Consider the following 111073-nt stretch of genomic DNA (forward strand, 5'->3'; position numbering starts at 1 on the left):
TCAACTTACCCCGGATGCGTCATGTCCTGCGGCCGCACCAGCCGCTCATAGTCGGCTTCGCTGACCAGCCCGGTGGCCAGCGCTTCCTCGCGCAGCGTTGTGCCGTTCTTGTGCGCCGCCTTTGCAATCTTGGCCGCGTTGTCGTAGCCGATCGTCGGCGCCAGCGCGGTCACCAGCATCAGCGAACGGTCGAGTGCCGCCTTGATGTTGTCCTCGCGGGCCTCGATGCCGACGACGCAATTGTCGGTGAACGACACCGAAGCGTCGGCCAGCAGCTGCACCGACTGCAGGAAACAATAGGCCATCAGCGGATTGTAGACGTTGAGTTCGAAATGGCCCTGGCTGCCGGCGAAGCTGATCGCCGCATTGTTGCCGAAGACCTGCACGCAAACCTGCGTCATCGCTTCGCACTGGGTCGGGTTGACCTTGCCCGGCATGATCGACGAGCCCGGTTCGTTTTCCGGCAGCGACAATTCACCGAGGCCCGAACGCGGGCCGGAACCGAGCAGACGGATGTCGTTGGCGATCTTGAACAGCGCCGCCGCGCAGGCATTGATGGCGCCGTGCGAGAAGACCATGGAATCATGGGCGGCAAGCGCCTCGAACTTGTTCGGCGCGGTGACGAAATCGATGCCGGTGATCGCGGCGATACGCGCCGCCACCTTTTCGGCAAAACCGACCGGCGCGTTGAGGCCGGTGCCGACCGCGGTGCCGCCTTGCGCCAATTCCTGCAGGCCGGGCAGGGTCAGTTCGATGCGCTTGACCGACGAGGCGACCTGCGCCGCATAACCGGAGAATTCCTGGCCGAGCGTCAGCGGCGTCGCGTCCTGTGTATGGGTGCGGCCGATCTTCACAATATGGGCGAAAGCCTTGGTCTTGGCCTCGAGTGCCGCATGCAAATGTCTTAGCGCCGGCAGCAGGTCGTGGATGATGCGCTCGGCGCAGGCGATGTGCATTGCAGTCGGATAGGTGTCGTTCGACGACTGGCTCATATTGACGTGGTCGTTGGGATGCACCGGCTTCTTCGACCCCATGACGCCGCCCAAAAGCTGGATCGCCCGGTTGGAGATCACCTCATTGGCGTTCATGTTGGACTGCGTGCCCGAACCGGTCTGCCAGACGACCAGCGGGAAATGCTCGTTGAGCTTGCCGTCGATGACCTCCTGGGAGGCCTCGATAATGGCCTTGCCGATCGCCGGATCGAGCCGCTTCAGCTCCATATTGGCCTCCGCTGCCGCCCGCTTGACGATGCCCAGCGCCCGCACGATCGAGGCCGGCTGCTTTTCCCAGCCGATCTTGAAATTGGCCAGCGAACGCTGCGCCTGCGCGCCCCAGTAACGGTCGGCGGCGACCTCGATGGGACCGAACGTGTCGGTTTCGGTTCTGGTCTCTGGCGCGCTCACGAAGTCTCTCCGGTTTGCAATTTGCAAACGGCGTATCGCGTTGCACAAATGCCTTCAAGCGGAGATTGCGGGTGACGGGAATGCAAATCGGTTGAAGCAGCGCCTTTTCCTTCTCCCCTTGTGGGAGAAGGTGGATCGGCGCGTAGCGCCGAGCCGGATGAGGGGTGTTGGAAGAAACGAGGCGTCGGCGATCCGTCCAGCACCCCTCATCCGACCGAGCTTCGCTCGGCCACCTTCTCCCGCAAGGGGAGAAGGAAGAGCGCGCGCTCCTCACCCCGCCGTGTATCCTCCATCCACGGCGAAGATGCCGCCGCTGGTCCATGCCGCTTCGTCGCTGGCGAGATAGACGGCGATGCCGGCAAGGTCGCCGGTTCGGCCGATGCGGCCGAGCGGGTAGCTGCGCTCGACATAGGCCTTGAGCTCGGCTTGCGCGGCCTCAGGCAGGTTTTCGATCGACCTGCGCCGCATCGCTGTGTCGACCGCGCCGGGCGCGATGGCGTTGACTCTTATGCCGCGCGGTCCGAGCTCGAAGGCGAGCGACTTGGTCAGCGAATTGAGCGCGCCCTTCGACAGCGAATAGAGGCTGGACGGCCGCTTCGGGATCATCTTGTGCGCGAAATAGGACGAGATGTTGATCACCGAGGCCGCGCCCGGCGCGAGATGCGGCAACAGCCGCTGGGTGAGGAAGAATACCGCCGTGACGTTGAGTGCGAAGGACTGCTGGAACTGATCCTCGCTGACGGTTTCGAACGGCACAAGAAACGCCACGCCGGCATTGTTGACGAGGATATCGACAGGTGGGCCGCGCCTGGCATGCTCGACCACGGCATCGATGCCGGCGCTGGCCGACAGGTCGGCCGAAAGCGCTTCGACATTATCCCCGAGCTGCTTGCGGGCGGCGTCGAGTTTTTTGCCGTCGCGGCCGACGATCAGCACGTCCGCGCCTTCGCGCAAAAACGCCTCGGCGATTGCCAGCCCGATCCCGTCCGAGCCACCGGTGACCAGTGCCCGTTTGCCGCCTAGTCTCATCCAACACTCCCGCGCATTGCCGCCTTCCGCTGGCGGCATGACCCCAGAGCAGCGCTGCCTGCACTCCGGGTCAAGTCGCCTGCCTATCCCAGCGTATGAAACTTCGCCTCGTCTCACCGCCCAAGCAGCGATTGTGAGGTTGGCGACAGCCGCAAAGTCTCAGTCGGCTTGGCCATACGTGACTGGACGCTCTGCTCGAACACTTGCCACTCCGGGGAGGCAGCCAAGGCTGCCTCGTGGCGGGCATGTGCATCGGCGCTGGCGAAACCGGTGATGCTGATGAAGACGTTTTCGCTGGCCCGCACCGGCAGCCGCGGAAAGCTGTTTTCGGCATGTTCGGTAACGAAGGCGGCAAGGGGCCGTGCGCCAAGTGCGGCGAGCACCGGAAGAGCTGCGGTCTGACACTCCTTGGCGAAACGGGCTTCCAGGCCCGGTTGCAAATGATGAATCCTGATGACAATAATTGCCTGCAAATCGCTGCCTGCGCACGGTTTTTCGAGGTCCGCCTGGGGTACTCGTTTCGATCCCGAGAGGTCTAGGCTCGCGCCCGGCCAGGCCGGCTTCAGCAGCAGCACGTCGTCGGATGAGATCATCGTGGCGTTGGCGGCGTCGCGCCAGGCAGCCCAGACCGGCCCGTCATAGAAGGCGGTCAGAGCGTTTTTCCGCGCTTCCATACCGTCGAAGCCGCGCAGCCAGACGAACATATCCGGCCGGTCGAGATCGCGGAACTGGCCGATGATGGTCATCCCCGCCGTTTCCTGGCCCTCGATCAGCTGATTGTCGAAGATGCCGATCAGTGTCTCGCGCCGGCCGGGTTTCAGCGTGTATTGCCTGAGTTCGACGACGGGCGAGGCGAGCAGATCGGGATTAGGTATGGCGTTCAAAGGCAGGTTCATCGCGCGAGCTCCAAAACAGGACAGTCATCCTGTTTTACAAAACAGACCGATTGTCCTGTTTTGTCAATGTGCTATCGTGTGAAGATGTCAGCAGAGATATCCGCTCGCCCAAGGTCGCGGGCTCAAAAACGCACCAACGACCCCGAAGGCATGCGCAAAAAGGTGCTCGATGTCGCCGAGGAGGCGTTTCAGGCACGCGGCTATCATGCATCCAGCATGGGCGACCTGATGGCGACGGCGGGCGTCACCGGCGGCGCGCTGCACCACCATTTCCCAACCAAGAAGGCGCTGGCGCTCGCAGTGATCGAGGAGCGGGTCGCCGCCGCGGTTGAAGAGACATGGATCGCGCCGGTGCGGATGGCTCCCTCAGCGCGCGAGGGCGTGCGCTCCGTGTTCGCGGCCGTCGCGGCGGAGCTGGAGCGGCAGGGTTTCGTGCGCGGCTGCCCGCTCAACAACCTGGCGCATGAACTGTCGCTTGCCGATCCGGATTTCCGCATTGCCCTTGCCAGCATTTTTTCTACCTGGCGTCAGGCGATCGCCGACAAGATCAGGGCCGACCAGCAGGCGGGCCGGGAGCAGGGCATCGATCCGCAGCGCTTCGCAGCGTTGGCTGTCGCCAGCTATTCCGGCGCCATGTCGATGGCCAAGACCGCGCAGGACGCAAGCGTGCTGCGCGATTGCCTGATGGCATTGGAACAGGGAGTCACGAGGCGACGTCGCAGGATACTGCACAGAGCGCTTTAACGCTGGCAGGACAGAGGCCGCAGTCGCTGATATCGCGACCGAGGCGGGGAGGCCGAGCTCTCCTAATTCGGCAGCGGCTTGATCAGCTCGTAGCCGACCACGCTTTCGGCACTGGTGCCCTCGTCATAGCGCCTGGCCACAACTGCCTGCAGGTCGGGTGCGTAAAGCGCGATGAATTCGTCCCGCGTCTCGCCGGCCTCGCTCCTGATCGTCTGCTTGACCGCGAGCACGGAGTATTTGCAATCACCCAGGCTGAACGTCTCCTTGCCCTTGACGTTGATCTCCAGCGTCTCGGTGCCCTTCGGCGGCTTGTTCGGTGCGAGACGGGCAAATACGATCTTGCTCTTGGCACCCGCCTTCAGCGGGAACACCTTCCTGAGATCGGAAAACGGGATCATCGCCAGCTGCCCCGTGCTGCTGTCGCGAAACACTTCGATCAGCCCGCCGAACAGGTACTGCGACTGCGGCGATTGCGACTGGTATTTGTTGGCAACCGCCACCATTCCGCCCGCCGCCGGACGAAATTCGCTGTGGATGCCGGGCCTTTCGAGAATGAAGCCGGCCTTGGCCGATTTGGCGTCGATGCACCCGGCGCCATGCGCTGCGCTCGTCACCGCCAGAATCGCCATTGTCATGCCGATGGATGTAGCTTTCATGGCGTCCTCCTCTGCCCGCGCAAGTTGAATGCCGAAAGCAATGCCAGACCTGGGAGAACGTGTCGACACACTTTGCGAGCAACTGGACTGCCGGTCCGCGTCGTGCTGAATTTTAGCGCATGATGCATCGTATTTCCGCCCGGCCGGTTTCCCGGCGCAGGTTCCTGATGAAGGCAGCGGCCGTTGCCGCGGCCGGCGCCGTTTCGCGCCCGGCCTTCGGCCAGACCGGGCAGCGCATCCCGCCGATCGACGCCACTTTTCTGTTCATCGCCGATGTCCATGCCTGCCGCATGGCAAACGGATTGAGCCCGCATTGCGAGCAGGAGGGCAAGACAGACGCTGCCTTGCTGCGCAATGTCGCCGCACTCAACGGCGTCGGCGACAGGCAATGGCCGGCTGAAATCGATGGCGTTGCCACCGCCCTGCGCTCGACGGGCAACATCGGCACGCCGCTCGGCCTCGTCGTTGGCGGCGACATCACCGATGATGGCGGCGGCCAGATCACCCAGCCCAGCGAGGGCACGCAGCTGCTTCAGTTCAGCCAGCGCTATCAGCAAGGTGTCGGCCCCGACCATGTGCACATGCCGGTCTATGTCGGCCTCGGCAACCACGACCTCGACCAGAACGGCCCGCGCTCGCATGTCGACTGGTACCGCCGCGAAATGCGCGACTACGTCGAGGTCAACCACCGCCCCGGCGTGTTCTTCAAGCCGCCCGCGCCGGCGACCGACTACGACGTCGGGACCGACTGCTATTCATGGGATTGGGGCGGTCTGCATCTTGTCCAGACGCACCGTTTTGCCGGCGATACCGGCCATGGCGCCGCCAGCAGCCTGCCATGGCTGAAGCAGGACCTGGCGACTTATGCCGGCGACGGCCGCCCGGTCATCCTGTTCCAGCATTATGGCTGGGATACTTTTTCGATCGAAAGATGGGACGCAGCCGAGAAGACCTTCGACGAAGGCGGCAAGGGTCCGCCGCACTGGTGGAGCGAAGCTGACAGGCAGGCGCTGCTGGCTGTGCTGAAGGGTTACAACGTCGTCGGCATCTTCCATGGTCACCAGCACGCGACGCCGATGATCTACCACCGTGACGGGCTCGATTTGTTCAAGCCGAAGGCCGCCTTCATGGGCGGCTTTGCCTTGGCGCGGGTGACCGGAAACAGCATGGATGTGGTGCTGGGCGAAGCCGCAGGAGATCATGGCGAGGTCACCTTCACCAATGCATACAGCAAAAGCCTGACTTTCTGACGGGCAGGAGAGGACGCAAAAAAGGCGGCCGAGCCGCCTTTTCCTGGTTTGCGAAGGGCCACCCTCAAAGCGCCTTCTTCACCTTGTCCTTCACGTCGCCGTAAGCCTTCTGCATCTTGCCGGTCGCCTTGTCGACGTCGCCTTCGGCCTCGGTGCGCCTGTTGCCGGTGGCCTTGCCGGCGGTCTGCTTGACCGAGCCCTTGGCTTGCTTGGCAACGCCGGCAACCTGATCCTTGTTCACCATCTCGCATCTCCTGAACCGTTCGCCTGGAGAAACGGTCGCGGATCGCTTAGGTTCCGGGTTCTGCCCGTCGATTGGGATAGCTTCCGGCCGCGAAGCCGACAGGATAGGGTGCGCGAGAAGCCCGAACAGACAAGGCCGGAGGGACAATGGCTGAATTCACGCTCTTCATCGGCAACAAATGCTTCTCGTCCTGGTCGCTGAGGCCATGGCTGGCGATGAAGCATCTGGAGATCCCGTTCGAGGAAGGTCTTGTGCGCCTGCGCACGCCCGAGACCGCGGCCAATCTGGCCAGGATATCGCCGACCGGCCAGGTGCCGGTGCTGAACCATCGGCTGCCGACTGGCGAGGTCCGGATCGTCTGGGAAACCCTTGCCATCCTTGAATATCTTGCTGAGCTGTTTCCCGAGAAAAAGCTCTGGCCGGCCGACATCGGCGCTCGTGCGCTGGCCCGCTCGGCGGCGACAGAGATGCATTCGGGCTTTCGCGAGGTCCGCTATGGCTGGCCGATGAATTTGCGCCGGCCGAAAGGCCACAGGCCGCTCGACGCCGAAGGTGAGGCGCAACGGGCGCGCATCGAGGATTTGTGGCGGCAATGCCGCGAAAAGCACGGCAAAGGCGGCCCGTTCCTGTTTGGCCATTTCACCGCGGCCGACGCCATGTACGCGCCGGTCGTCACCCGCTTCGACACCTATGGTGGCACGCTGGCAACCGATACCCGCGCCTATGTCGACGCCGTGCTTTCGATGCCGGCGATGCGCCACTGGTATGCCGAGGCGGCGAAAGAGCCTTGGCCGGAGCCCGGCCCAGACGAGTAGAACCAAGCAAAGCCGGTCTTCCACTTCGCGGCCCGCGGCCTATCTGAAGATCGGGCAGGGGCCTTGGAGATTTCACAATGACAGCTGTTTCTTCCGCACTGGCCGGCAAGGTCGCGCTTGTCACCGGCGCCTCCTGGGGCATCGGCGAGGCAACGGCTGTGGCGCTGGCCGCCGCCGGGGCCAAGGTTGCGATTGCCGCACGCCGCGCCGATCGTCTCGAAGCGCTGGCCGCGCGTATCGAAAAGGCCGGCGGCACGGCGCTCCGCATCGAGGCCGACGTCACCAGCAATGACGATGTCACGGCCATGGTCGACAAGGTTGTCGCCGAATGGAGCCGTCTCGACATCCTCGTCAACAATGCCGGAGTGATGCTTCTGTCGCCGGCCGCCGAGGCGATGCTCGACGACTGGCGCCGCATGGTCGAGCTCAACCTGCTGGCGCTGATGGGCGTCACCAAAGCGGCGCTGCCGCATCTGAGGGCCGCCAAGGGTCACATGTCAATGTCTCGTCGGTCGCCGGCCGTGTCGCCAATCCGGGCGCCAGCGGCTACGCGGCAACCAAGTTCGGTGTCGTCGGCTTTTCCGAATCGCTGCGCCGCGAAGTCTACGCCGACAAGGTTCGCGTCACCGTCATCGAGCCCGGCCTGGTGCGCACAGAGCTCGGCGACCACATCACCAATCCGGCGTTCAAGGCTGATCTGGATAAGCGGCTTGCCGCCATGGAGGCGCTGACCGCCGAGGACATCGCCGCGGCCATTTTCTACGCCGTGAGCCAGCCGGCACATGTCAACGTCAACGAGATCGTCATCCGCCCGACCGACCAGGAACGGTGAACGGCGTCAGATATTTCGCTACGCTTCGAATCCCGCTCGCAGGAAATCGCCACACTCCTCGACCAGCCGCGACGGGTCCCTCGCGAGATAGACGCCGAAATCCGCCATCGGCACCGGCGGCAGGTTGAAGCGTCCGTTGAGGCTTTGGCAGTCGGGCGGTAGTCCTTCCTGCAGCAGAAGCCCGATGCCAAGCCCGGCCCTCAGCGCCGAGATCAGTGTCGCGAAGGTCGACACGCGGCAGCCGATCTTCCAGCCGATCCCGGCCTCGGCGAGCGAGGCCAGCATCCTGTCCTGCCAGGAGCAGGCGCCTTCGAAGATGATCAGCGGAAGCTCGACCTCGTCATCGATCTCGATCATGCGGCTTGCCGCCCAGACCAACTGTCGTGACAGATGGCCTCGCGGCGCCTTTGTGAAGCGCGCCGGATCGGCCATGACGATGTCGCATTTTCCTTCGCCCAGCGACTTGCTGAGATCGCTGCTGCTGGCCGACGTCAGCTCGATCTCCACGGAAGGATGCCGGCGGCGGAAGTCGGCGATGATCAACGGCAGCCGTGTCACCGCCAAATCTTCGACGATGCCCAGCCGGACACGGCCGACCAGCCTGCGGCCTTCTATCTCGCGCCTGGCATCGTCGCCGATCGCGATGGCCTTGCGGGCGAAGGCGAGCAGGATCTCGCCGGCCTCGGTCAGCGTCACGCCGCGCGGCGAACGGCGCAGCAGCTCGGCTCCGACTTCGCCCTCGAGGCGCTGAAGCTGCATGCTCACCGCCGCCTGCGTGCGGGCAAGCCGATCGGCGGCCCGGCTCACCGTTCCCGTATCGGCCACGGTGACGAAGGCGCGCAGCAGCCGGACGTCGATATCTCCAGTCATAAGAATTCCTGATAGCTGTGTCAGCACTATCAGGCTATCCGAAAGCCCGATCTGAATTCAAGGTCCGCTCGCGCCAACGAAAACAGGAGCAGCCACCTTGTCCTACAGAAGAAGATTTGAGGGGCTCGGTGTCGCCTGGCCGTCGCTCGATCGGCCTGCTTTGCCGTTCTCGCCGACGGCTCGGGTCGCCGACATCGTCTATGTCTCCGATCAGATCCCCGAGATCGGGCAGGAGATCGCTGCGATCGGCCAGGTTGGCGCAGAGATCGATCTGGCCGCGGCGCGGAACGCCGCCCGGCTCTGCGCGGCCAACATCGTCTATTGGCTCGACAAGGAACTGGACGGCAATCTCGACCGCGTCGTGAAATTCGCCAAGCTGACCGTCTATGTGAACGCGGCGGCCGGCTTTGCGGCCTATTCGGAGGTCGGCAACGGAGCATCCGAATTTCTGCTCCATGTTTTCGGCGAGCGTGGCGAGCATGCCCGCTGCTCGCTCGGCATGGCCGGCTTGCCGGCCAATTTTCCGGTCGAAGCCGACGCCATTGTGCATGTCCGCTGATGCACGCCCAAAGCATGCACTCAGGGCTTATCCGGGAGTGCGCAGCGAAACCAGGGGAGGCTTGGCTTGATAAGTACAAATTTTGAGGGGCGGAAGGCGCTGGTTCTCGGCGGAGGCAAGGGCCTGGGTTTCGGCGTCGCCGAAGCGCTCGCGGCGAAAGGCGCCGAGATCATCCTGGCCGGACGAGGGAAGGAGACCCTGGATGCGGCGCGGCGCGCGATCGAGTCCGCCGGCCCCGTCTGCTCGACCTTCAGCGCCGATCTTTCCGATAACGACAGCGTCTCCCGGCTGATCCGTGCCATCGAGGACGAGCATCAGCGGATCGACATCGTCCTGCTCAATGGCGGCGGCCCGCCGCCCTTCGCGGCCAGCGTCTTCGATGCGAGCGTCTGGGAGAAGCAGTTCACCAGCATGGTGCTGAGCCAGATGCGCATCGCCATTTCTTTCCTGCCAGGCATGCGGTCGCGGCGCTGGGGGCGCATCATCGCCGTTTCCTCCACGTCCGTCCGCGAGCCGATCCCCGGCCTCACCGCTTCGAATGCGTTGCGCGCGTCGCTTGCCGGCTGGGCCAAGACGCTGGCCGGCGAAGTGGCGGCGGACGGCGTCACCGTCAACCTGTTGCTGCCTGGCCGTTTTGCGACGGACCGGACGAAACAGTTCGACGCGATGGACGCCGCCGACAGGGGTGTGGACGCTGCTGTGATCGCCGCCGAGAGTCAGGCCGAAATCCCGGCAAAGCGCTACGGGACCCCCGCCGAATTCGGCGCGGTTGCCGCATTCCTGGCCAGCGACGACGCCGCCTATATCACCGGCGTGGCTTTGCCGGTGGATGGCGGGTTCAGCCGGGCCATGCTGTGAGGGGCAGGGTGCAGCGGCGCGAATGGTCGCATCACAGGAACGCCCCTCGTGCCTTTTATCTGCGCGGGGGGCGTCCTGTTTGTCGTCCGCCTCTCTCAAGATCGCTCTTTCAAGAACGGCTTTCGACACCGAAAGAATGCCCGCGGTGCCAAAATGGTTCCCGGCTGATTGGTTTTTTCGGCGGGCAATAGCCCGGCTTTCGCCGTCCGATGTGCTGGCGCGGGCCGCCGCCGCGCGTCTCCGCGAGTGTGGAAAATCAAAAAAATTGACACAACGCGCAAAGAAGTCTATAAGAATTTTGTCGATATTTGTTTGACCGACTTTTGTTATCCGCGTGCTTAGGCGCGCCTTTGGCGAACTTCCCCCATCAAAATCGAGACAAACGTTGTTGTGCATCCGCATGACGGCGAACGAATATTTGCCATGGAAAGGGTTCGTTATGAGCACAGGCACAGTTAAATGGTTCAACGCCACCAAAGGTTTTGGTTTTATTCAGCCTGACGACGGTTCTGCCGACGTTTTTGTCCACATCTCAGCCGTCGAGCGTGCCGGAATGCGCGACATCGTCGAGGGCCAGAAGCTTGGCTACGAGATGGTCCGCGACAACAAGTCGGGCAAGATGTCCGCCGACCAGTTGAAGGCGGCCTAAAACGGAATTAAGCCTCACCGGTGACCACAGATGTACTGGCACCGGTGAATGGCAAATTCCAGCGCATGATCGCGGGGATGTTAAGTCCCCGCTCATGCGCATGAGAAGAACGTTTCCTTGCGCGTCTCTCGGGATGCGCGGGCGCTCTCATGGAAGGTCAGGCGGTGCCTGGCCTTTTTCATTTTTGCGCTTCGATCGCCGAAAGAGCGCCGCTCGACGGCCCGGACGTGCTAAGGACGTTCCAGCAATTTGAAACCGGCTGCCGTATTGCTTTGTGCGGGATCCTGGCCGAAAGACCAGTCTCGCCACTTTTCGGCGGCGTGCTCCGAACCGGGAGAAAGACCTTGACCGCAACTTCAAAGAAACCCCGCGACCAGGCCGAATCCATTTTCAGCAAGACGCGGACCCAGTCGATGTCGCTCGACCGCATCAATTCCGAACGGGATGCCGTCAGCCAAGCCCGCGAAGCCAAGACCGCGCGGCTGCGCGAATTGCGCCTGGAGAAGGAAGCCGACGACATGGCGGCGGCGGTTGCGGTCGCGGCCTCGCCGAAACGCGCAGGCAAACGCTGATGGCCACCAAACGCGTGCCTCAAAAGGCGATCGCCGCAGATTCGACCATCGCCGATGTCGTGGGCGAACTAGACAAGCCGGTCGAATATGTCCGGCGCGTGCTCGAAAAGCTCGAGCGCTGCAGGCGTGTCCACGGCGATGCCCAGGTTCGGCTCGGCGTGCGCGGTCGTGCCGAATGCCCCAATTATCTGATCGAATACGTCCGGGAAAACGCCAAGACCCGCGAGCGCGTGACCTTTCAGGATGCCGCCTACAGCGGCAGTACGCATCGCGAGCTGGCGCCCCGGCACATCGAGGAAGCCAGGAACTGGTCGCCCGAAGAAATGAACATCACGGCCGTTTCGGCGCTCATCGGCCGCCTTCGCAATCCGAATGCGCCATCATCGCGTTTCTCTGACGAGGATTGATATGGCAATCAAGTTTTCCGCCAAGGGCCAGCCGGCAGCGCCTGCTGCCGCCGTGAAGCCGGCCAAGCCGGCGGCCGCGCCAAAAACCGGCGAAGCCGCCGAAGCGGGCACCGATCTGTTCAGGTCGCCGGCGGAAGCACCGCCGCGCAAGCCCAAGAAGAAATAGCGCCCTTGCAGCAAAATGCCGACCGGAAATCTGCGCCAAGGCTGCTTGCCCTGGCGGTCGCAGAGGAGTTTTCGTCGCCACAAGAGGGCGCCGGTCCGATTGCCTTCGATTGCCAGACCTGTGGCGCCTGCTGCGCCTACTCGTCCAGATGGCCGCGCTTCTCCACCGAGGATGACGCGCAGCTCGACCTTATCCCGCAAAAATACGTGGCTGCCGACGAAGCCGGTATGCGCTGCGACGGCGCGCGCTGTTCGGCACTGTGCGGCGAGGTCGGCAAGTCAACGGCCTGCGGCATCTACGACATCCGCCCCGACGTCTGCCGCGCCTGCATGCCGGGCGATGACGACTGCCTGATCGCGCGTCGGGCTCAAGGTCTGCCGACGCTGTAATGACGGCCCTCGGGCTGGCGTCTCAGTTTGAATTTCGTCAATCAGATGCGCGAAAGTCGCTGCGGTAGAGGCCGGGCGATCGTCCGGTCAATCGTTTGAATGCCTGCGAGAACGACGGCACCGATTCATATCCGACGGCGTGCCCGATCTCGCCAATGTTCTGGTTCGTTTCCCGCAGAGCCTTGGCGGCAAGGTTCATCCGCCACCGGGTCACATAGGACAGCGGCGGCTGTCCTACCAGTTGAGCGAAGCGACGCGCGAAGGTGGCCCGGGACTGTGCTGCGCCGCTGGCAAGGGAAGCGATGGTCCAGGGATTGCCCGGCCGCTCGTGGATCAGGCGCAAAGCCTGCGCAATGCCTTTGTCGCGCAAGGCGCCAAACCATCCCCCTGTTCCGAGTGGCTGATGTTCGATCCAGGCGCGCAACAAGAAGATCAACGTGCTGTCGAGAAGGCGTGGGGCGACAATGTCGTGGCCGCCGAGATCGGCTTTCGCTTCGACCTGCAGAAGTTCCAGGGCAAGCCGCAGCGGCTCGCTGGTGTCGATCTGATTCCGGGTCAAATGAATCAGCGGAGGAAGCAGCGAAACCATCGGATATGGCCCGACGCCGTCGAGTGAATATCTCGCACAAAGAAGAGTTGTCGCGCCGCTTTCGCTTTTCGGTTCCGCTCCGCTCCGATTTGCGGAAAGGACGGCGGATATCGATGCCGTCGGTGCATCCGCCGGATTGCAAAGGGCATGCCCGATACCGCTCGCGACAAGGATGACATCTCCCTCGCCTAAGCGGATCGGCTCCCTTTCACCGGCTAACCGCAGCCAGCATTCGCCGTTCTGTATGACGTGGATGGCGGCATTCCTTGTCGGATCCACCGAAATACCCCATGGCCGATGCAGGGTCGCGCTGCCGATCATGGCGCTGCCAAATCTCAGCGAAGCAAGAACTTCGGACAAGGCGTCCATGAGAACCATCCTCCAACGATGAATAGGACGACGCTATTAGACGATTGGATAAGAATCTAGTGGAATAGCGTATCGACCATCTCACAATCGCAACAGATCATGTTGGCAATGTCGGCGTGCGGACGCTCCTGTCCACACCGGGCAGAAGCAGGCACGGGAAGGAGCAAAACATGCGTGACGAACCATCAAATCCATTTCCAGCCGAGAGTCATAATTCGCTCGAGACCAACAAGACGATCGTCCTGGACTTCATCGACAAAGCAGTAAACCAAGGCAACATCGAAGCTGCTTCGATGCATTTTGGCGAACGCTACATCCAACACAATCCGAACATTGCGGATGGTGCGGAAGGCTTCAAAGCCTATCTGCAGCAGCTCAAACAGTCATTTCCCCTCGTGAAGGGAGAGGTGAAGCGGATTTTTGCCGAAGGGGATTTCGTCATCGTGCACATGCACGCAAAACGCGAACCGGAGGAGGAGGGCTTGGCCATTGTCGACATTTTCAGGCTGAAGGACAGCAAGCTGGTCGAACACTGGGAAGTTCGGCAGCCCATCGCGGATAGCAAGCTGCACGCCAATAGCATGATCTGAATGCGGACAGGCTCTCAGGCTGGCTTGTGCCCGCACGTTTCGCTGATTACGCTGCCGGCGGCGGGGCCAGCACCGGGAGACCATCTGTGAGCATCGAATTTCTGTTGACGTCGCTGATTGTCGTGGCTTCGCCCGGCACCGGCGTTCTCTATACGCTGAGCGCCGGGCTTTCACGTGGTGCGCGCGCCAGCATCATTGCCGCTTTCGGCTGCACGCTCGGCATCATTCCGCACATGGCGGCCGCCATCACCGGCCTCGCGGCACTGCTGCATACCAGTGCCGTCGCCTTCGAGACGCTGAAATATCTCGGCGTCGCCTACCTGCTCTACATGGCCTGGAACACGCTGAAGGAGAAGGGCGGCCTGAGCGTCGAAGAAAATGTTGCGCCGCGCTCGGCCGGCAAAGTGATCACTTCGGGCATCCTCATCAACATCCTCAATCCGAAGCTGTCGATCTTCTTCTTTGCCTTCCTGCCGCAATTCGTCAGCACCACCGAACCGCATGCGCTGTCGCAGATGCTGGAGCTCAGCAGCGTCTTCATGCTGCTCACCTTCGTGGTCTTTGTCGGCTACGGCGTTTTCGCGGCGTCAATCCGCAGCCATGTCGTGTCGCGGCCAAAGGTGCTGACCTGGATGCGCCGTACCTTCGCCGGAGCCTTTGTCATGCTCGGCGCCAAACTGGCGCTGGCGGACCGGTAGACAGGAAGGTCGCGGGCAGCGCAAATCTATCCTTTGACATAGCCCATGGCCTCGACGATCTGCCCGTCCGCCACGCGCATCAGGTTGACGCCGCGCAGCGAATTGCCGTCGGCCATCCAGTAGCGCCAGCGGATCGTCGCCCGGTCGCCGGCGGCGAAAGTTTCTTCGATGTCGAAGCGCGTGCCGGGTCCGGTCGCGATCGCCGACCACAGTTCGACGCAGGCGCCCTTGCCGATGCGGCGGGCGCCGTCCGGGGCCGGCGTGGTGTTCTCGATCACGCAATCTTCCGCCACCAGATCGTCGAGCGCCGACGGGTCGTGGCGCTGGAAGACGTCGTTGTAGCGCCGCATGATCTCGGCCGTTTCGGCGGAGCGTTTGGCCGCGGCGATGTCGATGACAAGTTCCTGTGTCATTGGATATTCCTTCCCTTCAGTGATCGGTAGCGGTTTCGACGAGGCGGGCCTTGAGCGTGATCACTGCGACGCCGGCCAGCGCCCGCGACACGAGGCAGCTCTCCTTGGCCGTCTGCGCCAGCCGCTCGAACTCCCCCGCCGCCAGCCCGGCGACGCTTGCCTCGGTCTCCAGCTTGATACGGGTCAGCGTCGGTCCGGCCGCGGTGGCGCCGAGATGCGCTTTCGCGATCGTGCGGATGCGTGCGGGAGTGTAACCTTCGCGGCCGAGGATGGCGCTCAGCGCCATCGAGAAGCAGCCGGCATGCGCCGCGGCAATCAATTCCTCGGGGTTGGTGCCGGGACCGTTCTCGAAACGCGACGGGAACGAGTAGGCGCCTTCGAAGACGCCGCTGCCGAGCTTCAGCCGGCCCGAACCTTCCTTCAACGATCCCTGCCATTGGGCCTCTGCTTCACGAATGGTCATTGTGTCTCTCCTTTGATTTGAGGGGTCGATCAGATTTTGGGGCGGACCAGTCAGGCGCTGTCGACGACCACTTTCCCGAAGACGTCGCCTTGGCGCGCAGCATGGCTTCGAGGTTGGTGCGATTGCCGACGAACAGGCGGCTGATGGTGGCGAGGCTGCGCTGGTAGACCGGGCCGGGAATCTGCACCGTCCCGCCTTTCGCATCCTGGATGGTGAGAAGCACGATTCGCCCGTAAAGCGCGCAGGCGATCATCGATTGCGCGAAGGTCGGCGGGCCGCCGGTCTCGACGACGAGGTCGATGCCGCCGGTCTGCTCGCGCATCGCAGCACCCCATTCCGGCATGTCGGCGGTCGAGACGACGAGGTCGGCACCCAGCGCCTGCAGCCGGTCCAGCTTCTCGTTGCGCGAGCTGACTGCCACGACACGGCAGCCGAGCAGCTTGGCGAATTGCAGCGCAAATAGCGCGACGCCACCTGAACCGATGACAAGAACCCATTGGCCGGGCTTCGGCATTTCGGCCGCCGTCACGGCATTCCAGGCGGTCAGGCCGGCGCAGGTTAGTGTCGCCGCTTGATGCCAGTCGAGATGATCGGGAAGCCGCACCGCCCATTGCTCGTCGAGCACGGCGTATTCGGCCAGCATCCCGTCCAGCGTGCAGCCAAGCTGGTCGATCAGACCGGCATTGATGCGGCCATCGATCCAGCGCGCAAAATAACTGCCGGTGACGCGGTCGCCGACGGCAAAGCGGGTGACGGCCTCGCCGACGGCAACGACTTCGCCGGCACCGTCGCTCAGCGGGCTAACGCCTTGGCGCGGCGCCAGCGGGTAGGTGCCGTTGAGGATCATCGTATCGCGGCGGTTGAGCGAGGTGGCGCGGACACGCACGACGATCTCGTGCGGCTTCGGCGTCGGCTGCGCCTCGTCGCGCATCACCAGGCACTTGGTCCCGCAGGTTCCTTCAAGACGATAACTGCGCATTTGCCTCTCGATATGTAGACTGATCTACATATTATGTAGACCGATTGTCATATTCGAGGCAAGGCCTATAATGCTCACTCCTGACAGAGGTTGACATGGCGAACGACACCCGCACCCGCATACTCGAGACGACCGGGCTGCTGCTGAGGCAGCGCGGCTACCACGGCACGTCGCTCAACGATATTTTGAGCGCCTCAGGCGCACCGAGAGGTTCGCTCTACTTTCACTTTCCGGGCGGCAAGGACCAGCTGGTCATCGAGGTGACGCGCGACAGCGTCGCCGATGTGACGCAGAGGCTGGACGCCGCACTCGCTGCCGAAAAGGATCCGGCGGTGGCTGTCCACCACATTTACCAGTCGGTCGCCCGCATGTTGGAGGACAATCGGTTCACGCTCGGTTGCCCGATCGCGCCCGTGGTGTTGGACTCGCCGACAGACGTGCCGGAACTGGCCGAATTGTGCCGGTCCGCCTTCGAGCAGTGGATAGGCTTGCTCAGGGCGGCCTTCGTCAGGGCAGGGGTGCCCGAGCGCCGCGCGTACGCGCTCGCATTGCTGGTCGAATCATCGCTGGAAGGGCTGATGGTGATCGCACGCGCCACCCACGACCGCGCCCCGGTGCTGGCGGTAGCCGATGAGGTCGCGGCGCTGATTGAGGGGGCATTGCCGGCCAAGAGTGCCGCTGCCGCGGTGCATTGATATCGCCGCTTGAGCCGGGGCAGCCCGCTATGAAGCAAACAAAAAGGGCGGCATCGCTGCCGCCCTTTCCGTAAGCTTGCGAGATTGGCTGGATTAGAAGTCCATGCCGCCCATGCCGCCCATGCCGCCGCCGCCCATGCCGCCAGGCATGCCGCCGCCAGCCGACTCCTTCTTCGGAGCCTCCGCGATCATGGCTTCGGTGGTGACCAGCAGGCCGGCGACCGAGGCCGCGTCCTGCAGAGCCGTGCGCACAACCTTGACCGGATCGACGATACCCATGGCGATCATGTCGCCATATTCGCCGGTCTGGGCGTTGTAGCCGAAGGTTGCCCCCTTGTTCTCAAGGATCTTGCCGGCAACGATCGATGCTTCCGCACCGGCGTTGGCCGCGATCTGGCGGGCCGGAGCCTGCAGCGCGCGGCGCACGATGTTGATGCCGGCGGCCTGGTCGGAGTTGGCGCCGGTTGCCTTGATGCTCAGCGAAGCGCGCAGCAGTGCGACGCCGCCGCCGGGAACGATGCCTTCTTCGACGGCCGCGCGGGTCGCGTTGAGGGCGTCATCGACGCGGTCCTTCTTTTCCTTGACTTCCACTTCGGTCGCACCGCCGACGCGGATGACGGCAACGCCGCCCGCCAGCTTGGCGAGACGTTCCTGCAGCTTCTCCTTGTCGTAGTCCGAGGTGGTCTCCTCGATCTGCTGCTTGATCTGGGCGACGCGGCCCTGGATTTCGGCCTTCTTGCCGGCGCCGTCGACGATGGTGGTGTTCTCCTTGGAGATCGACACCTTCTTGGCGCGGCCGAGCATGTTCAGGCCGACATTCTCGAGCTTGATGCCGAGGTCTTCGGAAATGACCTGGCCACCGGTGAGGATGGCGATGTCTTCCAGCATGGCCTTGCGGCGATCACCGAAGCCCGGCGCCTTGACGGCAGCGATCTTCAGGCCGCCACGCAGCTTGTTGACGACCAGCGTGGCCAGGGCCTCGCCTTCGACATCTTCCGAGATGATGACCAGCGGCTTCGAGGTCTGCACGACGGCCTCGAGGATCGGCAGCATGGCCTGCAGGTTGGAGAGCTTCTTCTCGTGGAGAAGAATGTAGGCGTCTTCCAGATCCGCAACCATCTTCTCGGCGTTGGTGACGAAGTAGGGCGAGAGATAGCCGCGGTCGAACTGCATGCCTTCAACGACTTCAAGCTCGGTCTCGGCGGTCTTTGCTTCCTCGACGGTGATGACGCCCTCATTGCCGACCTTCTGCATCGCTTCCGCGATCATCGAGCCGACCGACACGTCGCCATTGCCGGCGATAGTGCCGACCTGGGCAACCTCTTCCGAGGTCTTGATCTTCTTGGCGTTCTTGATCAGCGTCGCGACGACGTCGGCGACGGCGAGGTCGATGCCGCGCTTGAGGTCCATCGGGTTCATGCCGGCGGCAACCGACTTGTGGCCTTCCTGGACGATCGATTGTGCCAGAACGGTCGCGGTGGTGGTGCCGTCGCCGGCGATGTCGTTGGTCTTCGAAGCAACTTCGCGGACCATCTGCGCGCCCATGTTTTCGAACTTGTCCTCAAGCTCGATTTCCTTGGCGACGGTGACGCCGTCCTTGGTGATGCGCGGTGCGCCGAACGACTTGTCGATGACGACGTTGCGGCCCTTGGGGCCGAGCGTGACCTTCACCGCGTCGGCGAGGATGTTGACGCCGCGCAGCATGCGCTCACGAGCGTCGCGGGAGAATTTTACGTCTTTGGCAGCCATTTTTAGCTCCTGGCAGGGGCTTGGATTGAGCCCGAAGATTTAAACGAGGGTGAGGCCGATATTCAGCCGATGATGCCCATGATGTCGGATTCCTTCATGATCAGAAGGTCTTCGCCATTGAGCTTGACTTCGGTGCCCGACCACTTGCCGAACAGGATGCGGTCACCGGCCTTGACGTCCAGCGGGACGAGCTTGCCGGCTTCGTCGCGGGCGCCGGAACCGACGGCGATGATCTCGCCTTCCTGCGGCTTTTCCTTAGCCGTATCGGGGATGATGATCCCGCCCGCGGTCTTGGATTCGGATTCGACCCGACGAACGACCACGCGGTCATGAAGCGGGCGGAACTTCGACTTTGCCATTTTTTATTCCTCGATGAGAATGGTGAGAACAGTTCCTCCGTCCGGCGGCGCCGGACATGTGGTTAGCACTCATCTTGGGGGAGTGCTAACGTGGCGCTGAAATAGGCTGGCAGCTCGTGCGAGTCAAGGCGCCCGCTGGGCATAATCAGGACAATTGCTTCAAACGGATACTTGACCAAGTCAACTAAATCGCTGATCTTGCCGGGAGGAGGATGCCATGACCATTCATCATCACCCAGGCAAGGAGCGGATCGACGCGGTGCGGGCCTTCAACCGCTTCTACACCCGCCAGATCGGGCTGCTCGACGAAGGGCTGCTGAAAAGCACCTTCTCGCTGACCGAGGCGCGGGTGCTCTATGAGCTGGCGCATCGCGATGGCCTGACCGCCACCGACCTTGCGCGCGATCTCGGCCTCGATGCCGGTTATCTCAGCCGGCTGCTGAAGAAGTTCGAGGAGCGTGATCTGGTCGAGCGCGCCACGATCGAGGCGGATGCGCGGCGCTCATCGATCGCGCTGACCAAGGCCGGGCGGCAGGCCTTCGCGCCGCTGAACCAGGGTTCGCACGACCAGGTCGCGGCTTTGCTCGAACGGCTTCCAGTTCCCGAACAGGACAGGCTGGTCAAGGCCATGCAGACGGTGCAGCGTTTGCTGGGCGGAAGCGCCGAACCCAAAATTCCCTATATGCTGCGGCCCCTGCAAGTCGGCGACATCGGCTGGATCATTCATCGCCAGGGCCTGCTCTACGCGCAGGAATATGGCTGGGACGAAACCTATGAAGCGCTGGTCGCCGAAATCCTCGGTGCCTTCGTCAAATCCTTCGATCCGAAATGGGAACGCAGCTGGATCGCCGAGCGGGAAGGGGAGGTCGTCGGCTCGGTCTTCGTCGTGCGCCAGTCGGACGCGGTGGCGAAGTTGCGCCTGCTCTATGTCGAGCCGTCGGCGCGCGGCCTCGGCATCGGCAAGCGGCTGGTCGAGGAATGTGTCGGCTTTTGCCGCGCCAGGGGCTACAGGACACTGACGCTGTGGACCAACGACGTGCTCGCCGCCGCTCGCCACATCTATGAGGCTGCGGGCTTTAAATTGACCAACGAGGAGCGCCACCATTCCTTCGGCAAGGATCTGGTCGGCCAGAACTGGAATTTGGAGCTGTAGCAGCGCCGCAGAATTTCGAGCATCGGCCTGGGGCGGTCGCTCAGGTCGCAGGCTTAATGTTTTGGTTCAAGCGAAAGAAATTGGTGGGATCATACTTGTTCTTTAGTGCGGCCAACCTCGGATAATTCTCGCCGTAAGCCGCCAGAACCCGATCAGTGCCCTCTTCGCCGAGATTATTGGCGTAGACGCCGCCGGTCGAGAACGGTCTCATTGCATCCCACAGGTCGCGCGCCCATCGGATGTGCGTTTCGTCGTCAGACGGATTGTCCCAGATCGATATCGGGAAGCAATCGTAAAGTGCATCTCTGTTGGCGTAGGGCGTTCCGTCCATCGGTACTCGCGAGATGGCGCCGCCAACCTGCTGCAGGACTAGAAGCGATTCGCTGGGTGCAGTCATGTAAGCCGCAAGCATGGTATCGATCGCCTGATCTGTGATTTCGCGCATGAACTGCGCCTTCCAGTAGTAGCGCCGCCCGCGCGGAAAGAGGCTGTCCCCGGCCGATTGGATTTGAAGATAGGGGACAGGAGCAATCCGGCGCTCAACTGGCGTGCCATACTCTCTCAGAGGTTGAATGATTTGCTGGCCTTCGTCGAGTGGGCCGATGTAGCACGCCGATATGCTGAAGAAGCGTTCGCCCGAGGGCGCCGTCACAAGTGCTGCATCCAGGCTCAGCTCATCCGGGGCGCCGCTCGAGAACGCACGATAGAACCGCATCGCTTCGCGTGCCTCTTCGTAGCGGTATAGCATCGATCCCGCGATGAGGAGCGGACCCACGGGATGGAGCTTGTATTCGAAGGTGGTGACTATTCCGAAATTGCCGCCGCCGCCCCGAATGCCCCAGAACAAATCTGCATTTTCGGCCGCGTTTGCCGTGACCAACCGGCCGTCCGCCGTCACGATTTCGACAGCGACAAGGTTGTCGCAGCTCAGTCCATGTTTGCGGCCAAGCTTGCCGAACCCGCCGCCGAGTGTCAGTCCGGCTATGCCGGTATCCGCATTGACACCCATGGTCGTCGCAAGACCATGGGCCTGTGTGGCTGCGTCGAACTCGCCCAGGTTTAGGCCGGCTTCTGCGCGCGCAACACGGCGGATCGGGTCGACTTCGATCCGCTTCATGCGTGACACATCGATCACCAAGCCGCCGTCGCATACCGAACTGCCGGCGACGTTATGACCACCGCCGCGGACGGCGACGAGGAAGCCTTGCGATCGGGCGAAGTTGACGGCCGTGACGACATCGCTGGATTCGGCGCAATAGAAGACAGCCGCCGGCCTCTTATCGACCATGCCATTCCAAACTCTGCGCGCCTGGTCATAGCCAGGGTCGTCCGGAAGGATCAGATCGCCGCGAATCGCCTGCCTGAGCCGGGCGATATCTGGCGCCTGCAACGTCGGCTCGGAACCGTCTATAAGCTTGAACATGCTCATCGAGGGATACCCTTCGTGATCCAGCATTGGACAGGACGCTGTCGTTCACCGGATCATAATGATCTCATGCGGCGCCATTCGCTGCAAAATCGAATATCTCAGTCGCTGGATGAGCTAAATTCATCTAAACTGCCTGGATGAGAAAACTTCCGCCGCTCGGGTCGCTTCGCGCCTTCGAAGCCGCTGCCAGGCTGATGAGCTTCAGGAAGGCCGCGACGGAACTCGGAGTGACGCCAACGGCCATCAGCCACCAGATTCGATTGCTGGAGGAGGTCTGTGGGCAACTGCTGTTCCGGCGGCGCCCACGACCGCTCGTGCTCACAGGCGTGGGCGAACGGCTATTCCCGGTAATTTGCAGCGGCTTCGACGCTTTCGCTGCGGCAATAGCATCAGCCTCGGCCGGAGTTGGCCATCGCCCGTTGCGCGTGACGAGCCCAAATGCATTTGCCAGCCGATGGCTGGTTCCGCGCCTGTCGAAGTGGCGCGAACAGCATCCGAACATTCCACTGGAGATCATCGGGACAGACGCCGTTCTGGACCTGCGAGCCGGTGACGCCGACGTCGCGATCCGCTATGCGCGCAGGATGCCGCGGGATGTTCCCGCGCAGGAAATTTTTCGGGACGCATTCTTTCCGGTATGCAGCCCGGAGCTGTTCGCAGGAGGCGACCGACAGATCGAGCGCGCCGCCGATCTGCTGCAATACCCGCTCATCCATTTCAATTGGACGAACCGCGACCCGGAAGCGCCGACTTGGCAACGATGGCTGGCGATCGCACGCTCGATCGATCCCAGCATCCCCAATGCCAACCAGGCATGGGACCTAAGCTTCCGCGAAGAGCTGCACGCGATTGACGCGGTAGCGGCAGGCCAAGGTATCGCTATCTGCAGCGATGTGGTCGTCAGTGGCGAACTCGAGGCTGGCAGGCTAGTCAAGGCACATGATCTCTGTCTGCCAGGCTATGGCTTTTACCTTGCCTGCGTAGCCAATCACCCCCGACAAGCGCATATCGAAGCGTTTTCCGCCTGGATGAGATCGATAGTCTGAGCATCTGAACGCCGATCTTCTGCATGCTCGTCACAAGCGCCCGGCGTAATAAATTGCTAACCACGATCGCCCTGCACCGACTGCCATGCACACATGCCGGCTTCTGGCACAATCCGGCTCCTTGAATTATGAGCACGCTTATTATATATGTCGCTCATGGTTTCCGACGGCATCGACAGATTGGGCTTTTTGATCCACGACGTGCAGCGCCTGATGCGCAAGCGCTTCGAGGCGCGCGCCAGTGGTTTCGGCCTTTCTTCGGCGCAATGGCGGCTTCTGGTACGTGTCGCCAAGGAGGCGGGTGTTGCGCAGGCGCGGCTTGCTGAGCTTCTCGAAATCGAGCCGATCAGCGTCTCGCGTCTTGTCGATCGCATGGAGGAGGGCGGCTGGATCGAGCGCCGTCCCGACGCAACCGACAGGCGAGTGCGCATGATTTTCCCGACCGCCAAGGCGAACGCGGCCTACGCCCACGTCAAGAGCCTTGCCGGCGAGGTTTATGAGGAATCGCTCGTTGGCGTTTCGCCGGAAGATCGCCGCGTCCTGGTCAGGGCGCTGGAGACAATGGTGCAGAATCTTGCAGATGGTGAGACGCCGCCCCCGGAAAAAGTGAAGAATACGGAAGGCGCAGCAGCATGAACGCGGTAGCCAAACTAGATGAGAATGCGGCCAAGCTGGAGATGGAAGCTCCCGCGAAGCCGGCGGCAGCTCCGGTAACGGTCGCTCCGCAGATAGCTCCGGCGCCGGTGGCGCCGAAGAAGAAGCGCCGTGCCGGCCGCTTCCTTTTGATGTTTGTGCTGCCCGCTGCGTTGATCGCCGGCGGCAGCTATGTCTGGGTGACCGGCGGCCGCTATCAGGAGACCGAGAACGCCAATCTGCAGCAGGCCAAGGTGTCGATAGCCGCCGATACGGCGGGCCGCATCGTTCAGGTCGACATTTTCGACAACCAGTCTGTCAAGCAGGGCGACGTGTTGTTCGCTATCGATCCCGAGCCCTACCGGATCGCATTGGCCCAGGCCGACGCGGCGGTGGCCGGCGCACGGCTCAATGTCGAGCAGCTGCGTGCGGCCTACAGCCAGGCGCTGGCGCAGGAGAAGTCCGACGAAAGCCAGGTCCAGTACGCGCAGTCGCAATATGACCGCGCCGCCGACCTTGCCCAGAAGGGCATCAACGCCAAGTCGTCTCTGGACGAAGCCAAGAACGACCTCGACAAGGCGAAGCAGCAGCTGGCCGTGGCCCAGCAAGGGATCGTCAGCGCCAAGGCGGCACTTGGCGGCAATCCCGACATCGAGACCGACAAGCATCCAACGGTAATGGCGGCGCTCGCCGCACGCGACAAGGCGGCCTACGATCTGGTCCAGACCACGGTCAAGGCACCTGCCGACGGCATCATCAGCCAGGCCGCTTCGTTCAAGGTCGGCCAGTATGTCGGTTCGGGCACGCCGCTGTTTTCGCTGGTCGAGACCGGCGACACCTGGGTCGACGCCAATTTCAAGGAAACCCAGCTCACCAACATGAAGCCGGGCCAGAAGGCCGAAATCGTGGTCGATACCTATCCGGGCAAGACGTTCGAAGCCACCGTCAAGGCGATCGGCGCCGGCACCGGGGCCGAGTTCTCGCTGCTGCCCGCGCAGAACGCCACCGGCAACTGGGTCAAGGTCACGCAGCGCATTCCGGTCCGCCTGGAATTGGCCGATGCCGACGCCAAGACGGCGCTGCGCACCGGCATGAGCGCGACGGTCACGGTGGACACCGGCGTTTCCCGCGGGCTGCCGAGCATTTTCCGCCGCGCCACGGCAGGCGAGGCCAGGTAAAGAGGCCTGGTAGCGGCCGCATAGCAAACAGCGAGATGGATGCAGGATTGGTCCGAGGGAGGCGCAGGAAAAGTTGAATGCGTGGACGGGCTGCGCTGTAGCCTGCCTGAGCAGACAACGCCGCGCAGGATCTTCGGTCCTCAGGTTTCCGGGCGGCAGGCGCCCGCTTTGTCGAGACGCTCAGTCGATGTAACCCCCACATCGATGCTCGCGTCCCACCGCGATGAGGGTCTCTCTACAGCGGGGCCTCGCCGTCCGGAAACCTAATGTACACGTTTTTGTTACCTGCTGGAAGTTTTACGTCATGAGCAGCCCAGAACCCTTTCGCGAAGTACCGCACCGCGGCCTGATCACAGTTGCGCTCATGCTTGCGACGATCATGCAGGCGCTCGACACGACGATCGCCAACGTTGCGCTGCCGACCATGACCGGCGATCTCGGCGCCTCCCCCGACAACATCAACTGGGTGTTGACCTCCTACATCGTTGCCGCCGCGATCATGACGCCGGTGACCGGCTGGCTGGCCGACCGCTTCGGTCGCAAGGAGCTGTTCCTGACGGCCGTGGTCGGTTTCACCGTCTTTTCAATGCTGTGCGGCATCGCCTGGAGCCTTGAGACCATCGTTTTGTTCCGGCTCATGCAAGGCGTGTTCGGCGCGGCCATCGTGCCGCTGTCGCAGACCTTCCTGCTCGACATCAACCCCAGGGAACGCCACGGCCAGGCCATGGCTATCTGGGGCGCGGGCATCATGCTGGGACCGATCCTTGGCCCGACGCTGGGTGGCTGGCTGACCGAGAATTTCAACTGGCGCTGGGTGTTCTTCATCAACCTGCCGGTCGGCATCATCGCCTTCCTCGGCATGGCCGCATATCTTCCCAGCGTCGCCCGGCGGGTGCGCAGCTTCGATTTCTTCGGCTTCACCATGCTCTCGCTCGGTGTCGGCGCGCTGCAGCTGATGCTCGATCGCGGCGGCGAGGTCGACTGGTTTTCCTCGATCGAGATATGGATCGAGCTTGGTCTTTCCATCACCGGCTTCTGGGTATTCACCATCCACACGTTGACGGCGGAGCACCCCTTTATCGACCCCAAGATCTTCCTCGATCGCAATTTCGTCACCGGGCTGGCGTTCATCTTTGTCATGGGCGTGCTCATCCTGGCGAGCATGTCGCTGCTGCCGCCAATGCTGTCGACCATCTTCGGCTATCCGACCCTCACCATCGGCGTCGTCCTGGGGCCGCGCGGTGTCGGCACGATGATCGCGATGCTGTTCGTCGGGCGGATCATGCACAGGATCGATGCCAGGATCCTCGTCGTCATTGGCTTCCTGCTGACCGCGCAATCGCTCTACACGATGTCGAGCTTTTCGCCGCAGATGGACAACTGGCTTATCCTCAGTTCCGGCGTGATCCAGGGCCTTGGAATGGGAATGGTGTTCGTGCCGCTGTCGACCGTGGCTTTCGCCACGCTCGACGCACGTTTCCGCACCGATGCAACGGCGCTGTTCAGCCTGGTGCGCAATCTTGGCTCGTCGATCGGCGTATCGGTGGTGACGGTTCTGCTGGTACGCAACACGCAGATCAACCACGCCGAGCTCTCGGCCTATATCAATCCGTTCAATCCCAACCTCTGGGCGGCATCGCCGGCAGCGGCGGGCGGCGATGCGACGGCGCTGTCGCTGATGGATCGCATGGTCAATATCCAGGCGATGATGATCTCCTACGTCAATGATTTCAAGCTGCTGATGATGATGACACTGCTTGCTGTCCCCTTTGTTTTCCTGCTGCGCAAGCCAAAGGCTGCGCCGCCCGCCGGTGGGGCGCCTGCCGCGCATATGGACTAAGTCTCACGGCTCCGGCACCGCGACCGGCTCACGGCTTCCGTTGCCTGTGCCGGTAGCGTCGGTTCACCTGCCATTAGTATATCCGGACCAATATGCAGTCGCTTTTGGGTTGAAGGCGAGCCTCCTTTGCTTGCCTCAAGCATCAGCGGGAGGAATTGTGTTTGGCCACGAAGTCATCCAGGCAAACCGCCGACGCGCCCGAATCCGCAAATTTGACGACGCTGGCACAACTGGCGACTGCCTCATATGAGGCCCTCGAGCGCGAGCTTCGCGCCACGATTGCGGCACTTCAGGACCAGGCACTGCGGTTCCAGACCGCGATAGAGAACATCTCGCAAGGCATCTGTTTCTTTGATGCCGATGAACGGCTGATCCTGTGCAATCGACGCTATGCGGAAATCTATCGCCTTGCACCGGAGCAATTGCAGCCGGGTGCGGCGCTGCGCGAAATCGTCGAGCGGCGCGTCGCTGTCGGAACCTCGGCAATGAATGCGGACGCTTATCTGGCGTTGGCCCGGGCAGTCAATTCGGGCGCGGCTTCGGGGAACTGGACAGCCGAGCTCGCCGATGGCCGGACAATTCAGGTCTGCCATCAGCCGATGCCTGACGGCGGCTGGGTGGCCACGCATGAGGACATCAGCGAGCTCAGCGCCAACCGCTTGGTCGTCGACGAGCGTATCTCCTTGCAGACGCTGATCGACCTGGTGCCTGACTACATGTGGGTGAAGGACACCGAAAGCCGCTTCGTCGTCGCCAACCGAGCCATTGCGTCCGACAGCGGTCGAGACAGCACGAGCGACATGATCGGTCTGAGCGACTTCGACCTTCACGCGCCGGATCTTGCGCAGAAATTTCGCGTCATCGAGCAGCAACTGATGCGCGACGGACAGCCGATGATCGACGAGGAGGAGTTCGTCGTCGATGCGTCAGGCACCGGCAAATGGTTCCTGTCTACGAAACTGCCGTTGCGCAACGTTCAGAACAACATTTTCGGCCTCGTCGGCATTGCCCGCGACATCACTGCGCGCAAGCAGGCCGAAATCCTTCGCGACGGGCAGGCGCATATCCTCGAGATGATCGCAAAGAGCGCTCCCCTCGAAGACGTGCTCGAGCGGCTCATGCGTCTGGTCGAGTCCCAACTGGCGGGGATATTCGGTTCGGTCTTGCTGCTCGACAAGGATGGCAGCCACTTGCGCCACGCCGCCGCGCCGAGCCTGGCGAGAGACTACACCGACGCCGTCGACGGCGCCGCGGTAGGCCCAAGGGCAGGGTCTTGCGGTACCGCAGTCTATCGGCGCGAGCCGGTGATTGTCGCTGACATCATGCAGGATCCGCTTTGGCAGGACTATCGCGAACTCGCGCGGCCACACGGTTTGCGTTCATGCTGGTCGACGCCGATCCTGTCGCATCAGGGCGCCGTGCTCGGCGTTTTTGCGATGTATTCTGTGACGGTGCGCGAACCGACCGAGGCCGAGACTCGCCTCATCGATTTCACCACGCGCATCGCCGGGATCGCCATCGAACGCAAACAGGCCGAAGACCGGATCCACTTCATGGCCAATCATGACGTGCTGACCGGGCTCCCCAATCGCGCCTTGTTGGAGGACCGGCTTTCACAGGCAGTCTTGTACGCCCAGCGATACGATCGCTGGGTGACAGTGGTGTTCATCGATCTGGACAATTTCAAATTCGTCAACGACACGCTCGGCCACAATGCCGGCGACGAGCTCCTGAAGATCGTCGCAAGTCGCATGGTCGACTGCGTCCGGGCGACCGATACCGTCGTGCGGCTTGGCGGCGACGAATTCGTCGTCGTGCTTTTCGACCAGCCGGCGAACGTCGATCTCGTTTCCGAGACCTTGCAAAAGCTCAGGGCTGCACTCGCCGAGCCGGTTCAGCTCGGAGCGCATCTTGTGCGGGCGACGGCCAGCATCGGCATTGCCAACTATCCCAAGGATGGGACGGATCCCGATACGCTGCTGGCAAATGCCGACGCGGCCATGTATCGCGCCAAGGAGTTCGGCCGCGATAATTTCCAGTTTTACGCTCCGGAGTTCAACACCAGGGCGCATGAAAAATTCGTGCTTCAGGAAGAGTTGCGAAACGCCTTGGCGCGTTCGGAATTCACGCTGCTCTACCAACCGCAGGTGGACCTTCGGTCAGGTCGGGTTTTTGCGGTCGAGGCGCTGATACGCTGGAACCACCCAACGCTTGGCACGGTAATGCCGACGATGTTCATCCCGACCGCCGAGGAGACAGGTCTGATCGTATCGATCGGCGACTGGGTCCTGCATGAGGCGTGCCGGCAGAACAAAGCCTGGCAAGACGCAGGACTGCCGCCCTTGACCGTTTGCGTGAATGTGTCGGCGCGGCAATTCAGGGAGCGCAACCTGATCGATCGCATCGTCAGCGCGCTGAAGGACAGCGGCCTGGAGGCCAGGTATCTCGAGCTGGAGGTGACCGAGAGCCTTATCATGCAGGATATCGAGCTGGCGGTCGCCACCATGAACGCCCTGCAAAGCCTGGGTGTCCAGATCTCGATCGATGATTTTGGCACCGGCTATTCCAGCCTCAGCGCACTCAAGACCTTTCCCGTGGCGCGGCTGAAGATCGACAAGTCCTTCATCAAGGATCTCGCCGCCGACGAGAACGATCAGGCTGTGGCCAGCGCGGTGATTTCATTGGGGCAAAATCTCAACCTGAGGGTCATCGCCGAGGGCGTTGAGACAGATGATCAGGTGGCTTTCCTGCGCAGAAACAATTGCGACGAAATGCAGGGCTATCATTTCAGCAGGCCGATTTGTGCGCAGGACGTCGAGGAATTGCTCGGCGGCGGCCGCAAAGACTGACGGATCGGTCGCCAGCAGGCTTCTGCCGACCAAATGGCGGAAGTTATCTGCCGAGCACAAGGCACCAGTAGCGAAGCGTGCTGTCGCGGCCGTCGCGCACATAGGCGAGGCCGAAGCGGGTGAAGCGCGGGTCGAGCATGTTGCGGCGGTGGCCTGGCGAATGCACCCAGATATCAAACAGCTTCTGCTGGTCGAAGCGGCCTTCGGCGATGTTTTCGGCGGCAGCGCCGGCAATGCCATTGTCTTTGACGCGCGAGGCAAAGTCCTTGCCCCAGCCGGTGGTGTGGTTCATTCGGCCGCCGCGCGCCATATAGCCGGCCTGCTGCAGCGCCGCCTGCTCGAGCGGCGCATCGGGGACAAGCGGCCCGAGACCCGCCGAAGCGCGGATGCCGGCCAGCGTGCCAGCGGCGGAGGCAGAGACACCGGCGCCTTCGCCGGTGGGCAGCACGGTGGCGCAGGCGACGAGCCCGGCAAGGGCGCCAAGGCCGGCAGCTCTGAGCAGCACGCGCCTGCTTAGGCTTGGTTGGGCCTCATAATTTTCGATTTTCGTAACGGTCATGCCCGCCTGACATAACCGCGATCATGGCTTTTGCCGGGCAGGGCGGTGAAAATGCGTGATGATGGTTTCGACGTGATGGCACTGTGTCAGATTGATTTCACTGCTCAATCGAAACAGGCTTGCTCGGATGGCGGCATTCGCCCAGGCGGCTGTTCGGGCTCGATACGCCCAGGGGCTCGATACCCAGTCAGGCATTCACGGACCGAGAGTTTCTTTTGCCCCATCTTTGCGGCTTGACGAGCGCTGGCGAGGTATCCTCGGTTGCAAATTTTCTCTGGGGGATATCGCTTGCAGTGACGACCGGAGCGATTCGTACGCCTGAGCACCAAGCAGCCTCCGGTATTGGTCTTCGAGACGCTGATTGAAATCGTGGACGGTCCGGATCACCGCAAGCGCCGCGTTAGTTGCAACGATTAATTTGGCCCGTCGGTCGTTCGGATCATGCGAGCGCCGAACATAACCGAGGCGCTCCAGTTCATCGATCAACTCACCCATCGATGCTTTGCCAATGCCCGCACGCTCTGCGAGGACGCTGGGTCGGGTTCCCTCCGCGTCGATGTTGGCGAATACAGCGCCGTGTTTGGGCTTGATTGCCGAATGGCCGCTCTCCCGGAGAACCTGGACCAAAGCGCTCGCCGACGATTGATAAGCATAGAGAAGCAGAGACTGCGTGTATGGCTGATTATCCATCTTTCCAAACTTATATGGTGCCCATATAGTATGGCAACCGAACTATATCGCAGGAGGTCAGCATGGCTACCGGCAACGTCCGAACTGAAGGGGTGGAAAGTGTCGCGCACAGGCTGATCGAAGCTTGGAATCGTCACGATGCTCGCGCCTTTGCCGCCGTATTCGCGGCAGATGCCGAATTTACAAACGTCTTCGGTATGCAGGCGACTGGACGTGACAAGATCGAGCAGTTCCATGCCCCAATTTTTGAGAAGATGTTCAAGCACAGCCACCTATCCGCCGAAAGCGTGCGGAACAGGCTTGTTCGCCCTGATGTTGCCACGCTCGACCTGCGGTGGTCCATGACTGGCGCGCTCGATCCGATGGGAAACGAAGGGCCGCGTCGGCGCGGATTAATCAGCGTAGTGGCGACGCGGGATCATGATGAATGGTTGATTGCAACGATGCACAATATGGAACTTGGGGACGATCAAATGGCAAAGTCTCAGGAGAAACTTCAAGAGCATAAGTAGGCTCTTCATTCACACAGAATCAAAAGCGACAGCCAGCCAGCATGGTCAAGCCGATCTGATCGGGCAACGAGATCGAACGGCGGGTCAGGTGATCGGGATTGGCGAGCTATGCTACAGGAGTTGGTGCCGGATGGCGGTGCCTTGTCCCGGTTTGGCTGGCACAATGGCGCGCCCCATAGCCGGTCGCCTTGGTCTTGCGGAATCTAATGTATGAACGGCTTGGAGCGCGCTGGGCTCTCGCCGGCAGTTCTTTGCGGCGCGGTGATCGCCGGGCGGCTATTCCGCCGCCACGAGTTTGGTTTCCGGCGTCGATGTAGCCCGGCTGGCCCGATCGTCCTCGGTATCTTCCCACCAATCGCCCAGGGCGTCGATGAGCGGCACAAGCTTGAGACCGGGCTCCGTCAGGTCGTAATCCACGGGTAGCGGATAGCCGGCATGCGCTGTTCGCCGCACAATCCCGGCTTCCTCCAGCTTGCGTAGTTCGAGCGCCAGGATGCGGTGCGACACTGTCGGATTGTCACGCCTTAGGTCGCTGAAGCGCTTGGTACCGTCCTTGAGATAATAGAGCAGCAAGGTGGGCCAGCGACCGCTGAGCACACGCATGGTCTCCTCGATCGGGCAGCGTGAGACGACATCTTTCATGGCGGGGACCTGGTTACAGAATAGTGCGTAATTTACATGGGGCGACCAGCGTTTAGGGTCAAGTTTCGCTGCGCAGCGTGATCCCTAAATCATGGAAGAGACAAAGAAATGGAACCTATTCTCCTTTACGGCTTCCCGCTGGGAAGTTCGATGGGGCTTGTCGCTGCTTTTGAACGCCTCGAACAACGCTACCGCCTGTGTCGTGTCGACATGCTCGCTGAGATGAAGAACGACGCCTATGCCAGTATCAACGGCCGCCAGGAAACGCCGGTGTTGATCACCGACGAAGGCAGGGTGCTCACCGAGACCATGGCGATTGCCGCCTGGCTCGAAGCTCGCGATACGCAACGTCGTATCAGCTTTGAGTCTCGCTCGCCGGAAGCCGACCGGATGCACCAGCTGATGGCTTTCGTGAACACCGGTTTCACCGCCGCTTTCACCCCGCTCTGGGCTGCTTATGAAATGGAGCCGGCCGAACCGGTGCTGCTGGCGACCTTGCGTGACTTTGGCCGCAAGGTCGTTACCAACCGCCATGACCAGCTCGAGGCGATGATCCTCGACACGGATTTCCTGGTCGGCGACCGGCTGACGCTTGCCGATACCACGCTGATCGGCGTGGCGCGCTGGGCGGAGTTCCACCAGGCGGTCGACGGCGCCGCTTATCCCAGGGTGGCGGCGCTACGCCGCCGCATCGAAGCCGATCCGGCCGTGCGATACGCGCTCGCTGTCGAGGCTGGCGAAAAGCCCGCCGGGTCAGGCGCTTGCCTCGGTCACGTGCCGCTGGCCGAGGTGATCGATCGCTTCGCGGCCTAATCCGTTCGTTCAGCCGCCCGGCGCCCCGGCGCCGGGCGGTGGCGACAAGCACGCCGGGATCCGCTATCATACGGGCGTTCTTGAAGTGGCAGCTGCGGGCGGCCATCCTGGCGGTGACCGCCCCGACACACGGGAGAAAGGTTATGGCCGGCTTTCATGTCATGGCGGACGCACGTGGAATGCATGTACAGCCCACGGTGCGCCGCATCAGCACCGAGGATCTGATAGATGCGCTCCGTCTCGGCGTAGAGGATTTCTGGGCCAAGCCGTCGCATTATGTGTTCCTGTGCCTGATCTATCCGGTGGTCGGCCTGATCCTGACGCAGTGGACCTCGGGCTCGAACGCCATCCAACTCATCTATCCGCTGATGTCCGGCTTCGCATTGGTCGGTCCGTTCGCCGCTATCGGCCTTTACGAAATCAGCCGCCGGCGCGAGTTCGGCATGGATACATCCTGGTGGCATGCGCTCGACGTGCGCCACTCCCCGGCGCTGCCCGCGATTGCAGTCATCGGTACCATGCTGGTGGTACTGTTCCTGCTCTGGCTGTTCACCGCGCAATCGATCTACACCAGCCTGTACGGCAATCAGCCTCCGGCCTCTATCGTCGGCTTTATTCGCGAAGTGCTGACGACCAGCAAGGGCTGGACACTGATCCTGCTCGGCAACTTGGCCGGGTTCGCCTTCGCCGCGATCGTGCTGGCGACGACTGTCGTCGCCTTTCCGCTGCTGCTCGACCGCGATGTCGGCGCGGTCTCGGCAGTCGAGACGTCGGCGCGCGCAGTTATGACAAACCCGCTGCAGATGGCGCTGTGGGGCCTGATGGTCGCCGTGCTCCTGGTCATCGGCTCGATCCCGCTATTTGCCGGGCTTGCCGTCGTCATGCCCATCCTTGGCCACGCGACCTGGCATCTCTACCGCAGGGTGGTCGAACCGGAGCGGGCAGAGCAGGTCAGGCGGCCGATGTAGGACCGATCAGCGTTGCGCGTCGGTTGCCATCTTGACGGCCAGCGCGGTCAGCACCGTGCCCATCATCCAGCGCTGGATCACCAGCCATAGCGGCCGCCCGGCGAGGAAGATGGCGATCGAGCCGGCCGTCACCGCGATGATGGCGTTGACGGTCAGGCTGATCGCGACCTGCGTGGCACCGAGCACCAGAAGCTGCGACAGCACGTGGCCCTTGCCGGGGCTGATGAATTGCGGCAGCAGCGACAGATAGAGCACTGCCACCTTCGGGTTGAGCAGGTTGGTCATCAGGCCCATGGCGAACAGCTTGCGCGGCCTGTCTTTCGGCAGTTCGCGGATCTGGAAGGGCGAGCGCCCGCCGGGCTTCACCGCTTGCCAGGCGAGCCACAGCAAATAGAGCGCGCCGGCAAGGCGCAGCACATCATAGGCGAAGGGCACGGCGAGCAGCAGCGCGGTGATCCCGAACGCCGCCGACAGCACGTAGAACAAAAAACCGAGCGCCACGCCGCCCAGCGAGATCAGCCCGGCCTTCGGCCCTTGCGACAGCGAGCGCGAGATTAGATAGATCATGTTCGGGCCGGGCGTCAGCACCATGCCGAGGCAGACCAGCGCGAAGGCAAGGTGGTTGGCGGGTTCAGGCAAGAGCGCATCTCCGAGTGGGGACACTCACCACATGCTTCCATCACCCGCAAGGGCATGACGGCAGGAGCCTTTGCGCCAGTGCGCCGGGGCCCCTGCCTTAGTCGCCAATCCCATCGCCTTCAGCCGACGATGCGCAGGTTCGACAATTCGTTGGCGATTTCCTTGAAATTGTCGGACAGCGTCGCGCCCGTCGCATTCCAGAACAGCTTGGCTGGCTTGCTCGGGTCCGCCGGATCCTTGCGGAAGCGCGAATCCGACGAACACGCCTTCAGCGCATCGATTGCCTTCTTGTCGCTGGCATCTGTGGGCGACAGGTCGAGCGCCACCGTCATCACCAGAACGTTCGAATTCTTTGCATTGGCGCAGAGCGTTTTCATCTGCTCGTCGAGTGCTGCCGTGTAGTTGGCACCGGTATAGGTGGTCTTGCCGATATCGGTGCTGGTATTCATGAACAGGCGGGTTACGCTTCCAGATCCCGGATAGGTCAGCCCAGTGTAGCCGTAGGCGGCGTAGGTCGACCTGTTGTTGGCGTAGCTGCCGTCGCTGACGGCACTATAAGTATTGGCTCCGTCGGTCAGCACCACGACCACCTTGTCGTTGCCCCTCTCGCTGTTCGGCCGACCATCGGTGAACGGTGGGTTGCTCGATACAGTTCGCCAGCCCCAGGCAAGGCCCTCCGGCACGTTGGTGTTGCCGTTCGGCGCCATGGCGTCGATGGCGTCCTTGATCTCCTGCTTCTCTGCGTCCTGGCTGACGTCCTTCAACGGCGTGATCGGGTTGGTGGTGCAGGAGGAATTCGGCCCATCGCCCGCGGCTGCGGATTGCGAACCGTATGGTTTTACCAGGAAATATTTGCGCATGTCAGACTGGCGCTGGGAAGCGGTAGGACCGGCGACATAGGGCCAATCGGCCCACCAGTTGTTGCCGTAATTGTAGGACGTGCCGATGACGTCGTTGATGCCGTCACGGTTGAAATCGAGCCACAGAGTGCCAGCCTCATCCGGGGCGAACATCGGCACGAAAAGTGTGGCCGGCGCCGCTGTATCGGGCGTGGTGTCGTCGACATTGTAGGGATATGGCCGTGCTTCGACGCAACCTTGCCAACTCGCATAGCGGCTTGTGGTGTAGATATATTCCGGTGCGCTCCAGTGGCCGTACTGGCAGGTGCCGTTCTTCTTGTATGTGTCGCAGACATATTGCTTCGAATTGGGTACCTCTTCGCGGCCCGATTCGACCGTCATGTCGGCGTAGAGGCTGAAACGCGTCAGCGGCTGGTCCTTGGTCTCGCCCCAGCCGGTGCCGCGCTTGTACCAGACGCCGTTGAGCTTCTCGGCATATTTGTCCGGATTGTTGGCGGCACTCATCGTCGTCCAGTCGAAATCCTCGTGCTGGATCGGGGAGATGCCGTCCTGATCCATCCAGCCGTCCTGGTCGTGGGTAGGGCCGACATTGACCGAGGCCGCAAACGGCACGAGAGAAAACTGCACCGGTTTGGTGATCTGCTTCATCTGCTGCGCCTGAAGCGCCAGCGTATCGACAAGCTGCTTGGCGGCCGACTTCAGCAGGTCTATTCGCTTCTCGCCGGTGCCGGAGCCGAGATCGCTCATCGAGCCGGAATTATCCAGTACAAGCGCGACTTCGAGGGTGTTCTTGAGGCGGAGTTCCGAACATTCGGTGAAGGTCGTGTCGCTTGCCGTGCCGCCGATCAGCAGGCTGGCGGCCGGTAGAAAATAGGGGTGGAAGGTGAGGCCGGCGCAGAGCTTCAAGGTGCCGCCGCCGGCATTGTTGTTGGGCAGCGTGACGGTCAGCGCTGTGTTCGCCGGGTCGATACGTGCGAGATTGGTTTCGAAAAATGTCTTGGCGTAGGCCTTGACGTCGTCGTCGCTGGCGCCGGCAACGATCTGCTGGGCAGCGGCGAGGCCGGCCGCATCAAGTGCGTTCAGCGTTTCGTGCTTTTGGCGCAGCAACTCCCCGTAATCGACACTGAGCGCCAGACCGGCCATCAGCGGCACAATGGTGATTGCAGTCATTAACGAGTAGTTGCCACGTCTGTCGTGTCGGAATTCACCGATTATTGCCTTCAGCATTCCCGCCCGCCCCATTTCTCCCGGACGATGCCATGCATGTTTAAATTTCCGATTGCTGAAATGCGTTCAAGGTCGGCACGGTTTTTCAATGCCCGTTAACCACACGTCCTCGCCGGCGTCCCCGGGCGGCAATCTTGCGGGCGCAACGAAAGCTGGTGACAGAGCGAAATGCTTCGGTTAATCCGGGCCGGCCGCTACGGACCGTCGGTCGCGGCGCTTGCAAGCATCATAGTACAGGGACAACGGCATGGCGGATTCGCCCGACATCATTGGTTCGCTCGCAGACCTGTCGGGAGTCTATTCAGCCATCCTGTGCGATGTCTGGGGCGTGGTGCACAATGGCGAATGGCATTTCCCGGCGGCGGCTGCCGCGCTGATCGCTGCTCGCGCGGCGAAAATACCTGTCGTGCTGATCACCAATTCGCCGCGTCGCAGCGCCGACGTGGTGGTACAGATGAACGCCATCGGCGTTCCTCCCGCCGCCTACGACCGTGTCGTGACGTCCGGCGACGTTACCCGCGACCTGATCGCCGAAGGGCCGCGAAAGATCTTCCATATAGGCGCCGATCGGGATTTCACGCTCTATGAGGGCCTCGACGTCGAACTCGTCGAGGAGTTCGAAGCATCCGGCGTGGTCTGCACCGGCCTGTTCGATGACGAGGTGGAGAAGCCGGAAGATTATGCCGATCTGCTGCAGAGGCTGCGTGCCAGGAACCTGCCCTTCATTTGCGCCAATCCCGACATCGTCGTCGAGCGCGGCGAACGCATGATCTGGTGCGCAGGCGCTTTGGCCCGCGAATACGCACAGCTTGGCGGACGCACGCTGATCGCCGGCAAACCCTACGCGCCGGTCTATGACGTCGCCATGAAGGAGATCGCCGTCATTCTCGGCCGCCCGGTCGAGCGTTCGCAAGTTCTGGCCATCGGCGACGGCATGATGACCGACATCAAGGGCGCGGCCGACAATGGCTTCGACGTGCTCTACGTATCGGGCGGCATCCATGCCCGCGATTACGGTGAGACGCTGCAGCCGGATCCGGCCAGGCTCGCGGCCTTCCTGGAAAAATATGGCTACAGGCCGGTCGCGGTGATTCCCAGGCTGCAATAGGTTCAAGCCATGACGGCCATGTTCGAACGCATTTCCGCAACCGCACCGCTGCCGGCCCATCTGCGCGGCGGCGTGGTGGCTATCGGCAATTTCGACGGCGTCCACCGCGGCCACCAGGCGGTGCTCGAACGCGCGCGCGCCGAAGCGGAGCGTCGCGGCGTACCCGCCCTGGTGCTGACCTTCGTACCGCATCCGCGAAAGGTGTTTAGGCCGGACATGCCGTTGTTCGTGCTGACGCCGCCGCCGATGAAGGCGCGGCTGTTGTCGCATCTGGGCTTTGCGGCGCTGGTCGAACAGCCGTTCACACGCGAGTTCGCCTCCTTGTCGGCGGAGGCCTTCGTCACCGGCGTGCTCGAGCGCAACCTCGGCATAAGCCACGCCGTTACCGGCTTCGATTTCCATTTCGGCAAGGACCGCCAGGGCGGTCCGGCCTATCTGATGGCTGCCGGCGAGCGCCACGGCTTCGGCGTCACGCTGGTGGATGCGTTTCGCGACGAAAGCGCCGAGGTGGTGTCGTCGAGCCGCATACGCACGCTGCTGTGCGAGGGCAATGTGGCCGAGGCCGCCGGCTTGCTCGGCTACCGTTTCACCGTCGAGGCGGAGGTGATTGGCGGCCAGCAGCTCGGCCGGACACTCGGCTTTCCGACCGCAAACATGAGGCTTTCGCCGGAAGCCACCCTCAATGAAGGGATTTATGCCGTCCGCTTCCGCCGCGCCGACGGTTCGCTACACGATGGCGTCGCCAGCTTCGGCCGCCGGCCGACGGTCGACGACAATGGCGCGCCATTGCTGGAGACCTTCGTCTTCGACTTTTCCGGCGACCTCTACGGCGAGATTTGTGCCGTGTCCTTCTTCGGCTACCTGCGCTCGGAGGTGAAGTTCGACGGGCTTGACGCGCTGGTCGCCCAGATGAAGCGCGACGAGGCCGAGGCGAAGGCACTGCTCGCCGGCGTCAGGCCGCTTTCCGGGCTGGACGCGGCCATAGCTTTTTAGAGCATGGTCCCGAACCGAAGGTCAGCGAAGCAAAAAGTGGGATCCGGTTTTCCGATTAAGATCATGCTCAACCAGAATTTATCTCTTCAGCGCCAAGCCAAGGGCGATGAAGGTCCAGCCCTGGAAGATCAGGTCGACGGCCAGGAACAGGCCCAGCACCCACACGCTGTTGACCGGCCAGCCCATGGCGATGACCAGTCCCGCCAGCGCGCTGATGACGCCGGCCGCGACCACCCAGCCCCAGCCCGGCTGCGGCCGGTGGCTGTAGCCTACCCAGGCCCTGAGCACGCCTGAGGCAAGCAGCGCGACCGCCAGGAGGAAGGTCAGCACCGTCGAGGCGAAGACCGGATTGTCGAAGGCGAAGAAGCCGGCGACGGCGTAGAGGAGGCCGCTGAGCAGCCAATAGAAGAAGCGGCCCCATGTCTTCACGCCGAAGGCATGGATGATCTCGACAATGCCGGCCATCAGCATCAGCCAGCCCACGACAAAGACCGAGGCGACGGTTGCGATGAACAGATTGCCGAAGGCAATGCCGCCGAAGACAAGCAGCAGCACCCCGAGCGCGACGAACCATCCCCATTTCGCCCGCGTCTGGCTGATCGCATCTTTCAAGGCATCGCCGTGCAGTGTCATCGCCCTCTCCCTCAAGACTACTTGGCCTTTTTTGTCGGCTTTGAAGGTAACGCCGATAGGCCTTCTCGTAAAGCGAGCAGGCTGTGAGGGTCACACCCATGCTCGGGCGGTACGCCTGCGAGACGTCTGCTTTTGGCAAGAGCAGCCGCTGCGAGTTCATTTCCGTGAAACGTGGGCTTGCGCCCTCAGGCCAAACCGTGGTCACGCCGAGGTTTAGTTGGAGAATAGCTCCTGTCCGCAAAGCGGCCGCAACGTCGAGCTTTGATATAGAGCCCGACCTCCAAATGCCGGGCAACGCCGGTCGCATCCGCATCCGCATGTCACAACCTTGCGTCGAGGTCTCAGTAATCGCCGCCCTCGCGATGCAGGGTCGCGAGGATTAGCCCGAGCGCGTTGGGCAAGAAGTAGATTGTTCCGCCGAGCTGGTTCGAGAGCGGCATGGTCTTGGCTTCCCATGACAGGAAATAGTCGCCGGCGATCACCGTGAAGCCGATGCCCCACACCAGGATTGCGCACAGGCAGCCCAACATCATCCATGCCTTGCCATGAGCGAAATCGGCGCTGCTGCCAACCACCTTGCGCAGCATAAGCACAAGCCCGATCAGTCCGAATATCCCCGCCAGGGTCTCGACGGCCATGATGCCGACGAGTGCCACAGGGGCAGCCCATGGCATGGTGATGGCACGCCATTGCTGCCATGGGTTGCCGTAGGTGTTGGTCATTTCGATCATCGGCTTCACGGCATTCACCAGAGTGTCTTTGAAGTCGGTTGCATCGTTCAACAGACCGAGAAAACCCCACAGGGTGGGGAACAGCGCCATCACGATCAGCCCCAATCGTCCTACGCTGCGCGGATTGACAAGCCGCTCGGCAGTGGTTCCGGCATACGAATTGTCCGGCATCGGAATTCCCCCTCTTTTGAACCTTGCACCGTCGAGCAATCGAAAATTGGCTCACACGGCAGCACCGCCAATATGGCACGGACCTCGGACGATTTCTCGCTGATATTGATCGGGCTGATCGCAAGATGATCGTGGCGCTGGTTCGTCGCTATATTTGCAAGCAGGCAATCGTTATCTTGTCGATGACATTTGGCTGTTCGCCTTTCTCGGCGCTTGGCAAGACTGGGGAAGCAAAATGAGCGATGTGGACGAACACCTCGATCTGATGGAGATCAACGCCGTCCGCAGGCTGTTGACGTCAAAACCACGAACGGTCCGCTGGGACGAACGCCGGGCGCGGCTCGACGAAGTCGGTTCGGTCTGGCCGGTCGCGGAGGACATCCGATGCGAGCGCGTGGTTTTCGATGGCCTTGAGGGAGAGTGGTCCCTGGCGCCTGGGAGTGACAGGGATAAGGTTCTGCTCTTTTTCCACGGTGGTGGCTACTGCTCCGGCTCCCTTAAAAGTCATCGTCGAATGGTTACCGAGGCAGGTCGGGCAATGGGAATACGCACCCTCGCGATCGACTATCGCCGCGCACCGGAACATCCTTTCCCTGCGCAACATGAAGACGCACTCACCGCATGGCGCTTTCTGAGCCGGCAAGGCATCGCGTCGGATCGCATCGTGGTTGGCGGAGACAGTGCGGGCGGCAACCTCACTCTGTGTCTGGTCAGTGTATTGCGCACGGCAGGCGAGCCGTTGCCGCGATGTCTTTGGCTGGTTTCGCCTTGGACGGACCTTTCGATGTCCGGCGCGACACTATCAACCAAGGACGCAATCGACCCTATCATCCACCGGGCGTATTTGGAGGAACTGGCAACGGCCTATGTTCCCAATGGCGTTGGTCGGCGCGATCCGCTGATCTCGCCTTTGTTCGCCGATCTGAGCGGATTTCCCCCAATGCTGATACAAGCCGGTTCGGCCGAGACGCTGTTGTCGGACGCAACTCGGCTCGCCGAAGCCGCTGGCGCGGCTGACGTCAAAGTAGGTCTCGAAATTTGGCCGCATATGATTCACGCTTGGCCGGTTTGGAATGCGGGGTTGAGCGCCGGTCGCCGCGCTCTTCACAGCGCAGGCATGTTTGTCCGCGAATGTTTGTAACCCCTGCCGAGGCAACTGCTATCGTATTCCAAACACTTGATCTGGAATCTTGGTGCGCCAAACAATCGACTGCAACGCGGAACAGGCCGGCCAACGCTGCCGATGTTGCGGATATTAAGTCAAATTTTACCGAACTGGCGCCATGGCTTCAGTCAAGGCTGGTTGTATCGGCCAATGCGTTCGACGTATGGAGTAACGATGCGGTCTGTCCCGACGATCCCGACGGTCTTGGCCGCATTCATGCTCGGCACCTGCGGCGTTGCCAAGGCCGGCGAGGGCACCTTCGGCTGGCTGTCCGGAGACTGGTACCTGACGGTCGGCGCCACCGGCATGGTTGCCCCGAATTTCGAGGGCGGCAAGAAGTACCTGCTCAGTGCCTCGCCGATCATCTCGCTCGGCAAGGCTGGTCCCGCGGCGCGCTTCACCTCGCGCAACGACAATATCTCATTGGCATTGATCGACGATGGCGGCGTCCGCGCCGGCCTGACAGGCAAGTTCCTGTTTTCTCGCGACGGCGGTGACGCCGACGAATTGAAGGGTCTCGACCCGGTGCGCTGGGGCGGCGAGGCTGGCGGCTTCTTCGAATTCTATCCTTTGGATTGGCTGCGTGCCCGCGCCGAATTGCGGCACGGCATTCGCGCCCATAACGGCTTTGTCGCCGACATCGCCGCCGACGCCTTTTACGATGTGACGTCCGACGTCAGGATTTCGGCCGGACCGCGCGTTTCGTTCGCCTCATCGGACTATTTCGACGCCTATTACCGCGTTGATGCCAAGGAGTCCCTGGCCTCGGGACTTAGCGAATATCATCCCGGCGGCGGGGTGAAGTCGGCGGGCCTGGGCGGCGCGGTGACCTGGAAGGTGACCGAGCCGATGACGGCCAGTCTGTTCGGCGAATATTCCCGCCTGATGGGCCCGGCCGCCGATTCCAGCCTGGTCAAGGAGCGCGGCTCCAGGGATCAGTTCATGATCGGCGTGTCGACGACCTATCGCTTCGATTTTTCGATGTGATGTCTACCCCAGCAATCGGGTATCGATAGGATGCGTTGTGACCTCAACGATGTGGATGCCGTCGCGCGCCAGCAAATCTGGGTTGAAGAGATAGTTCCTTGTAAACGGGACGATCACACAGGGGACTTCCATAACGGCGTGCTTGGCTGTGGCGATAAAATCCGTGCCGAGCCGCTGCGTCGTGGCTGTATCGTGCTTCCAGTCATCAGATAATTCCAGAGATGCAACGGTAACGCCGTCCGGCACTTCGATTTCCAGAAGCTGATAGGTCTGGGGCAGGTCTTCCGCGTCCACATGCACCAGAATTTCGAGAAGCGCTGTAGCTGGATGATCGGCGCAGTAGACGATCGGTGTCCCCATGACATGCCAACGGCCGGCGCTGACCATGCCACCGGCGCCGGAGAGATCGGCGTAGCTGGAAATGCGCCACAGCCGCATATGTGTTAGGCGAGAATGCCGTAATCGATGCGATGGAGCTCTTCTTCCACCAGGACGGCACCCGTCTCGGACTGCAAGAGGTTGATCGGTATCTCGTTGAGCACTCTGCTGCGCTTGCGCAACCAACGCTGCGCCTTTTCATGACTGCCGAAAACCCGGTCCGCCATCGCTGAAACCCGCTCAAGTCGCTGGACGCGGTCGGATTCGGTGATCGTCAGAGTCTCGTTTCGCTCTTTACGACGCGCCAGGGTCCGTCGCGGGCCGACGATCTTGTAGATTTCATCACTACTGAAGCCCCGTTGACGGAGCCCTTCGACCCTGGTGACATGAACGAGAAACCGTTCCGTCGCGGTATCGGGAATTGCGGCGTCGGCGGGATCGGCTTCTGGGCGAATCTTGGTATGCAGACTAGACATGAGCTGGCTCCGCTGCCACTTGCCCCTAGATATAGGCGCAAGTGGCACATCATGCAAGGAAAACCACGACAACAAACTAACGACATGATGCCCCGACAGGAAACCGCCGAGAGTTCGGGCTTTTCAACATCGCCTGTGTCGGTTAAAAGCCCAGCCATGACGAGCTTTTCGCGCCTTCTCGCGACTGCGATACGAATTACAGGCCCGGTGTTCCGGGCGGCCTGACCGCCGCCGGAGCCGCCGGGAATCTTGCGCGCGCCTCTCGCGCTTTTTCCAGATCATGATAGTTCAACGCCCGGGCTCTTTTGCCGCCGGGCAACGCATATGGCAGACGAATGACTGATACCGAGACCGCCGAGACGATCGACTATTCCAAAACGCTCTACCTGCCGCAGACGGATTTCCCGATGCGCGCCGGTTTGCCGGAAAAGGAGCCGCTGCTGGTCAAACGCTGGCAGGACATGGACCTTTACCGCAAGTTGCGCGAAGACGCAGCCGGCCGCGAAAAATACGTGCTGCACGACGGCCCGCCCTATGCGAATGGCAACATCCATATCGGCCATGCGCTGAACAAGATCCTCAAGGACGTCATCACCCGCTCGTTCCAGATGCGCGGCTATGACTCGAACTATGTACCCGGCTGGGATTGCCACGGCCTGCCGATCGAATGGAAGATCGAGGAGCAGTACCGCGCCAAGGGCAAGAACAAGGACGAGGTGCCGGTCAACGAGTTCCGGCAGGAATGCCGCGAGTTTGCGGCGCACTGGATCAAGGTGCAGGGTTCCGAATTCCAGCGGCTCGGCGTCGTCGGCGACTTCGACAATCCCTATACGACAATGGCTTTCCATGCCGAGGCGCGGATCGCCGGCGAACTGCTGAAATTCGCCATGTCCGGCCAGCTCTATCGCGGCTCCAAGCCGGTGATGTGGAGCGTGGTCGAGCGCACCGCGCTGGCCGAGGCGGAGGTCGAATACCAGGACTATGAGTCGGACACGATCTGGGCGAAGTTTCCGGTCGTCAGCCTCGCTCGCCAGGTCATCAACATCGAGGATGGCCAGCCAGCCTTGGATCCCAAGCTGACGCAGACGTCGCTCGATCTGCTTGATGCCAACGTCGTCATCTGGACGACGACGCCGTGGACAATCCCCGGCAATCGCGCCGTCAATTACTCGCCGCGCATCAACTATGGTCTCTACGAGGTTACCGCGGCCGAGAACGCCTTTGGTCCTCAGCCCGGCGAAAAGCTGATCTTTGCCGAGAAGCTTGCGGACGACGCTGCCGCGAAGGCCAAGGTCACTCTGAATCGGCTTCGCAGCGTTGGCGCCGAAGAGCTTGAAAACCTTACGCTTTCGCATCCCCTCAAAGCTCTGGGCGGCGGCTACGATTTTCCCGTGCCGATGCTCGCCGGCGATCACGTCACCGACGATGCCGGCACCGGTTTCGTCCACACCGCGCCGGGACATGGCCGCGAAGACTTCGACGCCTGGATGGATGCTGCCTCTGATCTTCGCCAGCGTGGCATCGACACCGCGATCCCCTTCACCGTCGACGATGCCGGCTTCTTCACCAAGGACGCGCCGGGCTTCGGCCCGGACCGCGAGGGTGGAGCGGCGCGCGTCATCGACGACAATGGCAAGAAGGGCAACGCCAACCAGGCTGTCATCGACGAGCTGATCAAGCGCAACGCGCTGTTCGCGCGCGGCCGCCTGAAGCACTCCTATCCGCATTCCTGGCGCTCGAAGAAGCCGATCATCTTCCGCAACACGCCGCAATGGTTCGTCTATATGGACAAGGAGCTTGGCGACGGCACGACGCTGCGCAGCCGCGCCCTAAAAGCCATCGACGATACCCGCTTCGTGCCCGCCGCCGGCCAGAACCGCATCCGCGCCATGATCGAGGAGCGCCCCGACTGGGTGCTGTCGCGCCAGCGCGCCTGGGGCGTGCCGATCGCCGTCTTTGCCGATGCCGACGGCAATGTGCTGCGCGACGAGGCAGTCAACCAGCGCATCATGGACGCCTTCGAGAAAGAAGGCGCCGACGCCTGGTTCGCCGCCGGCGCCAAGGAGCGGTTCCTCGGCAATCACGATGCCTCGAAATGGCAGCAGGTCATGGACATCCTCGATGTCTGGTTCGATTCAGGCTCGACGCATGCCTTCACGCTTGAGGACCGGCCCGACCTGAAATGGCCGGCCGACGTCTATCTCGAAGGCTCCGACCAGCATCGCGGCTGGTTCCACTCCTCGCTGCTCGAAAGCTGCGGCACCAGGGGCAGGGCACCCTACGACACCGTCGTCACCCATGGCTTCACCATGGATGAGGAGGGGCGGAAAATGTCGAAGTCGCTCGGCAACACCGTCGTGCCGCAGGACGTCATCAGGCAGTCCGGCGCCGACATCTTGCGGCTGTGGGTGGTGACGACCGATTATTGGGAAGACCAGCGGCTCGGCAAGAACGTGCTGCAGACCAATATCGACGCCTACCGCAAGCTGCGCAACACCATCCGCTGGATGCTGGGCACGCTCGCCCATGACGACGGTGAGGAGGTGCCGCTGGACAAGATGCCGGAGCTGGAGCGGCTGATGCTGCACCGGCTCGCTGAACTCGATGAAGTCGTACGCTCGGGCTACGACGCGTTCGAATTCAAGCGCATCACCCGCGCGCTGCTCGACTTCATGGTGGTCGAGCTGTCGGCCTTCTATTTCGACATCCGCAAGGACGCGCTTTACTGCGAAGCGCCTTCCAGCGTGAAGCGCAAGGCTTCCGTGCAGGTGGTGCGCCATCTCTTCGACTGCCTGGTGAAATGGCTGGCGCCGATGCTGCCCTTCACCATGGAAGAGGCTTGGCTCGACCGTCATCCGGATGCGGTCTCCCTGCATCTCGACCAGTTCCCGGAGATCCCGGCGGACTGGAAGAACGAGGCGCTGGCGGAGAAGTGGCGCAAGGTGCGGCAGGTCCGCCGTGTCGTCACCGGGGCGTTGGAAATCGCCCGTGCGCAGAAGGTCATCGGCTCTTCGCTGGAAGCGGTGCCGGTCGTCACCCTCGACGATGCCGTGCTCGAAGCGGCGATCGCCGATGTCGACATGGCCGAGACGGCGATCACCAGCGATCTGGTTATCATGCACGGCAATGCGCCGGCGGGCAGCTTTACCCTCGACGACGTCAAGGGCGTCGCCGTGGTCGTCGAGAAGGCGGAGGACCGTGGCCTGGTGAAGTGCGCGCGCTCCTGGCGCTACACCGCCGATGTCGGCTCAGATCCGGAATTCCCGGATGTTTCGGCCCGTGACGCCGCTGTTCTGCATGAGCTGAAGGCTTTGAGCCGTCTTTGAGGCGGTGCACAAATGCCACGGCGGGGGCCGATCGGCCCTCGCGCGTTGCCCTTAACGAGTGGTTGAGGTAAACACGCGAAACTCCGGACGACAAATTGTCGCCGGAATTCCGTCGGAAGAGCATAGGCGATGGGGACCGGACCTTTCTTTGGCCGGCGGCAATCGAGAGGCTGTCTACAGTGGGACTTTTTGGCATGACCGAGAGAACTTACGCGCGCGTTGCGCTGCTGGCGCCGCTTGTCGTATCGGGCCTCGCTTTGTCCGGCTGCATGGGCTCGCCCACTTACGGGACCGACAAGACCGCGGGCGCGCAGCTTGCCGGCGACCTCACCGGGGCTTTTTCCTTCGCACCCAAGCGCAAGGATAGTATCGACTACAAGCCGCGCCCCACGCTGGTGAAGCCAGGGCCGGGGCAGAAGGAAGTCTTGCCGCCGCCGCAGGAAAGCATCGAGACGGCAAGCGCCGAATGGCCCGAATCGCCGGAGCAGCGCCGTGCCCGCCTGCGCGCCGATGCCACCCTGCATCAGGACGACCCGGCCTACCAGGCGCAGGTCATCGATGACGTGCAGACGGATCCGGCGTCGGTCAAGGCCGCGCTGAAGCAGTCGGGCTCGAGCCACCCGCCAGCCTGGACTCCGGCCGATTCGGACAAGAGCCGCGCCGCGGAAATCATGCGCCGCCGGGCTGAAGGCAAACAGGGCGACCCGACCACCCGCAGATATCTGAGCGAGCCGCCGGTGCAATACCGCGCTGCCGCCGCCACCGCGCCGCAGGGTGACCTCGGCGAGGACGAGTACAAGAAGGAACGCCGCCTCAAGAGGGAGGCGGCCGCCAAGAGTAAGAGCGGCGGCATGTTCGACTGGCTGCCCTGGTAGGCTGACGGCGCCAGAGACGTTCTTGCCCTGGATTGGCTGGCTGGATTGGCTGACTTGGATTTGGACCGTCTGCCGGACCAGAAATCAGGGTCCGCGTCGCTCGCGAAAAAAGTCCTTCAGCAATGCTGCTGCTGCGTTCTCGGCCATGCCCGGATAGATATCGGGCACATGGTGGCAGGTCGGTGACGTGAAGAAGCGAACGCCGTTGACCACTGCGCCGCCCTTCTCGTCGGCAGCGCCGAAATAAAGCCGGCGCAGCCTGGCGAAGGAGATGGCGCCGGCGCACATGGCGCACGGCTCCAGCGTCACATAGAGATCGTGGCCGCTGAGCCGCTCGCTGGAAAGCTTGCGGCAGGCCTCGCGGATCGCCAGCATCTCGGCATGGGCGGTGGGATCGGCAAACTCGCGGGTGCGGTTGCCGGCACTCGCAACGACCGTATCGCCGCCGGCGACGACCGCGCCAACCGGCACTTCGCCACGCAGGGCGGCGGCTTCGGCTTCTTTAAGCGCCAGCGCCATGAAATCCCGCCGCTTCACGCGGTTTCCATTCCGATTATCTCCTCGCCACTAGAGCGCGATCCTGTTACTACCCGCGCAAACGAGCAAAGGCCACATGGACGACAAAAACAAGAAATTCCCGCGCAAGGCCGGCCCGAAGCCGGCGGGGCCGCGTGGTCGCGATGGCGCTCCCGGCAAGGGTGGCAAGCCGTCCTTCGGCGCCAAAAAACCTTACGCTCCGCGCGGCGACCGGCCGGCGGCAGCCGAAGGCGAGCGGCCGAAGCGCGACTTCAAAGGCGGCGACAGGCCGTTCAGCAAAGGGCCGCGTCCGGAGGGCACGCCTTATGAAAAGCGCGAAGGTCCGCGCAAGCCTTACGCACCGCGCGGCGACCGGCCAGCAGCTGCCGAAAGCGAGCGCGGCGAGAGGCGCTTCGACCGTCCCAAGCGTGATTTTGGCGATCGTCCCAAGCGTGATTTTGGCGGCGATCGACCGCAAGGGGCACAAAGGGCACAGGCGGCATCGGAAGGCGGCTTCAAGCCGCGCCCGCGTCGTGTCGAGGCAACGGAAGAAGCCGGCGAACGCATTGCCAAGCGGCTGGCGCGTGCCGGCCTGGCCTCGCGCCGCGACGCCGAGGAATTGATTGCGGCCGGCCGCGTCAAGGTCAATGGCAAGGTGTTGTCCTCGCCGGCCTTCAACGTCATGCCCGGCGACATCATCCATCTCGATGGCATGGAGATCCCGCCGATCGAGCGCACCAGGCTGTTCCTGTTCCACAAGCCGGCCGGCGTGGTCACGACAAACCGCGATCCCGAAGGCCGCAAGACCGTCTTCGACGTGCTGCCGCCCGGGCTGCCGCGGCTGATGACCATCGGCCGGCTCGACATCAACACCGAAGGCCTGCTGCTGCTCACCAATGATGGCGGCCTGTCGCGCGTGCTCGAACTGCCGGCGACCGGCTGGTTGCGACGCTACCGCGTGCGCGTCCACGGCAAGGTCGAGGAAAGCGCGCTTGCCGGCCTGCGCGAAGGCATTGCCGTCGACGGCGTCTTTTACGGCGCCATCGAAGCGACGCTCGACCGCGAGCAGGGCTCGAACGCCTGGCTGACACTCGGCCTGCGCGAAGGCAAGAACCGCGAGGTCAGGAACATCCTGGGCGCGCTCGGTCTCGACGTGACGCGGCTGATCCGCATTTCCTACGGGCCGTTCCAGCTCGACGATTTGCCGGAAGGCCATGTGCTGGAGATCAAGGGCCGCGTGCTGCGCGACCAGCTCGGCGAGCGCCTGGTCGAAGAGTCCGGCGCCAATTTCGATGCCGATATCGCCAAGCCGTTTTCCAACAAGCCGGTCAGGCGTGAGCGCGAGGAGGAGCCCGAGCGGCCGAAATTCACCCGCGACGGCGAACGCCGGCCGATCGGCGAAGGCGGCCTGATCAAGAACCGCAAGCGGCGCGAGGGCAGCCGCGACGAAGCGCTCGGCAAGCTGTCGACAAGCCCTGACAGGAGCTTTGGGCCAAAAAAGAGCTTTGGCGAGCGTGGCCCCAGACCTGAACGCAGCGACTTCGGGGACAAACCCCGTGGCGACAAGCCTCGTGGCGGCTTCGGTGGGAAAAAATCCGAACGCGAGCAGCGGCCGATCGAGCCGCCGGGCCAGCGCAAGGCCAATGTCTGGATGGCGCCGGGCGCACGGCCGATCGGCAAGGGCAGAGCGGAGGCAGACGCCGCCAAGGCGGCAGAAAACAAGGCGCGCAAGGCATCGTTCAAGCCGTCTTACGGCAAGCCCGGCGGCAAGCCGCAAGGCGGCGGTGCAAAGCCGTTCGGCAAACCGCGCGGCGAGCGCCCGGATGGCGGTGGCGACCGGCCGCGCGGCGGCCCGAAAGGAAGCAATGCGGATCGTCGGCGGTGAGTTTCGCGGGCGTCCGCTGGCGACGCCCCGCACCTTTGCCATCCGCCCGACCACCGACCGCACGCGTGAGGCGGTCTTCAACGTGCTGGCGCATCGCTTTCCCGAAAGACTGGACGGCGCGCGCGTGCTCGACCTGTTCGCCGGCACCGGCGCGCTCGGCCTCGAAGCGCTGTCGCGCGGCGCCTCCTACGCTGTCTTCATCGAGGAATCCGCCGAAGGGCGCGGCCTGATCCGCACCAATGTCGAGGCCTTCGGCCTCACCGGCCGCACCAAGATTTTCCGCCGCGACGCGACGGGCTTGGGCGAGGCGGGCACCATCGCCGCATTCGGCCTGGTCTTTGCCGATCCGCCCTATGGCAAAGGCCTTGGCGAACGCGCCTTGCGCTCGGCCAAGGCCGGTGGCTGGCTCGCCCCCGGCGCGCTCTGCGTCGTCGAGGAAGCGGCGGTGGCGCCGTTCGAGGCAGGGCCGGGCTTTTCGGTTGTCGACGAGCGCAACTATGGCGAGACGGTCATCCGGTTCATCGAGGCCGCCTGAGTTCGGCTTCCACGATGGCGCCTTCAAAATGACGAACAATTCGCTTTGCCTCGACCAGCAACCCCGCCTATCGTCCCACTACAAACCGGAGCCATCTATGACATTTCAGGCTGAATGGCTGCGCGGAACGCTCTTGGGACTGGCTCTGGTGATGGCCGCGCCGGCTCTGGCGGATAACAATCCTGACGATGGCGTCGTCACCGATTTCCTGCTCGACAACGGCATGGAGATCGTCGTCATCCCCGATCACCGCGCCCCCATCGTCACCCATATGGTCTGGTACAAGATCGGCAGCGCCGACGAGCCGCCGGGCAAGTCCGGCATTGCCCATTTCTTCGAGCATCTGATGTTCAAGGCGACCAGCAACCATGCGGCGGGCGAGCTCGACCGTGCCGTCGCCGCCATCGGCGGCTCGGACAACGCCTTCACCTCCTACGACTACACCGCCTTTCACGAGACGGTGGTGCCTCAGGCGCTCGGTGAGATGATGGGCTTCGAGGCCGACCGCATGCGCAATCTCATCCTCAACGACGACGTCATCAAAACCGAGCGCGACGTCATCCTCGAGGAGCGCCGCTCGCGCATCGATAGCAATCCGCAGGCGGTGCTCGACGAGGAGATCGACGCCACGCTGTGGCAGAACCAGCCGTACCGCATTCCGGTCATCGGCTGGATGCAGGAGATGGAGAAGCTGAACCGCACCGACGCGATGGCCTTCTACAACAAATATTATACACCCAATAACGCCGTGCTGGTGGTGGCCGGCGATGTCGAGCCGGAAACGGTCAAGGCGCTGGCCGAAAAGACCTATGGCAAGGTCGCGCGCGGCCCGGATCTGCCGCCGCGCATCCGCCCGGTCGAGCCGGAGCAGAACACCAGGCGCACGGTGACGCTGACCGACGGGCGCGTCAGCGTGCCGAGCTTTACCACGCAATGGGTGGTTCCGTCCTATCACACGGCAAAGCCCGGCGAAGCCGAAGCGCTCGACGTGCTGTCCGAAATCCTCGGCGGCGGCAACCGCAGCCGGCTCTACCAGGAGCTTGTCGTCAGGCAAGGCATCGCCGCCGAGGCCGGCGCCTTCTTCCAGGGCACCATGCTCGACGACACCAATTTCACCGTCTACGGCGCGCCGCGCGGCGATGCCAAGCTTGCCGACATCGAGGCCGCGGTCGACGCCGAGATCGCCCGCATCGCGAAAGACGGCGTCACCAGCGACGAGCTGGAAAAATCCAAGGACCGTTTCGTACGCTCGATGATCTTTGCCCGCGACAAGCAGGAGGACATGGCCAACATCTACGGCTCGACGCTCGCCACAGGCGGTAACGTCCAGAACGTCCAGCAATGGCCGGACCGCATCCGCAAGGTCACCGCCGACCAGGTCAAGGAAGTCGCTGCCCGCTATCTCAATCTCGACCACGCAACGACCGGCTATCTTCTGCCGCAAACCCAAGCTGGGAATTGATTTGATGATGAGCCAGCATGGTCCCGCTCTGCCTTCCCCCCTCGTGGGCTCCTCACCTTCTCCCACAAGGGGAGAAGGGAAGCGCCAGCACGCCGGCCCTCTTCTAGCAACCCTGTTCCTCTCCCTTCTCTTTGTCATCCTGCCGGCGCTTTCCGCTCGCGCCGCCGTGAACATCCAGGAGGTGACCTCGTCGAAGGGCATCACCGCCTGGCTGGTGGAGGATTATTCGGTGCCGATCGTCGCTATCCGCTTCGTTTTCGATGGCGGCGCGACGCAGGATCCGCCCGGCAAGGAAGGGCTTGCCAATCTGATGAGCGGCCTGTTCGACGAAGGTGCCGGCAACCTCGACAGCGAGGCCTTCCAGATCAAGCTTGACGATGTCGGCGCCGAGATGAGCTTCGATGCGCAGCGCGACGGCATCTACGGCTCGATGCGCATGCTGGCCGAGCAGCGCGACGGCGCCTTCGACCTGTTGCGGGTGGCGGTCAACCAGCCGCGCTTCGACCAGGTGCCGATCGACCGCATCCGCGCGCAGATCCTGTCCGGCATCATCGCCAACGAGCGCGATCCCGATACGCTCGCCCAACGCAAATGGCTGGACGCGATCTACGGCACGCATCCCTATGCGCGGCCCGACCAGGGCACCAGGCAAAGCATCGCGATGATTACGCCGGCCGATCTCAGCGCCTTCCACAAGGCAAGTTTCGCCCGTGACGGCCTGCATGTCGCGGTGGTCGGCGCCATCGACGCCGAGACGCTGAAGCAGAAGCTCGACCTGGTGTTCGGCAGCCTGCCGGAAAAGCAGGCGCTTACGCCCGTTCCCGACATCGACCTGAAGCTCGGCCAGCAGCTCGAGGTCGTTTACGACCAGCCGCAGGCCTCGCTGCAACTCGCCTATCCCGGCGTGAAGCGGAATGCGCCGGATTTCTTCGCCGCCGTGCTGATGAACGAGATCCTCGGCGGCGGCACCTTCACCTCGCGGCTGTTCGACGAGGTGCGCGAGAAGCGCGGCCTGGCCTACAGCGTCAGCTCCGACCTCGTCGACCACCAGCATTCCGAGGCGCTGTCCATCACCACCTCGACCCGCGCCGATAGGGCGGCCGAGACGCTGGCCGTGGTGCGCGACGTGGTCAAGCGCATGGCCGAGGAGGGGCCGACCGAAGCCGAGCTGGCGGCGACCAAGAAATACATGATCGGCGCCTATGCCATCAACAATCTGAATTCCTCCGGCGCGATCGCCTCAACGCTGCTCGAGATTCAGCTCGGCAAGCTCGGCATCGACTACATGCAGCGCCGCGCCGCCCTGATAAACGCGGTGACGTTGGACCAGGTGAAAGCGGTGGCGAAAAAGCTGCTCTCCGCCGAGCCGGCCGTCATGGTGGTCGGGCCGAAGCTCGGCGCGGCCAACAAGGGATGAGCCCTAGCTTCGGCATCGCCTTTGGCGGCGGCGGGGCGCGTGGGCTGGCGCATATCCATGTCATCGAGGCGCTGGACGAGCTGGGCATAAGGCCGGCAGCAATCGCCGGCTCGTCGATCGGCGCCATCATGGGCGCCGGCATGGCCTCGGGCATGACCGGCAAGGACATCCACGACTATACGCGCTCGATCCTCGGCCGCCGCGCCGAAGTGGCGACGCGCATGTGGCGGGCGCGGCCCGGCACTTTTGCCGAAGCGTTGCAGGGCGGCTTGCGGGTCAGCCAGTTCAATGTCGAGCGCATCCTCAAGGCGTTCCTGCCCGACGCCATTCCCGAAACCTTCGCCGAATTGAAGATACCGCTGAAGGTGACGGCAACGGACTTTTATGGCCACCAGCTCGCCGTGTTCGACGAAGGCGAGCTGCATTCGGCGCTGGCCGCTTCGGCGGCGATCCCGGCGGTGTTCCGCCCGGTGATGCGCGACGGCAGGCTGCTGATCGACGGCGGCATCTACAATCCCGTGCCGTTCGACCTGATCGAGCTCGACGCCGACATCATCATCGCCGTCGACGTGGTCGGCGCGCCGACCGAGGCGGGCCGCAAATTCCCGACCTCCGTCGACCTGATGTTCGGCGCCACGCAGCTGATGATGCAGTCGATCATCGCCAGCAAGCTGAACCAGAGCCGGCCCGACATATTGATCAGGCCGGCGGTGTCGAAATACCGGGTGCTCGATTTCATGAAGGTCGAGGCGCTGATGGCCGAGACGGTGGCGATCAAGGACGAGCTGAAGCGCGAGATCGAGAAGGCGGTCGAGGCCCGCGCCAAGGCCGAAGCCAGCAAGCGCACGAACCGTCTCGGCGGATAACCGTAATCAAGCGTCCGGCGTCAGCGCCCGCTGGACCATGAGCGTATCCTTCGTAAGGGGCGCGGATCAGCTCGCGATTGGCGGCCATCTCAGCCCCACTTCATCTCGCCGGTGGCAACCTTGGAGCCGATGTCGAGCGCGACGCCCATGCCGAGGCCGGGGAAGCGGGCGTCCATGGCGCTCTTCAGTGCGGCAGCGTCCTTGGCCTTGGCCAGTTCTTCCTCGAAGGCGACGAGATAGGTTTTGGTGTGCTCGACGCCTGAAAGGTCCGTAGCGGCCTCAGGCGTCATGTGCCCGGGCACGACGATTGCCGGCTTGCGCGCCGCGATCTTTTCGAGATTGGCGAGCCAGGCGGCGCGCAGTTCCCTGGTCGGCGTGTCGGCGGTCCAGACATGCACGCCGGCAAAGATCATCACCCCGCCGAACACCGCATTCAGCGACGGCACGAAGAGATAGCGCCGGTTGGCGAGGCCTTCCGCGGCGACGATCTCGATGGTCTCGCCATCGACGCTGAGCGTCTTGCCGTCGAACGTTTCGGGGATGACGACGTCGGCCAGCGCCTGCGGGCCATTCTCCTTCAGCTGCGGCCCCCAGACGGCGAGCTTCTTTTCGACATTGCCGTTGATGGCGGCCACCGTCTCGGCTGCGGCGATCACCCGTACCTGCGGGAACGCCTCCTTGATCGGCTTGAGGCCGAAATAATAGTCCGGGTCGGACTGGCTGACATAGATGGTGGTGAGCGTCTTGCCCGTCGCCTTGATCGCCTCGGCCACGGCCCGGCCGTCGGGGTAAGTGAAACCGCCATCGATCAGCACGGCTTCGGTGGCGCCGGAGACCAGCACCGGGGCGCGGAAGAAGCCGTTTTGCCCGGCGGGGAAATGTTTCCAGGAAAGCCCGCCGGCCGCATGGCCAAGCCCGGCGGGAGCAAAGACCGCGGCAGCGCCGGCGGCGAGGGTGGTTTTCATGATGCTTCTCCGTGTGAACATGGATGTCTCCTGGGATCCGGAATTCGGCGGCCTCGATGCCCGCAAGATGGCAAAAGCGGAATGCGTATTGAAGGCCGACAAAATAGACGTAATGTATGCCATTGCCTGACAATGAGACTGCCTCTGCCATGAGCGAAGCATGAACCTGAACCGGCTGGCCTATTTCGCGGCGGTGGTCGATGCCGGCTCGTTCACGCGGGCCGCCGAGCGGCTGGGCATCACCAAGGCGGTGGTCAGCCAGCAGGTGGCGCGGCTGGAGCGCGATGTCGGAACGACGCTGCTGATCCGCACGACGCGGCGCGTCCATCCGACCGAGGCCGGCCGAACGTTCCATGCCCGCTGCCTGCAGGTCCTGCAGCAGGCCGAGGATGCATTCGACGAGCTCGCGCAGGCCGCCGCCGAGCCGACTGGCACGCTGCGCATCGCCGCGTCCAACGACTACGGCACATCGGCGGTGGTGCCGGTGGTCGCCGCCTTCAGCGCGCGCTATCCCGCCTGCCGGGTGGAGCTGACGCTGGGCGACGAGACGATCGATCTGGTTTCCGGCCACATCGACGTGGCCATCCGCGTCGGCTGGCTGGCCGATTCCAGCCTGCAGGCCCGGCGCATCGGCACCTTCCAACAATTCATGGTATGCGGCGCCGGCTTTGCAGGCCGGTTCACCGCCGGCGAACCGCAAGACCTCGCCGGGCTGCCCTTCGTCGCCAACATGGCGCTGCGCGAACCGCTGCTATGGCAATTTTCGCGCGGCGATGACGAGCAGCAGGCCGTGCGCATGCAGGCAACGATTTCGATCGACGCAACGCCGGCAGTGCTGGCAGCGGTCCGCGCCGGCGCCGGCCTGTCGGTGCTGCCGGACTTTTTGGTGCGGGACGAACTGGCCGCCGGGCGGCTGGTGCAGATCCTGCCCGAGTGGCGGCTGCCCTCCGGCGGCATCTACACAGTCTACCCCGCCGCCCGCTTCCGCCCGCCCAAGGTGACGAGGTTCGTCGAGCTGCTGATTGCGGCCGTGCAGAAGGTAGAGGCAGGCGGGCGGGGGCGGTAGCTTGGGTGAGGCGCTGATGGCCGAAGCTGCGATCTCCCCCCTTGAGGGGGAGATGGCCGGCAGGCCAGAGGGGGTCGGTTCGACCGGGCGCGGCCTGCCTCTTGCGTCGGTGGGGGTTGGCGCATTACGCGAGACGCCCCCCTCTGCCCTGCCGGGCATCTCCCCCTCAAGGGGGGAGATTGGCTCATCACCCCATTCCAGCCGCATACTCCAGCGCCACCACGCCGTTGCTGAATTGCGTGGCCGAGATCAGCTCGAGCGGCAATTGCGCGCCAGGCGGGAACAGCAGCTTGCCCTGGCCGACGGCACCGGGGTAGCTGAGCAGCCTGATGCGGTCGACCAGGCCATGGCGCAGCAATTCCTGCGCGACGCTGAGGCTGCCATGCACATAGATGTTGCCGCCGCTGCCTTGCTTCAGCCCTCTGACCGCTTCCGGCAATGCGCCCTGCAGCAGCTCGGCCGGCTGCCAGTCGAGCGCCTGCAAGCTGGTCGAGGCGACATATTTCGGCAGCGCGTTGAACCGGTCGGCGAAGTCTCCGGTCTCCTTGGGCCACGAGCCGGCAAAGATCTCATAGGTCGTGCGCCCCAGCAGCATGGCGCCACTGTCGGCAAGCTCGTCGTCCTTGAACTTTTGCATCTCATCGTTCCACGCCACGCTCGGGAGCTTCTCGACCTCGGCAATGCCATCGACGCTGATGAATTCGGTGATGATGAGTTTTCTCATGGCGGGTTCCTTCTGTCGGGACGGCCGTGCGGGTCTTGTGCGAACTGCACCGTCAACTAGCGCGGCGCTTTTTCAGGGGGAGGGCTTTCCCTGTTCAGAGTCGATCTACAATGACCGCCCCGCTGAGCAATGCCAGTTTCCTGACCAGTATCTGCGCCACGTCGAAGCATGCGTCGGCGACTGGATCATCTACTATGAGCCCAGCAAGGTAGAAGAGAGCCGTAGCTATTTCGCTGTGACTAAGGTCCAACAGCTTATCGCCGATCGTGCGAGTCACAGGCTGCCTACAGGTTGGCAATACCGGCTTTCAGCAGTCCTTCGCGGACGTGCTGCACATCAGACTCCTGGGCAAAGTGCAGGGTGGCGATAAATGAATCGAGGTCGAATTGGGGATCGAGCGTTCTGATCTTGCCTAGATGCGCCGCGGCCGCGATTTCGTCGCCGAGCCAGCCGTAGCAGGCAGCGGCGAAAGCGTGCTGAGCCGAGTCCATGGTTGACAGATGCATGAAAGCTTCGATCGCCTCGCCATACTGGCGCGCGGCGAAATGCGCCTTTCCCAGATGGCTCCAGAACCTCTCAGGGTGATGCGGGTTCAACTGCATTGCCTTGCGGATCCATTCAATTCCCTCTTCCGGCCTCCCCAGCCACGTCAACAACTCGCCTTGCTGCACCACCACGAGGTCGTAATTGGGATTGAGGGCCAGCGCCCGCTCTTGATGGTAGCGCGCAGTGGTCAGCTCATTGTTGTTCACGTTCACTGCCGCGAGAATGCGGTGGACATCGGCATCGTTGTTGTCCAGCGCCAGCGCCCTGTCCAGCGCCGCCATAATGTTGTTCCAGACGGCATCCCTGTCTTCGCACCAGTTATGGACCCAGGCCTGGCCAAGAATGCAGGCCCGCCAGGCATGGGCATGGGCATAATTGGGGTCGAGCGCGACGGCCCTTTCTATCAAGGTTTGCGCGCGTTCATTATCCGCAATCGTGCTTCGGTGATGCAGCACCTTGGCAGCAAGCACACATTCATACGCGGCCATGTTTGCAGGTTTCGCCCGCGCGAGCTGGTCCCGCTGAGCCGCCTCGACACGACCGGGCAGCGTGGCTGCGATCGCCGCGGTCACCTCATCCTGAATCGCGAATATGTCGTCCAGCTTCCGGTCATATTTGTCTGCCCAAATATGAGCGTCATTCGCCGTGTCGATAAGCTGAACCGTCACGCGCACCCTGTCGCCGATCTTGCGGACGCTTCCCTCCACCAGGTATTGGACGGTGAGTTTCTCGGCCACCTCGCGCACATTCACGGCGCGGTTCTTGTAGACGAAGCTGGAATTGCGCGAGATGACGAACAGCTCATGGTGGCGGGACAGTTCGGTGATGATGTCCTCGGTCAGTCCGTCCGCGAAAAATTCCTGCTCGGGGTCGCCACTCATGTTGGTGAATGGCAGCACCACTATCGAAGGTTTCGAGATGGATCGCTTGGCCTCGACTTCTGGCAGGACAGAACTATCAAACCCAACGCGATAGAGGCGAACCGGGCGGCTGATGTTCTTCAACGTCTTCTCGCCCAGGTCCTCCATGGCAATTTCGAGACGGTCGGCAATTTGGGTCGCCACCGCTGCGGTCACGCAGATACCGCCGACGTCGGCGAGTTGCTCGATGCGCGAGGCAATATTGACGCCGTCGCCGAAAATATCCTCATCGTCGAAAATGATGTCGCCGAGATTTATGCCGATCCTGAATTCGATACGCCGTTCTTGCGGCACATCCGAATTGCGCCTTTTCATGCGCTGTTGGATTTCCACGGCGCATTTCACGGCATCGGTCACGCTCTGGAACTCAACGAGCATGCCGTCTCCGGTGGTCTTGATGATCCGGCCCTTGTTCTTCGCGATGGCGGGATCGACCAGTTCTATGCGATGGGTCCGAAGGCGTGCGAGCGTGCCGGATTCATCGGCCTCCATTAGCCGACTGTAGCCCGCCATATCGGCAGCCAGAATTGCGGCTAGTCTCTGTTCCATCGCTTGAACCAAAAACCAAGCCTATCCTTCCTGGGCTGCCAAATCCAGCAATTTGGGCTTGTGGCTGAATCAAGACGTCTTCTACGGCAGTAGCAAGAAAGGGCGGATCAGAACCTTCCGCCTTCCGCTAGGTGGCTGCCAACTCGATCGCATCAATCGCGGGAGGGATCCGCGCGGCGTCAAGCTGGTCGAGGCGACATATTTCGGCAGCGCGTTGAACCGGTCGGCGAAGTCTCCGGTCTCCTTGGGCCACGAGCCGGCAAAAATCTGATAGGTCGTGCGCCCCAAAAGCATGGCGCCGCTGTCGGCAACCTCGTCGTCCTTGAACTCTTGCATCTCATCGTTCCAGGTCACGCTCGGCAGCTTCTCGATCTCGGCGATGCCATCGACGCTGATGAATTCGGTGACGATGAGGTTTGGCATGGCGGGTTCCTTTCTGGCAGGAGCCGGGCCGAGCGGGGCTTCCGAGAACCGCGCCGTGAAAAACAAAATAGAGCAGCGCATTGTTGTTTTAAGGCGACGTCAGACACGAGCGTCGACCTTCGTCGATCTGAGGCTTTGCGCCAACTCAAACCGGCAGCAGAAGCGCGTGGGCGAGCGGAAGCAATGTGGACGGCCGGTGCTTGTTTGTCCACGATGGCCGCTTTTGACCCGAAGCAGACTCTCGCAAACCGAGCCGTGCACGACAGCTTTGCGCCCAAACTCGGTCATTCCAGCCCCTTTGTCAATTTCCCGAACGCGGACGTCGGAGAGGTCTCGGTCGAACGGCTGCAATTGGGGACAATTTGGAATGTCTTCAATCGACTGCGCACAAGCGAGAACAGACATTCACCCAGTTGGTATGTAACGTGCCATCGGTTTGAGCAGTCAATACCAAAATCCAGGGCAACGCATTGTTCTGTGGAAACCGCGTCAAGCGTCTCTGCGTCCGCGACTGTGGCCTGTATCCTATCGACTTTGGATGCACTCGGAGAGGTGTTAGTACGATGAATCATTTGGCCTCAATTCATGGGACTCTGGAATAACTTGCGGAAAATCTTTACTAGAATACCAGGTTGGCTCGGCCGATTGAACGAGTCGGCTGGCGGGCAATCGAAGTTCATTGACCTCGCTCCCACCGATAAGGCGGACGAGGCAGGGGTCTATTCCGATGCGCTGCTCTACGCGACGAATAATCCTAGAGTTTCGAATATTGCGCTGACAGGCCCGTATGGTTCGGGAAAAAGCAGTATCATCAAATCATTTCTGAAAAAATACAAACGCCCCATCCTGCAGATATCGCTTGCTGCATTCCTGCCCGAAGCCACGGCCACTGGTGGCGAGGTAAGTAAACAGGAGATAGAAAGAAGCATTCTTCAACAAATGCTTTATGGCGCTGACGCGAATAAGCTTCCCCTCTCAAGGTTCAAGAGAATCCAATCTCCAAGCAGGTGGTCGATATTCACATCATTATATATTATTTTTGGTCTATTCGCATGCTGGAACCTTCTGCAAAATCGCGAAAAGATTATCAATGGCGAGTACCTCCTCCCCCTGGCCGCCAGCAACTGGTTCAATCTCACCTGCTTCGCCGTAGGGGTCTCGTTCCTCTGGCTAGCCCTGCACCATTTCTACGTCGCGAGTTTCGGCGTCTCCTTGAAGAGCATATCGCTGAAGGACATCGAAATTACTCCCGAAGCGGTAAATCAGGAGTCAATATTAAACCGCCATTTGGACGAGATTATCTATTTCTTCCAGTCAACGAAATATGATCTCGTAGTCATCGAGGATCTGGACAGGTTCAATAACTCTGAGATTTTCGTCACCCTGCGTGAGATCAACAGTCTCGTAAATGAGAATTCGGGCGTAAAACGAACCATCCGCTTCCTCTACGCGCTTCGTGACGACATGTTTGTGAATACAGACCGGACCAAATTTTTCGAGTTCATCATCCCTGTCATACCGATCATTAACAGCTCGAACTCGATCGATAAGGTATTAGAGCAGGGAAAGAGGCTCTCACTGGATAACCGGCTTGACCGGCAGTTTCTGCGTGAAGTTTCGCGGTATCTCAATGACCTAAGGCTTATCCAGAATATCTTCAACGAATACGCGATCTATGTCGCCAATCTGGAGACCGGTGGCGAGAACGTGCTGGATGCGAACAAGCTCTTGGCGGTCCTAATTTACAAGAACGTATTTCCCAGGGATTTTGAGAACCTGCATCGCGGCAAGGGTGATCTCGCACGGATCCTTGACCGTCACCATGAATTTATCGCCGACGGTGAAGCAGAATACAGGGCTAAGATATCTAGCCTCGAAGAGCAAGTCGATAATGCCGACAGGCAGGTCCCTTCCGATCTACAAGAACTGCGCAGAATCTATGCGATGGCTCTAATCGAGAAACTTCCAACTTCGGTGTCTCACATCGGCGTCAACGAGCAAAATCTTATAGAACTTTCTTCCCTCGCGAAGCACGATTCATTGGAGCAAATTATCGAAGCACCGCAGGTCACTTATAGATTACATCAAACCTATCCGCAGAGGCTCAACATCGCTGGATTTCAGGCTGAAATCGATCCTCTTAGGACTTATAAGCAGCGCAGGGGCGAGATTGAGCGTCGGGCCGTTGGGTTTAAGAACGCCGCCTCGAAAAACATTAACGACTTGAGATCGAAGGTCTCCGTTCTACGGATAGCCAAGTTCAACGAAATAATTCGGCTGAACGCCAAGGCAGCGGAGGATCTTTTTGAGGCATTCGGTGATAACAGAGAACTTGCTCGGTTTTTGGTATTCGAAGGGTATCTTGACGACACCTATTACCAGTATACATCGCTTTTCCATTCAGGGCGACTTTCGCCAAATGACAACAAATTCCTGATTCAGATACGTGGGTTCGTTAGTCCAGAACCGGGCTTCCAAATAGATAATCCTAATGAGGTCATCGCAGCGATGCGCGATGACGATTTTCGGCAGGGCTATGTTCTCAATGTAAATATCGTGGATTGTCTGCTTAGCGATTCATCCGCATATACTCTGCAGACGGCGAACCTTTTTGAATTTATCGAGTCCGATTTCGAAAAATGCGAGGCGTTCTTTACGACCTACTACGCGACGGGCGCCAAGGTTTCTGCCTTGGTATCAGGGCTGGTCGAGACGTGGGCAGGGTTTGTTCCTGCTGCTATCGGCACGCCCAGGAACCTGTCGCATGTAGCGCAAATCATCGCGCATTTACCAGCGCGGGCCCTGGAAGCACTACCCGGTAAGTATCCAGACATTTCCGGGTTTGTCTCGGTCAATCTGCCGCAGATACTGGCATTGGGGATTGATTTCGAGCCCGCCAGGCTGAAGTACCTTGGGATCGAGATAGCAGACCTACCCGCCATTGAGGGCTTTGCCGGGATTGCGCGTTTCCTCTTCGAGGAGGGGCTCTATAGCCTTACCATCGACAACGTGGAGTTCATATTCCGGGCCGTCATGGGCTTGGGCGATCCGCATCACTTGCGGACACAACATTACACTACTGTCCTGAAGACCGCGAATGCCGCGCTGATTTCCAGGATCGAGCGCAACTTCGGAGACTATCTTAAAGATATAATTTTGGAACTTGAGGAGAATTCGCAGGAGAGCATTCCAGCTATCCTTTCCGTTATCGCGCGCGAGGAGATCGACCTAGGCGACCTCAGCACCTTCCTCGAGAAGCAATCGGCGCTCATTCCTTCGCTAGAACAGGCGCCCACGCGTCTCCACGCTCTGCTTTTCCAGTTCGCGAAGGTCGAAGCGTCCTGGGACAACTGCCTTGCGTTTCTTGCTAGCGGAAACTTCGACGCCAACAGCCTCACCGCCTACCTGAACACGAAGCCGACGCTGGCAGTACTCTCGCAGCATGCAATTCCCAATGATGAAAAGGCATCTACCTTGCGCAGCTTCCTCATCGAAAACGATGCTCTGCAAGACGCCGTGTACCGCACTTACGTCCAAGGCTTGCCGAGGCATTTCTCCAAATTTCCGGAGAATCTCGGGGCCGGCAAGTTGCAGATCGTGATAGAAGAAGGAAAGGTCACGTTCTCCCACGCAAATCTGTCGTTCCTGGAGGCCAATAGCGACCTCCAAGTTTTGTTCGTGACCAAAAACATCGAGCAATATCTGGACAACGAAAGCACGTTCGCCGTTGATGACGAGTTTCGCGAAAAGCTGCTCGCCTCCGATGTCCGCGATGACCATAAACTGGCGATTGTCCGGTCAATGGATCTCACCCTGCTCGCCAGCCTGCCGTCTCGCGCGGGTGCCGTGGGGCCGATACTAGACCGGACCGGGGCAGACATGAGCGTGCTCGATACAGGATCTGCGCGCGCAATTGTCGTGAACTCGGCGCCTATCTCCGTTCAGATTTCGTTGTTCAACAAATGCAAAAGCATCCTAGGTGATGGGGATGTACGCGAAATCCTCGCATTGCTCCCCGAGCCGTTCTCAGACATCAAAACCGGGTACAGCACCCCGAGGATTAAGAAGACGGAGGGAAACATTGAACTGGTAAAGTGGCTCGACTCTCGAGACATCATCTCCTCGTGGAGGGAGGCGCTATTCTCGGATGAAATTCGTATAAATCTATACAGACGCTGATTAGAATGGCTGAGAATCCGGAGTCTGGCATAGTCCGCAGTGAACGTTCGCTCTACCTGGAGGAGCAGAATTGTGACTGCACCGGCTGTTGTCCGACAGCATTTTCGTAACGTCATCCTGAAAGGCCTGCGAACGACGGGTTCGTCCCAATCTCCCTCACAGGAACGAGTGGGCAGTTGAGGGCGCGCGATTTGGTTCCTTGAACGTCCGCTTTTGGGGCGACTGCTAACCGGCTCGCCCGAATGTCAGCTTTCCCAATTCCCGTGCCTGAAACCGGACAAGCGGGAGACGGCCCCAAACGGGACGTCTGAGTAGTGGTTCGGCAATGACCGTCCTTGGCGCAAAGTGGTCGTAGGATACCGCACTCAACAGGAAATCTCGAATACCCATAACCAAGTTCTCCCTCTTGCCATCCCCTCTACCTTCCCCTAATCTCCCAGTTGAGAAAACCTTTTCCCAAATCGCCCCGCATCCGCTGACCTCACCATTCAGCACCTCGCAGGACCATAAGAGAAAAGCTTTTCTCAAATGGGAGGATCGATATCCAAATCATGGCGTCCGACGCGCAGCCAACGCCTGTTTCTGCCAAGCAGCCGGTCACCTTGCGTGAGGTGGCAGCCCTTGCCGGCGTCAGCGTCGCCACGGCTTCAAAAGCGCTGAACGGGCAGGGGCGGATGACGGCTGAGACGCGGACCCGCATTCGCGAGACGGCGCAGCGGCTTGGCTTTCGCCCGAACAGCCTGGCGCAGAGCCTGTTGCGGCGGCGCTCCTTTACCGTCGGGCTTTTGACCAACGACACCTATGGCCGCTTTTCGCTGCCGCTGATGGCCGGCGTTTCCGATGCGCTGGTCGATGCCGGGGTCTCGGTGTTCCTGTGCAATGTCGAGGACGACCCGCGCCTTGCCCAGCTGCATGTCGATGCCATGCTCGACAAGCGCGTCGACGGCATCATCGCCACCGGCAAGCGCATCGACCGCCATCTGCCGGTCGATCTTGCCAATCTGGGCATTCCGGCGATCTATGCCTTCACCGAGCCCGATCCAAACGCCATCGCTTTTGTGTCTGACGATGCCGGCGGGGCGCGGCTGGCGGTCGAGCACTTTTGCCGCCTCGGGCGGCGGCGCATCGCCCATGTCAGCGGTCCCGCGAGCTTTGCCGTGGTGCATGCCCGCGCCGAGGCCTATCGCGAGGTGCTGGCCGAGAACGGCCTGCCGGTCATGGAGCCGCTGCTCGGCCAGTGGTCGGAAGCCTGGGGCCACGAGGCGGTCGCAAAACTGTTCGACGGCGAGGGGTTCGACGGCACGCGCGAAAAGCCCGATGCGGTGTTTTGCGGCAACGACCAGATCGCGCGCGGCGTCATCGACGCCTTGCGCGAGCGCGGTATCGGCGTGCCGGACGCGGTCGGCGTCATCGGTTTCGACAATTGGCAGATCGTCGCCGAGGCAACCCGGCCGCCGCTGACCTCGGTCGACATGAACCTTGCAGCACTTGGCCGCGAGGCCGGCCTTGCCTTGCTTTCGCTCGTCGGCGGCGAACCCGCTTTGCCGGGCATCAGAAAACTGCCGTGCCGGCTGGTGGTGCGTCAGTCATGCGGCCGTCCGCCGGACGGCTGAACGAAACGGGCCGTGTCGATAGTCACCCGCTTGGGGGCGCGGCTAAATTAAGACGCTAAATTAAAACCATGTGGAGGAGAAGCATGAGAACCACCATTACCGGGCTCGCCATCGCCGCGAGCATTTTCGGCACGCTGGCAACAGTCGGCTCGGCCGCCGCCGACACCGCCAACATCTGGGTTCGCGCCGACGGCTCGAACTTCATGCCGCGCGTCGTCGATGCCTTCAACAAGGGGCATCAGAACCAGATCAAGCTGGACATCATCCCCAATGCCGAAATCATCCCGAAATACGGCGCTGCGGCTGCCGGCGGCACCGCACCCGACGCGCTGTCGCTCGACCTGATCTACACGCCGTCCTTCGCCGCCGCCGGCCAGCTGGAGGACATCACCGACTGGGCGAAATCGCTGCCCTATTTCGCCAGCCTGTCGCCGGCGCATGTCAAGACCGGCACCTATAAGGACCGCATCTACGGGCTGCCGTTCTCGGCAGACTCTTCAGTGCTGATCTGGAACAAGAAGCTGTTCAAGCAGGCCGGCCTCGACCCGGAAAAGGGCCCAACCAACTGGGCCGAGATCGAAGCCGACGCCGAAAAGGTCAACGCGCTCGGCGGCGACATCAAGGGCTTCTACTTCTCCGGCAATTGCGGCGGCTGCAACATCTTCACCTTCACGCCGCTGATCTGGGCCTCGGGCGGCGACATCCTCACCGAGGACGGCTCCAAGGCGACGCTGGACACGCCGCAGATGCGCGGCGCCATCGACCTCTACCGTTCGATGGTCAAGAAGGACCTGGTGCCTTCAGGCGCGCAGACCGACACCGGCTCCAACTTCTTTGCCGCCTTCGCCACCGGCAATATCGGCATCTCGCCGTCGGGCGCCTTCGCCATCGGTGCGCTGAACACGCAATACCCGGATATCGACTACGGCATCACCTTCCTTCCCGGCAAGGATGGCAGCTGGTCGTCGTTTGCCGGCGGCGACAATTTCGTCGTCACCAAGGGCACCACCAAGGTCGCGGTGGTGAAGGAGTTCCTCGATTTCGCCTATTCGCTCGAGGGCCAGACCATTCTGGCGAAATACGGCAGCCTGCCGGTGCGCGGCGACATCGCCAATGAGGCGCTGAAAGACCTCGACCCGCGCTACAAGGTCGCCGCTGAAGCCATGGCCAAGGGCCGCACGCCCTATTCGGTGGTGTTCAACGACCTAATCAACTCGGCCAACGGTCCGTGGAACCAGATGATGAACGAGGTCTTCTTCGGCGAAGACGTCGACGGCGCCATCGCCAACGCGCAGGAGACGATGCAGTCGATCATCGATTCGGCGCCGCAGAAGTAAAGCGCCACCTCCCCCTCGAGGGGAGGTCGGACCGAAGGTCCGGGTGGGGTCGTTGCGGCAGTGCTCGACGTTTCTGTCGGCGCACTTCGCACAAGACCCCACCCCCGCAGCCCCTTAACCTCCCCCTTGAGGGGAGGTCGGACCGCAGGTCCGGGTGGGGTCATCGCGGCAGTGCTCGACGCTCTTTTGATGTCGGCGCGCTTCGCGGAGGACCCCACCCCCGGCCTTCGACCGGACCCTCCCCTCAAGGGGGAGGGGGACGTAGCGCTAACGGAAGACCACGGCATGACCACCATCACAGCAATCTCCGCGCCAGCGCGCGCGTACAAACTGGTCGGCGCCGGCCGCCGGCAGTGGATCGGCCTGCTCTATGTCGCGCCGGCCGTCGCCCTGGTCGTCGTCTTCTTCATCGTGCCGCTTTGCATGACCGCCTGGATGTCGCTGCACAACTGGCCGCTGATGGGCGCGCATAGCTTTATCGGCCTCGACAATTACTGGGCGATCCTGCGCGACACCCGCTTCTGGAACGCGCTGAAGTTCACCGGCTACTACACGGTGGTGGTGACGATCGCGATCTTCGCCGTCGCCTTTCCGCTGGCGCTGTTCATCGAAAGGCCGCGGCAGCTGACCGGCTTCTACCGGACGTCCTTCTTCATGCCGGCGGTTATCGGTTTCGCCTCGGCGAGCCTTTTGTGGTCGTGGCTGCTCAATGTCGATTCCGGCCTGTTCAGCCCGGCCGCCTTCGAGCTTGGCCTGACCGAGAAGAAATTCAACCTGCTGGCGACCTTCCAGCCGGCCTTCTGGTCGATCATCGCCATGGTGGTGTGGAAGGTGGCGGGCTTCACCATGATCATCCTGATGACCGGCCTGCAATCGATCCCGCCGGATCTGCAGGAGGCGGCGATGATCGACGGGGCAGGGCCATTCGCGCGGTTCCGCGCGATTACCTTGCCCTTGATGCGCCGCACGCTGGCGCTGGCGTTGATCCTGTCGGTTGCCGGCTCGATCCTCGCCTTCGACCAGTTCTACATCATCCTGCGCGGCGGGCCGCGCAACCAGACGCTGACCGCCGTCTACTGGATCTTCAACCAGTCCTTCGTGTCGTTCAAGCTCGGCTATGGCGCAGCACTTTCGATGGTCCTGCTGGTCATCCTGGTGGCGCTCAGCCTCATCCAGCTGCGGCTGCTGCGCAATCCCGAGGGGGTCGACTGATGGCGCAGGCAAGGAGCCGCGAACGCCGCATCGGCATGCAGATCGCCGAGCACTCGACCGGCATCATCGCGTCCATTCTGTTCCTGGCACCGATCGTCTGGACAGTGCTTTCGGCCTTCAAGCCGGCGCAGGAGGCGCGCCAGCCGCCGCTGCCGCCCTGGCCGACCAGCGGCATCTCGCTCGAGAACTACGCCACGCTCAACACCTTTGGCGACGGCCTGTGGCTGCCGGCGCAAAACAGCATCTACGTCTCGGTCATGACGGTGGTGCTGTCGGTGATCGTCAGCGTGCTCGCCGGCTACGGTTTCTCGCGCTTCCGCTTTCCGCTGAAGAACTTGCTGTTCGTCGTCATCCTGTCGACGATCATGATCCCGTTCCAGTCGATCCTGACGCCGATCTTCCTGGTGCTGACAAAAATCGGCCTGCACAACACGCTGACCGGGCTGGTCTGCGTCTACGTCACGCTGCAGCTGCCGTTCTCGATCTTCATGATGCGCAACGCCTTCGACGCGGTGCCGCGCGAGATCGAGGAGGCCGCCCGCATGGACGGCGCCAACAACGTCACCATGCTGCTGAGGGTCATGCTGCCGCTGGTCTGGCCGGGCATCGTCACCATCGCGCTGTTCGCCTTCCTAGGCGCCTGGAACGAGTTTTTGGCAGCTCTGGTGCTGATGACCGACCAGTCCAAATTCACGCTGCCGATCATGATGACCGCGCTGCAGTCCGGCCGCTTCGGCGCCATCGACTGGGGCGCCGTGCAGGCCGGCGTCACCGTGATGATGGTGCCGTGCCTGGTGCTCTTCCTTTTGCTGCAGCGCTTCTACATCCGCGGCCTGATGGCAGGGGCCGTGAAGTGACCAATCGAACCGAACCGGAGTAAATTGATGACCGCATCGCAATCCGCCAAGCCGGCTGCCGAGCCCGGCAAGCCGAAACTCGCCTTCCGCCCGCTGCCGGTGCCGCAGGTCGACGTGCGCGGCTTCTGGGGCGACCGCGTCGATGCCGTCGCCTCAAAGACCGCCGGCATCCTCTACGACCGCTGCGTCGAGGCGCGCATGCTCGAGCAGATCGACCCGGACCGGCCGTCGCCCGGCGTCGTCATTCCGTTCCACTCACCCTCGCCGGACGAGGCGGCCACCGCCGGCAACGAGTTCACCGGATCGACGGTGACGACGCAGATGTTCTGGGACTCCGATTGGGGCAAGACCATCGAGACCGCCGCCTATTCGCTCTACCGCCGCCGCAACGACGAGCTGGAGAAGAAGATCGACGCCGTCATCGACATGTACGGCAAGCTGCAGCAGCCCGACGGCTATCTGTCGAGCTGGTACCAGCGCATCCAGCCGGGCCTGCGCTGGACCAATCTGCGCGATTGCCACGAGCTCTATTGCGCCGGCCACCTGATCGAAGGCGCGGTCGCCTATTACCAGGCCACCGGCAAGCGCAAGCTGCTCGACATCATGTGCCGCTACGTCGATCATATCGCCGAGACGTTCGGTCCCGAGCCCGGCAAGAAGAAGGGCTATTGCGGCCATGAGGAGATCGAGCTGGCGCTGGTCAAGCTGGCGCGGGTGACGGGCGAGCGCAAATACATGGAGCTTGCCAAATATTTCATCGATCAGCGCGGGCTTGAGCCGCATTATTTCGACGCGGAGGCGCGAGCACGCGGCGCCGACCCCAAGGCCTATCATTTCAAGACTTACGAATACAACCAGTCGCACAAGCCGGTGCGCGAGCAGGACAAGGTCGTCGGCCATGCGGTGCGGGCGATGTATCTCTATTCGGGCATGGCCGACATCGCCACCGAATATGGCGACGACACGCTGCGGGTGGCGCTCGACCGGCTGTGGGACGACCTCATGACCAAGAACCTCTACGTCACCGGCGGCCTCGGGCCGTCGTCGCACAATGAGGGTTTCACCGCCGATTACGACCTGCCCAACGACACCGCCTATGCCGAAACCTGTGCTTCGGTCGGCCTCGTGTTCTGGGCAAGCCGCATGCTCGGCATGGGTCCCAATGCGCGCTACGCCGACATCATGGAGCGGGCGCTCTACAACGGCTCGATCTCCGGCCTGTCGCTCGACGGCTCGCTGTTCTTCTACGAAAATCCGCTCGAAAGCCGCGGCGCCCACCACCGCTGGAAATGGCATCGCTGTCCGTGCTGCCCGCCCAATGTCGGGCGCATGGTCGCCTCGATCGGCAGCTATTTCTACGGCCTGTCGGACGACGCACTCGCCGTCCATCTCTATGGAAACGGCACGGCTCGTTTCGATATCGCCGGGACGCAGATAGAGCTCTCCCAGACCAGTAACTATCCATGGGACGGCGCGGTCTCGATCTCTGTCGAACCGGAAGCTCCGACCGAGTTCACTTTGCACCTGCGCTTGCCGGCCTGGTGCCGCAAGGCATCGCTCAAGGTCAATGGCGCCGATGTCGATCTGGCTGTCATCAGCAGCGACGGTTATGCCGCGATCCGCCGCGAATGGCGCAAGGACGACCGCGTCGAGCTCGACCTCGAAATGGCCGTCGACCGCCTCTACGCCAACCCGCAGGTGCGGCAGGATATCGGCCGCGTCGCACTGTCTCGCGGCCCGCTGATCTATTGCGTCGAGGAGACCGACAATTCCAGCCAGCTGCACCGCATCGCTCTGCCGCGAACGGCCGACATCGAGGCGCATCAGCAGCCGAACCTTCTGGGCGGCATCGTGACACTTTCGGCGATTGCCAAAAAGGAGGCTTTCGAAAACTGGGAAGAGGGGCTCTACCGCACCGAACGGCCGGCGGTCGAGGACGCGAAAATCACCGCCGTGCCGTATTTCGCCTGGGACAACCGCGACCCCGGCGAGATGCTGGTCTGGCTCAGGGACGAATGAAGCCCGACCGCAGCGCCCGACCGATCTCCTCGGCCACAAGTTCCTGCAACTGCCAGAGATTGCGGTCGCGGATGCCGCAGGCGTCGAGATGGCGAATGGTCTCGAACAGATATTCGGCGCCCGAACCCCAATGGCCGACGGCCGTGGCCAGGGTCGCCGCTATCGCTCGCTTTTCGAGCTTGCCGGCATAGCGCGGATTGGCGGGATCGACAACGAAACCAAGCGCTTGGCCCGTGCCGTCGCCCGTCCTGACCTGCAGCCAGCGCGGCACGTTGACGGCCGGCAGGATGGTCATCTCACGTCGCAGCAGCGTTTCGAGATTGGCCCCCACTGGCTCGGCGACCTCGAACACCATGCCCTGACATTGGCCGCCGCGGTCGAGCGCCATCATCAGGCCGGGCTGCTCGACGGTGCCCCTGAAGCGTTGCACCGTAAAACAGAACGAACGGTGCCAGCCCGTCGCCACGGCCCGTTCGCCACCCCTGACCTCGCCGGCCGGCTTCCACAGCAGCGAGCCATAGGCGAACAGCTTCACCGGCCCGCCCGGCGCGCCGGCCAGCACCTCGTCGCGAATGCGCGCGTAATCGGCATCGGTCATGTAGACCATGCCCGGCGTCGGCCCGGCATCCTCGACCGCACGCAAGGTGCGGGCGACCAGCGCCTCGGTCAGCGCCATCGGTGTCTTGCGCGGCGAACGCCGTGATGCGGCGGAAATGACCTTGCTCATCCTCATGCTCTCAGCCTTGCCGCCATGTTGCCGAAGGCTGAAGGATTCTCAAGGGCCGAGTACACCAGCGCGGATCAGCATCCGAACTGTCATGTACAACAGCTTGACTGGATTCGACGAAATACCCAGCGGGCTTAAGCGCGTCGACTGAACCCATTTCAGCGCGACGCGCTTCAGTGCGGAGGCTGATCTGGCCGGCCGCCACCGCCGTCAAGCAGCCGGTCGAATGTTCTGGTTCACCCGGAAGAGGTTGTTTGGGTCGTATTTCTTCTTCAGCGTAGCCAGGCGCTCATAGTTGTCGCCATAAGCCGCCTTGAGCCTTGCATCGCCCTCGTCATCCATCATGAAGTTCAGGTAGGCGCCGCCCAGATCGAACGGATGCACGGCCTCCCAGTAGGCCTTGGTCCAGCGCGTCACCGGCCCCGCTTTCTGTGGGTCCGGATCGATCCCGGCGATGACCATCGACCAGGTCGCATCACGGTAATTCCAGGGTGTCTCGTCTTTGCCGACGCGATGGACCGCACCATCGATCGGGTAGAGGTGCATGAGCGATAGCTCGCTCGGCGTCTTCGCCGCCTGCGCGAGATGGGCGTCGATCGCCTCGTCGGACAGCGTCTTGACGAAATCGCCCCGCCAGTACCACTGCATTCCCTTCGGGTAGAGCCCATCGAACATGCTCTGCACCGCGGGATAGGGCATCGTTCCCATCCAGTTGAACCAGGGCGCGGGCAGCGCATCGAGCAGCGGGGCCAGCGCCTCTCTGCCCTTTTCCTCCGGGCCGTTGTAGCAGCACATCAGCAGACACATCCGCTTTCCCCAAAACTCTTCCGGGAAGGGTGCGCTCGAGAGGACGGTCTTGAGCCCGAGAAAGATCCCGAGTTCTTCGGGCGCGTTCGGCAGGAACTCGCGATAATGCTGCATGATGGTGCGGGCGTGGCGCTGATCCCATGCGATCGGCCCCGCAAAGACCATGCTGACCTGGTGGAGCTTGAACACAAAGCTGGTGACGATGCCGAAATTGCCGCCGCCGCCGCGAAGCGCCCAGAACAGGTTGGGGTTCCGCTCCTTGCTGGCGGTGACGAAGCTTCCATCGGCAAGCACGACATCGGCCTCGATCAGATTATCGATGGTCAGGCCATATTTGCGCGTCAGATAGCCATGGCCGCCGCTCAGCGTCAGTCCGGCGACCCCGGTGGTCGAGATGATGCCCGCCGGTACGGCCAGGCCAAAGGCATGGGTGGCATGGTCGAGGTCGCCCTGAGTACAGCCCGGGCCTACCCGCGCCGTGCGGGCATCCGGATCGACGCGCACGCCGTTCATCGCCGACAGGTCGATCACCAGACCGTCGTCGCAGCTCCCCAATCCTGGTCCGTTATGGCCGCCGCCACGTACCGCAACCAGCAAATTGTTGTCGCGGCCGAAATTCACCGCTGTGATTACGTCGGCGACGTCGACACAGCGGGCGATGATCAGCGGCCGCTTGTCGATCATGCCGTTGTAGAGCTTGCGGGCCTCGTCATAGCGGGCGTCGCCGGCGTGGATGACTTCGCCTCGCAGGCTTGCTGCGAATTTGGTGATGTCTTCATCGTTCATGACATTCCTCCCTATTATTGGACCTGTCGGCCGGTCGATGAAACGCTAGTCTCGTCCGCTGTTCCCGCAAATGTCACATCGTCCATTTCTGTTGCCCGATCGTTCAGAGTAGGATTAGACCAGATGGATGGTTGCCCGGGCGGCCATATTGCCGGATAGTTCGATGCCTGACCGAAAAACTCGTTGTCAAAGGGAGTAGCCGATCGTTTCCGGAGGTGCAGTGCATGGATGTCCTTTCCGATGTGCTCCGAGCCGTTCGCCTCACCGGTGCGATCTATTTCGACGTCGACGCCAGCTCTCCCTGGGTTGGCGAGTCGCCGGGCACGGCCGACATTGCCGCCGCCGTCATGCCGGAGGCAGAGCACATCATTTCTTTTCATGCCGTGATGTCGGGCTCGTGCTGGGCCGCGCTGGGAGACGATTCGGTGCCGCCGGTGCTCGTGAACGCCGGTGATGTCGTTGTCTTCCCCGGTGGTGTTCCGAACGTGTTGAGCTCCTCGCCGGGGGCGCGGGGCGAACCCAATATGGCGATGTATTATCGGCCGATAGACGAGAGCCTGCCGTTCGCGGTGATCCATGGTGGCGGCGGAGACGAGCGGACCCGATTCATTTGCGGGTATCTTGGCTGCGATGCGCGTCCCTTCAATCCTCTCCTGGCCGCATTGCCGGCCATCCTGTGTGCCCGCAAGCCCGCCGATGGAAGCAGTTGGGTTATCGACCTTTTTCGGCTGGCGCTGGCCGAAGGCGGCAGTGGGCGGGCGGGCTGTGAAACGATACTCGCCAAGCTGAGCGAGCTGATGTTTGTCGAGATCATCCGCCGCCATCTCGAGACCCTCCCCGACGATTCGCGCGGCTGGCTGTCAGGCCTACGGGATCCACACGTCGGCGAGGCGCTCCGGCTCATCCACGCTCGCCCAAGGGAGGAATGGACATTGGACCGGCTCGCCCGCGAAGTAGGGCTCTCGCGCACGGCGTTTGCGAGCCGCTTTACCCACTATGTCGAGGTCTCCCCCATGCATTATCTTGCTCGCTGGCGTCTGCAACTGGCAGGACGCTTGCTCGAACGGCCCGAAATGAGCATCGCGCAAGCGGGTGCCGAGGTCGGCTACGAGTCGGAAGCCGCCTTCAATCGCGCCTTCAAAAAGTTCGTCGGCATTCCACCTGGCACCTGGCGAAAGGGACGGTCGGCGTTGCTCGAGGCTCAGAGATTGCCCGCTGGCGTCGTACAATAGGAAAGAACTGGCAGGGCGTTGACGCTTCGGTCTGCGTGCAGCGTCCCAATGCTCGAAAGCCCCTGGCACAAAGCGGTAGACGATGACCGGCCGCCGCGACGCTTTCGGCGAGGCGTGTCAGACTTCGCGCCTCAATCCTTCGCGCGCTCGACATAGGCGCCATCGGCCGTCATCACCACCACGCGGGTGCCGGCGCTGATGTGTGGCGGCACCAGGGTACGCACGCCGTTGGACAGCGTTGCCGGCTTGTAGGACGAGGACGCCGTCTGGCCCTTGGTCACCGGCTCGGTCTCGACCACCTCGAAAGTGGCGCGCTGCGGCAGTACCAGCGAGATGGCGATGTTGTTGTATTGCGAGATCTGCACCGGCATGCCTTCCACCAGATAGGGCGCCATGTCGCCGATCACGCTTTCCGGCACCGCGACCTGGTCGTAGCTCTCCGGATTCATGAAGTGAAAGCCTTCGCCGTCACGGTAGAGGAACGTGTGCTCGCGCTCCTCGACATAGGCGCGCTCGACCTGCTCGGTGGTGCGGTAACGCTCGGAAACCTTTACCCCGTCGGAGATACGCCGCATGTCGAGCTGGGTGACCGGCGTACCCTTGCCAGGATGAATGTTTTCGGCAAAGAGGATCACATAAAGCTTGCCGTCCTTTTCGACGACGTTGCCTTTGCGTAAGGAGCTGGCGATGACCTTCACGGGTTTCCATCCTGATAAAATTTGTTGGCGCAAATCGGCTGGAGAGGCCGTTGCGTGCGGCCTAGCGCATCTTGGCCGCAATCGCCAGCCCTCTGTGCAATTCCCCTGAAGCCGATGACCGCCGCCTCGCCGTGGTGGACGCCGCATGTCCACGCCGACCGCCGGCCGCGGCTGATCCTGCGCAATGCCATTGCCGCCGGGATGCGCGATTGGTTCGGCCGCCGCGACTTCGTCGAGGTGGAGACATCGGCCCTGCAGGTCTCGCCCGGCAATGAAGCGCACCTGTCGGCCTTTGCCACCGAGGCGATCGGGCCGGACGGGCAGCGCCAGCCGCTCTACCTCCACACGTCGCCGGAATTCGCCTGCAAGAAGCTGCTTGCCGCCGGCGAGGAGCGCATCTTCAGCCTCGGGGCTGTCTGGCGCAACCGCGAGCGCGGCCCCTTGCACCATCCTGAGTTCACCATGCTCGAATGGTACCGCGTCGGCGAGACCTATGAGAGCCTGATGCGCGATTGCGCCGAGCTCGTAGCGCTGGCGGCCGAACGGGCCGGAGCGAAGCGTTTTAGCTTCCGCGGCCGTGAAGCCGATCCGTTCGCCGAGCCGGAACGGTTGAGCGTCGCCGAAGCTTTCATGCGCCATGCCGGCATCGATCTGCTGGCGACGGTTGCAGCCGATGGCAGCACCGACCGCGCGGGGTTGCATGCCGCCCTGGTCCAGGCCGGATTGCGGACCGCGCCCGACGACAATTGGGCCGACCTGTTCAGCCGGGTGATGGTCGAAAAAATCGAGCCGGCGCTTGGGCAGGGGCGCAACACCATTCTTTTCGGATATCCGATCTCGGAGGCGGCATTGGCCCGGCCGAGCGCCGACGATCCGCGCACCGCCGAGCGCTTCGAGCTCTATTGCTGCGGCGTCGAACTCGCCAACGCCTTTGGCGAGTTGACCGATCCGGCCGAGCAGCGCCTGCGCTTTGCCGCCGAAATGGATGAGAAGCAGCGCGTCTATGGCGAACGCTACCCGATCGACGAGGACTTCCTCGCCGCGCTCGCCATCATGCCGCAGGCGAGCGGCGCCGCGCTCGGCTTCGACCGGCTGGTGATGCTTGCCACCGGCGCGCTCAGGATCGACGACGTGATCTGGACGCCGGTGGCCGCTTCCTGAGGGATTGTCGATCTCGCTCGCCGTTCATCCGCCTGCGGCCTGCGGTCCTGTTTCGGCGCTTGATGCACCCGGTTTGCCCGCTTCGCCATTGCAGAAGGCGCATCGGGACAATAGATGGTGCAGCAGCGGCTGCCCTTCAGCCGGCCGGAAATAACAGGATCATGCGCATGACCGATACGCTCGACGCAGCGAAACTGACCGATCGCGTCGCGGCCCTGGTCGAGGCTGCCAAACGGGCCGGCGCCGATGCCGCCGATGCCGTTGCGGTACGCGGCCGCTCGACCGGCGTGTCGGTGCGGCTTGGCAAGGTCGAAGGCACAGAGGCGTCCGAGAGCGAGGACGTCTCGCTGCGCGTCTTCGTCGGCAAGCGGGTAGCGAGCGTTTCGGCAACGGCGGCATCCGACCCCAATATGCTGGCCGAGCGCGCCGTCGCCATGGCCAAGGTGTCCCCCGAAGATCCCTATCAGGGCCTCGCCGACCCGGCCTTGCTGGTCAAGAAACCGCGCGACCTCGATCTGTTCGACGCCACCGAGGTGTCGGCGGACCAGTTGAAGGAAGCAGCGCTTGCCGCCGAAGCGGCGGCGCTTGCCGTCAAGGGCGTCACCAATTCGGCCGGCAGTGGCGCCAGTGCCGGGCTCGGCGGCCTGGTGCTCGCCACCTCTCACGGCTTCGTCGGCCATTACGTCGCCTCGCGTTTTTCACGCTCGACCAGCGTGATCGCCGGCGAGGGCACCGGCATGGAGCGCGACTACGAATTCTCCTCGCGCCAGCATTTTTCCGATCTCGACGCGCCGGAAGACATCGGCCGCAAGGCCGGTGAGCGCGCCGTACGCCGCATTGGCGCGCGCAAGGCGGCGACCGGGCCTGTCGACGTGGTGTTCGATCCGCGTGTGGCGCGCGGCATTGCCGGCCACCTTGCCGGTGCCATCAATGGCGCCGCGGTCGCGCGCAAGACCAGCTTTCTCCGCGACATGATGGGCAAGAAGGTGGCTTCGGCCGCAATCACCGTCACCGACGAGCCGCTCCGGCGCCGTGGACAGGCCTCGCGCCCGTTCGACGGCGAAGGCGTCGAGGGCGAAAAACTGTTCATGGTCGACAAGGGCGTGCTCAACCACTGGTTCCTGTCGACTTCGGCGGCTCGGGAACTCGGCCTCGTCACCAATGGGCGCGGCTCGCGCAGCGGCTCGTCGGTCTCGCCGTCGTCGACCAATCTCGCCATCGAGCCCGGGGAAAATACGCCGGAAGAGCTGATCAAGTCGCTCAAGACCGGCTTCTACGTCACCGAAGTATTCGGCCAGGGCGTCGACATGGTGACGGGCGAATATAGCCGCGGCGCTTCCGGCTTCTGGATCGAAAATGGCGAGCTGGCCTATCCCGTCGCCGAGGTGACCATCGCCTCCAATCTGAAGACGATGTTCCTCAACATGGTTCCGGCGAGCGATCTCGACCGCAATTTCGGCACTGCCGCGCCCACGCTTTTGATCGAAGGAATGACCCTTGCCGGAGCTTGACCCGGCCGTCTCGGCCGGCGCTACTGAAGACCTGCAGCTGTTGCGCGATGCCGCCCGCGAGGCGGGACTCATCGCCATGCAGTACTTCAACAACAATCCGCAGGTGTGGATGAAGGGCGGCACCTCGCCGGTCAGCGAAGCCGATCACGCCGCCGACAAATATCTGCGCGAGACCTTGCTGGCGGCCCGGCCGGATTATGGCTGGCTGTCGGAGGAAACCGTCGACGACCCGGTAAGGCTCGTCGCGCGCCGCACCTTTGTCGTCGATCCGATCGACGGCACGCGCGGCTTCCTCGAAGGGCTGCCCACATGGTGCGTCAGCGTCGCTGTGGTCGAGAACGGCCGAACGCTTGCCGGCGTGCTCGACTGCCCGGCGAAGGGCGAAATCTATTGGGCGCTGCCGGGCGAGGGCGCGTTCCTGAATGGCAGGCGCATCAGCGTGCGTCCGCCGTCGGAAACGGCCGAAATCGCCGGACCGAAGGCGATGATCGACCTGATGCCGGCGAAATGGCACAAACGGCTGAAGCGCGTGCTCTATATTCCTTCGCTCGCCTACCGGCTGGCGATGATCGCCGGCGGCCAGCTCGATGCCACCTTCGTCAAGGCCAACGCGCATGACTGGGACATCGCCGCGGCCGATCTCATCCTGCGCGAGGCAGGCGGCGCCTTGCTCGATCGGCATGGCCGCGCGCCGCTCTATGCCGGCGAAGTGATCCGTCACGGACCGCTCGCCGCCGGCAGCGGCGAACTCCTCGCCGTGCTCGCCGGCGTCATCGCCGGGCTGGACAATTGACCACTATCAATAGTTCCAAAGTCGGCGGCTTTGGTCTAGACCTGTCCCAAACTCACGATATGTGAAGGATCGACATGGCCGCTGAAGACGGAAAGAAACAGCTTTTGCACCTGGTGTTCGGCGGCGAACTCAAGAAGCTGGGCGGCACCGAATTCCGCGATCTCGACGCGCTCGATATTGTCGGCATCTATCCGGACTATCAATCGGCGCACGCCGTCTGGAAGGCCAAGGCGCAAGCTAGCGTCGACAATGCCCATATGCGCTATTTCGTCGTTCACCTGCACCGCCTGCTCGACCCCGAAAACAAGGCTGTCGGTTGACATCGATGAACCATGAAGCGGTCAAGCGATCAGCCCCGCGGTCGGCGGTCAGACGTCGCAAGCCGAAGACGTTCTGGCGCAAGATCCGCGAACCGCTGGCGCAGTCGCGATTCGTCAAGAATGCGCTTGCCGCGCTGTTTGCGTATTTCGTCCGCCTTGTCCGCTTGACCAACCGCATGGTCGACGGATCGGCCAAGTTTTCCGGCGGCGCCTATGCGCAGCTCGAGCCTGGCATCATCGCGCTCTGGCACGGCCAGCACCTGCTGACCCCGGCCTACTATCCCAAGGGACGGCCGCTGGTTGCCATGGTATCGCGCAGCGCCGATGCCGAGCTCAACGCGCTGATGGTCGAGAAATTCGGCATCGAGGCGGTGCGCGGCTCTGGCGGGCGCGAAAGCGCAAGGCATCTCGACAAGGGCGGGGCCAAGGCGCTCATCGCCCTCAAAAAGTCGCTCGCCACCGGCAAGAATGTCGCCATGATTGCTGATATTCCCCACGGCACGCCGCGCGATGCGGGGCTCGGCGTCGTCCTTCTGGCGCGGCTGTCCGGCCGGCCGATCCTGCCTGCCGCGATAGCCACCAGCCGCCGCAAGGTGATCGAGGGCAGCTGGGACAAGACGACGATCAACTTGCCCTTCGGCCGCTCCTCGATTGTCGTCGGCACGCCTGTCTTCGTGCCGGCCAACGCCGACGCCGCCGAAATGGAACGCAAGCGCCAGGAGGTCACGGCCTCGCTTAATGCCGCGACCGCCGAGGCCTATCGCCTTGTGGACGGTTCGAAATGAGTGTGCGCTGGGCGCGCGCCTTCCTGACCGCATACCGTTTCGCGGGGGCGGCCGCCTACCCGTTGGCCGGGCCTTATGTCGCCTGGCGCACTTCCAGAGGCAAGGAGGATCGCATTCGCCGGCGCGAACGCTACGGCGTCGCCGGACGCGAGCGCCCCGAAGGCCCGGTGATCTGGATCCATGCAGCCAGCGTCGGCGAGACCATCGCCGTCGTGCCGCTGGTCGAGAGCATTCTCGATTACGGCGTCAACATCGTGCTGACGACGGGCACGGTCACCTCGGCGCAGGTCGCCGAAGAACGGCTGGGCGACCGCATCATCCACCAATATGTGCCGCTCGACCTCAAGCCGGCGGTCAGCCGCTTCCTCGACCATTGGCAGCCGGACCTGGCGATCATCGCCGAATCGGAGATCTGGCCGATGACCATCCTGGAACTCGGCGCCCGCCGCGTGCCGCAGGTTCTGGTCAACGGCAGGCTGTCCGACCGCTCTTTCAAGTCCTGGAAGAAGCGCGCCAACATTGCCGAAGCATTGTTCGAAAATCTCGCCCATGTCGTCGCCCAGTCGGATCTCGATGGCGAGCGCTTCCTTTCGCTCGGCGCCCGGCCGGTCACTGTATCCGGCAATCTCAAGGTCGACACCGCGCCGCCGCCGGCCGACGAGCGGGCACTGGCGGCGCTGAAACGCCAGATCGGCGGCCGCCCGACCTGGGCGGCGATCTCGACCCATGACGGCGAAGAGGCGGTCGCCGCCGAAGTTCACGCCATGCTGCACAAGCGCCACCACGGGCTTTTAACGATCATCGTGCCGCGCCATCCCGATCGCGCCGGGCAGCTGGCCGCCCAGATTTCCGGCATGGGCCTGAAGCTGGCGCAGCGCAGCAAGGGCGACAGGATCACCGCCGACACCGATATTCTGCTCGGCGACACGATCGGCGAGATGGGGCTTTATCTGAGGCTGACGGAAATTGCCTTTGTCGGCCGTTCGCTGACTTCCGAGGGCGGCCAGAACCCGCTGGAACCAGCCATGCTGGAGACCGCGGTGCTTGCCGGCCGCAACGTCCAGAATTTTCGCGAGGCCTATCAGCGCCTGCTCGATAGCGGCGGCGCCAAGCTGGTGCGCGACCGCGATATGCTGGCCGGCGCCGTTAATTTCCTTTTGACCAACGAGGCGGCCCGCCATGAGATGATGGCGGCGGGTGCGGCGACGGTCGACGAGATGCGCGGTGCGCTGGCGCATACGCTCAGGTCGCTCGAGCCCTATATCCAGCCGCTGGTCGTCAAGTCGCGCCTGAAGGGCGCGAACGGGCGCTGACGTGACCTCGGAAGCGCCACCCTTCTGGTGGGAAGAGCCGGACTGGCGGGTCACGGCGCTGTCGCCGCTCTCCGCCGTCTATGCGCTTGTCGCCGGTCGCCGCATGCGGCACGCGCCGCGTGAAAAGGTCCAGGCGCCGGTGCTCTGCGTCGGCAACTTCACCGTCGGCGGCACCGGCAAGACGCCGGTGGCGATCGCGCTGGCCGAGCAGGCCAGGCGCATGCAGCTTAATCCGGGTTTCCTGTCGCGCGGCCATGGCGGCTCCTTCGCGCAGCCGCATATCGTCGATCCGCACCACGATGCCGCCAAGCATGTCGGCGACGAGCCGCTGCTTCTGGCCGAACACGCCCCGGTCGCGGTGACGCCGAACCGGGCCGCCGGCGCCAGGCTTCTGCTGGAGAAGCTCGGCTGCGATTTCCTGATCATGGATGACGGTTTTCAGAGCGCGCGTATCCACATCGACTATGCGCTGGTCGTTGTCGATGCGCGCCATGGCATCGGCAATGGCCGCGTCATCCCCGGCGGGCCGCTGCGGGCAAAGATCGTCGACCAACTGGTCTTCACCAGCGCCTTGCTGAAGATGGGCGAGGGCACCGCGGCCGATACGGTCGTGCGCCAGGCAGCGCGTGCCGGCAGGCCGATCTTCGAGGCGCACACTGCCCCGAGCAGCAAGGTGACGCTGGCCGGCAGGCGGTTCCTGGCGTTCGCCGGCATTGGCCATCCCGACAGGTTTTTCGACACCGTAGCCGAGGCCGGCGGCGAGCTTGCGCTGACCCGACCGTTTCCTGACCATCATTTCTACAGTGCGGACGAGCTTGCCGAATTGGCGGCGACAGCACGTAAAGCCGGGCTTGGTCTCATTACCACCGCCAAGGACGCTGCCCGCCTGCGTCACGGCGCGGCACCGCCGGAATTCCTCGACGGGCTCGATGTGCTGGAGATCGACACCGTCTTCGAGCTCGACCATGTGCCGCAACGCATCATCGACGAGACGCTGGATGCCTGGCGGCAGCGCCGGCTTAAAGGCTGACCAGAAGCGTGAGCACCGAGGCAATGCGGGACTGGAATTTGCGGCTTTCCGCCGGTCGAACGTATTTTGTTCTTGCTTTGTGCCGGCAGCTATGCTAGTAATTTGGGTATAGTGATGATTCGCCGGTGGCCCGCCCTCGAACTTGAGGCGGGTTTTTTATTTCATGGCCTCTAAGGTTTCGGTGTTGCCGGCCTGACACCGCGGCAGAGGGCGCAGGATCGCAACGGGGCGGCTTTCATTGCGCTGGACTAGCGTCGGCGGCGCAGTTCCGGATGCGCTTCGATCTCGCGGCGCAGCGAGGCGGCGGCATTCACATAGGGTTCCTGCTTGGCGACACTCCAGTATTTGAGCTCGTCGAGCGGGATGCTCTCGCCGGTCACCGCGCAGCGCACGAAGGCGCCGGGGCTGGTCACCTGGAAGTCGCCGTCGAGATAGCGGATGCGGGCTTCCTTGCCGCCGGGTCCTTCGAAACGGTTCATCATGGGGTGGTGCCGAAATTCATGACGATGTCATCGCCACAAATTGCGGCGAGGTCAAGCTCGGTTGGCCTCGCGTGGTTCTGTTTCTGGTGACACTTGCTCGAACAAGCCGGCAAAGCGGATGCCAATGCATGTCGCGCAAAAGTGTGCAGCGGTTTTGCGCGACATGCATAAACACAAGAACCTGAAGCGCGTCGCATGAGGCCGGTCGAACGCGACGCGCTTCTCATTCCTCGGCGGTGATAAACTGCTCGATCTTCTTCGCTGGCAGCCCGGCCTGGACGGCGATGCGCCGGGCGAGTTCGGCGGCGGCGGCGCGCGGGCGCCCCAGCGGCCGGTCGAGCCAGTAGGATATCGGGCTCAGCGCACTGCGTTCGTCGACGGCGACGATGCGGCCCGATTTCAATTGGTCCACCGTCAACGGCGGACGTGCCAGCGCAATACCGAGCCCGTGCGCGGCGGCGTCGAGCACCAGATTGTAGTCCTCGAAACGGCGGTCGTGCGGCCGCGGCCGATAGTCCATCTCCTGCGCCGCAAACCAGGCGCGCCAGGCCGAAGCGTCGGAATCGTTGATCAGCGGAAATTCGAGCAGCCGGGCAGGATCTCCGCGGCCGATCTCCCTGGCCAATTCCGGCGAGGCGACCGGGAACACATATTCTTCGAAAAGCTGCACCGAGATCCGGCCCGGAATGCGACCGCGCCCGCAGCGGATCGACAGGTCGATGCCCTCGTCGGCAAGATCGCCTTGGCGGATGTCGACGTCGAGCACTATACGCAGCTTCGACGGGTGGTTCTCCAGCGCCGCCATACGCGGCATCAGCCACAGCCCGCTGACCGAAGGGATCGAGGTCAGCCGCACCACCGCCGTGCCGCGCGGCTCGACCCAGCGATCCGAATTGCTGGCGATCAGGGCAAAGGCTTCGGTGGTGCGCAGATGCAGCCGGTTGCCCTCGATGGTCAGCGAGACGCCGCGCGCGCCGCGATCGAAGACTTTCAGCCCGAGCCAACCCTCGAGCTTGGCGATCTGCCGGCTGACGGCGCCGTGAGTGATGTTGAGCTTCTCGGCCGCCGCCGAAAAGCTGCCGGTCCGAGCCGCGGCGTCGAAGGCGCGCAGCGTTTCGAGCGGCAGCATCGGGTCTAAGCTGTGATCCATAGTCACAGGTGATGCTCGATTTGTTCGTTTGTCAACCGACCCGCAATAGCGTTTCTCTACTTCATGGCATTGGATCGCGAGGACACCCAGATGAGCGCTTACACCGGCACGTTGAATACGACACAGCGCATGGATGCCACGGCTGCCATCGCGGTGGCGCTGACGGTGGTCGGCTGGGCCTCCGCCTTTCCGGCGATCCGCGCCGGCCTTGCCGCTTTCGGGCCGCTGGAACTTGGCGCGCTGCGCTTTGCCATCGCCGCGGTTCCGGCGGCGATCTTCCTCGCGGTCAAGCGGCCGGCGCTGCCCAGGCTCGATGAACTCTGGCGCTTTGTCTTCGGTGGTGCCGTCTTCGTCGCGCTCTACACGGTGATGCTCAATTTCGGCGAGCTGACCGTTTCGGCCGGTGCGGCCGGCTTCATCATCAATGTCAGCCCGATCTTCACCGCCATCATGGCCATGGCGCTGCTCGGCGAACGCTTCTCGGGCCTCGCCTGGGCCGGCACATTCCTGTCCTTCGCCGGTATCGGGATCATCGCCATGGGCGAGGGGCAAGGGCTGCATTTCAACAATGGTGCGCTGCTTGTCCTCGGCTCGGCGCTGTGCTCGGCCGTCAACACCATCGTCCAGAAGCCGCTGTTTGCCCACCATCACCCGCTGACGATCTCGGCCTCGAACATGGTGCTTGGCGCGCTCTGCCTGTCGCCGTTCCTGCCGAGCGGTCTGGCGCAGGCGGCGGTCGCCGACACCGCCGGGCTCGGCGCCGTCATCTTTCTCGGCATCGTACCCAGCCTGATCGCCTACGCTGCCTGGGCAACAGCGCTTTCCCGCCTGCCCGCGGCGCGTGCCTCGAACTTCCTCTATCTGGTGTCGCCGATGGCGACGCTGATCGGCTTCTTCTGGCTGGGCGAGGTGCCGACGCTGCTTGGCATCTTCGGCGGCGCGCTGGCGCTGGGCGGCGTCATCGTGGTGAATTTGAAGAGGTGAGCAAAGGGTTTGGGGCTGTGCCTGACTCGAAAAGAGCCGCTGTACAGCGGCTCTTTTCGTACCCCCCACCCCGCTGCTTCGCAGCGACTCTCCCCACAAGGGGGAGGGTAAGCTCCTCGCGAGGCGTCGGCGGGTAGGGCTCCCTACCTCCCGCTTGTGGGGAGGTCGGACCGAAGGTCCGGGTGGGGGCTGCGCCCTGCGAGTTCCTTATCGCCGCCCGAACAGTCGCTCGATATCCGCCAGCTTGAGCTCGATATAGGTCGGGCGGCCGTGGTTGCAGGTGCCGGAGCCGGGCGTCGCCTCCATCTGGCGCAGCAGCGCGTTCATCTCTTCCGGTTTGAGCAGGCGGCCGGAACGCACCGAGCCGTGGCAGGCCATGGTCGCGGCTATTCTGTCCAGCCGCTCCTTCAGCGTGTCGACCGTGTCGTTGTCGGCGATCTCGTCGGCGAGGTCGCGCACCAGTTGCTGGACGTTGGTCTCGCCGAGCATCGACGGCGTCTCGCGCACCGCGACGGCACCGGGGCCGAAGCGCTCGATGCCGAGGCCGAAGCGGGCCAGCGTCTCGGAATGCCTGGCAAGCCGCTCGGCATCCTCTTCCGACAGATCGACAATCTCGGGCAACAGCAGCATCTGCGACGGCACCGCGCGTGAGTGGAGGGCGTTCTTCAAGGCCTCGTAGACCAGCCGCTCATGCGCCGCATGCTGGTCGACGATGACAAGCGAATCCCTGGTCTGGGCGACGATATAATTCTCGTGCACTTGCGCGCGCGCCGCGCCCAGCGCCGTGCCGAGCAGCGTTTCCGCCGCTTCGTTTTGCCCGGCGCGCGCATCGGCGCTGTGCAGCGGCCCGGCGTCGAAGGCCGCCTGCTCGTCCTCGCCGAACCCGTCGCCCATATTGAGCGGCCGCTGCGGCGAACGGGCAGGATCGAACCCGGAAAAGCCCGATGCCCGATAGGCGGCCTCGTAGCTGCGGTGACCGTTGGCCGGGCCGCCATGCGCATAGGATGCGGCGCCTGGCCGGAACGCGGTCATCATGCCGGCGGCCCCGGTGGTGGCGGCGCGGATGCCGGCATTGGCCAGCGCTTCGCGGATGGCGCCGACGATCAGCCCGCGCACCAGCCCCGGGTCGCGGAAGCGCACGTCTGCCTTGGCCGGATGGACGTTGACGTCGACGATCGCCGGATCGAGCCTCAGGAACAGCACGGTGACGGCATGGCGGTCGCGCGGCAGCACGTCGGCGAAGGCGCCACGAATGGCGCCGGCGATCAGTTTGTCACGCACCGGACGGCCGTTGACATAGGCGTATTGCTGCAGCGCGTTGGCGCGGGTGAAGGAGGGGACCGAGACATGGCCGGCGAGATGCACGCCGTCCCGCATCGCGTCGATGGCGATCGCATTGTCCGGAAAGTCGGCGCCCATCACCTGCGCCACCCGGCGCAGCCGGCCTTCCGGGCTGTCGTCGGTCGCCGGCAGTTCCAGCGTCGAGCGGTCCGGGCCGGCCAGGGTGAAGCGCACGGCGGGAAAGGCGATGGCGATGCGCTTGACCACGTCGCCGATGGCCGTGCTTTCGGCGCGCTCGCCCTTCATGAATTTGAGCCTTGCGGGCGTGGCGAAGAACAGGTCGCGCACCTCGACCGTGGTTCCGCGATTGGCCGCCGCCGGCCTGACCGCGGAGACGCGGCCGCCGTCGATACCGATCTCGGCGGCGTTTTCACTGGACGCGGTGCGCGAGCGGATCGACAGCCGCGCCACCGAGCCGATTGACGGCAAGGCCTCGCCGCGAAAGCCGAGCGAACGGATGTCGTGAATGTTGTCGGCGAGCTTGGAGGTGCAATGGCGCGCGATCGCCAGCGCCAGTTCTTTTTCCGGAATGCCCGAGCCGTCGTCGCTGACGCGGATCAGGTTCAGCCCGCCGCCGGCGGTGACGATCTCGACTCTGGTAGCGCCTGCATCCAGCGCGTTCTCGACCAGTTCCTTGACCACGCTTGCCGGACGCTCGATGACTTCACCGGCGGCGATCTGGTTGATCATCGTTTCGGAAAGCTGGCGGATCGGCATGGGGCACTATAGGCGGATTCGTGGTCGATGCGGGAGGGCGGAATTGAGGAAATCCACGCAGCTGATCGCGACTGGCCGCTCGTGCACTTCAAGTCATGAGCTTGGGCAGCGCTGCCGCCAGTGCATCGACGGCAAGACGGACTTTCATCGGCAGGTGAGGCGTCTGCAACCACAGCGCATGGGCGTCATAGAGAAACCGTGGCTGTTCCGGCAGCAGCGGGACAAGTACGCCCGCCTGAATGCGCTCGCGAACCATCCAGTATGGCAGCCAGGCGAGCCCCATGCCGGCGGCCGCGGCATCGGCGATGGCATCGAGATCGTCGAGCCCCAATCTGCTGACGGGCCTGACCTCAATCGCGGGGTGGCCGTTGCGCGGAAACAGCCACGGCTGAACGGCACGCCCGGAACGGCGGTAGATGATCGCGTGATGGCTGCCGAGGTCATCTATTTGCTGCGGCCGGCCGTGCCGGTCGAGATAGGACGGCGATGCGCAGACGAGCATGTGCTGGCGCGCGATGCGACGTGCCATTACCCCGGCCTGGTCCTCCAGGTCGCCCGTTCTAATGGCAAGATCGCAGCCGTCCTCGGCGAGGTCGGCGAGGGCGTCGCTGAACGACAGGTCAAGTTCCAGCGCCGGATATTGCTGCGCAAGCCCGAACAGGATCGGGGCAACGCAGCGCCGGCCGAAATGCACCGGCATGAGGACGCGCAGCTTTCCGCGCGGTTCGGCAAGCTGGTCGGCGGCGAGTGCATCCGCGGCCTCCGCTTCGGCAAGCACCAGCCGGCAGCGTTCATAATAGGCGCGCCCGAAATCGGTCAGGCTTTGGCGGCGCGTCGTCCTGTTGATGAGGCGCACGCTCAGGCGCTCCTCGAGAAACCGGACATGCTTGCCGACCATCGGCCCGGACAGATCGAGAGCCGCCGCCGCGGCCGCGAACGAGCCCAGGTCGACGGCTTTGACGAACACGGCCATGCTCGTAAGGCGATCCATATTCAAAACCCACAGTTTCTGCTGATCTACTCAAGCGGCTATTTATCCGCCTGACGAGCGCTGGCATAGCCGATTCAGTTCAAATATTTTGGAGTTGTGACCGATGGCACGTTTCGTTCGCTTTCATGAGCTCGGTGGTCCCGAGGTCCTGCGCATCGAGAATGTTGACACGCCTGCGCCCGCGAGCGGTGAGATTCAGATCCGCGTCAAGGCGTTGGGTATAAACCGCGCCGAGGCGCTGCTGCGTTCGGGGACCTACATCCAGACCGCGCCGTTGCCTTCCGGTCTTGGGCTCGAGGCGGCGGGTATCGTCGAGATGGTCGGCGAAGGCGTGGACGGGTTTGCGCCTGGCGATGCCGTCAGCATCGTGCCGCCATTGTCGATGATCCGCTGGCCTGCCTATGGTGAGATTGCCACATATCCCGCCGAGCTCGTCGTCAAGCATCCACCATCGCTGAGTTGGGAAGAAGCCGCCGCAGCGTGGATGCAATATCTCACGGCCTACGGTGCGCTGATCGACATTGCCAACCTCCAAAGCGAGGACTTTATTGTCATTACCGCGGCCTCGAGCAGCGTCGGACTTGCGGCGATCCAGATCGCCAACATGATTGGCGCGACCCCGATCGCGGTCACACGGACGTCCGCCAAGAAGCGGGCTTTGCTTGAGTTCGGCGCGGCCCACGTCATCGCCTCGGCAGAGGAGGACCTGGAAGCCAGGTTGAAGCGAATCGCCGGCCCGGACGGCGTGCGCGTGGTGTTCGATGCCGTCGGCGGCCCGATTTTCAAGCCTCTGACGGCAGCAATGGCACCGGGCGGCATTCTCATCGAATATGGCGGCTTGAGCCTCGACCCGACACCCTTTCCGCTACCTGCAGTGCTAGCAAAGACACTAACGCTGCGCGGTTATCTCGTCCATGAGATCGTGCGCGATCCGGTCCGGCTGCAGGCCGCCAAGGCGTTCATCCTCGACGGACTGAGCTCGGGTTCGCTGAAGCCGGCAATCGCCAGAACCTTTCCGTTCGACCAGATCGTCGAGGCGCACCGCTATCTCGAATCGAACGAGCAATTCGGCAAGATCGTCGTGACCGTTTGACCGGGCATTTATCGGCCTCACGCCTGCGCCGCCAGCCAGTCCCGCACCTTGCGGGCGTTGTCGCTGAGTTCGCGGTTCTTCGACCAGATGACATGAAAGCCCTTGCCGGTCGTCATCGTGTGGCCGGTGACGCGCACCAGCAGCCCTGATGCCAGCAGCCGCTCGGCGAGGTGACCCCAGCCGAGCGCGATGCCTTGTCCTTCCATGACGGCCTGGATCACCAGCGCATAGTCGTTGATGCGCAAGCCGCGTCCGGCATCGGCGATGTCGACACCGGCTGAGGCGAACCATTCGTCCCAGCTCGCGGCCTCGCGAAACGGCTCTTCAAGATGAATAAGGCGGTGCGATTGAAGGTCCGCGACACGCTCCGGCAGCCCGAACCGTGCCACATAACTAACGCCGGCAACGGGGAATATCACCTCATCGGCCAGCGGCAGCGAATGATAATCCGGCCATTCCCTGGGCTCGCCGCCACGGACGCCGAGCGGGATGTCTTCGGCGATGATGTCGAGATCGCGGTCGGCGGTCTGGATGCGCAGGTCGATGCCCGGCAATTCGTCGCGAAACTGCTGCAGGCGCGGCATCATCCAGAACGAGGCAAAGGCGGTCGAGGCGGCGAGTGTCACATGCGCGCCGACGGCGATCTGGCGCAGATCCTCCGCCGACTTGCGAATGTGCGACAGGCCGAGCGAGACGTCGGCATGGAAGCGGTCGCCGGCCTCGGTCAGGCTGACTTGCCGGTGGCGGCGCTGGAAGAGTTTGGCGCCGAGCTGCTCTTCGAGCCCGCGGATCGCATAGGAGACGGCAGCCTGCGTCATGCCGAGCTCCCGCCCGGCGGCGGTAAAGCTCGACAGCCGCCCGGCGGCCTCGAAAACGATCAGGCTGCCGGCCGACGGCAGCAGGTGGCGCAAGCTTCGCATAAGCTGAGCTTATACAAGAGATCAGGATTTTCCAGCGTCACAGCCGCATTTTGTCTGGCTAGATTGGTCGAGACAGGAAGATGGAGTCTCCATGAACGCACCGGCCGTTGAAGTGAGCGAACACACCAACCGCCGCAGCGGTGGCCGCCTGGGGCGCAAGGCGCTGCGGGGCGCACCCATAGCGTCGTTTCCAACCCTGGTCCGCCAGATTCCCGTCTATCAGATGGTTCCGGACGAGGCGGTTGAGCTGATCCACCAGGAGTCGCTCTCCATCCTCGAAGAAGTCGGATGCGAGTTCCGCGACGACGAGGCGATCGCAATGTGGAAGGCGGCGGGCGCCGATGTCTCGGAGACAAGGGTCCGGATCGACCGCGCCCTGCTGATGGAGCTCATCTCGAAGGTCCCGTCGGAGTTCACGCTCAATGCGAGGAACCCCCAGCGTTCCGTACGTGTGGGTGGAAACAACTCCATCTTCGTGCCGATGTACGGAGCGCCTTACGTGCGCGACCTCGACAACAACCGGCGCTACGGCACACTCGCCGACCTCAACAATTTCCACAAGCTCGCCTACATGGCGCCGGCGCTGCACTCGTCGAGCTCGATCATCTGCGAGCCGATGGAAATCGCGGTGCCGAAACGTCACCTCCACATCATCCATTCGGCGCTGAAGCACTCCGACAAGCCGTTCATGGGCATCGTGACCTCCAGGGATCGAGCCGAAGACACGATGGCGATGGCAGGCATCGTGTTCGGCGAGGATTTTGTCCGCGACAACCCGGTTCTGGTGTCGATCACCAACTGCAATTCGCCGCTGGTGTGGGACGCCACCATGCTGGACGCGATGAAAGTCTATGCGCGCCACAACCAGCCGCTGATCCTCGCCCCCTTCGCCCTTTGCGGCGCCTCGACTTCGGCCTCTGCCGTCGGTGCGGTCGCGCAGGTCAATGCCGAAGCGCTGGCGGGCGTCGCGTTCACACAGCTCCTGCGTCCGGGTTCGCCGCAGATCTACGGACAGTTCATGGTGACGGTCGACATGAAGACCGGCGCTCCCATGGGCGGCACGCCGGAGGCGGCCCAGATGATGTATCTCATGGGCGCCCTGGCGCGGAAGTATCGTCTGCCGTGGCGCACGTCCGGTTTCCATGTCGGCTCGAAGCTGAACGACGCCCAGGCGGGCTACGAGGCGAACATGCTGATGCATGCCGCCATCCTTGCCGGCGCCAACTACATCTGGCACTCCGCCGGTTGGCTCGAGGCCGGCCTGACCTGCGGCTATTCGAAATTTGCCACCGACTGCGAGCAGCTTGTCGGCTGGTACAAATATGCTGGCGGGCTGCCATTCGACGATTTCAAGGAGGCTATGGCGGCTATCCGCGAGGTCGGACCGCAGGGCCATTTCCTCGGCACCCAGCACACGCTTGAACATTTCGAGTCCGCCTTCTTCATACCGAGCATCATGGACTTCAATTCGTTCGAACAGTGGAAGGCGGAAGGAGCAAAGGACCACGACACCCGCGGCCGCGAGAAAGCGCGCAACATGCTCGCCGATTATGAGGAGCCGAAGCTCGATGAGGGCATCGCCGAGGGTCTCAAAGATTTGATTGCGCGGCGCGAGGAGAAACTGCCGGACAGCGTTAGTTGATCACGGGCGAAGACCCGATGCGAACCATAAGGGAGGAAAAAATGACACTCTTCAGAAGCAACGGCGATAGCGTACCGAGCGCCATCGAAGCAATGGCCAGCGAGGCGCGCGCCGGTCGCGTCGACCGGCGGGAGTTTCTCGCTCTGGCAAGCGCTTTCGGCGCATCGACGGCCCTTGCCTACGGCATGATTGGACTTGCCGTGCCGGAGCGGGCTTTGGCTGAAGAGCCGAAGAAAGGCGGAACGCTGCACGTTTCGATGTCGGTGAAGGCGCAAAAGGACACGCGCACCTACGACTGGGTGGAACTTGCGAACATTTCACGCTGCTGGCTCGAGCCGCTCGTACGCTACACCCGCCAGTTCACATTCGAGCCGGTTCTGCTCGAAAGCTGGGAGGTCAACGACGACGCCACCGAATACGTGCTGCATGTGCGCAAGGGCATCGCCTGGAACAACGGCGATGCTTTCAACGCCGATGACGTGGCCTACAATCTGACGCGCTGGTGCGAGAAGGCTGCCGCCGGCAATTCGATGGCCGCGCGCGTCGGTGCGCTGATCGATGCAAAGACCGGCAAGGCCAGGGAAGGGGCGATCACCAAGGTCGACGACAACACGGTGAAGCTGAAGCTGAACGAACCGGACATCTCGCTGATCCCGAACTTCACCGACTATCCGGCGCTGGTGGTCCATCGCAACTTCGACGCCGACGGCGCCAATCCGATTGAGAAGCCGATTGGCACCGGGCCGTTCGAACTGGTGTCTTATGCGGTCGGCCAGAAAGCGGTCGTCAGGCGTCGTGAGAATGGCCAATGGTGGGGCGGTGAAGCGCTTCTCGACGGCGTCGAATTCATCGACTACGGAACCGATTTCAACGCCTCGATAAATGCATTCGACTCCGGCGAAATCGACCTCAACTTCGAGACGCCGGCCGACTTCATAGACATCCTCGACAAGATGGGGCTGGTCAAATCGGAGGTCGCGACAGCGACCACGCTCGTTGCCCGCACCAACATCACGAACAAGCCCTATGACGACAAGCGGGTTCGCAACGCCCTCCAGATGGCCGTCGACAACAAAGCGGTGCTCGAACTTGGCTACGCCGGGCGAGGCACTGTTGGTGAAAACCACCACGTCAGCCCGATTCATCCGGAATACTACGCGCTGCCCAAGAAGACACGCGACGCCGCGGGCGCGAAGAAGCTTATGGCCGATGCCGGGCAGGACGACTTCGAGCATGAACTGATCACCGTCGAGGACGATTGGCAGAAGAACACCGGCGACGCTATTGCCGGCCAGCTGCGCGATGCCGGGATCAAGGTGAAGCGCACCGTGCTGCCGGGATCGACATTCTGGAACGACTGGACGAAATACCCCTATTCGATGACCATCTGGTACATGCGCCCGCTTGGCGTACAGGTGCTGGCGCTCGGCTATCGCACCGGCGAGGCCTGGAACGAAACCGGCTACTCGAACCCTGATTTCGACGCCAAGCTCAAGCAGGCTCTTTCGCTCATCGACGTCGAGAAGCGCCGCGAGGTCATGAAGGATATCGAGCAGATCCTGCAGGATTCGGGCGTCATCATTCAGCCGTTTTGGCAGAAGCTGTTCAGCCACATGAACGAGAAGGTGAAGAACTACGGTGTCCACCAAACCTTCGAGATGGATCTCCAGAACGTCTGGCTGAACGCCTGAGTTGCCAGCAGAGGACGCGTTGCAGGATTTCATGGACCGCAAGAAGGCCGACGGGCAAGATGCGTGGTACTGATAGCTTCCGTCAGTGAACAATCGGGGACACCCATGAAACTGCCACTTTTTGTTGCCGCGCTTTCGATGGCCGTGCCGGCGGCCGCGTTTGCCGGCCCTGCTGCCAACGCCGTGAAGTTCTTTTATGTCCCGTCGGTCAAGTTCGAGGCCGATGCGCAATATCGCGACCGCTTCACCGCGCCGGTGACGAAACTGTTCGAATTGAACGACAATGCGGCAAAGAACCATCCGGATGAAGTTCCCTGCATCGACTTCGCCCCTGGTCTCGATGCGCAGGACTATGACGAGAAGACCGTGGCCAAGACGCTGACGCTGGCCGAAACGCTGGACGGCGACAGCGCCGAGGTGACGGCGACGTTCAACCTTTTTCCGGAAGGCGATGGTTCCAAACGCCAAATGGTCTGGTCGTTGAAGAAGATCGACGGCCAGTGGAAGGTCGCCGACATTACCTCGAAGACCAGCGGCTGGACCCTGAGTGCGCTCGAATGCCTGGCCGGACAGTCGCCGGAGTGATGCCGTGCTTCGCTGCCGTCCCTGGATTTTGGCGACTGCGTGCCTGCTGGCCGGATTGAGCAGCGCCGCCGCTCAGGGCCTATTCGGCGCGCCGCCCGCAAATGCGCCGGCCGACAGTGCGGCACCTCCGCCGGCAGTTTCGCCGCCGGCAGAAAACGCGCCGGCCGCAGCCGTGCAGCCGGGCTCGCCGACCGCGGTGGTGAAGCCGTTCTACGAGCATGCCGGGCTCGAGGTCGATCCGGCTCAGCGGGGCCATTTCACCGACCCGGCAAAGTCGGTGCTGGACAAGAGCGATGCGCTGCGGAAATCGGGGCAGGGCGAGTGCCTCGATCCCAACATGGCGCTCGACAATTCCGAATACGACAAGGCGGAGATCGACAAGAGCCTGAAAACCATCGAAGCGGTCAAGGGCGACGAGGCCAAGGTCGTCGTCGCTTTTGTCGTCTCCGGCAATCCGCACCGGCTGGAATGGAAGTTCAAAAAGATCGATGGCGACTGGAAGATATCGGACCTGCTCTCGGTGACCGGCGAATGGGCGCTAAGCCAATACCAGTGTGAGTGAGAACGGACCGATGAAGATCACCAACATCCGCGTCACCCACGTCAACGTCCCGCTCGATGCTCCGTTTTGGTGGACGGCTGGTCTCTACGGCGGCGCCTCGAAATCGATCATCGAGGTCGAGACGGACGAAGGCGTGGTCGGACTGGGCGAGGCGCCATGGTGGCATTTCGGCGAGGTGATCAAGGCCGAGATCGCGCCGGCGCTGATTGGCGCCGATCCGCTCGACATCGCCGACTGCGAGGCGCGCTGCGTGCCGCCCTGGCAGATTACCGCCAACACCGGCGAGAATGCAGCCACGGTGGCGTTCGGCGCCGTCGAACTGGCGCTGTGGGATATAAGAGGCAAGGTCTTCGGCATGCCGCTCTACAAGCTGCTCGGCGGCGCGGTGCGCAAGGACATTCCGTTTTCGGAATATTTCGCCTTTCGCCCCGCTCAAGGCGGAGCCGGCGGCGAGATGACCGCCGAAGCGATCGTCGACTACTGTCTCGGCATGCGAGAACAGCACGGCTCGACGATCTTCGAGGGCAAGCTGATCATGGGCGATCCCGAGCTCGAGATCAGGACAGTGCGCATGCTGCGCGAGGCGCTTGGCGATAAAGCGCAGATCAAACTCGATTCCAACATGCAGTGGTCGCTGACCACAGCGCGCTGGGTGCTGGGCGAGATCGAGCCGTTCAACATCCGCAATTACGAGGATCCGGTCGCGACCTTCGAGGAGATGGCAGCGCTGCGCCAGCATTCGCGCATTCCGTTCTCCACGCACATCCCGGATCTCAGACGGGCAGTCGCGCTCGGTGCGCCGGATTACTTCGTCTGCAATTTCGCAGCACTCGGCGGATTATCGAAAACTCTGAAATTCATCGCCGCCTGTGAGGCGATGGGCAAGGGGTTCTGGTGCTATTCGAACGATCTCGGCATCATGACATCGGCTTATCTGCACGTCGTGGCGGCAACGCCATGGATCACCGAGGCGTCGCAATCCCTGTTTCGCTGGCAGATCGGCGACGTGATCAAGGACGGCCCGTTCAAACAGATCGCCAACACGGTGCGCGTGCCGGAAGGTGACGGGCTGGGTGTCGAACTCGCCCCGGCGGCAATGAAACGCTGGTCAGCGCACTTTGCCGAACACGGGCCGATGCACCATTTCAGCGATCCGAACAGTCCCGGCCGTTACCGGCGGCTGCCGCTCAACTGATGCGAAGTGCACGTGACCGATCGATGAGAAGAGGTCCTGTCGTGGTTGCTTTATTCGCGGCGGTTTGCGTCCTGGCCTGCGCTGTCACCTGGGAGGCAGGAAGCCGCGCGGTGGCCCGCGTGCCTCAGCAAAGCTTCACGCTGCCTGTGGGGTTACCGGTGGAGCGCATCGTTCTGAAGCAGGAGGGCGCGCCCGATCTTGCCGGTTGGGTGGCGGATCGGCAGGACAGTTGCGGAACAATCGTGCTGTTACACGGACGCGGTTCAAACAAGCTGGCCATGGTTCCAAGAGCGAAGCTGCTTTTCGAAAGCGGCTACTCGATCGTGCTGTTCGATCTGTCGGGACATGGCGAAAGCGGCGGCGATATCAGAGGCTTTGGTTACATCGAACGGCAGGACGCCAGCCGCATCCTCGCCTTTGCGCGGCAACGCTTCGCCGGTCGCAAGGTGGCGGCCATCGGCTCGTCGCTCGGTGCGGCTGCTTTTGTATTTGGCGCTCAGCAGGAGCATGCCGATGCCTATGTCCTGGAGCAGCTCTACGCGACTTTGCTGGAAACCACGGCGTTGCGAGCGCCCTTGCCTATGTTGCGCGACGTACAGGCGACCATCCTCTTGGCGCAGATGCAGCTCCGCCTTGGCTTCGGGGTAGATGATGTCAGGCCGGTCGATCGCATCGGCGCGATTGATCGGCCGATATTGCTGCTAGCAGGCAATTCGGATCCGTTTGTCGCTCGCAGCCAGACACTGGCGTTGAAAGATGCGGCAGGCGCTGACGCAAAGCTGGTCTGGTTCGACGGCGCGCGGCATGTTGATCTCTATCGCTATGACCAACAGCGGTACCGCGACGCGGTGATGCCTTTCCTGGAGACCAACCTGTGCCGGACCGGGATCAGGTGAGCCGCTCCGTCCGATTAGCCGCGCCCGCGATAGGGGGCGACGCCGGTGTCGGGCAGCCACACACCTTCCGGCGGCGCGCCGGTTTGCCAGAACACGTCGATCGGAATGCCGCCGCGCGGATACCAATAGCCGCCGATGCGCAACCACAATGGCTTGGTCGCGGCGATGATGCGGCGGCCGATCATGACGGTGCATTCTTCGTGGAAGGCGCCATGGTTGCGAAACGAGGTCATGAACAGCTTGAGCGACTTCGATTCCACCAGCAGCGCATCGGGTGCGTAGTCGATGACGATATGGGCGAAGTCCGGCTGGCCGGTGACCGGGCAGAGCGAAGTGAATTCCGGGCAGGTGAAGCGAACGATGGCCGGCGGGCCGTCGCCGCGCGAAAACGGCACGGTTTCCAGGACTGCCGCTTCAGGGCTCTGTGGCGCCTCGACGTTGGTGCCGAGCTGGGTGAGGTTTTTCGTATCGGTCATGAGCAGGTTCCTTGCTGCATGTCGCCCAAAACTGCGCAGCGATTTTGGGACAGCGACATGCGTAAAAACAAAAATTTGCCGCTCATTAGCACAATTTGAAACAGCAGGAAGACGATGACTAGCAACGACCCGCTCCTCCAGCCCTATCGGCTCAAGCATCTGACGCTGAAGAACCGGGTGATGTCGACCAGCCATGAGCCGGCCTATTCCGAGGACGGCATGCCGAAGGAACGCTACCGGCTCTACCATGCCGAAAAGGCCAAGGGCGGCATGGCGCTGACCATGACCGCCGGTTCGGCGATCGTCTCGCGCGACAGCCCGGCCGCTTTTGGCAATCTGCATGTCTATGACGACCGCATCGTGCCATGGCTCGCCGAGCTTACCGATGCCTGCCACGAGCACGATTGCATGGTGATGATACAGATCACCCATCTCGGCCGCCGCACCGGTTGGAACAAGGCCGACTGGCTGCCCGTCCTGTCGGCTTCGCCGGTGCGCGAACCGGCCCATCGCGCCTTTCCCAAGACTATCGAGGACTGGGATATCGAGCGCATCGTCGCCGACTATGCGGCGGCCGCGCAGCGCTGCCAGGCTGCCGGCCTCGACGGCATCGAGTTCGAAGCCTACGGCCATCTGATGGACGGTTTCTGGTCGCCGGCCACCAACCAGCGCGACGACGATTTCGGCGGCTCGCTCGACAACCGGCTGCGCTTCACCGGAATGGTGCTCGACGCAGTGCGTGCCGCGGTCGGCGAAAAGTTCGTCGTCGGCATCCGCATGGTCGCCGACGAGGATTTCGAGAAAGGCCTGTCGAAACAGGAGGGCGTCGAAATCGCCAGGCGGCTGGCCGGCTCCGGCAAGGTCGATTTCCTCAACATCATCCGTGGCTCGATCGAGACCGATGCGGCGCTGACCAAGGTCATCCCGGTGACCGGCATGCGCTCGTCACCGCATCTCGACTTCGCAGGGGAGGTGAGAGCGGCGACGAAATTCCCGACCTTCCATGCGGCGCGGATTTCCGACGTCGCCACCGCGCGTCACGCCATCGCCACCGGCAAGCTCGACATGGTCGGCATGACGCGCGCCCACATTGCCGACCCGCATATCGTCAAAAAAGTGATGGAAGGCCGCGAGCACGAGATCCGCCCTTGCGTCGGCGCCACCTATTGCCTCGACCGCATTTATGAGGGCGGCGAGGCGCTGTGTATCCACAATGCGGCGACGGGCCGCGAGGCTGATATCCCGCATATTATTCCGAAAACCGAGGGACCGAAGCGGAAGGTGGTCGTCGTCGGCGCCGGCGCCGGCGGGCTGGAGGCAGCGCGCGTCGCCGCCGAGCGCGGGCACCAGGTGACGGTGCTGGAAGCATCGAGCCAGGCCGGCGGCCAGGTGCGGCTGGCAACGCAAAACCCGCGCCGCAAGGAATTGATCGGCATCATCGACTGGCGCCTGGCCGAACTCGACCGGCTGGGCGTCGAGATCCGCTACGACAAATGGGCGGAGACGGACGACGTGCTGGCGCTGTCGCCGGACGTGGTGGTGGTCGCCACTGGCGGCCTGCCGCAGAACCCGCCTCTGACGGCGGGCGACGATCTCGTCACCTCGAGCTGGGACATCATGGCCGGCAGCGTCAAGCCGGCCGAGAACGTGCTGCTCTATGACGACAACGGCGGCCACCAGGGCATGGGTGCCGCCGAACTGATCGCCAATAGCGGCGCCAGGCTGGAGCTGGTTTCACCAGAGCGCTTCTTCGCCCCGGAAATGGGCGGCATGAATCATGTGCCCTACATGCGCGCCTTCCAGGAAAAGGGGGTCACGGTGACCATCAACACACGGCTACGTTCTGTGCGGCGCGAAGGCAACCAGCTGATCGCCGAGCTCGCCTCCGACTTCGCCGATGGCTGGCGCGGCGAGCGGCGCGTCGACCAGGTGGTGGTCGAGCACGGCACGCTGCCGCTCGACGATCTCTACCTGGCGCTGAAGCCGCTGTCGAAGAACGCCGGCGCGATCGATTACGAAAAACTGGTCAATGGCGGCGACATCTTTCCGGTGCGCAATCCGCAGAGTGGTTTCGTGCTCTTCCGCATCGGCGATGCAGTAGCCTCGCGCAACATCCACGCCGCAATCTATGACGGCATCAGGTTCGGCTTGCGGATCTGAGGAATATTTTGGATTGATTGGTGGCGCGCAGCCGAACCTCCGTACGGAGAGCCACCAGGCACGTCGGTCCGGTCTGCGCGCCGCGCACGCCGCCGGCTATCGCCGGGCACCGTACGATCTTGCGATTGCGGCAGGACGCTCAAAACATCCTGGCGGTGGCCATGCAGAACACGGTGATGACCAACAGGCCGCCAGCGATGCGTTCGCCTTTTGTCATCTTGGCGCGCAATTGGGTTTGCTTCGCCGCATCGGCCCCGGCCAACTGCCTGCTGGCGGAACCCACCAGCGCGCCCTGAACCGCGGCGGCGATTAACGCCGTCAAGATGCCCAGCGCCAAGACCTTCTCCATCGAGCCGAAAGAGCCGTTGTGGAAGAAATACCACAGCAGCAAGCCAGTGAGGAAAACCACGCCGGCTGCGCCCATTTGCGGCCGGAAGAAACGTTCCGCCCTGATCTCCGGTTCGCGGGCGACCGCGATGGTGGTGCCGGCCCAGAACACGCCCGCCATGACGTGAAGGCCGAGGACGATGATGTAGACATATTGCATGACCGCATATCCTCTCTTGCCCACCGCCAGGCATATTGATAGATATCAAATGATTAGATGTCAACGCATAAGCTCGAGCCGGTTCCTTAGGCTTTGCCCTTGTTCTAGTGTCGGATCATGACGCCCTTTGACCGCCCGCCGATCGGGATGAATCTCGCGCGCACCGCCAAGCTGGTTGCGCAGGCTTTCGACGCTGCCTTGGTCGAGGCAGGCGGCACGCTGCCGGTCTGGGTCACGTTGCTGTCGGTCAAGTCGCGGGAGCTGGCCAACCAACGCGAGCTCGCCGGCATGATCGGCATCCGGGGCGCAACGCTGACCCACCACCTCAACGCCATGGAGACGCAAGGCCTGCTGATGCGCCGCCGCGATCCCGAGAACCGCCGGGTTCACCAGGTGGAGCTGACCCAAGCCGGAGAAGCGCTGTTCCTGAAATTGCGCACCGCCGCGTTAGCCTTCGACAAGCGGCTGCGGAAAGGACTGTCCGACGACAGGCTGGCGGAGTTTGCACAGGTGCTGGCCGCGTTGCGGGCCAATGTCGAGGGTTAGAAATTAGGCTAGGAAACGGATCTACGCCCGGCAGCCCTGCAGCACTGTCAGCCTGGCCTTCTTGGGCGTTCGCGCCACCAGCCATTCGCGCACGCTGTCCGGCGGCATCGGGAAAGCGATGGAATAGCCTTGCACCTGGTCGCAGCCGATCGCCATCAGCGAGTCGAGCTCGGCTTCGGTTTCGGCGCCCTCGGCGACGATCGAGATGCCGAGACCGCGGGCGAGCTCGGTGAGGGCACGCACGATCTTGGTGTTGCCGCTGTTCTCGTTGATGTTCTGGACGAAACGGCGGTCGATCTTGAGCCGATCGATCTCGTTTGGATTGACATGGCTGAGCGATGCGTAGCCGGTGCCGAAATCATCGAGCTCAAGATGGATGCCGGCGGCGCGGATGTGCCGCAGCTTTGCCGCGATACCGGTCTTCTCGTCGTCGAGAATGACGGATTCGACGATCTCCAGCGATAGTTTGTGCGCTGGCAGGCCAGCCCTCTCCAGCATGTCTAACAGGAAGACTTCGAAATCTGTCTCGCGCAGCTCCGAGCCGGATACATTGACGGCGATCCGTCCGAAGGCGATGCCTGCGCGGTTCCATTCGGCTGCTTCGTTGATCGCCTTGGCAATGACGATGCGGCCGATCTCGGACATCAAGCCGCATTTTTCCGCGATCGGAATGAACTCGCCCGGCGCGATCATGCCGCGCTCGGCGTGTCTCCAGCGAACCAGAGCCTCGATGCCGCTGATGGCGCCGTTCGACAGCGACACCTGCGGCTGGAAATAGACTTCGAACGCCTTCTCGGAGATGGCGGTCCTGATGTCGAGCTCGAGCTGCTTGCGATAATCGAGTTCGCGTCTCAGCTCCTCGGAGAAGAACGACAAGCTGCCGCCGCCCTGCTTCTTGGCGGAATACAGCGCCAGATCGGCATGGACGAGCAGGTCCTGAGCATTGTCGGCATCGATCGGGTAGACCGCAATCCCGGCACTTACGCCCGGATGGATCGTCGTGCCTCGAAAGACGATCGGCTTGTTGAGCTTGGTCAGGATGCGCCAGGCGACGGTATCTATGTCCTCGGTGCTGCCGGCACCGTTGAGAATCATGACGAATTCATCGCCGCCGAGCCGCACGTTGAGATCCGACGTACGGCACGAATCACGCATGCGCTGCGCAGCCGCCACCAGCACATAATCGCCGGCGGCGTGGCCGAACGTGTCGTTGATCTGCTTGAACCGGTCGAGATCGAACTGCACCACGGCAACCCGTTCACGCCGTCGCTGCGCGGCATTGATCAGCGTATCGAAATGCTCGGTCAGGAAGGTGCGGTTGTGCAGGCCGGTCAGCCCGTCATGCACGGCGATAAAGGCCATGGAATTGCGCGCATCGACCAGCTCGCGCGTCCTGCGCAGGATGGCATTCGACATTGGCCTGAAAATGAAAAGCGCCACCAGCACGATGACGCCGATGGTCGAGTAGAACAATGTGCGGTTAAGATCGAGAAGTGTTTCGGATCGCTGGTCTGCAAAGGCGCTGATGCGCTGGCCAAGTGCGGCATAGCCCGACAATGTTGCGTTGGCAACGGAAGCGTTCAGGTTGACGCGCTCCTCTCCGCCTTTGTAGCCACCATTGCCGGCCATGTTGAGCCGCGATTCGAATGACGAGATCAGGCGTTCGCCGTTGGCGATAAGCCCGACCGAGAAATAGTCGAGATGGTACGGCTTGGCGAAAAGCACGCTCTCGATCGATTTCGGATCGAACCTTGCCGGCGACGCCGGATCGGCGGCGGTCCGTTCGAGCAGCAGATCGTAGTTCTTCTCGAACTCCACCGTCGCTTGCTTGAGCGCGCTAACCAGGGCCGGCTGCTGGTCGCGTGAAGCGCTGCCTGTCGCGCCGGCGAGGAAGACGATGCGCTGCGACAGGGCTTTCTGTGTGCTGACGATATCGAGCAGCGCCTGATTGTGCCGTTGGGTAGACATCACCTGTTGCAGCAGGATGAAGGAGGCCACGACCATGGCGGCTATGATCAACAGAGCCAGCCAGTAGCCGGATTTGATCAGGAGTATGAGCCTGCCTGAAACGGCGTGCACCGGCTGCTGCGACATTTTCTGAGGCGGCCCTCTCGCCAACGAATTCTTGTGCGACAACCTTTGGCTTCAAAGTGTTAACAGGTTTGGGACGGCAGCAGGCCGGCGGCGGCGACCGCGGCGGGAAACCCGCAAAGTGGTTATTGCAATCTTTCGCGGCGCCTCCGCATTTGAACATCGTGGCCTCTGCCGTGCCATTGCCGCCACCGAAGCGGTCGCTTTTGCGATGGATTTTTCGTCCGCGCGGCGCGACAGTCCTCGTCGATCTCAACAGGGCCTGATCATGACCGAAGCATTCCTTTCCCACATCGACAGCGAGCTTGAAGGACTGAAATCGGCCGGCCTTTACAAATCCGAACGGGTGATAACCTCGACCCAATCGGCCGACATCGAGGTCGGCGGCGAGAAGGTGCTGAATTTCTGCGCCAATAATTATCTCGGCCTCGCCGACAGCGCCGAACTGCGGAAAGCGGCCAAGCAGGCGCTTGACCGCTACGGCTACGGTATGGCGTCGGTGCGCTTTATCTGCGGCACGCAGGAAGAACACAAGCAGCTCGAGGCGACGATTTCTGGCTTCCTCGGCATGGAGGATACGATCCTCTACGGCTCCTGCTTCGACGCCAATGGCGGCCTGTTCGAGACGCTGCTCGGCGAGGAGGATGCGGTCATCTCCGATGCGCTGAACCACGCTTCGATCATCGACGGCGTGCGGCTGTCGAAGGCAAAGCGCTTCCGCTACGCCAACAACGACATGGCCGATCTGGAGGCGCGGTTGAAAGAGGCGCGCGACTGCCGGTTCCGGCTGATCGCCACCGATGGCGTGTTCTCTATGGATGGCATCATCGCCAATCTGAAGGGCGTCTGCGACCTCGCCGACAAATACGATGCGATGGTGATGGTCGACGACAGCCATGCAGTTGGTTTCGTCGGCAGGAATGGCCGCGGCTCGGCCGAACATTGCGGCGTCGAGGGCAGGGTGGACATCATCACCGGCACGCTTGGCAAGGCGTTGGGTGGCGCGTCGGGCGGCTACACTTCGGGCAGGAAGCAGGTAGTCGACTGGCTGCGCCAGCGCTCGCGCCCCTATCTGTTCTCCAACACGCTGATGCCGGCGATCGCCGGCGCCTCGATTCGGGTGTTCGAACTGGTCCGCAATGGCGATGCGTTGCGTCAGCGCCTATATGCCAACGCAGCGCGGTTTCGCTCCGAGATGGGCAGGCTCGGCTTTACACTGGCCGGCGCCGACCATCCGATCATCCCGGTGATGCTGGGCGACGCGACGCTGGCGCAGGAAATGGCGGCGCGGATGCTGAAGCGCGGTATCTATGTCATCGGCTTCTCTTTCCCGGTGGTGCCGAAGGGCCAGGCGCGCATCCGCACGCAGATGTCGGCCGCCCATTCCGGCGCTGACATCGATCGTGCGGTTGAGGCGTTCGCCGCAGTCGGTCGCGAACTCGGCGTGATTTCCTGAGCGGCCGGGACCGAAAAGCGATTCCGGATCAAGAGATTCAAGCGACTAAGGTTCTGGGGACAAAAGAATGTCAAACATGATGAAGGCGCTGGTCAAGGCCAAGGCCGAGCCGGGCATCTGGATGGAAAAAGTGCCGGTGCCGGAAATCGGCCCAAACGATGTTCTGATCAAGATCAGGAAGACCGCGATCTGCGGCACCGACGTCCACATTTATAATTGGGACCAGTGGGCGCAAAAGACGGTGCCGGTGCCGATGGTAACCGGCCACGAATTCGTCGGAACCGTCGCCGATTTCGGCACCGCGGTGACCGAGTACAAACTCGGCCAGCGCGTTTCCGGCGAGGGCCATATCGTCTGCGGCCATTGCCGCAACTGCCGGGCGGGCAGGGGGCATCTGTGCCGCAACACGCTCGGCGTCGGCGTCAACCGGCCGGGCGCCTTTGGCGAATACCTTGCGATTCCACAGCACAACGTCGTGCCGATCCCCGACGACGTGCCGGACGAGATCGCGGCAATCTTCGATCCCTTGGGCAATGCCGTTCACACGGCATTGTCCTTTGACTTGGTTGGCGAGGACGTGCTGGTCACCGGCGCTGGGCCGATCGGCATCATGGGCGCACTGGTGGCGCAGTGCGTCGGCGCGCGAAAAGTAGTCATCACCGACATCAACCCGGTGCGCCTGGCACTGGCAAAAAAGCTCGGCGTCCAGCATGTCGTCGATGCGTCGAAGGAAAAGCTGCGCGATGTCATGCCGGCGCTCGGCATGACCGAGGGTTTTGATGTCGGCTTGGAAATGTCAGGCGCGGCGCCCGCCTTCCGCGACATGATCGACACCATGAACAATGGCGGCAAGATTGCCATCCTCGGCATTGCGCCGACCGGCTTCGAGATCGACTGGAATAAGGTCATCTTCAAGATGCTGCATCTGAAGGGCATCTACGGCCGCGAGATGTTCGAGACCTGGTACAAGATGATCGCGCTGGTGCAAGGCCCGCTCGATGTCAGCGGCCTGATCACGCATCGCATCGGCATCGACGACTATATTTCCGGCTTCGAGGCGATGAAGAGCGGCAATTCCGGCAAGGTGGTGATGGATTGGTAGGCGATTAGAAACGCCGGCGGGACAGCACCCCCCCTCTGGCCTGCCGGCCATCTCCCCCTCAAGGGGGGAGATTGGCAGCTTCGCCGACATCGCTCTTCTTTGGAGATTGGCGAAAGCCGAAGCGACGTCCAATCTCCCCCCTCGAGGGGGGAGATGGCCGGCAGGCCAGAGGGGGGTGCTGTCCCGCCTGCATCAAAAGTTGCTGAGGACCTAATCCCCGTACAAAGCCGTCTCAAGCGCGGCCACCCCTTCCGCGACTGCTGTACGTTCATCTGCGCTCAATCTCGCCAGCAATTCCCGTTCGAACACCTTCGCCAGCGGCACCATCTCGCGATAGGCGGCAATGCCCACCTTGGTCAGCGCCAAATGCTCGACACGGCGGTCTTTTTCGTCAGGCGTCCGGCTGAGCCAGCGGCGTCGTTCGAGCTCGGCGACCGCGCGCGAAACCTTGGTCTTGTGCATGGCCGATTGCTCGCCGAGCGCCGTCGCCGTCATCGTGCCGTGCTGTCCAAGCCCGGCCAGTGTGCGCCATTCGGGCCGGGTCAGGCCGTGGCGGTCCTTGTAGATCCTTGAGAACTCGCGGCTGACCGCATCGGCAAGCCGGTAGAGCCGGTAAGGCAGGAAGGATTCGAGTTCGAGGATTTCCATGATTGGCCTTGACTGAGCAGGCTTGCGGCTCCTGCGAGACATCACTGTTGATGGTTACATTTTCAATGGTTACAAATGAAACCAGTCTGGTCAACTCAGAGCTTCCCTTCGGACGCTCCGGGACTATGAATTCGGGAGGATTCCATGACCTATTCCTACATGCCGGGTTTCGGCAATGACTTCGAGACCGAGACTCTGCCGGGCTCGCTGCCACAAGGGCGAAACTCGCCGCAGCGGCCGGCCTACGGCCTCTATGCCGAGCAGCTTTCGGGCTCTCCATTCACCGCGCCGCGCGGCACCAATGAGCGCTCCTGGCTTTATCGGATAAGGCCGAGCGTACGGCATACCGGCCGCTTCAAAGCGGCGAATTATCCGCTGTGGAAGAGCGCGCCGAATGTCGGCGACCACCAGCTCGCACTCGGCCAGTATCGCTGGAGCCCCGTGCCGATGCCGAAGGAGCCGACCGATTTCATTGCCGGCATGCGCTCGATCACCACCGCCGGCGACGTGCTCGGCCAGACCGGCATGGCGGCACATGTCTATGTCGCCAATCGCTCGATGGTCGACGATCATTTCTTCAACGCCGACGGCGAGTTGCTGGTCGTGCCCCAGATTGGAGCCTTGCGCTTCGTCACCGAGATGGGTGCTATTGAACTCAGGCCGGGCGAGATCGCCGTGCTGCCGCGCGGCCTGGTGTTCAAGGTCGAACTGGTGGATGCCGAAGTGCGCGGCTATGTCTGCGAGAATTACGGCGCCAAGCTGACGCTGCCGGATCGCGGCCCGATCGGCGCCAACTGCCTGGCCAATCCGCGCGATTTCAAGACGCCCTGCGCCTGGTTCGAGGACAAGGACACGCCCTGTCGGCTGATCGCGAAATGGTGTGGCCAGTTCCATGTCACCGAGATCGATCATTCGCCGCTGGATGTGGTGGCGTGGCACGGCAATTATTCGCCCTACAAATATGATCTTGCGACCTTTTCGCCGGTCGGTGCGATCCTGTTCGACCACCCCGATCCGTCGATCTTCACCGTGCTGACCGCGCCGAGCGGCGAGGAAGGCACCGCCAATATCGATTTCGTCATCTTCCCGCCGCGCTGGCTTGTGGCGGAAAACACTTTCCGGCCGCCCTGGTATCACCGCAACATCATGAGCGAGTTCATGGGCCTCATACATGGTCAGTACGATGCCAAGGAAGAGGGCTTCGTGCCCGGTGGCATCAGCCTGCACAACATGATGCTGGCTCACGGACCCGATGCGTCTGGCTTCGAAAAAGCCTCGCGCGCGGAGCTGAAACCGGTCAAGCTCGACAACACCATGGCCTTCATGTTCGAGACACGCTTTCCGCAGATGGTGACCCGCTATGGCGCCGAGCTCGAAACCCGACAGGACAATTACATCGACTGCTGGGCCGACCTGAAGAAACGCTTCAACGGCACGCCAGAGGGCGACTGGTCTTGAGCGCCGTCGCATGACGGATCGTCTGGTGCTTCTGGGTTCGAAGGGTGGCCCGGCGCTGCGGCCGGGCGGGCCGTGGCCGAGTTCGTCACTGCTGGAGATTGGCGGCCGCACCCTCGTCGTCGATTGCGGGCTCGGCGTGACGCGCGGGCTGACCGATGCCCGTGTCAGCCTTAAGGCGCTCGACCTGATCTTCATCACGCATTTGCATTCCGACCATATGCTGGAACTCGGACCGTTGATCCACACCGCATGGACGGCCGGCCTGGCAACAAAGGTCACCGTATTCGGCCCGCCCGGCACCGGCTATTATTGGCAGCGCTTTTGCCAGGCAATGGAATTCGACATCGAGATCCGCATCGCCGATGAAGGCGGGCCGGATATCCGCGACCTGGTCTCGATCGTCGAGTTTGGTGAAGGCCACGTGGTCGGGGAGCGCGGTCTCAAAATATCGGCGCTGCGTGTCGACCACCCGCCGGTGACGGATTGCTTTGCGCTGCGCTTCGATCATGCGGGGCAAGGCATCGTCTTTTCGTCGGATACGGCGTTCTTTCCGCCATTGGCGGATTTCGCCGAGGGCGCCGACGTCCTGGTCCACGAGGCCATGCTGGAAGAGGGTATCGAGCGGCTGGTCGCGAAGACCGGCAACGGCGCAAGGCTGAGGGAACACCTGCTTGCCAGCCACAGCTTTGCCGAGGAAGCGGGTCGCATCGCCACCGATGCAGGCGTCAACAGACTGGTCCTCAACCATCTCATTCCCGCCGACGATCCCGAGATCGGCGAGGCCGACTGGATTGCCGCCGTGAGGAAAACATGGGCCGGCGACTTGACGATCGCCCGCGACGGCCTTGTTGTGGGGCTGGAGCATGATCCCGAAAAGTGGAACCGGTTTTCGGAAGAGATCATGCGTAGAACAAAAAATCAAAGCAGCGCCAAAGCTGCGCCAGGAGAGGAAACCGCATGAAGCTTGCCACATTGAAGGACGGGACGCGCGACGGAAAGCTCGTCGTCGTCTCGCGCGACCTGACGCGGTTTACCGATGCTTCGTTCCTGGTGCGGACGCTGCAGGCCGCGCTCGACGACTGGCATCGGATCGCGCCGCATCTCGCTGCGATGGCCGAATCGCTCGAGAATAATGCGGTGCCGTCTGCCCGCTTTCACGAGCATGACGCCCATTCGCCGCTGCCGCGCGCCTATCAATGGGCCGACGGCTCGGCCTATGTGAACCACGTCGAGCTGGTGCGGAAGGCGCGCGGCGCCGAGATGCCGGCAAGCTTCTGGACCGATCCGCTGATCTACCAGGGCGGCTCGGACGCTTTCCTCGCACCGCGCGACCCAATCCGCATGACCGACGAGACCCTTGGCATCGACATGGAAGGAGAGGTCGCCGTCATCGTCGACGACGTGCCGATGGGTGCAGGCCTCGACCAGGCGCGGGCGGCGATCCGGCTGGTCATGCTGGTCAACGATGTAACGCTGCGCGGCCTGACCGGACCCGAGCTCGCCAAGGGGTTCGGCTTCTACCAGTCGAAACCGTCATCGGCCTTTTCGCCGGTTGCGGTGACGCCGGACGAGCTGGGCGATGCCTGGGACGGCGGCAAGGTCAGCCTGCCGCTGCTGGTCGATCTCAACGGCAAACCGTTCGGCCGGGCGAACGCCGGCATCGACATGACCTTCGATTTTCCGGCGCTGATTGTCCATGCCGCAAAAACGCGGCCGCTGGCCGCCGGCACCATTATCGGTTCGGGCACCGTCTCCAACAAGCTCGACGGCGGGCCGGGCAAGCCTGTCTCGGCGGGCGGCGCCGGCTATTCCTGCATCGCCGAGCTGCGTATGATCGAGACCATCGAAACCGGCGAACCGAAAACGCCGTTCCTGCGCTTTGGCGATAGCGTGCGTATCGAGATGAAGGACCGGGGTGGGCATTCGATCTTCGGCGCCATCGAGCAGAAGGTCGAGAAGTACGAGGGGTAAGAGAATGACAGGCGAGACGTTCTATCTGCTGTGCGGTGCCTGGGCTCTTGCCATGCTGGCGATCTTCATCCAGGCAATCAGGCTGAGCTACCGCATCGAGGCGCGCTCGCCCGGCCTGACCAACCGCAGCGGCTTTCCGCGCAAGGCGATGATGTTTCACACCGTCACCAACACGAATGTCGCGCTGGACGAGGAAACGCAAGGCATGCGGCGGCGCATGATCGGGCTGCTGCTGATTGTTTTGGCTGGGTTTGCGCTTCTATGGGCGGGTGTGTCGCTATTCCGGGTCGCGCCGTGAAGTCATGGACCTGCTGAACCATTTCCGCCGCATGGCGCGCAACAATCTGTGGTCCAACGACCGGCTCTATCGTGCCGTGCTGCAGCTTGAGCCCGGCGAATTCGAGGCTGAAAGGATAAGCTTCTTCCCATCGATCAAGGCAACGCTCAACCACATCCTGGCGGTCGATCATCTCTATCTCGGTTTTCTCGAAGAGGGCCGTGTCGGCGCTGCCGCCTATGATGGCTTCGTGCCCTTCAATGATCCCGAGGCACTGTTTGTTGCCCAGGTCGCGGCCGACCGGCGGCTGATCGCCTTTTGCGACCGCCTGTCGGCCGACGATCTCGAGCGCCGCGTTCTCACCGACCGGCGCGAGGACGGCATGATACCGGAACGGATCGGCGATCTGCTCGCCCATCTCTTCATCCACGACATCCATCATCGCGGCCAGGTGCACGCGATGCTGTCCGGCACCTCGGTGAAGCCGCCGCAACTCGACGAGTTCTTCCTCGATTATGATCTGAAACTCAGGAAAGCCGAGGTCGAGAGGTTGGTGCTCGAAGGTCGCAATTAGTTGTAGTTACGAAAATTATTGACTTAATTATTGTAGGTACATAAATTCTGATGAAGATCGTTTGGGACGAACCGAAACGGTTGGCCAACATTGACAAGCACGGCTTGGATTTTGCGGCGCTTGATGACGAGTTTTTTCTTGCCTCGACAATCCGCACTGCCAAGGCCGGTCGTCTCCATGGCAATTGGCCGGATCATCGATGGCATCGTTGCGGTCGTGTTTGCCCGGCTCGGTTCCGAGGGCATCTCGAAAATTTCGATGCGCCCGGCAAGTCCCGCGGAAAGGAGATTGTTCAATGGCAAAGCGTAAGGTGCGCACCGAGTTCGAAGCTGGTCGCGGCTACAGCAAAGAAGACTGGGAAGCCGTTTCGGAGAATCCGGAATGGACAGAGGAGGATTTTCGAAACGCTCGTCCTTTCGCCGAAGCGTTCCCTGAGCTTGCCGAAAGCATTCGCCGTTCGCGCGGCCGGCCGGCTCTCGATAATCCGAAGAAGCAGGTAACACTCCGTCTCGACAGTGACGTAGTCGCCCGCTTTCGTGCCGGCGGCCCCGGCTGGCAGAGCCGCATCAACGAGATTCTGCGCAAAGCCGCCGGCCTCGCCAAATAGACGTTTGCCTGTGACAGCGTCATTTGGCATACCCGTCCCATTCGGGACCGAGTTCGTCAAAATCGTCGGCAATCCTGATTTTGCCCTTCATGGCGCCGACACGAGGCAGGGACTCGGGCACGGCTAGCGGCACGAGGCGCGCCGCAACCTTGCCGCGACGGGTAATCACAATCTCTTCGCCAGCTTCCGCGCGGCTGACGAGTTCCGACAGTCTTGCCTTGGCCTCTGCGATAGGAATGTTCATGGCCAAAGTCTGAGCTACTACTGACCGAATCGCAAGAAGTCCGGTGCAGCCTTACTCCGCCGCCTGCACCTTCAGCACGCCGCGCTTGATCTGGTCCTGCTCGATCGATTCGAACAAAGCGCGGAAATTGCCCTCGCCAAAACCTTCGTCGCCCTTCCTCTGGATGAATTCGAAGAAGATCGGGCCGATCACCGTCTTGGAAAAGATCTGCAGCAGGATCTTGGTCGTGCCGCCGTCGACCACGCCTTCGCCGTCGATCAGGATACCGTGCTTCTTCATGCGCTCGATCGGCTCTTCGTGGCCGTTCACGCGGGCATAAGACATGTCGTAATAGGTCTCGGGCGGGCCCGGCATGAACTTCAGGCCGTTGGCGGCCAGCCTGTCGGTGGCACCGTAGATGTCGTCGGTGCCGACGGCGATGTGCTGGATGCCCTCGCCATTATACTTCTTCAGATATTCGGCGATCTGGCTGGTCTCGTCCTTGGACTCGTTCAGCGGAATGCGGATCTTGCCGCAGGGCGAGGTGATGGCGCGGCTGACCAGGCCGGTGATCTTGCCGTCGATGTCGAAGAAATGGATCTGCTTGAAGCCGAACAGGTCTCGGTAGAAATCCCACCATTTGTCCATCTGGCCGCGATAGACATTGTGGGTCAGGTGGTCGAGATAATAGAAGCCGACGCCTTCCGGCCTGGGGTCGCGCTCGCCCAGCCAGTCGAACTCGGCGTCGTAAGCCGAGCCCTTCTCGCCGTAAGTTTCGATGAAATAGAGCAGCGATCCGCCGATACCGACGATCGCCGGCACATCGAGCGTCTTGTCGTTGCCTTCATAGGGCGTCGCGCCCTTGGCCACCGCGTGATCGAAGGCATGCCTTGCATCGACCACCCGCCACGCCATCGAGGCGGCGCAAGGGCCGTGCTTGTCGACGAATTTCATGGCATGCGAGCCGGGTTCGGCATTGACGACATAGTTGATGTCGCCCTGCCGCCAGACGGTGATGTCCTTGCTGCGGTGCTTGGCCACCGGCACATAGCCCATGCGGGTGAACAGTTCGGCGAGCTTTTCCGGCTCGGCATGCGCGAATTCGACGAACTCGAAGCCGTCGGTGCCGGCGGGATTGGTTTTGCTGATCTTGGCGGGCGGTGCGTCGTGCGGGAAGGGACCCATGGCATTGCTCCGAAATCTGGAACTGGCCGCGTCGGCCATCTAAACCCAATTATAGCGCGGAGCGAGTGCAAATTGCTTGCATTAAAACGCTTGAAATGGTCTGATCATGCGCGAGTTGTGCACTG

General features: G+C 62.6%; 108 protein-coding genes and 3 pseudogenes. 70 read left to right on the forward strand and 41 right to left on the reverse strand.

Annotated elements, in window-relative coordinates; genetic code table 11:
* Positions 1-5 precede the first annotated feature (5 nt).
* From fumC to NKI70_RS08795, 3 genes are all read right to left on the reverse strand, one after another.
* Complete coding sequence (gene fumC, locus NKI70_RS08785) at positions 6-1403, reverse strand: class II fumarate hydratase (protein WP_023677621.1); 1398 nt, start codon at positions 1401-1403, stop codon at positions 6-8.
* Between the two features lie 270 nt (positions 1404-1673).
* Positions 1674-2432: an SDR family NAD(P)-dependent oxidoreductase gene (locus NKI70_RS08790; RefSeq protein WP_352724471.1), complete on the reverse strand. Its 759-nt coding sequence runs from the start codon at positions 2430-2432 to the stop codon at positions 1674-1676.
* Between the two features lie 113 nt (positions 2433-2545).
* Positions 2546-3328: an NIPSNAP family protein gene (locus NKI70_RS08795; RefSeq protein ID WP_352724472.1), complete on the reverse strand. Its 783-nt coding sequence runs from the start codon at positions 3326-3328 to the stop codon at positions 2546-2548.
* A 150-nt stretch (positions 3329-3478) separates the two neighbouring features.
* Here NKI70_RS08795 and NKI70_RS08800 point away from each other — a divergent pair, with 150 nt between their 5' ends.
* A complete protein-coding gene (locus NKI70_RS08800; RefSeq protein ID WP_352468363.1) occupies positions 3479-4072 on the forward strand; it encodes a TetR/AcrR family transcriptional regulator in 594 nt (197 codons plus the stop codon).
* Positions 4073-4134: 62 nt separating this feature from the next.
* On the opposite strand, the gene NKI70_RS08805 is transcribed toward NKI70_RS08800, so the two are convergent.
* Positions 4135-4728, reverse strand: coding sequence for a hypothetical protein (locus NKI70_RS08805; protein ID WP_352452760.1), 594 nt, complete (start codon positions 4726-4728; stop codon positions 4135-4137).
* A 119-nt stretch (positions 4729-4847) separates the two neighbouring features.
* On the opposite strand from NKI70_RS08805, the gene NKI70_RS08810 reads away from it, so the two are divergent.
* Positions 4848-5978: a metallophosphoesterase gene (locus tag NKI70_RS08810; RefSeq protein WP_352468361.1), complete on the forward strand. Its 1131-nt coding sequence runs from the start codon at positions 4848-4850 to the stop codon at positions 5976-5978.
* 64 nt (positions 5979-6042) lie between these two features.
* Here NKI70_RS08810 and NKI70_RS08815 read toward each other — a convergent pair whose 3' ends face one another.
* Positions 6043-6222 (reverse strand): CsbD family protein, encoded by a 180-nt coding sequence (locus NKI70_RS08815; protein WP_254820647.1) that lies wholly within the window; start codon positions 6220-6222, stop codon positions 6043-6045.
* Between the two features lie 146 nt (positions 6223-6368).
* Here NKI70_RS08815 and NKI70_RS08820 point away from each other — a divergent pair, with 146 nt between their 5' ends.
* Both NKI70_RS08820 and NKI70_RS08825 read left to right on the forward strand, forming a co-directional pair.
* Positions 6369-7037 carry a glutathione S-transferase family protein gene (locus tag NKI70_RS08820; RefSeq protein WP_352468360.1) on the forward strand — a complete coding sequence of 223 codons (669 nt, stop codon included), beginning with the start codon at positions 6369-6371 and terminating at the stop codon, positions 7035-7037.
* A gap of 77 nt (positions 7038-7114) precedes the next feature.
* Positions 7115-7869, forward strand: a pseudogene (locus NKI70_RS08825) (SDR family NAD(P)-dependent oxidoreductase).
* Positions 7870-7887: 18 nt separating this feature from the next.
* Here the strand turns inward: NKI70_RS08825 and NKI70_RS08830 are convergent.
* The gene (locus NKI70_RS08830; protein WP_352724473.1) at positions 7888-8739 is read right to left on the reverse strand and encodes a LysR family transcriptional regulator; all 852 of its coding nucleotides are present in this window, start codon (positions 8737-8739) and stop codon (positions 7888-7890) included.
* Positions 8740-8836: 97 nt separating this feature from the next.
* Here NKI70_RS08830 and NKI70_RS08835 point away from each other — a divergent pair, with 97 nt between their 5' ends.
* The 7 genes from NKI70_RS08835 (at position 8837) to NKI70_RS08865 (ending at position 12339) form a co-directional block, all read left to right on the forward strand.
* A complete protein-coding gene (locus tag NKI70_RS08835) occupies positions 8837-9298 on the forward strand; it encodes a RidA family protein (RefSeq protein WP_352724474.1) in 462 nt (153 codons plus the stop codon).
* A 66-nt stretch (positions 9299-9364) separates the two neighbouring features.
* The gene (locus NKI70_RS08840) at positions 9365-10156 is read left to right on the forward strand and encodes an SDR family oxidoreductase (RefSeq protein WP_352569747.1); all 792 of its coding nucleotides are present in this window, start codon (positions 9365-9367) and stop codon (positions 10154-10156) included.
* A 439-nt stretch (positions 10157-10595) separates the two neighbouring features.
* On the forward strand, positions 10596-10805 hold the full coding sequence (locus tag NKI70_RS08845; RefSeq protein WP_010915421.1) for a cold-shock protein: 210 nt from the start codon (positions 10596-10598) through the stop codon (positions 10803-10805).
* A 344-nt stretch (positions 10806-11149) separates the two neighbouring features.
* Positions 11150-11377 carry a hypothetical protein gene (locus NKI70_RS08850; protein WP_352468355.1) on the forward strand — a complete coding sequence of 76 codons (228 nt, stop codon included), beginning with the start codon at positions 11150-11152 and terminating at the stop codon, positions 11375-11377.
* A complete protein-coding gene (locus NKI70_RS08855; protein WP_292664441.1) occupies positions 11377-11784 on the forward strand; it encodes a hypothetical protein in 408 nt (135 codons plus the stop codon). The genes NKI70_RS08850 and NKI70_RS08855 overlap by 1 nt, the downstream gene beginning before the upstream one ends.
* A 1-nt stretch (position 11785) precedes the next feature.
* A complete protein-coding gene (locus NKI70_RS08860; protein ID WP_023722752.1) occupies positions 11786-11950 on the forward strand; it encodes a hypothetical protein in 165 nt (54 codons plus the stop codon).
* Positions 11951-12000: 50 nt separating this feature from the next.
* A complete protein-coding gene (locus NKI70_RS08865; RefSeq protein WP_352468390.1) occupies positions 12001-12339 on the forward strand; it encodes a YkgJ family cysteine cluster protein in 339 nt (112 codons plus the stop codon).
* Positions 12340-12376: 37 nt separating this feature from the next.
* Here NKI70_RS08865 and NKI70_RS08870 read toward each other — a convergent pair whose 3' ends face one another.
* A complete protein-coding gene (locus tag NKI70_RS08870; protein ID WP_352724475.1) occupies positions 12377-13306 on the reverse strand; it encodes an AraC family transcriptional regulator in 930 nt (309 codons plus the stop codon).
* Between the two features lie 161 nt (positions 13307-13467).
* On the opposite strand from NKI70_RS08870, the gene NKI70_RS08875 reads away from it, so the two are divergent.
* Together NKI70_RS08875 and NKI70_RS08880 are read left to right on the forward strand one after the other, a co-directional pair.
* Complete coding sequence (locus tag NKI70_RS08875) at positions 13468-13887, forward strand: nuclear transport factor 2 family protein (protein WP_352517837.1); 420 nt, start codon at positions 13468-13470, stop codon at positions 13885-13887.
* Positions 13888-13973: 86 nt separating this feature from the next.
* On the forward strand, positions 13974-14585 hold the full coding sequence (locus tag NKI70_RS08880) for a LysE family translocator (RefSeq protein WP_352578272.1): 612 nt from the start codon (positions 13974-13976) through the stop codon (positions 14583-14585).
* A gap of 26 nt (positions 14586-14611) precedes the next feature.
* On the opposite strand, the gene NKI70_RS08885 is transcribed toward NKI70_RS08880, so the two are convergent.
* Genes NKI70_RS08885 through NKI70_RS08895 form a run of 3 tightly spaced genes read right to left on the reverse strand, consistent with a single transcriptional unit; the run spans position 14612 to position 16440 of the window.
* Positions 14612-14998 (reverse strand): nuclear transport factor 2 family protein, encoded by a 387-nt coding sequence (locus NKI70_RS08885; RefSeq protein WP_352699153.1) that lies wholly within the window; start codon positions 14996-14998, stop codon positions 14612-14614.
* A gap of 16 nt (positions 14999-15014) precedes the next feature.
* On the reverse strand, positions 15015-15461 hold the full coding sequence (locus NKI70_RS08890; protein WP_352699151.1) for an OsmC family protein: 447 nt from the start codon (positions 15459-15461) through the stop codon (positions 15015-15017).
* Positions 15448-16440 (reverse strand): zinc-dependent alcohol dehydrogenase family protein, encoded by a 993-nt coding sequence (locus NKI70_RS08895; protein ID WP_352724476.1) that lies wholly within the window; start codon positions 16438-16440, stop codon positions 15448-15450. Before NKI70_RS08895 ends, NKI70_RS08890 begins: the two co-directional genes overlap by 14 nt.
* A 95-nt stretch (positions 16441-16535) precedes the next feature.
* Here NKI70_RS08895 and NKI70_RS08900 point away from each other — a divergent pair, with 95 nt between their 5' ends.
* Positions 16536-17135: a TetR/AcrR family transcriptional regulator gene (locus tag NKI70_RS08900; RefSeq protein ID WP_023677598.1), complete on the forward strand. Its 600-nt coding sequence runs from the start codon at positions 16536-16538 to the stop codon at positions 17133-17135.
* 93 nt (positions 17136-17228) lie between these two features.
* On the opposite strand, the gene groL is transcribed toward NKI70_RS08900, so the two are convergent.
* A complete protein-coding gene (groL, locus tag NKI70_RS08905; protein ID WP_352541606.1) occupies positions 17229-18884 on the reverse strand; it encodes a chaperonin GroEL in 1656 nt (551 codons plus the stop codon).
* 62 nt (positions 18885-18946) lie between these two features.
* Entirely contained in the window at positions 18947-19243 is a 297-nt protein-coding gene (groES, locus tag NKI70_RS08910) for a co-chaperone GroES (protein WP_006203049.1), read from the reverse strand.
* Between the two features lie 217 nt (positions 19244-19460).
* Here groES and NKI70_RS08915 point away from each other — a divergent pair, with 217 nt between their 5' ends.
* Positions 19461-20396, forward strand: coding sequence for a bifunctional helix-turn-helix transcriptional regulator/GNAT family N-acetyltransferase (locus NKI70_RS08915; RefSeq protein ID WP_352569757.1), 936 nt, complete (start codon positions 19461-19463; stop codon positions 20394-20396).
* Between the two features lie 40 nt (positions 20397-20436).
* Here NKI70_RS08915 and NKI70_RS08920 read toward each other — a convergent pair whose 3' ends face one another.
* Complete coding sequence (locus NKI70_RS08920; RefSeq protein WP_352569759.1) at positions 20437-21825, reverse strand: FAD-binding oxidoreductase; 1389 nt, start codon at positions 21823-21825, stop codon at positions 20437-20439.
* Positions 21826-21962: 137 nt separating this feature from the next.
* Between NKI70_RS08920 and NKI70_RS08925 the strand changes: the two genes are divergently transcribed.
* From NKI70_RS08925 to NKI70_RS08945, 5 genes are all read left to right on the forward strand, one after another.
* The gene (locus tag NKI70_RS08925; protein ID WP_352724477.1) at positions 21963-22871 is read left to right on the forward strand and encodes a LysR substrate-binding domain-containing protein; all 909 of its coding nucleotides are present in this window, start codon (positions 21963-21965) and stop codon (positions 22869-22871) included.
* A 156-nt stretch (positions 22872-23027) separates the two neighbouring features.
* Positions 23028-23507: a MarR family winged helix-turn-helix transcriptional regulator gene (locus tag NKI70_RS08930; protein ID WP_352699213.1), complete on the forward strand. Its 480-nt coding sequence runs from the start codon at positions 23028-23030 to the stop codon at positions 23505-23507.
* On the forward strand, positions 23504-24682 hold the full coding sequence (locus tag NKI70_RS08935) for an HlyD family secretion protein (protein ID WP_352724478.1): 1179 nt from the start codon (positions 23504-23506) through the stop codon (positions 24680-24682). The genes NKI70_RS08930 and NKI70_RS08935 overlap by 4 nt, the downstream gene beginning before the upstream one ends.
* Before the next feature lie 304 nt (positions 24683-24986).
* A complete protein-coding gene (locus NKI70_RS08940) occupies positions 24987-26522 on the forward strand; it encodes a DHA2 family efflux MFS transporter permease subunit (protein ID WP_352699142.1) in 1536 nt (511 codons plus the stop codon).
* 161 nt (positions 26523-26683) lie between these two features.
* Complete coding sequence (locus tag NKI70_RS08945; protein WP_352724479.1) at positions 26684-29371, forward strand: EAL domain-containing protein; 2688 nt, start codon at positions 26684-26686, stop codon at positions 29369-29371.
* Positions 29372-29414: 43 nt separating this feature from the next.
* Here the strand turns inward: NKI70_RS08945 and NKI70_RS08950 are convergent, their stop codons facing one another.
* Positions 29415-29930, reverse strand: a complete 516-nt coding sequence (locus tag NKI70_RS08950) for a CAP domain-containing protein (RefSeq protein WP_023674330.1) — start codon at positions 29928-29930, stop codon at positions 29415-29417.
* 195 nt (positions 29931-30125) lie between these two features.
* The gene (locus NKI70_RS08955) at positions 30126-30620 is read right to left on the reverse strand and encodes a MarR family winged helix-turn-helix transcriptional regulator (protein ID WP_051406070.1); all 495 of its coding nucleotides are present in this window, start codon (positions 30618-30620) and stop codon (positions 30126-30128) included.
* A gap of 62 nt (positions 30621-30682) precedes the next feature.
* Here NKI70_RS08955 and NKI70_RS08960 point away from each other — a divergent pair, with 62 nt between their 5' ends.
* Complete coding sequence (locus NKI70_RS08960; protein ID WP_023674332.1) at positions 30683-31132, forward strand: SgcJ/EcaC family oxidoreductase; 450 nt, start codon at positions 30683-30685, stop codon at positions 31130-31132.
* 276 nt (positions 31133-31408) lie between these two features.
* Here NKI70_RS08960 and NKI70_RS08965 read toward each other — a convergent pair whose 3' ends face one another.
* A complete protein-coding gene (locus tag NKI70_RS08965) occupies positions 31409-31774 on the reverse strand; it encodes a winged helix-turn-helix transcriptional regulator (RefSeq protein ID WP_352724481.1) in 366 nt (121 codons plus the stop codon).
* Positions 31775-31882: 108 nt separating this feature from the next.
* Here NKI70_RS08965 and NKI70_RS08970 point away from each other — a divergent pair, with 108 nt between their 5' ends.
* On the forward strand, positions 31883-32587 hold the full coding sequence (locus NKI70_RS08970; RefSeq protein WP_023674334.1) for a glutathione S-transferase family protein: 705 nt from the start codon (positions 31883-31885) through the stop codon (positions 32585-32587).
* Positions 32588-32730: 143 nt separating this feature from the next.
* Positions 32731-33555, forward strand: coding sequence for a DUF2189 domain-containing protein (locus NKI70_RS08975; protein WP_352724483.1), 825 nt, complete (start codon positions 32731-32733; stop codon positions 33553-33555).
* A 6-nt stretch (positions 33556-33561) separates the two neighbouring features.
* Here the strand turns inward: NKI70_RS08975 and NKI70_RS08980 are convergent, their stop codons facing one another.
* Entirely contained in the window at positions 33562-34194 is a 633-nt protein-coding gene (locus tag NKI70_RS08980) for a LysE family translocator (RefSeq protein ID WP_023674336.1), read from the reverse strand.
* 119 nt (positions 34195-34313) lie between these two features.
* Positions 34314-36281, reverse strand: coding sequence for a pilus assembly protein TadG-related protein (locus tag NKI70_RS08985; RefSeq protein ID WP_352855238.1), 1968 nt, complete (start codon positions 36279-36281; stop codon positions 34314-34316).
* A gap of 247 nt (positions 36282-36528) precedes the next feature.
* Here NKI70_RS08985 and NKI70_RS08990 point away from each other — a divergent pair, with 247 nt between their 5' ends.
* Both NKI70_RS08990 and NKI70_RS08995 read left to right on the forward strand, forming a co-directional pair.
* Positions 36529-37389 (forward strand): TIGR01459 family HAD-type hydrolase, encoded by an 861-nt coding sequence (locus tag NKI70_RS08990; protein ID WP_352724485.1) that lies wholly within the window; start codon positions 36529-36531, stop codon positions 37387-37389.
* Positions 37390-37398: 9 nt separating this feature from the next.
* Positions 37399-38382 (forward strand): bifunctional riboflavin kinase/FAD synthetase, encoded by a 984-nt coding sequence (locus tag NKI70_RS08995; RefSeq protein ID WP_352724486.1) that lies wholly within the window; start codon positions 37399-37401, stop codon positions 38380-38382.
* 78 nt (positions 38383-38460) lie between these two features.
* Here the strand turns inward: NKI70_RS08995 and NKI70_RS09000 are convergent, their stop codons facing one another.
* Positions 38461-39015, reverse strand: coding sequence for an HdeD family acid-resistance protein (locus tag NKI70_RS09000; RefSeq protein WP_352724487.1), 555 nt, complete (start codon positions 39013-39015; stop codon positions 38461-38463).
* Between the two features lie 341 nt (positions 39016-39356).
* Entirely contained in the window at positions 39357-39956 is a 600-nt protein-coding gene (locus tag NKI70_RS09005) for a DUF2165 family protein (protein ID WP_352724488.1), read from the reverse strand.
* Between the two features lie 196 nt (positions 39957-40152).
* On the opposite strand from NKI70_RS09005, the gene NKI70_RS09010 reads away from it, so the two are divergent.
* Complete coding sequence (locus NKI70_RS09010; RefSeq protein ID WP_352724489.1) at positions 40153-41058, forward strand: alpha/beta hydrolase; 906 nt, start codon at positions 40153-40155, stop codon at positions 41056-41058.
* 198 nt (positions 41059-41256) lie between these two features.
* Positions 41257-42069: a MipA/OmpV family protein gene (locus NKI70_RS09015; RefSeq protein ID WP_352724490.1), complete on the forward strand. Its 813-nt coding sequence runs from the start codon at positions 41257-41259 to the stop codon at positions 42067-42069.
* A 3-nt stretch (positions 42070-42072) separates the two neighbouring features.
* Here the strand turns inward: NKI70_RS09015 and NKI70_RS09020 are convergent, their stop codons facing one another.
* Entirely contained in the window at positions 42073-42507 is a 435-nt protein-coding gene (locus tag NKI70_RS09020) for an RES family NAD+ phosphorylase (RefSeq protein WP_023674343.1), read from the reverse strand.
* Positions 42508-42512: 5 nt separating this feature from the next.
* Positions 42513-42923 (reverse strand): Xre family toxin-antitoxin system antitoxin, encoded by a 411-nt coding sequence (locus tag NKI70_RS09025; RefSeq protein ID WP_352699126.1) that lies wholly within the window; start codon positions 42921-42923, stop codon positions 42513-42515.
* A gap of 335 nt (positions 42924-43258) precedes the next feature.
* On the opposite strand from NKI70_RS09025, the gene ileS reads away from it, so the two are divergent.
* Both ileS and NKI70_RS09035 read left to right on the forward strand, forming a co-directional pair.
* On the forward strand, positions 43259-46249 hold the full coding sequence (gene ileS / locus NKI70_RS09030) for an isoleucine--tRNA ligase (RefSeq protein ID WP_352699124.1): 2991 nt from the start codon (positions 43259-43261) through the stop codon (positions 46247-46249).
* A gap of 194 nt (positions 46250-46443) precedes the next feature.
* Positions 46444-47124 carry a hypothetical protein gene (locus NKI70_RS09035; RefSeq protein ID WP_352458053.1) on the forward strand — a complete coding sequence of 227 codons (681 nt, stop codon included), beginning with the start codon at positions 46444-46446 and terminating at the stop codon, positions 47122-47124.
* 84 nt (positions 47125-47208) lie between these two features.
* Here the strand turns inward: NKI70_RS09035 and NKI70_RS09040 are convergent, their stop codons facing one another.
* On the reverse strand, positions 47209-47661 hold the full coding sequence (locus NKI70_RS09040) for a nucleoside deaminase (RefSeq protein WP_352699122.1): 453 nt from the start codon (positions 47659-47661) through the stop codon (positions 47209-47211).
* 76 nt (positions 47662-47737) lie between these two features.
* Between NKI70_RS09040 and NKI70_RS09045 the strand changes: the two genes are divergently transcribed.
* The 5 genes from NKI70_RS09045 to NKI70_RS09065 all read left to right on the forward strand — a co-directional run bounded on the left by NKI70_RS09045 (position 47738) and on the right by NKI70_RS09065 (position 53805).
* On the forward strand, positions 47738-49525 hold the full coding sequence (locus NKI70_RS09045) for a pseudouridine synthase (RefSeq protein ID WP_352699120.1): 1788 nt from the start codon (positions 47738-47740) through the stop codon (positions 49523-49525).
* A complete protein-coding gene (gene rsmD, locus NKI70_RS09050) occupies positions 49506-50060 on the forward strand; it encodes a 16S rRNA (guanine(966)-N(2))-methyltransferase RsmD (RefSeq protein WP_352616872.1) in 555 nt (184 codons plus the stop codon). Before NKI70_RS09045 ends, rsmD begins: the two co-directional genes overlap by 20 nt.
* 97 nt (positions 50061-50157) lie before the next feature.
* A complete protein-coding gene (locus NKI70_RS09055; RefSeq protein WP_352624310.1) occupies positions 50158-51522 on the forward strand; it encodes a M16 family metallopeptidase in 1365 nt (454 codons plus the stop codon).
* A 166-nt stretch (positions 51523-51688) separates the two neighbouring features.
* The gene (locus NKI70_RS09060; RefSeq protein ID WP_502897770.1) at positions 51689-52939 is read left to right on the forward strand and encodes a M16 family metallopeptidase; all 1251 of its coding nucleotides are present in this window, start codon (positions 51689-51691) and stop codon (positions 52937-52939) included.
* On the forward strand, positions 52936-53805 hold the full coding sequence (locus NKI70_RS09065; protein WP_352569779.1) for a patatin-like phospholipase family protein: 870 nt from the start codon (positions 52936-52938) through the stop codon (positions 53803-53805). The genes NKI70_RS09060 and NKI70_RS09065 overlap by 4 nt, the downstream gene beginning before the upstream one ends.
* An 89-nt stretch (positions 53806-53894) precedes the next feature.
* On the opposite strand, the gene NKI70_RS09070 is transcribed toward NKI70_RS09065, so the two are convergent.
* Entirely contained in the window at positions 53895-54791 is an 897-nt protein-coding gene (locus NKI70_RS09070; protein ID WP_352699115.1) for an MBL fold metallo-hydrolase, read from the reverse strand.
* Between NKI70_RS09070 and NKI70_RS09075 the strand changes: the two genes are divergently transcribed.
* Both NKI70_RS09075 and NKI70_RS09080 read left to right on the forward strand, forming a co-directional pair.
* On the forward strand, positions 54769-54900 hold the full coding sequence (locus NKI70_RS09075; RefSeq protein ID WP_023674354.1) for a hypothetical protein: 132 nt from the start codon (positions 54769-54771) through the stop codon (positions 54898-54900). The two genes, NKI70_RS09070 and NKI70_RS09075, sit on opposite strands and share 23 nt — an antisense overlap.
* Positions 54901-54930: 30 nt before the next feature.
* Positions 54931-55836 (forward strand): LysR family transcriptional regulator, encoded by a 906-nt coding sequence (locus NKI70_RS09080; protein ID WP_352724491.1) that lies wholly within the window; start codon positions 54931-54933, stop codon positions 55834-55836.
* Between the two features lie 187 nt (positions 55837-56023).
* On the opposite strand, the gene NKI70_RS09085 is transcribed toward NKI70_RS09080, so the two are convergent.
* Positions 56024-56560 carry a dihydrofolate reductase family protein gene (locus NKI70_RS09085; protein ID WP_352593045.1) on the reverse strand — a complete coding sequence of 179 codons (537 nt, stop codon included), beginning with the start codon at positions 56558-56560 and terminating at the stop codon, positions 56024-56026.
* A 37-nt stretch (positions 56561-56597) separates the two neighbouring features.
* Between NKI70_RS09085 and NKI70_RS09090 the strand changes: the two are divergent.
* A pseudogene (locus NKI70_RS09090) lies at positions 56598-56825 on the forward strand (hypothetical protein); the annotation flags it as partial.
* Positions 56826-56844: 19 nt separating this feature from the next.
* Here the strand turns inward: NKI70_RS09090 and NKI70_RS09095 are convergent.
* Positions 56845-58575 (reverse strand): adenylate/guanylate cyclase domain-containing protein, encoded by a 1731-nt coding sequence (locus tag NKI70_RS09095; RefSeq protein ID WP_352692504.1) that lies wholly within the window; start codon positions 58573-58575, stop codon positions 56845-56847.
* Positions 58576-58656: 81 nt separating this feature from the next.
* Positions 58657-58998 (reverse strand): dihydrofolate reductase family protein, encoded by a 342-nt coding sequence (locus NKI70_RS09100; protein ID WP_352692489.1) that lies wholly within the window; start codon positions 58996-58998, stop codon positions 58657-58659.
* Positions 58999-59583: 585 nt separating this feature from the next.
* Between NKI70_RS09100 and NKI70_RS09105 the strand changes: the two genes are divergently transcribed.
* From NKI70_RS09105 to NKI70_RS09130, 6 genes are all read left to right on the forward strand, one after another.
* On the forward strand, positions 59584-63177 hold the full coding sequence (locus NKI70_RS09105; protein WP_502898921.1) for a YobI family P-loop NTPase: 3594 nt from the start codon (positions 59584-59586) through the stop codon (positions 63175-63177).
* A 551-nt stretch (positions 63178-63728) separates the two neighbouring features.
* Positions 63729-64790, forward strand: a complete 1062-nt coding sequence (locus NKI70_RS09110; RefSeq protein ID WP_352724494.1) for a LacI family DNA-binding transcriptional regulator — start codon at positions 63729-63731, stop codon at positions 64788-64790.
* An 83-nt stretch (positions 64791-64873) separates the two neighbouring features.
* Positions 64874-66127 carry an ABC transporter substrate-binding protein gene (locus tag NKI70_RS09115; protein WP_352692492.1) on the forward strand — a complete coding sequence of 418 codons (1254 nt, stop codon included), beginning with the start codon at positions 64874-64876 and terminating at the stop codon, positions 66125-66127.
* 285 nt (positions 66128-66412) lie between these two features.
* Entirely contained in the window at positions 66413-67339 is a 927-nt protein-coding gene (locus NKI70_RS09120; protein WP_023674365.1) for a carbohydrate ABC transporter permease, read from the forward strand.
* Positions 67339-68196 (forward strand): carbohydrate ABC transporter permease, encoded by an 858-nt coding sequence (locus tag NKI70_RS09125; protein WP_352724495.1) that lies wholly within the window; start codon positions 67339-67341, stop codon positions 68194-68196. Before NKI70_RS09120 ends, NKI70_RS09125 begins: the two co-directional genes overlap by 1 nt.
* Before the next feature lie 27 nt (positions 68197-68223).
* Positions 68224-70215, forward strand: a complete 1992-nt coding sequence (locus tag NKI70_RS09130; protein ID WP_352724496.1) for a glycoside hydrolase family 127 protein — start codon at positions 68224-68226, stop codon at positions 70213-70215.
* On the opposite strand, the gene NKI70_RS09135 is transcribed toward NKI70_RS09130, so the two are convergent.
* Positions 70202-70942, reverse strand: coding sequence for a gamma-glutamylcyclotransferase (locus NKI70_RS09135; RefSeq protein WP_352578307.1), 741 nt, complete (start codon positions 70940-70942; stop codon positions 70202-70204). The genes NKI70_RS09130 and NKI70_RS09135 overlap by 14 nt on opposite strands.
* Before the next feature lie 210 nt (positions 70943-71152).
* Positions 71153-72535, reverse strand: a complete 1383-nt coding sequence (locus NKI70_RS09140) for an FAD-binding oxidoreductase (protein WP_352569790.1) — start codon at positions 72533-72535, stop codon at positions 71153-71155.
* Positions 72536-72759: 224 nt separating this feature from the next.
* Between NKI70_RS09140 and NKI70_RS09145 the strand changes: the two genes are divergently transcribed.
* Complete coding sequence (locus NKI70_RS09145) at positions 72760-73767, forward strand: AraC family transcriptional regulator (protein ID WP_023674373.1); 1008 nt, start codon at positions 72760-72762, stop codon at positions 73765-73767.
* 131 nt (positions 73768-73898) lie between these two features.
* Here NKI70_RS09145 and efp read toward each other — a convergent pair whose 3' ends face one another.
* Positions 73899-74465 (reverse strand): elongation factor P, encoded by a 567-nt coding sequence (efp, locus tag NKI70_RS09150; protein WP_352569791.1) that lies wholly within the window; start codon positions 74463-74465, stop codon positions 73899-73901.
* Positions 74466-74579: 114 nt separating this feature from the next.
* Here efp and epmA point away from each other — a divergent pair, with 114 nt between their 5' ends.
* The 7 genes from epmA (at position 74580) to lpxK (ending at position 81378) form a co-directional block, all read left to right on the forward strand.
* The gene (epmA, locus tag NKI70_RS09155; RefSeq protein ID WP_023674375.1) at positions 74580-75626 is read left to right on the forward strand and encodes an EF-P lysine aminoacylase EpmA; all 1047 of its coding nucleotides are present in this window, start codon (positions 74580-74582) and stop codon (positions 75624-75626) included.
* Between the two features lie 167 nt (positions 75627-75793).
* Positions 75794-77137 carry a TldD/PmbA family protein gene (locus NKI70_RS09160; protein WP_352457105.1) on the forward strand — a complete coding sequence of 448 codons (1344 nt, stop codon included), beginning with the start codon at positions 75794-75796 and terminating at the stop codon, positions 77135-77137.
* Complete coding sequence (locus NKI70_RS09165; RefSeq protein WP_352569792.1) at positions 77124-77930, forward strand: 3'(2'),5'-bisphosphate nucleotidase CysQ; 807 nt, start codon at positions 77124-77126, stop codon at positions 77928-77930. The genes NKI70_RS09160 and NKI70_RS09165 overlap by 14 nt, the downstream gene beginning before the upstream one ends.
* A 74-nt stretch (positions 77931-78004) precedes the next feature.
* Positions 78005-78250, forward strand: coding sequence for a DUF4170 domain-containing protein (locus NKI70_RS09170; RefSeq protein WP_023674378.1), 246 nt, complete (start codon positions 78005-78007; stop codon positions 78248-78250).
* A gap of 5 nt (positions 78251-78255) precedes the next feature.
* Positions 78256-79035, forward strand: a complete 780-nt coding sequence (locus NKI70_RS09175; protein ID WP_023717166.1) for a lysophospholipid acyltransferase family protein — start codon at positions 78256-78258, stop codon at positions 79033-79035.
* Entirely contained in the window at positions 79032-80348 is a 1317-nt protein-coding gene (waaA, locus tag NKI70_RS09180) for a lipid IV(A) 3-deoxy-D-manno-octulosonic acid transferase (RefSeq protein ID WP_352474386.1), read from the forward strand. Before NKI70_RS09175 ends, waaA begins: the two co-directional genes overlap by 4 nt.
* A 1-nt stretch (position 80349) precedes the next feature.
* A complete protein-coding gene (gene lpxK / locus NKI70_RS09185) occupies positions 80350-81378 on the forward strand; it encodes a tetraacyldisaccharide 4'-kinase (protein WP_352724498.1) in 1029 nt (342 codons plus the stop codon).
* Positions 81379-81626: 248 nt separating this feature from the next.
* Here the strand turns inward: lpxK and NKI70_RS09190 are convergent, their stop codons facing one another.
* Positions 81627-81860 (reverse strand): DUF2093 domain-containing protein, encoded by a 234-nt coding sequence (locus tag NKI70_RS09190; protein WP_352724499.1) that lies wholly within the window; start codon positions 81858-81860, stop codon positions 81627-81629.
* Positions 81861-82083: 223 nt separating this feature from the next.
* Positions 82084-83010 (reverse strand): LysR substrate-binding domain-containing protein, encoded by a 927-nt coding sequence (locus NKI70_RS09195; protein WP_352699095.1) that lies wholly within the window; start codon positions 83008-83010, stop codon positions 82084-82086.
* Between the two features lie 90 nt (positions 83011-83100).
* On the opposite strand from NKI70_RS09195, the gene NKI70_RS09200 reads away from it, so the two are divergent.
* A complete protein-coding gene (locus tag NKI70_RS09200) occupies positions 83101-83994 on the forward strand; it encodes a DMT family transporter (RefSeq protein WP_352474383.1) in 894 nt (297 codons plus the stop codon).
* Between the two features lie 207 nt (positions 83995-84201).
* Here the strand turns inward: NKI70_RS09200 and mutL are convergent, their stop codons facing one another.
* Complete coding sequence (gene mutL, locus NKI70_RS09205) at positions 84202-86052, reverse strand: DNA mismatch repair endonuclease MutL (RefSeq protein WP_352569794.1); 1851 nt, start codon at positions 86050-86052, stop codon at positions 84202-84204.
* A gap of 88 nt (positions 86053-86140) precedes the next feature.
* Positions 86141-87043 carry a LysR family transcriptional regulator gene (locus tag NKI70_RS09210; protein ID WP_352569795.1) on the reverse strand — a complete coding sequence of 301 codons (903 nt, stop codon included), beginning with the start codon at positions 87041-87043 and terminating at the stop codon, positions 86141-86143.
* Between the two features lie 103 nt (positions 87044-87146).
* Between NKI70_RS09210 and NKI70_RS09215 the strand changes: the two genes are divergently transcribed.
* Positions 87147-88136, forward strand: coding sequence for a zinc-dependent alcohol dehydrogenase family protein (locus NKI70_RS09215; RefSeq protein ID WP_352542339.1), 990 nt, complete (start codon positions 87147-87149; stop codon positions 88134-88136).
* A gap of 17 nt (positions 88137-88153) precedes the next feature.
* Here the strand turns inward: NKI70_RS09215 and NKI70_RS09220 are convergent, their stop codons facing one another.
* Positions 88154-89056 carry a LysR substrate-binding domain-containing protein gene (locus tag NKI70_RS09220; RefSeq protein WP_352569797.1) on the reverse strand — a complete coding sequence of 301 codons (903 nt, stop codon included), beginning with the start codon at positions 89054-89056 and terminating at the stop codon, positions 88154-88156.
* A 91-nt stretch (positions 89057-89147) separates the two neighbouring features.
* Here NKI70_RS09220 and NKI70_RS09225 point away from each other — a divergent pair, with 91 nt between their 5' ends.
* From NKI70_RS09225 to NKI70_RS09250, 6 genes are all read left to right on the forward strand, one after another.
* Positions 89148-90698: a trimethylamine methyltransferase family protein gene (locus NKI70_RS09225; protein WP_352542341.1), complete on the forward strand. Its 1551-nt coding sequence runs from the start codon at positions 89148-89150 to the stop codon at positions 90696-90698.
* 41 nt (positions 90699-90739) lie between these two features.
* Positions 90740-92389 carry an ABC transporter substrate-binding protein gene (locus NKI70_RS09230; RefSeq protein ID WP_352724500.1) on the forward strand — a complete coding sequence of 550 codons (1650 nt, stop codon included), beginning with the start codon at positions 90740-90742 and terminating at the stop codon, positions 92387-92389.
* A gap of 105 nt (positions 92390-92494) precedes the next feature.
* Positions 92495-92974: a DUF3828 domain-containing protein gene (locus NKI70_RS09235; protein WP_352724501.1), complete on the forward strand. Its 480-nt coding sequence runs from the start codon at positions 92495-92497 to the stop codon at positions 92972-92974.
* Positions 92975-92978: 4 nt separating this feature from the next.
* Positions 92979-93536 carry a hypothetical protein gene (locus NKI70_RS09240; protein WP_352724502.1) on the forward strand — a complete coding sequence of 186 codons (558 nt, stop codon included), beginning with the start codon at positions 92979-92981 and terminating at the stop codon, positions 93534-93536.
* A 10-nt stretch (positions 93537-93546) separates the two neighbouring features.
* The gene (locus NKI70_RS09245; RefSeq protein ID WP_352452277.1) at positions 93547-94731 is read left to right on the forward strand and encodes a mandelate racemase/muconate lactonizing enzyme family protein; all 1185 of its coding nucleotides are present in this window, start codon (positions 93547-93549) and stop codon (positions 94729-94731) included.
* Between the two features lie 110 nt (positions 94732-94841).
* Complete coding sequence (locus tag NKI70_RS09250; RefSeq protein ID WP_352569803.1) at positions 94842-95627, forward strand: alpha/beta hydrolase; 786 nt, start codon at positions 94842-94844, stop codon at positions 95625-95627.
* Positions 95628-95641: 14 nt separating this feature from the next.
* Here the strand turns inward: NKI70_RS09250 and queF are convergent, their stop codons facing one another.
* Entirely contained in the window at positions 95642-96103 is a 462-nt protein-coding gene (gene queF / locus NKI70_RS09255) for a preQ(1) synthase (protein ID WP_023674394.1), read from the reverse strand.
* 114 nt (positions 96104-96217) lie between these two features.
* Here queF and NKI70_RS09260 point away from each other — a divergent pair, with 114 nt between their 5' ends.
* Positions 96218-98263, forward strand: a complete 2046-nt coding sequence (locus NKI70_RS09260; protein ID WP_352699083.1) for an oxidoreductase — start codon at positions 96218-96220, stop codon at positions 98261-98263.
* Positions 98264-98402: 139 nt separating this feature from the next.
* On the opposite strand, the gene NKI70_RS09265 is transcribed toward NKI70_RS09260, so the two are convergent.
* Positions 98403-98810: a hypothetical protein gene (locus tag NKI70_RS09265; RefSeq protein ID WP_352650330.1), complete on the reverse strand. Its 408-nt coding sequence runs from the start codon at positions 98808-98810 to the stop codon at positions 98403-98405.
* A gap of 117 nt (positions 98811-98927) precedes the next feature.
* Between NKI70_RS09265 and NKI70_RS09270 the strand changes: the two genes are divergently transcribed.
* Positions 98928-99356 carry a MarR family winged helix-turn-helix transcriptional regulator gene (locus NKI70_RS09270; protein ID WP_023674397.1) on the forward strand — a complete coding sequence of 143 codons (429 nt, stop codon included), beginning with the start codon at positions 98928-98930 and terminating at the stop codon, positions 99354-99356.
* Positions 99357-99377: 21 nt separating this feature from the next.
* On the opposite strand, the gene NKI70_RS09275 is transcribed toward NKI70_RS09270, so the two are convergent.
* Positions 99378-101450 (reverse strand): putative bifunctional diguanylate cyclase/phosphodiesterase, encoded by a 2073-nt coding sequence (locus tag NKI70_RS09275; protein WP_352699081.1) that lies wholly within the window; start codon positions 101448-101450, stop codon positions 99378-99380.
* A 265-nt stretch (positions 101451-101715) separates the two neighbouring features.
* On the opposite strand from NKI70_RS09275, the gene NKI70_RS09280 reads away from it, so the two are divergent.
* A complete protein-coding gene (locus tag NKI70_RS09280) occupies positions 101716-102903 on the forward strand; it encodes a glycine C-acetyltransferase (RefSeq protein WP_352699079.1) in 1188 nt (395 codons plus the stop codon).
* A gap of 67 nt (positions 102904-102970) precedes the next feature.
* On the forward strand, positions 102971-104005 hold the full coding sequence (gene tdh, locus NKI70_RS09285) for an L-threonine 3-dehydrogenase (RefSeq protein ID WP_352699077.1): 1035 nt from the start codon (positions 102971-102973) through the stop codon (positions 104003-104005).
* A gap of 210 nt (positions 104006-104215) precedes the next feature.
* Here the strand turns inward: tdh and NKI70_RS09290 are convergent, their stop codons facing one another.
* Positions 104216-104653, reverse strand: coding sequence for a MarR family winged helix-turn-helix transcriptional regulator (locus NKI70_RS09290; RefSeq protein ID WP_352699075.1), 438 nt, complete (start codon positions 104651-104653; stop codon positions 104216-104218).
* Between the two features lie 144 nt (positions 104654-104797).
* Between NKI70_RS09290 and hmgA the strand changes: the two genes are divergently transcribed.
* The 7 genes and pseudogenes from hmgA to NKI70_RS09325 all read left to right on the forward strand — a co-directional run bounded on the left by hmgA (position 104798) and on the right by NKI70_RS09325 (position 109540).
* Positions 104798-106111 (forward strand): homogentisate 1,2-dioxygenase, encoded by a 1314-nt coding sequence (gene hmgA, locus NKI70_RS09295; RefSeq protein ID WP_352699073.1) that lies wholly within the window; start codon positions 104798-104800, stop codon positions 106109-106111.
* 10 nt (positions 106112-106121) lie between these two features.
* Positions 106122-107072, forward strand: a complete 951-nt coding sequence (locus NKI70_RS09300) for an MBL fold metallo-hydrolase (RefSeq protein ID WP_352724503.1) — start codon at positions 106122-106124, stop codon at positions 107070-107072.
* Positions 107069-108082 (forward strand): fumarylacetoacetate hydrolase family protein, encoded by a 1014-nt coding sequence (locus NKI70_RS09305; protein ID WP_352593142.1) that lies wholly within the window; start codon positions 107069-107071, stop codon positions 108080-108082. The genes NKI70_RS09300 and NKI70_RS09305 overlap by 4 nt, the downstream gene beginning before the upstream one ends.
* A 4-nt stretch (positions 108083-108086) precedes the next feature.
* Complete coding sequence (locus NKI70_RS09310; protein WP_352593145.1) at positions 108087-108380, forward strand: hypothetical protein; 294 nt, start codon at positions 108087-108089, stop codon at positions 108378-108380.
* A 4-nt stretch (positions 108381-108384) separates the two neighbouring features.
* On the forward strand, positions 108385-108933 hold the full coding sequence (locus NKI70_RS09315; RefSeq protein WP_352724504.1) for a DinB family protein: 549 nt from the start codon (positions 108385-108387) through the stop codon (positions 108931-108933).
* Between the two features lie 50 nt (positions 108934-108983).
* Positions 108984-109242, forward strand: a pseudogene (locus NKI70_RS09320) (BrnT family toxin).
* Complete coding sequence (locus tag NKI70_RS09325; protein ID WP_352457131.1) at positions 109229-109540, forward strand: BrnA antitoxin family protein; 312 nt, start codon at positions 109229-109231, stop codon at positions 109538-109540. The pseudogene NKI70_RS09320 and the gene NKI70_RS09325 overlap by 14 nt, the downstream one beginning before the upstream one ends.
* Before the next feature lie 19 nt (positions 109541-109559).
* Here NKI70_RS09325 and NKI70_RS09330 read toward each other — a convergent pair whose 3' ends face one another.
* Complete coding sequence (locus NKI70_RS09330; RefSeq protein ID WP_352724505.1) at positions 109560-109784, reverse strand: type II toxin-antitoxin system Phd/YefM family antitoxin; 225 nt, start codon at positions 109782-109784, stop codon at positions 109560-109562.
* A gap of 51 nt (positions 109785-109835) precedes the next feature.
* Positions 109836-110948 (reverse strand): 4-hydroxyphenylpyruvate dioxygenase, encoded by a 1113-nt coding sequence (hppD, locus tag NKI70_RS09335; protein WP_352569813.1) that lies wholly within the window; start codon positions 110946-110948, stop codon positions 109836-109838.
* Positions 110949-111073 lie beyond the last annotated feature (125 nt).

It is taken from the genome of Mesorhizobium sp. M0500, from assembly GCF_040321165.1.
In the GTDB taxonomy this organism is placed as follows: Bacteria; Pseudomonadota; Alphaproteobacteria; order Rhizobiales; family Rhizobiaceae; genus Mesorhizobium.

Excerpts from the sequence above, each read along its gene's own strand:
- NKI70_RS08790 (WP_352724471.1), bottom strand. The coding sequence starts at position 2,432 with ATGAGACTAGGCGGCAAACGGGCACTGGTCACCGGTGGCTCGGACGGG.
- NKI70_RS08795 (WP_352724472.1), bottom strand. The coding sequence starts at position 3,328 with ATGAACCTGCCTTTGAACGCCATACCTAATCCCGATCTGCTCGCCTCG.
- NKI70_RS08800 (WP_352468363.1), top strand. The coding sequence starts at position 3,479 with ATGCGCAAAAAGGTGCTCGATGTCGCCGAGGAGGCGTTTCAGGCACGC.
- NKI70_RS08805 (WP_352452760.1), bottom strand. The coding sequence starts at position 4,728 with ATGAAAGCTACATCCATCGGCATGACAATGGCGATTCTGGCGGTGACG.
- NKI70_RS08810 (WP_352468361.1), top strand. The coding sequence starts at position 4,848 with ATGATGCATCGTATTTCCGCCCGGCCGGTTTCCCGGCGCAGGTTCCTG.
- NKI70_RS08815 (WP_254820647.1), bottom strand. The coding sequence starts at position 6,222 with ATGGTGAACAAGGATCAGGTTGCCGGCGTTGCCAAGCAAGCCAAGGGC.
- NKI70_RS08820 (WP_352468360.1), top strand. The coding sequence starts at position 6,369 with ATGGCTGAATTCACGCTCTTCATCGGCAACAAATGCTTCTCGTCCTGG.
- NKI70_RS08830 (WP_352724473.1), bottom strand. The coding sequence starts at position 8,739 with ATGACTGGAGATATCGACGTCCGGCTGCTGCGCGCCTTCGTCACCGTG.
- NKI70_RS08845 (WP_010915421.1), top strand. The coding sequence starts at position 10,596 with ATGAGCACAGGCACAGTTAAATGGTTCAACGCCACCAAAGGTTTTGGT.
- NKI70_RS08855 (WP_292664441.1), top strand. The coding sequence starts at position 11,377 with ATGGCCACCAAACGCGTGCCTCAAAAGGCGATCGCCGCAGATTCGACC.
- NKI70_RS08860 (WP_023722752.1), top strand. The coding sequence starts at position 11,786 with ATGGCAATCAAGTTTTCCGCCAAGGGCCAGCCGGCAGCGCCTGCTGCC.
- NKI70_RS08870 (WP_352724475.1), bottom strand. The coding sequence starts at position 13,306 with ATGGTTCTCATGGACGCCTTGTCCGAAGTTCTTGCTTCGCTGAGATTT.
- NKI70_RS08875 (WP_352517837.1), top strand. The coding sequence starts at position 13,468 with ATGCGTGACGAACCATCAAATCCATTTCCAGCCGAGAGTCATAATTCG.
- NKI70_RS08885 (WP_352699153.1), bottom strand. The coding sequence starts at position 14,998 with ATGACACAGGAACTTGTCATCGACATCGCCGCGGCCAAACGCTCCGCC.
- NKI70_RS08890 (WP_352699151.1), bottom strand. The coding sequence starts at position 15,461 with ATGACCATTCGTGAAGCAGAGGCCCAATGGCAGGGATCGTTGAAGGAA.
- NKI70_RS08895 (WP_352724476.1), bottom strand. The coding sequence starts at position 16,440 with ATGCGCAGTTATCGTCTTGAAGGAACCTGCGGGACCAAGTGCCTGGTG.
- NKI70_RS08900 (WP_023677598.1), top strand. The coding sequence starts at position 16,536 with ATGGCGAACGACACCCGCACCCGCATACTCGAGACGACCGGGCTGCTG.
- groL (WP_352541606.1), bottom strand. The coding sequence starts at position 18,884 with ATGGCTGCCAAAGACGTAAAATTCTCCCGCGACGCTCGTGAGCGCATG.
- groES (WP_006203049.1), bottom strand. The coding sequence starts at position 19,243 with ATGGCAAAGTCGAAGTTCCGCCCGCTTCATGACCGCGTGGTCGTTCGT.
- NKI70_RS08915 (WP_352569757.1), top strand. The coding sequence starts at position 19,461 with ATGACCATTCATCATCACCCAGGCAAGGAGCGGATCGACGCGGTGCGG.
- NKI70_RS08920 (WP_352569759.1), bottom strand. The coding sequence starts at position 21,825 with ATGAGCATGTTCAAGCTTATAGACGGTTCCGAGCCGACGTTGCAGGCG.
- NKI70_RS08925 (WP_352724477.1), top strand. The coding sequence starts at position 21,963 with ATGAGAAAACTTCCGCCGCTCGGGTCGCTTCGCGCCTTCGAAGCCGCT.
- NKI70_RS08930 (WP_352699213.1), top strand. The coding sequence starts at position 23,028 with ATGGTTTCCGACGGCATCGACAGATTGGGCTTTTTGATCCACGACGTG.
- NKI70_RS08935 (WP_352724478.1), top strand. The coding sequence starts at position 23,504 with ATGAACGCGGTAGCCAAACTAGATGAGAATGCGGCCAAGCTGGAGATG.
- NKI70_RS08940 (WP_352699142.1), top strand. The coding sequence starts at position 24,987 with ATGAGCAGCCCAGAACCCTTTCGCGAAGTACCGCACCGCGGCCTGATC.
- NKI70_RS08950 (WP_023674330.1), bottom strand. The coding sequence starts at position 29,930 with ATGACCGTTACGAAAATCGAAAATTATGAGGCCCAACCAAGCCTAAGC.
- NKI70_RS08955 (WP_051406070.1), bottom strand. The coding sequence starts at position 30,620 with ATGGATAATCAGCCATACACGCAGTCTCTGCTTCTCTATGCTTATCAA.
- NKI70_RS08960 (WP_023674332.1), top strand. The coding sequence starts at position 30,683 with ATGGCTACCGGCAACGTCCGAACTGAAGGGGTGGAAAGTGTCGCGCAC.
- NKI70_RS08965 (WP_352724481.1), bottom strand. The coding sequence starts at position 31,774 with ATGAAAGATGTCGTCTCACGCTGCCCGATCGAGGAGACCATGCGTGTG.
- NKI70_RS08970 (WP_023674334.1), top strand. The coding sequence starts at position 31,883 with ATGGAACCTATTCTCCTTTACGGCTTCCCGCTGGGAAGTTCGATGGGG.
- NKI70_RS08975 (WP_352724483.1), top strand. The coding sequence starts at position 32,731 with ATGGCCGGCTTTCATGTCATGGCGGACGCACGTGGAATGCATGTACAG.
- NKI70_RS08985 (WP_352855238.1), bottom strand. The coding sequence starts at position 36,281 with ATGCTGAAGGCAATAATCGGTGAATTCCGACACGACAGACGTGGCAAC.
- NKI70_RS08990 (WP_352724485.1), top strand. The coding sequence starts at position 36,529 with ATGGCGGATTCGCCCGACATCATTGGTTCGCTCGCAGACCTGTCGGGA.
- NKI70_RS08995 (WP_352724486.1), top strand. The coding sequence starts at position 37,399 with ATGACGGCCATGTTCGAACGCATTTCCGCAACCGCACCGCTGCCGGCC.
- NKI70_RS09000 (WP_352724487.1), bottom strand. The coding sequence starts at position 39,015 with ATGACACTGCACGGCGATGCCTTGAAAGATGCGATCAGCCAGACGCGG.
- NKI70_RS09010 (WP_352724489.1), top strand. The coding sequence starts at position 40,153 with ATGAGCGATGTGGACGAACACCTCGATCTGATGGAGATCAACGCCGTC.
- NKI70_RS09015 (WP_352724490.1), top strand. The coding sequence starts at position 41,257 with ATGCGGTCTGTCCCGACGATCCCGACGGTCTTGGCCGCATTCATGCTC.
- NKI70_RS09020 (WP_023674343.1), bottom strand. The coding sequence starts at position 42,507 with ATGCGGCTGTGGCGCATTTCCAGCTACGCCGATCTCTCCGGCGCCGGT.
- NKI70_RS09025 (WP_352699126.1), bottom strand. The coding sequence starts at position 42,923 with ATGTCTAGTCTGCATACCAAGATTCGCCCAGAAGCCGATCCCGCCGAC.
- ileS (WP_352699124.1), top strand. The coding sequence starts at position 43,259 with ATGACTGATACCGAGACCGCCGAGACGATCGACTATTCCAAAACGCTC.
- NKI70_RS09035 (WP_352458053.1), top strand. The coding sequence starts at position 46,444 with ATGACCGAGAGAACTTACGCGCGCGTTGCGCTGCTGGCGCCGCTTGTC.
- NKI70_RS09045 (WP_352699120.1), top strand. The coding sequence starts at position 47,738 with ATGGACGACAAAAACAAGAAATTCCCGCGCAAGGCCGGCCCGAAGCCG.
- rsmD (WP_352616872.1), top strand. The coding sequence starts at position 49,506 with ATGCGGATCGTCGGCGGTGAGTTTCGCGGGCGTCCGCTGGCGACGCCC.
- NKI70_RS09055 (WP_352624310.1), top strand. The coding sequence starts at position 50,158 with ATGACATTTCAGGCTGAATGGCTGCGCGGAACGCTCTTGGGACTGGCT.
- NKI70_RS09065 (WP_352569779.1), top strand. The coding sequence starts at position 52,936 with ATGAGCCCTAGCTTCGGCATCGCCTTTGGCGGCGGCGGGGCGCGTGGG.
- NKI70_RS09075 (WP_023674354.1), top strand. The coding sequence starts at position 54,769 with ATGATGCTTCTCCGTGTGAACATGGATGTCTCCTGGGATCCGGAATTC.
- NKI70_RS09070 (WP_352699115.1), bottom strand. The coding sequence starts at position 54,791 with ATGTTCACACGGAGAAGCATCATGAAAACCACCCTCGCCGCCGGCGCT.
- NKI70_RS09080 (WP_352724491.1), top strand. The coding sequence starts at position 54,931 with ATGAACCTGAACCGGCTGGCCTATTTCGCGGCGGTGGTCGATGCCGGC.
- NKI70_RS09085 (WP_352593045.1), bottom strand. The coding sequence starts at position 56,560 with ATGAGAAAACTCATCATCACCGAATTCATCAGCGTCGATGGCATTGCC.
- NKI70_RS09095 (WP_352692504.1), bottom strand. The coding sequence starts at position 58,575 with ATGGAACAGAGACTAGCCGCAATTCTGGCTGCCGATATGGCGGGCTAC.
- NKI70_RS09100 (WP_352692489.1), bottom strand. The coding sequence starts at position 58,998 with ATGCCAAACCTCATCGTCACCGAATTCATCAGCGTCGATGGCATCGCC.
- NKI70_RS09105 (WP_502898921.1), top strand. The coding sequence starts at position 59,584 with ATGGGACTCTGGAATAACTTGCGGAAAATCTTTACTAGAATACCAGGT.
- NKI70_RS09110 (WP_352724494.1), top strand. The coding sequence starts at position 63,729 with ATGGCGTCCGACGCGCAGCCAACGCCTGTTTCTGCCAAGCAGCCGGTC.
- NKI70_RS09115 (WP_352692492.1), top strand. The coding sequence starts at position 64,874 with ATGAGAACCACCATTACCGGGCTCGCCATCGCCGCGAGCATTTTCGGC.
- NKI70_RS09120 (WP_023674365.1), top strand. The coding sequence starts at position 66,413 with ATGACCACCATCACAGCAATCTCCGCGCCAGCGCGCGCGTACAAACTG.
- NKI70_RS09125 (WP_352724495.1), top strand. The coding sequence starts at position 67,339 with ATGGCGCAGGCAAGGAGCCGCGAACGCCGCATCGGCATGCAGATCGCC.
- NKI70_RS09130 (WP_352724496.1), top strand. The coding sequence starts at position 68,224 with ATGACCGCATCGCAATCCGCCAAGCCGGCTGCCGAGCCCGGCAAGCCG.
- NKI70_RS09135 (WP_352578307.1), bottom strand. The coding sequence starts at position 70,942 with ATGAGCAAGGTCATTTCCGCCGCATCACGGCGTTCGCCGCGCAAGACA.
- NKI70_RS09140 (WP_352569790.1), bottom strand. The coding sequence starts at position 72,535 with ATGAACGATGAAGACATCACCAAATTCGCAGCAAGCCTGCGAGGCGAA.
- NKI70_RS09145 (WP_023674373.1), top strand. The coding sequence starts at position 72,760 with ATGGATGTCCTTTCCGATGTGCTCCGAGCCGTTCGCCTCACCGGTGCG.
- epmA (WP_023674375.1), top strand. The coding sequence starts at position 74,580 with ATGACCGCCGCCTCGCCGTGGTGGACGCCGCATGTCCACGCCGACCGC.
- NKI70_RS09160 (WP_352457105.1), top strand. The coding sequence starts at position 75,794 with ATGACCGATACGCTCGACGCAGCGAAACTGACCGATCGCGTCGCGGCC.
- NKI70_RS09170 (WP_023674378.1), top strand. The coding sequence starts at position 78,005 with ATGGCCGCTGAAGACGGAAAGAAACAGCTTTTGCACCTGGTGTTCGGC.
- NKI70_RS09175 (WP_023717166.1), top strand. The coding sequence starts at position 78,256 with ATGAACCATGAAGCGGTCAAGCGATCAGCCCCGCGGTCGGCGGTCAGA.
- waaA (WP_352474386.1), top strand. The coding sequence starts at position 79,032 with ATGAGTGTGCGCTGGGCGCGCGCCTTCCTGACCGCATACCGTTTCGCG.
- NKI70_RS09190 (WP_352724499.1), bottom strand. The coding sequence starts at position 81,860 with ATGATGAACCGTTTCGAAGGACCCGGCGGCAAGGAAGCCCGCATCCGC.
- NKI70_RS09195 (WP_352699095.1), bottom strand. The coding sequence starts at position 83,010 with ATGGATCACAGCTTAGACCCGATGCTGCCGCTCGAAACGCTGCGCGCC.
- NKI70_RS09200 (WP_352474383.1), top strand. The coding sequence starts at position 83,101 with ATGAGCGCTTACACCGGCACGTTGAATACGACACAGCGCATGGATGCC.
- mutL (WP_352569794.1), bottom strand. The coding sequence starts at position 86,052 with ATGCCGATCCGCCAGCTTTCCGAAACGATGATCAACCAGATCGCCGCC.
- NKI70_RS09210 (WP_352569795.1), bottom strand. The coding sequence starts at position 87,043 with ATGGATCGCCTTACGAGCATGGCCGTGTTCGTCAAAGCCGTCGACCTG.
- NKI70_RS09215 (WP_352542339.1), top strand. The coding sequence starts at position 87,147 with ATGGCACGTTTCGTTCGCTTTCATGAGCTCGGTGGTCCCGAGGTCCTG.
- NKI70_RS09220 (WP_352569797.1), bottom strand. The coding sequence starts at position 89,056 with ATGCGAAGCTTGCGCCACCTGCTGCCGTCGGCCGGCAGCCTGATCGTT.
- NKI70_RS09225 (WP_352542341.1), top strand. The coding sequence starts at position 89,148 with ATGAACGCACCGGCCGTTGAAGTGAGCGAACACACCAACCGCCGCAGC.
- NKI70_RS09230 (WP_352724500.1), top strand. The coding sequence starts at position 90,740 with ATGACACTCTTCAGAAGCAACGGCGATAGCGTACCGAGCGCCATCGAA.
- NKI70_RS09235 (WP_352724501.1), top strand. The coding sequence starts at position 92,495 with ATGAAACTGCCACTTTTTGTTGCCGCGCTTTCGATGGCCGTGCCGGCG.
- NKI70_RS09245 (WP_352452277.1), top strand. The coding sequence starts at position 93,547 with ATGAAGATCACCAACATCCGCGTCACCCACGTCAACGTCCCGCTCGAT.
- queF (WP_023674394.1), bottom strand. The coding sequence starts at position 96,103 with ATGACCGATACGAAAAACCTCACCCAGCTCGGCACCAACGTCGAGGCG.
- NKI70_RS09260 (WP_352699083.1), top strand. The coding sequence starts at position 96,218 with ATGACTAGCAACGACCCGCTCCTCCAGCCCTATCGGCTCAAGCATCTG.
- NKI70_RS09265 (WP_352650330.1), bottom strand. The coding sequence starts at position 98,810 with ATGCAATATGTCTACATCATCGTCCTCGGCCTTCACGTCATGGCGGGC.
- NKI70_RS09270 (WP_023674397.1), top strand. The coding sequence starts at position 98,928 with ATGACGCCCTTTGACCGCCCGCCGATCGGGATGAATCTCGCGCGCACC.
- NKI70_RS09275 (WP_352699081.1), bottom strand. The coding sequence starts at position 101,450 with ATGTCGCAGCAGCCGGTGCACGCCGTTTCAGGCAGGCTCATACTCCTG.
- NKI70_RS09280 (WP_352699079.1), top strand. The coding sequence starts at position 101,716 with ATGACCGAAGCATTCCTTTCCCACATCGACAGCGAGCTTGAAGGACTG.
- tdh (WP_352699077.1), top strand. The coding sequence starts at position 102,971 with ATGTCAAACATGATGAAGGCGCTGGTCAAGGCCAAGGCCGAGCCGGGC.
- NKI70_RS09290 (WP_352699075.1), bottom strand. The coding sequence starts at position 104,653 with ATGGAAATCCTCGAACTCGAATCCTTCCTGCCTTACCGGCTCTACCGG.
- hmgA (WP_352699073.1), top strand. The coding sequence starts at position 104,798 with ATGACCTATTCCTACATGCCGGGTTTCGGCAATGACTTCGAGACCGAG.
- NKI70_RS09300 (WP_352724503.1), top strand. The coding sequence starts at position 106,122 with ATGACGGATCGTCTGGTGCTTCTGGGTTCGAAGGGTGGCCCGGCGCTG.
- NKI70_RS09305 (WP_352593142.1), top strand. The coding sequence starts at position 107,069 with ATGAAGCTTGCCACATTGAAGGACGGGACGCGCGACGGAAAGCTCGTC.
- NKI70_RS09310 (WP_352593145.1), top strand. The coding sequence starts at position 108,087 with ATGACAGGCGAGACGTTCTATCTGCTGTGCGGTGCCTGGGCTCTTGCC.
- NKI70_RS09315 (WP_352724504.1), top strand. The coding sequence starts at position 108,385 with ATGGACCTGCTGAACCATTTCCGCCGCATGGCGCGCAACAATCTGTGG.
- NKI70_RS09325 (WP_352457131.1), top strand. The coding sequence starts at position 109,229 with ATGGCAAAGCGTAAGGTGCGCACCGAGTTCGAAGCTGGTCGCGGCTAC.
- NKI70_RS09330 (WP_352724505.1), bottom strand. The coding sequence starts at position 109,784 with ATGAACATTCCTATCGCAGAGGCCAAGGCAAGACTGTCGGAACTCGTC.
- hppD (WP_352569813.1), bottom strand. The coding sequence starts at position 110,948 with ATGGGTCCCTTCCCGCACGACGCACCGCCCGCCAAGATCAGCAAAACC.